Below are 110,087 nucleotides of genomic sequence, written 5' to 3' on the forward strand. Positions count from 1 at the left end.
GGCATTGCCGATGGCACAGTTGTTTCCGATATCAGTGGACATAATGGCATTCTTCGGCATTGCTGCCTGAATGGCACGCCATGCCTGTCGTGGAGACATGCGTTGCTTTTCGCGTTCGCGTGCATCTGCATTCCATTGTGTGCCTGGATCATCATCTTCATGATCCATCGACGAAAGCTGCTGCAACCAAGCTGATTTGCGTTGATGGGTTAGTTGTTTGCGCTCGTTGCGACCAACATCTCCTGCATTGGCTCCGAGTTGATCGATGATTTGCTGCGCTACTTGTTTCGCATCGCCACAGATGCCGACCGTGATCTTCTTGGTAAGGCCAATACGGTCTGGGTTGATATCGACCTGAATGATCTTTGCGTCTTTTGGCCAATAATCGATACCATAGCCGGGTAGTGTCGAAAACGGGTTAAGACGGGTGCCAAGTGCCAGAACCACATCGGCCTTTGCGATCAACTCCATCGCTGCTTTCGAGCCATTATACCCAAGCGGCCCTACTGATAGTGGATGGCTGCCGGGAAAGGCATCATTATGTTGATAGCCACAGCAAACTGGTGCATCGAGCCTCTCGGCGAGAGCGATGGATTCCGCGATGGCACCGCCGATAACAACACCGGCACCGTTGAGAATAACGGGGAATTTTGCATCTGTAAGAAGCTTTGCGGCCTCCGTAATTGCATCACGTCCGCCACTCGGCCTCTCAAGTCGCACAATTTGCGGCAGGTCTACGTCGATCACATGCGTCCAGAAATCACGCGGAATATTTATCTGCGCAGGCGCACAGCCACGCCAAGCCTTCTCGATGACACGGTTTAGCACTTCCGGGATACGGGATGGGTCGCGGACCTCTTCCTGATAGCAGACCATATCCTCGAACAATGCCATCTGTTCCACTTCCTGGAAGCCGCCCTGACCAATGGTCTTGTTGGCAGCTTGCGGCGTTACGAGCAGCATTGGTGTGTGGTTCCAATAGGCAGTTTTGATAGAGGTCACAAAGCCAGTCACACCTGGCCCATTTTGGGCAATAGCCATGCCCATCTTGCCTGTCACGCGCGTATAGCCGTCGCAGATCAGGGCCGCATTGGTCTCGTGCGCGCAATCCCAGAAGGCGATGCCCGCCTTGGGAAACAGGTCGGAAACCGGCATCATCGCAGAGCCGATAATCCCAAATGCATGTTCAATTCCATGCATTTGCAAGACCTTTACGAACGCTTCTTCCGTCGTCATCTTCATTTTAGTCGCATCTCCTAAGCTACTTTTTCGTATGAAGTTGTGCGCGCAGCCATCTGCATCGTGCCGGTGGCCAGCTTGTCCTTGAGAACCAGTTCCGCGACTTTTGCGCCGATCATCATCGCCGGCGCATTGGTGTTACCGGAGACGATTTCCGGCATGATCGAGCAGTCGGCGATGCGCAGGCCCACAATGCCTCGCACCCGCAAACAAGGATCGACAACTGCGTGATGATCCGCCCCCATTCGACATGTGCCTGTCGGATGGTAGATTGTGGTGGAATTGTCGCGCGCCCAACCGAGCAACTCGTCATCACTTTGAAGATCAGCGGTTGGTCGATATTCCTCGGCAATGGCTGACACAAGCGGTTGGGTGCGCGCGATCCGGCGGGCTATGCGGATACCCTCGACAAGTGTCTGCTGATCATGCTGCGTCGACAGATAGTTTGGCCGAATAAGCGGATAGTCGAGCGCATTGGACGATTGCAGCGTGATCGTTCCGCGGCTCTGCGGACGCAGCTGGCAGACCGATTGGGTGAAGGCGGAAAATGGATGAACGCCTTCTCCCGGGCTATCGGCCGACCAGGGCTGGATGTGGAATTGAACATCGGGTGTGGCAAGTTCTGGCCTTGTTTTGACAAAACCGAACACCAGGCTCGCCGCCATGGTCATCGGACCGGTCCGGAACAGCGCATATTCGAGACCGATCGCTGCCTTTTTGAAAAGGCTTCGAACCTCGTCATTGAGTGTCGGCTCCTTGCATTTGTAAACCATGCGCGCCTGCAAATGATCCTGCAGGTTCTGCCCGACTTCCGCAGCGTCCCGATGCACAACAATCCCGTGGTCTTTCAGCTGCTGCGCCGGACCAATTCCAGACATGAGCAGGATATGTGGCGAGCCGATCGCGCCCGCGCATAGGATCACCTCCCGATTGGCGTCAATCGTGGCGATGGAGCCGTCGCTGCGACGCACTTCAACCCCACGCGCGCGACCGTCCCTGATCAGCACACGGGTGATCTGGCAATCCGTCTGAACATTGAGATTCTGGCGGTGGCGGACAGGGGCGAGAAAGGCTTTCGCCGAAGAGCAGCGGCGGCCATTATGCATGGTCAGCTGGAAATGCCCGACCCCCTCCTGCGTTGGACCGTTATAATCGGGATTATAGGGGTAGCCATTGGCCTGCGCTGCCTCAAGCCATTTCTCACAAATGGCGCGCTTCAGACGCGGATCGGAAACCTGCAACTCACCGTTCTGCCCGCGGCCGGTAGCACCCGGCCGGTGAAATGTCTCGAAACTCTCGAAAATCGGACCGACGTCCTGCCACGACCAACCATGATTGCCAAGCTGGGCCCAATGGTCATAATCCTGTTGCTGGCCGCGGACATAAAGCAGGCCATTGAGCGATGAAGAGCCACCCAGCACCTTTCCGCGCGGCCAGTTCAATGACCGGCCGTTGAGCCCGGGGTCCGGCTCGGTTGCGTAACACCAGTCATATTTGGGGTCATTCATGGTCCGGAAATAGCCGACCGGAACGTGGATCCAGGGGTTGGTATCGTTCCGTCCCGCCTCCAGCAAATGGACCGTTACCGTGGGATCCGCACTGATCCTGTTGGCCGCGATGCAGCCAGCGGATCCAGCCCCGACGATAATGTAATCTGCAACTTCATTCATAAAGATATTCCTCATCACGGGGTCCGCTTGCAGTCGTCAAGCGGCCCCATTCCATCGCGCTTAAAGTCCTGCCAGTCCTTGCGCTGACCGTCGGCGCCGTCTTTCCATCGCAAGCGCGCAGGCCAGCGAAATCACCGCAGCAAAAACCACGTAGACGCACACCCACAAAGGATCGTTGTTATTGATGGCCATCAGATAGGTGGCGATCATCGGGGTCAGACCCGATGCAATGATGCCCGAGAATTGATAGACAAATGATATCCCGGTATATCGCACCGTCGGATCAAAAAGATCCGCGAACAGCGCCGCTTCCGGACCGTAACACATTGGATAGATGATACCGAAAGGCAGCACGATACCCAGAATAATCAATACCGGCTCGCCAGTCGACATCAGCCAGAAAGCCGGGAACACGCTCAGTCCCAACAGCAATGATCCCCAGGCATAGGTGAGGGGGCGGCCAATCCGGTCGGACAAATGTCCAAACAATGGAATGAACGCCACCATGACCACCGCCGCCGCACAAACGGTCCAAAGGGCTGTTGTCCGATCAATGCCTGCATAGCGGGTGAGGTAGAGAATTGAGAATACCGCGAAGATATTGAAGAAAACGCCGTCGATATAGCGCGCGCCCATGCCTAAAATGACATTGCCTGGATAGCGCTTGATCATGGTGGTGAACGGCAGGCCCTGATCGCGATTGCGGGATGCGGCCTTGGCTTTGACAAATTCGGGGCTCTCGTGAATGTTCGATCGGATCCAGGTGCCCAGAAACACCAGGATGATCGATCCGATGAATGCCGCGCGCCAGCCCCATGCCATGAATTGATCATCGGGAAGCAGAGACAGCAGCGCCATGACCCCGGATGACAGGAACAGACCGAGTGACAGGCCGATCTGCGGCAGGGAAGCGTAGAACCCACGCTTGTTTTGAGGGGCATATTCATAAGCCATCAGAACGGCTCCGCCCCATTCACCACCAATGCCTATTCCCTGCAGGATGCGCAGGAAAAGAAGCGCAATCGGCGCCATCATGCCGATCGTCTCATAGCCAGGCAGCAAACCAATGGCGACCGTCGCGCCACCCATCATCAACAGGCTTAAGATCAGCATCGCCTTGCGGCCGACCAGATCTCCAAAATGCCCAAATATCAGTCCGCCCAATGGGCGTGCGACGAAACCAACGGCAAATGTGGCATAGGCCATCATGATCGAAACGGTTTCATTATCCGATGGAAAATACAGGTGGTTGAACACAATACCAGCCACCACACCGTAAAGAAAAAAGTCATACCACTCGATTGTCGAGCCGATTAGACTGGCGAAAACAACTTTTCTGACATCGCTTGTCTGGCTGCGGCTCCTCACCGCATCCACCATTGTATCCGACATGACGCCCTCCTCGCGTTTGACGGTTATCATCCGATCCACACTCCTCCTGTGGATCGCAGTGCCTCAAGCTTTTGCGCAAAGCGACAGGGAGTCAACATAAAAATGAGACGAAAAGTCTCAAAAAAAGTAAGTAATTGAATTTGCCGGATATAATTTCTCTTGGATAGGCTTCTAAGCTGCGCTAAACCACAAAGACCGTGGTTTCTAACGTAGTTTTTTGATGAAGAACGATCCTGACAATCTGGCAAGCAGTCCGAGTATCCGAAACTTGCAAATCCTCGAATTGCTGGGGTCCCGTCGACGCGCCATGACCCCTGCGGAAATCATTGAAGAACTCAGACTGCCCAAGCCAACCGTGCACCGCTTGCTTGCCTATCTCGAAGATCAGGGTTTTCTCGCCAAGAATATCGATGGAAAAAGCTATTTGCCCGGCGCGCGTTTTCGCGAAATGGCGATCGGGGCCATGCATGCGTCCCTAAGCAATCTTCCCAGCAGAAACGTGCTGGTGGGACTCAATCAGCAAATCGGAGAAACCTGCAATCTGGCCGTCCCCGACAAGGACGAAATGGTCTATGTCGATCGTGTTGAAACACATTGGCCCTTGCGCATCGCCCTGCATATCGGATCGCGTGTGCCGCTGCATGCAACCGCTGCTGGCAAGGTGACACTGGCGTTTCTTTCCCCCGATGCGTTGCAGCGCTATCTGCTGACTGGTACCCGCCAGGCGATCACCGCCAGGACGATTACTGACCCGGACCCGCTTCGCGCCGAAATCGATCAGGTCAAGGCACAGGGTTATGCCACCGATCAGGAGGAGCTCGTCGAGGGGATGATCGCGGTGGCGGTTCCGGTTCTCGACAGCAGGAACAATTTTTGTGCAACACTTTCCTTTCATGCGCCAACGCAACGGCTTTCTCTGCAACAAGGGCTTGCCCATCTCAATGATCTTCGTCATGCCGCGGAGAAATTGGGCCAGCTGATCTGAAAGCGCGTATCCCTGCTTGCTGATGCATTCTTTCGACCGACAGCGCATTGCACGACACCACATTTGACCCGGCGAGTTGCCTGCAAAATGACGGAACTTTTCGCAGCCTCGCGCATTGCCGCCATGGATGAATGGGCGATGAGGGGCTATGAGCGAAGATCAAGTGCTGCGTCCCGGCAAAAATTGCTGGCGGGTTGAAACTGCGGAGCGCTTCGCCTTTGTTGTCGATGGTGCCGATTATTTTGTGGCCTTGCGCAAGGCGCTGCTCAAGGCCCGCCACTCGATCATGCTGGTGGGCTGGGATTTCGACACACGCATCAATATTGGCGAGTGCACGGACGGTGGACCACAACAATTGGGGGATTTCATTCTCTGGCTGGCCGATCGCACGCCGTCTCTTGAAATTCGTTTGCTGCGCTGGGATACCGGCGCCTTCAAGGCATTGTTGCGGGGCAACATGCTCTGGACAATCCTGCGCTGGAAAGCCCATCCGCGCATTACCCTGAAATTTGACGCCAAACATCCTATCGCCGGCTCGCATCATCAGAAGATCGTGGCAATCGACGACAGTCTGGCATTTTGTGGCGGCATCGATCTGACAATGCGTCGCTGGGATACGCGCGAGCATCTCGACAACGATCCGCGTCGCGTCAGCCCCAGCGGCAGAACCGAGGATCCATGGCATGACGCCACCAGCGCCTTTGATGGCGATGCGGCGCGTGCCATTGGCGATCTCGCCCGCATGCGCTGGCAGGTGGCGACCGGTGAGACCTTGCCGCGCTGTCAGCAACCCCATGATTGCTGGCCTGACGGCTTGAACGCAACTTTCACCGATATGCGGCTTGGCATTGCGCGCACCATTCCCAAGATGGCGGAGCAGGAGCCGGTGCACGAGATCGAAGCGGCGTGGCTCGACATGATCCGCAGTGCCAGACGCCATATCTATGCCGAGAGCCAGTATTTTGCCTCCCGCAAGATCGCTCGGGCGATTGCCGAGCGCCTTTGTGAAGCGGATCCTCCTGAAATCGTCATCGTCACGCCACAATCGGCGCATGGTTGGTTGGAGCCACTGGCGATGGATTCCGCACGCGCAAGACTGGTGCAGGCGCTTGAACGGATCGATCATCGGCGTCGACTGCGGATCTGGCATCCCCGGACCACGGGTACTCAACCCATCTATGTGCATGCCAAGGTCATGGTGGTGGACGACACGGTGCTGCGGGTGGGGTCATCAAATTTTAACAACCGCTCCATGCGCCTCGACAGTGAATGCGATGTCATTTTATGCGCGGATGCCGCAGATGATGCCCTGCGTCTGAAGATCGCGCAGCTGCGCGATGACCTCTTGGCGGAACATCTTGGCATCAAGGCCGAACAGGTCTCGCAGAGGCTGGCGGAGACCGGGTCTTTGATTGAAACGGTCGAGCAACTCTGCGGTCCTGGAAGAAGCCTCTATCCCTATCAGATGCCGGAACTATCGGGGATAGAAGAGTGGCTCGCTGAAAATGAGATTCTTGACCCAAACGGCCCCGACGAAATCTTTGAATCGATTGACAAACGCGGCTTGTTCAAGGGCCGGGACAGGATCAAGGCACGGTTTCCCCATTGCCAGAAGCCTTGACAGCACTTTGTTTTTTAAAGGCCAGAGCGAAGTCTCATCCTGAGCCCCCAGGTGTCCCTCGCACAGACCGATCTGCGCTTTTGTCAGCAGCCTTCGCACGATCACGTTTTCGCGTTGCCGCAAGGGCACCGGACAATGGCCCGCCAGCCTTGTTTCATGCGCCTGTAATCCAGCTTCGGCGTGGTGCGCCGTCCCTCAAGCATGCGTGATCGGTTCTCGTAACAACAGGACTTGCAACGCCTGACATTGCGTTTATAAGCCATCGCCGGTTTGATGATTTTCGCTCCATCCGATCAGGTCGAGCCCGATCTCAAACCAAGGATTTTGCTGTGTTGTGAGCGTCTGCGCCCTCTGCCTGCTTGCGGCAGGGCAGGGGCTGCCGCTGTCCGGGCAGGCACGATACAGGGCTAATGAGGTCCTGTGTCCAAGCCAGGTCCAATGTCGAGCTTGTGCTCATTTTTGAGGTTGTCATGTCTACGCAATTGCTGGCAATGGTGCTGGCGCCGCTCATGGGACTGTTTATTGTCAGTATCGGAAACGGCTTTTTATCATCCCTCACAACATTACGACTGGACGCCGCCGGTGCCTCGGCCACGGTGGTTGGTATTGTTTCCTCGGCTTATTTTATTGGCCTGACGCTTGGCGCGGTTTTCCACGATCGGCTGATTGTGCGCATCGGCCATATTCGCGCCTATAGCAGTTTCGCATCGCTGATCGCGGTGAGCGTTTTGCTGCAGGGGATATATTTCGACACCTGGTTCTGGTTTTTCCTGCGCCTCCTCTACGGTTGGGCGGCGATTGGTGTGTTCCTGGTCATCGAAAGCTGGTTGTTGCTGGCTTCGGATGAAAAAATGCGCGGTCGGATTCTTGCGCTCTATATGATTGCGCTTTACGGCTCAGGGATGATGGGACAGGCGGGACTGGGGCTGATCGACGCCTGGGGCGCGGTGGTGCCTTTCATGGCGGCGGCAATGCTTGCATCGCTTTCGGTACTGCCGATCGTCATTCTGCCCAGAGTGACCCCGCATGTCGAGCGGGTTGAGCCACTCAAGCCGCTGGAACTTTTGCGCATGACCCCCAGTGGCGTGATTGGGTGTTTTGGTTCCGGCATCGCGATCGCTGCGGTCTACGCCTTGCTACCGCTCTATCTTCAGCGAATGGGGATGAATGTCGGCGAGGTCGGCAAAATGATGGCCAGCGTTATTCTCGGCGCAATGGTGCTGCAATATCCGGTTGGTCGCTGGTCCGATAGACAGGATCGTCGCGTTGTGCTGATCACGCTTAGCATTGCCTGTGTTGTTCTGGCAGCCGTCATCATTGCGCTGCCGCCGACCTCATCGCTGTTGATCTTTGTATTTTTCCTTTTGGGGGGCGGGATCTTTGCCATCTACCCCGTTGCTGTGAGTTTTTCAGCCGATAGTACCTCCGCCGATGCCCTGGTTCGGATGATCCAGGGTCTGCTGCTGATCAACTCATTGGGATCAGCCATCAGCCCGCTCATTATCTCCCCGATGATGACCAGTCTCGGACCATCTGGCCTGTTCTGGGCGCTTTCCATTCTGAACGGACTGATGGCCGGATTCTTCATCTGGAGACGTGGCGCGAGACCCGACTCCGTGCCCGCTGCACCCTTTGCGCCCGCAACACCCTTTTCGCCGATTGGTGCCGAACTTCGTGTCACCGATGAAATGATACAGGGTGCGATCGAAAATGACAGGAATGACAACAACCACGTTGTTCTGCCAAGCTAGCGTATGCAAGGGTTTCATCGAAATCGCGAGGATGCGCCCATCATGCTTTGGGCGCATCTGGCTGCGAAACCTGCTTCGCGCTGTTGCCGACACTGAATCTTTTAAATCCGATCAATTTGGATATGGCTGATCAAGCAAGATAATCTTGCGCGCCGACCTTCACAGACCGGCGCGCATTTCCCCGCCCAAGCCGGCTTCATTGCGAGGCAATCTCACATCCGGACAGCGTAACTTCAATTCACCCCTGTCCGTGCTTTCCCCTCTCGCCCGCATCAACGGCGCTGAGACGGAATTTGCCTTTAAAATCACCGCGACAGTGTTTACAAGATTTCCGGTGAAGGGCTGACATCATGGACATTGATCTGTTTGAGGATTTCATCATCCTTGCCGACGAGTTGAATTTCTCCGCCGCTGCTGCACGACGCAATGTCACGCAGCCGGCATTCAGCCGCCGCATTCAGATGCTTGAGCAATGGATTGGCGCGCCGCTGCTTAGCCGCACAAGTCGTTCGGTGACGCTGACACAGGCAGGACGCGTTTTCTACACCCGCGCTTTGAGCATTGTGCGCGACGTCAAAAGGGCGCGCGAAGATACTCGCGATACGGCCGGAAAGGCCGAACGGAGCTTGGCAATCGCCGCAACACACGCTCTGTCCTTCACATTCGTGCCACGCTGGATGCTGCAAACGATTGGCCATTCCAGTATCGGCTCCGCAAGCCTGGTGACCGACACCTATGCCGAATGCGAGCAACTCCTGCTCAGCGGCGATGCGGTTTTTCTGATCTGCCATCGCCGTCCCGAAACAAAAAACAAGCTGACCACCCGCCAATTCACCGCCTGCACCATTGCCGAGGATGTGCTCATTCCGCTCTCCATTCCCGGTTCCGACGGGCTGCCACGCTTTAATCTCGATACCGCAAGCGATCACGCACCATTGCCGCAACTCAGCTATGCGTCCGCCTCCGGACTTGGACGCATTCTCGAAGATTATTTCGCACAGGGCGACCTGCGGCAAAAGCTTGAAATCCAGTTCCGTTCCGATCTCGCTGCCACCCTTTTGGAAATGGTCAAGGAAGGCCAGGGCATTGCCTGGGTGCCGCTGTCGCTCGCCGAACGTGAGCTTGCATCCGGCCAATTGCTGCGCGCAGGCTCTGAAATGTTCGACGTTCCCGTCAAGATCACGCTGATCCGCCCCACGACGCGGCTCAGCTTCCATGCGGAACAGTTCTGGCAGAAAGCCTTAGCCACAGCTGTCGTCAGCGGACTCGATGGCTGACTGTTCCTGGTTGGTCTGCAGCGCGGCAGGTTTTGGGAGTGGCACAGCGTGCAGATATCGCTGTTGAGTGCGGCTACGCCTTGCCGTTCCTTCAAATAACTGAAATCTCTGTAAGAAATCTTTATCGCGTCGCCTCGTCCTTTTTGCGAGCCTTCCCGTTGTCTTCCCTGGGCCCCGCTATAAACAGGACATGACCTGAATGCAGATCAACCAAGTTCACAACCGGATCATTTCGTCGAACAATATGCTTTCGCTGATTAAGAGCAGCCCGCTCGGGGTCTGTATCACGGATGAGCAGGGGAAATTCATTTTCGTCAACAACGCCTATTGCGCTCTTTACGGCTATCAGGCGGATGAATTGATCGGCCAGGATTTCACAATCATCGTCCCGCCAAAGGCCAGAGACGAGCTGATGGCTCTGCATCACGCCTTCATCCATTCAAGCCTGGAGGACAGCGAGCAGGTGCTGACTGAATTGCGCAGTGAGTGGACCGTCATCGATCGTCAGGGCAACCCGCTCACCATCATTGCCAATGCGGTGTTGCTGGTGGGCAAGGACGGGGCGCGAAGCAAGGCGACATTCGTAACCGATATTACCCAACAGAAAAATGCCGAGGAAAAGCTGCTGCGGGCCAATCGCCAACTGGCCTATCACGCAAGCCGGGACGAACTGACCGGCTTGTTGAACCGACGCGCCGGAATGGAACGTGTATCGCGGGAAATCGTGCTGGGAAGGGCTCAGGTGCGGCCGCTCAGTGTGGCCTTTCTGGATGTCGATCATTTCAAGAAAATCAATGACAAGCATGGTCATCAGGTCGGCGATGAAGTCCTGCACGAAATCTCGAGACTGATTGCGCGTCAGATCAGGGTGGGGGATTGCGCTATTCGCTATGGTGGTGAGGAAATTCTGGTCGTGTTGCCAGCGACCACTGCCGCTCAGGCTGTTGCTGTCATTGATCGCTTGCGCTTAGCGCTGCACAGCCAGCCGCTGAGCAGCATGAAAATTGCTGTCACATTCTCAGCCGGCATCGCAGAATATTCGGGCGGGGACCGGAGAAAACTGCTTGCCAAAGCGGACAAGGCGCTTTACGCGGCGAAAAATGCCGGTCGCGACCGATCGATCGCCGGCTAAAGTGCAAATGGTGCAATGCCGCATGGTGATTGACCAACCTGCCATAAAAGCGAGCTTCCCTGTTTGGAGCCCACGACAAGCCCTCGAGCGGCGATGCTATGCAAGGCGATGGCGTTAGATGGTTCCTTGAGGCGGTCCCAGTCGATCTAAGAAATCGACCCTGCTTGCCTCGCAATAGCGCGATGCCAATTGCTCAAAGCCCGTTCTGTCCTGCTCGCTGAAGCGATTGCTGACCGGGCTATCGATATCAAGAACGCCAAAAATCCTGCCGTCTTTCCAAAGCGGAATGACCAGTTCGGATCGTGATGCGGCGTCACAGGCTATATGGCCGGGAAAAGCGTGCACATCCGCTACAACAATCGTCTCCTGGTTCACCACCGCCATGCCACAGACGCCTTTTCCAACGCCGATGCGGACACAGGCAGGCTTGCCCTGAAACGGACCAAGAACCAGTTCGGAGCCTGATCTGAGGAAATAAAATCCCACCCAGTTGAGTTCATCGACGAGCTGAAAGATCAGGGCTGAGAGATTGGCTGCATTGGCGATATAATCCGTCTCATCGCCCATCAGTGCGTTGGCCTGAAGATCGAGCTGGCGAAAAAATTCGGCTTTATCGGCTGAGCCGACAGGATCTACGGAAAACATCGGTGTCTCTCCAGGCTGCGCGTCATGCCGTGTCTTCGCACATGCCTTGCGTCAATTGCAACGGCAATACGCCGAAATTGCCCGAAAGGCTTTCAGTCGTCAGCTTTTGCCGATATTTCATCCATGCATAGGGCAATCATTCCGCAGGTGACGGCTGAAAGCCGAGATGCTATAGACGGCGAGGGGGCTTCGACTTGACTTTCCGCCATCAGGACGGAGGTGGTATGGCGACCCCGAACAATTCTGGTCACGATAATGCGCCACCCGTGAACGGGCCGCGACGACTTCAATTGAGCCGTTTGAGGCAAAGGCTGCTCGCCCTTGTCATTGCAGGCGTGGGCAGTGCGGCAGCCAGTATCATTTCCTATGCGAGTGCGATTTATGCGGCGGCAAACCCCGAGCCGATCCGACAATTGGCCATCGGAGAAGAACTCGACACCGGTCTGTGGCATGTCGTGTTCGCTGACGCGCGTCTTGCCGACCGGCCGCCCACCGGGTTCAAGCCATCGCAACCCAAAACATTCGTCACGGTCGCGTTTCGCATTACCAATCAGTCGGCATCCTCTGCCTATGTTTCACGAAATCTGCTGCAAACTGACCCGCAAATGCCGCCCCCCACACTCTATCTGGCGCGCGACAACTGGATCGCAAGCCCGATCAATCCCGGCATGCCAGAAGACCTCATCGCCGTGTGGGAACTCGAAGACGGTCAGCCCGCGCCCGAGCAACTGCGAATCCATGTTGGAAGCCAGATCTATAAAAAACGCGATAATCTTTACGGCGCTTCCTCATGGCTTGATCGTGATCCTGTTGCGGTGATCAGCCTGCCCCTGTCTCAACCCCTGTCCAAGCCCCTTTCCAAGCCCTTGTCCATGCCCGTGTCGCAGGAGCCCGCAAAGCAGTGATGACCAAGCTCAGCAGTTTCGGCCTTCTGATCCTCACGCTGGCCGCCCTTTACTTCCTGCAGCACTCCACTCCTTACTATAGTGATATCCTTTCGCCAGTCGCTGTGGCCGGCATGCAAGGCAGTGCGGTAAAGGCGGACCGTTTTGCGCTCGGCGTCGGCAATGCCTATCGAGCAAGACAACTGACCACCCCCGGTGTTTCGCGCGAGCGCAGTTATTCCACCCAGGGAGAGTGGCTGGTGATCGAGGCGGCAGCCAAGGCCGAGATTGAAAGCCTCAGTCTGATGTCGGTCGCCTGGCTCGGTCCCAATGGCGTTCGCTATCGGCTCACCGGACGCTTGTCGAGCGTCGCCGGCATGATCGGGTCGGAACGGCTGGAGCCGGGCATTGTGCGCCCGGTGTTGATCGTGTTCGAGTTGCCGGCCGATCAAATCAAAGGCGGTCGGTTGTTGATCGCTGAATCCGCCCTGACGCCCTTGTCAGAAGAACTGCACATTACGCTTGATGATGACCGCTTGCACGATGTTCATCGCTCGATTGAAATTGCGCGCGGCGACAGCGTCATGGCCTGGCAGCTGGAGATGACGGAATGACGACACTCGCGCCGACCACGTCGCGACGCAATTTTTGGTGCTGTCTTTTCCTGCTGGTCCTGGCCTTGCCGCTGGCCGTTTTCGTTCAGTCAAAAGGCGAGATTGTTGGCTGGGTCAAAGCAACACTGCTTGAGATCAAACCGCTGCCCCCCGGATCATCTGCGCTCTATGCGCAGGCGCGCTTTCGCTCAAGCGGGCTGGAAAGTTTCGACGGTCCATTACCCAAAACAAAGCTTGTCGCCGCAAAGCTCGATATCACCCTTGAAGATGTCGCGGCATTCAAGGCCGCCATGCCCTGTGAAATCAGTCTGCTCGATGCGCAGCACCGCCGGTTCAAACCGCTTTCGCCTATCGATGGTGATCTGCGAAAGCGCAAGCCGGAATGGGCCGAAAAGCCCGACTGCAACAGCCTGATTGGCGAGGAGCGTGCCGGTCACAGGATCGAGGTGGTTGAAACCTATCTTGTTCCGGATGACGCAAAAATCATGAGCATCGATATCTCGATGGCAGGGATCAAACCGCAGCGGCTTGTCCTGGCGGCCTTTTAAAGGCGCTGCTGCGCAGCGCATATTCAAGCACCGCAGCCAACAGCGCAATTCTGATCGCATCCAGGATGATGCCGCCATCGAGTTCGGTGGGGCTGCCAAACAGAATTTCCAGCACGTCACCCAGACGTTGCCAGGTCGCAATATCATAAGGCCCGAGCAGATGGGTCGCGCCATACCAGATCCAGGCCCCCGCCCAATTTGTCATGGGGTAAAGCACGATGAATGTAAGGAGCGTTGCCAGGCTGGTGGAAACAACCAGCTTGAGACAATTTAAGACAGGGCGATAGCGGCTGCGATAGCCTCCAAGATAATGGAGGGCAAAATCACTGAGCCAGCCGCCAACCCGGCTTTGCAAGAGCGGCGGCTTTTGTGCGGCTGTGCTGCTCGACAGATCATAGCCATAGACAATCGAGGCCATGACCAGCCAAACAAGCGGTAACAAAGCGTAAAAGAACAAATTCTGCACCTGCGCTGACAGGTCCGGTTGCCGAAACTCGACGGGGATGAAGGAGGACGGGCTGGCCGCATAGGCAGTGATTGCCCACCAAGCGGAACTTTCCCTTATCCCGTCAAGCACTCCGCCCGCTCCAATGAAGCCAATGAGTTCATCTTTCCATTTGTTGAGCGCAAATAGACTGATGAATATCCAGCTGGCATCCGCGGCGACGATCACAAAGCGCAACCACGGCGAATTGCGCTTTGCGTTCAGGCGCTTGCTGATCCATCGGATGCACCAGCACACCAGAATAGCTGCAACAAGACTGCGCGAACGCATCAGGTTGAAGACTTCAATCCGCTCGCCAAATGCCAGTCGTTCGAAAGCAAGGCGCGAATATTCCCTGATTGTATCGCCGAGAAATCCCCAGGCGGCATAATAGGCAAAGAATGGCAATATCACCGCAGCCGTCAGGACAAAGAGCCGATCCGTTCGCCGTCCGGCGCCCTCTGCCGCGACTCTTTTAACGCTGCCGCGCAGCTTTGCGAGCGCCGGTAATGCCGGGCGAAGGCAATTCAACATCACCACCACCACAAGGAGTTTGACCAGAACGACCAGCGATAACACGATCATTCCGGCGAGCGGCGCATAGAAGCCAGCGCGCACCGCGCCCTGCAGCAGCAGTTCACGCGCAATCAGTCCAACAGTCCCTGTCAACAGCAGTTGCGGCCAGAAACGCCACAGCAGTTGCGCTGCAAGCGTGATGAGACCAGCAACATCCTTGAGCATGCGCATGGAGGAAACCTAAGCCGCAAAAGCCGTCAGCTCAACACAAATGATTGCTGTCGACTGCACTATTCGCCTTGGAAGTGGCATTGCCTGGCGCATAGTTGCCTCGATCAGATATGCGCTGGAGGAAGCGGTGCCACCTGCAGGCGATGGGCACTTGGAGGCGCGCCGGTAATCCGCTTATAGGCACGGCTGAACGAGGCTTCTGACTCATAACCAAGCCGATGGGCGACAGTTGCCACCCGCTGGCCTTGCTTTAGCCATTGATGCGCCTGCTGCATGCGGGTTCGTCCGACATAGCGCGCCGGTGTCTCGCCGACAATATCGAGAAACCGCTGCGCGAAGCTTGACCGCGATGCGCCCATGATCTCGGCGAGATCCTCGACGCTCCAGTGGCGCGCCGGATCCAGATGCACCGCCGCCAGCACGCGGCCAATCTCGTTGTTGCGCAATGCTGCCAACCAGCCTTTTTCCTTACCGCAGCCATGTTCTACCCAACTGCGGATCATTGTTGCCGTCAAAACGTCGGCCAGCCGCGCAACAATTCCGCAGGCGCCGACACGGTTCATCTGAACCTCGCGTGCCATGCCCTCCAACAGGGCTGGAATTGAAGGCTCTTTCGCCGCAAAATCATTGGCCCTGATAAAATCGGGCATCAGTTGCAGCAAAGGGTGATCGCGGTCGAGATTGAACGTCATGACAGCGAAAAACAACAGATTGCGCCGGTCCGCATTCGGGCATTCAACATCGATAATACCACCGACCGACTTTCTCGGAAATGCACCGATCGGCACCGGACTGACGCCCGGGGCGCTGGCAATGATATGCGCATCGCCGCGCGGCAGCAACACCGCATCCCTGGGCTTGAGTGGATGCCACTCCCCGTCCGGTGACTGGATAACGGCCGATCCAGAGGCTAGAAAATGAAAGCGCGCCGGTTCTCCGGCCGGGAAAGCCGTCGCCCAAGGAGCGCAGGGCTGACATCGGCCATATTCAACGCCATCCAGCCTCAGGCTGCGGAGAATTTCGGTCAGCGGATCTTGCATGGCGACACCGGTGAGAGAGCGGAAATATTGGAGGAAATGGTATGTAATTTAGATTTACTACCATAGAAACAACGACGCGTCACCCATATCTTGGGGGCAACTCGCAAAATGGAGCGCGTCATGGACATGAAAATCAACCCAGAAAATCGCGCACAGACCGCACCGGACAGAGCGGCCTGGTCAGCGATCCTATCCCTGTCGCTCGGCGTCTTCGGACTGGTGACGGCCGAGTTTCTTCCGGTCAGCCTTTTAACGCCGATTTCGGCGGATCTCGGCGTCAGTGTGGGCGCGGCCGGCCAGTCGATGACAATGACCGCCATTGTCGCAGCCTTTGCTGGGCCGGGCATCGTCATCTATTCAAAGAGGCGTGATCGTCGCCACGTCCTGCTGGGGCTGACGCTGATGCTGGTGCTTTCCAGCCTCCTCTCGGCGCTCTCCCCCAATCTTGCGGTGCTTTATACGGCCCGCATTCTGCTCGGGGTCGGCCTGGGTGGCTTCTGGGCCTTGTCGCTGGCGCTCGCCATGCGGCTGGCACCCGATGCGATACTGCCCCGCGCCATGGCTGTCATCATGACCGGTGTGTCGCTTGCAACCGTCTGTGCGGCACCGCTAGGCGCCTGGATTGGTGCGGCCTTTGGTTGGCGCTACGCATTCCTCCTTGCCGCAGCTGTCGGCACGGTGACTTTCCTGGTGCAGTTTTTAACTGTGCCGTCCTTGCCGGCAAAGACGGGTGCCTCGCTCGCAAGCCTGGTTGGCATCCTCCGCCGACCGATCATTCGTGTCGGACTCACAACCATCCTGCTGGTTGTCGCCGCACATTTTGCAAGCTTCACCTATATCCGGCCATTTCTTGAAACTGTGCCGCAATTTGACATCACACAGATCTCCGCGATCCTGCTGGCCTTTGGCATCGGCGGCTTCTTTGGCAATATTCTGGGTGGGCTGCTGGCCGAGCGAAGCACGCGTATCGCGCTGGCCCTGACTTCATCGGCACTGAGCATTGCAACACTCACCCTGTTTGCCTTCGGCGCTCTGCCCTCGCTAGCCATTCTGGGAACGGTTGTCTGGGGTTTGGCATTCGGCGCAGTGCCGGTGAGCGCCCAGAGCTTCACCACGCGGGCGGCGGGCGATGAGGCGGAAAGCGCCGGTGCGCTCATGCTCACCACATTCCAGATTGCGATATCGGGCGGCGCAGTTCTTGGTGGACTGCTGGTCGATCTGCAAGGAGCGGCAGGGAGCTTGATTTTCTCCACCCTCGCAGCTCTGGCCGCCGCAGGTCTGATCGCAACCAGTGGGGTGGTAAGAAAGCACGGGGCTTCTTCCCGTTCCTGTTCCGATCTCGCCAGCTCGGATATAGCCGGATCAGACATCGCCCGTTGAGGCACTGTCCGTTGAAACACCGCACGAAAGGCATGCCGTGCCGGTTCTTCAAACCGGCACAAGAGCACGTTCACTGATCGAGGTGTCGGCCGACATCGCCGCGTTGCAGTTTTTCGGACACAACCTTGATGGCCTGTGCTGCCTCCTCTGCCGACCAACCCGCATCAACCGCTTCGGCTATCAGATCACGCACCCCCGGAACGCTCGTTCCTTCAACAACGTTGTCGGCATCCTCTTCCGAGCGGCCGCCCAGTGTCGCCTGCTTCATGATGCGCGTTAGAAAGGGCGAAACCGCCTGTTCGCAGTCGGCGGGACGGCCCGGATAGTTATCAGCGGATTTGGGGCTCAACATGGTTCTTCTCCCTGCTGTCTATCGCGAACGATCTGGATAGGGCTCCGACGGCTTCTTGGTGCTTTGGCTACCCGGCGCATTGCTCTGTTCATGGGTTGGCTTCTGTTGGTGATCCCGCGGCTCCACCTTGGATGGGTCGGCGGACTGATCGTCTCTGTGAAGGTCCGGATCGGACCATGGATTTTTCTTTTCGACCATTTTCATTTCCTCTTATTCGTCTCGGGCGTCATCGAGTGTCTCAAGCAGCATGGCTGCAACAATCTTGATGGCGCGCGCCGTCTCGACTTCATCCCAGCCAGCATTGACCGCAGAGGCAATCAAACCTTTCACCTCATTGGCTACGGCGTTCCGACAATCGGTATCCCGATCGGGATAATGGCCAGGATGGGTGGGTTTGAGCATGCATCGACTCCTCAGATGAAAGGAGAACTCCCAAAGCCATAAAAAGCTCCATCCAATCCGCAGGCTTCGCTTGAATTTTCCAAAGGTGATGAATTGCCAGCTCGAAAGCCATTTGGCCCGCAAGGAGAAGAGATCAATCTGGCACTGCGCACGCAGTGGGCCCAAGAGATGATCGATAGGGGATTTATCGGGAGTGGCTTTGGGGGACTTGCGCAGCCTCCGGCCAAGTCACGGCTTGCATAAAAATCAACAGCCCAGTGGAACCAAGTGGTGGTGTTCATCATTGTGTGGTCGTGCTGATTATCAGCGTTTATTTTTGGAGAATTGATATGCGTCGTCTTATTTTGGCAACTGCTGCAACCCTGGCTCTTGGATCAATGGCCTTCGCTCAAACCGCAACAAATGTCGAAACAGAGGTCTTTGTCACCGCCAAGCCGACCGATGTGATCTCCAGCAATATCCTCAATCTGGATATTACCAATTCCAAGGATGAATCGATCGGCAAGATCCAGGACCTCATCATCTCTGAAGGTGCCTTGACCGGCTATATCGTGTCGGTTGGCGGGTTCCTCGGCATCGGCGAAAAATATGTGATCGTCGCGCCACAATCCGTCGAAATCCTTTATGCGGAAAACGACAAGAAGTGGTCGGCCAAGATGGACACCACCAAGGAAGCTTTGGAAAAGGCTCCGGAATTCAAATATGACGGTCGTTGGGCCAAGTAAGATCGTTTACGCGGAGGAGCAATCAAATGCGCTCCTCCGCGCAAAGAATATCAAAATGATCAGGTCAAGCAACTTGCGACGCTCGCCAGACTATAACAGTCCCGTGATAATTGTTCCAAGACTTTTAAACGTATATGACTTGGAACAAACAGGCAAAGCCGACGTTTATAAGTATAAGCCATTGGATATGATGACTATGGCTTGCAAGCTTTCCAGCCGAAAGAAAAGTTTGCTCTTTCTGTAGATACGATGAGAGGAGATTGATGATGGATTGGGATCGCGTTGAAGGCAACTGGAAACAGTTCAAGGGCAAGGTCAAGGAAAAGTGGGGTGACCTCACCGATGACGACCTTGACAAGATCAACGGCAAGCGTGAGCAGCTCGAAGGCAAGATTCAGGAGCGCTACGGCATTGAAAAGGACGCCGTCCGCAAGGATGTCGATGATTGGTATAACAGCCAGAAATTCTAGCGCCGCCTGACTGGTTCAATTAAGCCACGCATCCTGCGTGGCTTTTTGCTGTTTTGAAATGGCATCGCCACTCTCAGAGGGATCGCCATCGCTATGAGCGCGCGCTGAAAGTGTGTTTGAAGCTGCGGAGCCGCATTGCGGCAGACCACATTTGTGTCTACTAATGGACAGACATTGCGTCCGCTTTAAGCTATTGATCCGTCTTTAAGAATCGGTGGGGGAGAATCATGTTGTCATCGTGCGAAGGCTGCGGCCGGTTCCCGGAACCGGTCGCGACGTCGTTTCCGGCGGTTTTATCCCGAAGCGATGACCGCATCGCTATCCTCCTATCGCTCCTGAGCAAGAGTTCCTCATGACAATGCGCGCCACAGCCGACCGTTCCGGAAAACTGTTCGGAATCGATTTCAGTGTGGCGATAGGACTCGCCGCAGCGCTAATGTTTTTTATCGTCAGCGGGCTGGTCACCTATGTCAATTTTCAGGGCCTCCGGCTTGCCAATCAACGCATTGTCGAAACGCACCGCGCCATCGTTTCTCTCCAGAGCCTGTTGTCCAAGCTTCAGGATGCGGAAACCGGACAGCGCGGCTATCTGCTGACCGGCGAAGAAAGCTACCTTGCTCCCTACCGGACGGCGCTTGCGGCGGTGAACGCTCAGCTCGAAAAAGTTTCCGAGCGCACCAGGGATAATCCGGGGCAAAATGAACGTCTCGACAAGCTGCGCCAGCATATCGGTGCCAAGCTTGATGAAATGGCGGAGACGATCGTGCTGCGCAAGGATCAGGGGCTGGAACGGGCCCTGGCGCTTGTGCGCTCCGACCGTGGTAAGCTTGAGATGGACGCAATCCGCGAAACCATCGATGCCATGACGCAGGTGGAAAACGACATGCGTTCCGTCCGCCTCGCAGAAATGGAGCGGGCGCAGAGCCAGGCGTTAATCAGCACAATTCTCGCCGCTTTGCTCGGCATTATCCTGACATTGGTGATCGGATATCTTCTGCGCAAGGCAACGCTCAACAGGGCCCGCGAAGAATGGCTGCAAAACGGCGAAATCGGTCTTGCGGCGGCAATGTCGGGCGATCAGCCTATTGAGGAACTGAGCGCAAGCATCCTTGATTATCTGACCGATTACACAGGCGCGGTGGCCGGTGCATTTTTCTCTGGCTCCCGCGATCAATACCAGCGGTCCGCAGTCTACGGCGTACCGGATGATAACGCCGTTCCCAAACAATTTGCCAAGCGTGAAGGTTTGCTTGGACAATCTGCCGCCAAGGCAAGCCTTGTCGTACTCGACGATGTTCCAACTGGCTATCTGAGCTTTGGTTCGGCGCTGGGTCGCGACAAGCCGAAGCATCTGGTGATCCTGCCGGCTTCCGTCCATGGAAATGTCAATGCGGTGATGGAACTGGGCTTTCTGCAGCCCGTCGATCGGGACGTCCTGTCTCTGCTTGCCACAACCGGCGAAGCCATCGCGCTCAGCGTCCAGGCCGCAAGCTATCGCGACGAGTTGCAGAACCTGCTTGAGGAAACACAACAGCAGTCCGAGGAATTGCAGGCGCAGGGCGAAGAACTGCGCGTGTCCAATGAGGAACTTGAAGAACAAAGCCGTGTGCTCAAGGAATCCCAGTCGCGTCTTGAACAGCAGCAGATCGAACTCGAACAGACCAACAGTCAGTTGGAGGAACAGGCCAACCAGCTCGAAATGCAGCGCACCGACCTCGAGCGCGCGCACGCCTCCGTGCAACTCAAGGCGCAGGAGCTTGAACGATCAAGCCAGTATAAGAGCGACTTCCTCGCCAACATGTCGCATGAGCTGCGGACCCCGTTGAACTCCTCGCTCATTCTCGCCAAGCTTCTTGCCGATAATCCGGACGAAAATCTCACCCAGGAACAGGTCAAATATGCGCGCACCATCCAGTCTTCGGGCAATGATCTTCTCAATCTGATCAATGACATTCTCGATCTGTCAAAGATCGAGGCGGGCCATGTCGAAATTCATCCCGAAGTCACACCTTTGGCGCGGATGGCGGCAGGGTTGCGGCAGCTGTTTGATCCCGTCGCGCAGGAAAAGAAACTCGACTTCGACATTCACATCGATGAGGCGATCCCCCGATCGTTCGAGACCGATCCACAACGACTGGAGCAGATTCTCAAAAATCTGATTTCCAATGCCATCAAATTCACCGATAAGGGCAAGGTGGTGCTCTCTATTGCCGCCGAAGACGACGACAAGATACTGTTCTCGGTCAGCGATACCGGCATCGGGATTTCGGCGGAACAGCTGAAGAGCATTTTCGAAGCCTTCCATCAGGCTGACAGCACCATCAGCCGACGCTACGGCGGAACCGGGCTTGGCTTGTCGATATCACGCCAGCTCGCCCGACTGCTCGGTGGCAGCATCCGAGTCGAAAGCACACCCGGGCAGGGCAGTTGCTTTACGCTGACGCTTCCTCTCAAACATGGCGGCCTTGATGCGGCGGTTGCGCCAGCCGCAGCACCGGCCCCTGCGGAAGAATTACCAGCCTCAGAACAATCGACTATCGCGCTGCCGCGCCCACTCGATGATGATCGGGATGCCATCACCGGCGACAAGCGCGTTCTGCTGGTGATCGAAGATGATGAGACATTCGCAGCCATCGTGCGCGATCTGTCACGCGAGATGGGTTTTCACTCGGTGGTCGCCCGGACCGCAGAGGAAGCCGTTCGGGTCGCGCGCGAGTTCTCGCCCAATGCGATCGTTCTCGATGTCGGACTTCCCGATCAGTCCGGTCTTTCGGTGCTGGATCGATTGAAGAACGATGTCCAGACCCGACATATCCCTATCCATGTCATATCAGCGGGCGATCATACCCGCACGGCGTTTTCGCTCGGAGCAGTCGGATACCTGACCAAGCCCGTCAGTCGCGAGCAACTGGTCGGGGTCCTTAACAAGCTGGAGGCCAAGCTTGAACAGCGGATGCACCGGGTTCTGATCGTCGAGGACGACGAACGGCAGCGCGAAGCCGTCTCCAAGCTTTTGGGGTCCCGTGACGTCGAGACTGTTACAGCCGGTAACGCCGCCGAGTGCCTTGATCTCCTGCGCGAGCAGACTTTTGACTGCATGGTGCTTGATCTGTCGCTGCCCGATGCTTCCGGGTTTTCTCTCCTCGAAACCCTCAGCAGTGAAAGTGCTTATTCCTTCCCGCCGGTGATCGTTTATACCGGACGTGAACTTTCGCCGGAAAGCGAGCAGAGACTGCGGCGCTATTCAAAATCGATCATCATAAAAGGCGCGAAGTCCCCTGAACGCCTGCTTGATGAAGTCAGTCTCTTCCTGCATCAGATCATTTCGGAATTGCCGCCCGAGCAGCAGAAGATGATCCGCAAGGCCCGTCATCGCGACGCTCTGCTGGAAGGCCGCTGTATCCTGGTGGTCGAAGATGACATTCGCAATGTCTATGCATTGACCAATATTCTGGAGCCGCGTGGCGCACACGTGCTGATTGCCCGCAACGGCCAGGAGGCGCTCGATGCGCTTGATCGCTCAACAGCCAACCCCGACGCGGCCATTGATCTTGTCCTTATGGATGTGATGATGCCGGTCATGGATGGTTTGACCGCCACGCGGCACATCCGGCAAAATCCGAGCTTTAAGAAATTGCCGATCATCACCCTCACCGCCAAGGCGATGCCGGATGACCAACAACGCTGCATCGAAGCGGGCGCCAATGATTACATGGCCAAGCCGCTTGATGTCGACAAGCTGCTGTCGCTTGTCCGGGTATGGATGCCCAAATGACAGGCGAGAATAAGCCCGGTTCGCCTGAGGAAATCGAGATCCGCTTGCTGTTGGAGGCGCTTTATTTGCGCTACCATTATGATTTCCGCAATTACGCGATGAGCTCGATCCGGCGCCGCTTGCGACAGGCGCGAGAACAGTTGGCGTTTCCGAGTTTCTCCGCCATGCAGGATCGCCTGTTGCGCGATCCGGCAATGCTGCCACAATTGCTGCGCTTTTTGACCGTTCAGGTCAGCGACATGTTCCGCGATCCCGATTATTTCCGCGCCATTCGTGAGCGCGTGATACCACATCTGCGAACCTATCCCTCGTTGAAGGTCTGGATTGCCGGCTGTAGCAGCGGCGAGGAACTATATTCGATGGTCATCCTGTTTCGCGAAGAAGGGCTGGAAGATCGCACGCTTTTTTATGCGACCGATATCAACCAGGAGGCGTTGCAGGCGGCAGAAGCCGGTGTCTATACCATTGAACGGGTTCGGTCCTTCACCGCCAATCACCAGCGTTCGGGTGGCAAGTCATCGCTGTCCGACTATTATCAGGCCGCTTATGGGCGCGTATCGTTCGATAAGTCGCTGCGCCGCAATGTGGTGTTTTCCGACCACAGTCTGGTTACCGATGCGGTCTTTGGCGAGATGAACCTGATCTCCTGCCGCAATGTGCTGATTTATTTCGACAATGACCTGAAAGATCGTGTGCTGGGCCTGTTCCGGGATTCGCTTGCCCATCGCGGTTTTCTGGGGCTGGGCGCCAAGGAGAGCGTGCGCTTTTCCGCCGAGGCGTCGTCGTTTGCGGATTTCGTGCGCGAAGAAAAGATCTATCAGCGGGTGACGTCATGATGGCTTCTGCAGCGCAGGCCGTGGTGATTGGCGCTTCCGCAGGCGCTTTTGATGCCCTGTCGGTCATCCTGCCGCAGCTCATGCCGGGCTTTCGGTTGCCCGTAATCATTGTCGTGCATCTCCCTCCTGATCGGCGAAGCCTGATGGCCGAACTGTTCCGACAAAGATGCAGTCTGATGGTCGAGGAAGTCGAGGACCGCCAGCCGTTGGAGCCGGGCACCATCTATTTTGCGCCGCCCGACTACCACCTGCTGGTGGAGAACCGCCGCAGTCTGTCGCTCTCCAAGGACGATCCTGTCCTGTTTTCGAGGCCTTCCATCGACGTCCTGTTTGAAACTGCAGCCGAGGTCTTCGGCGCAGGCTTGATTGCGGTGGTGCTGTCGGGCGCAAACGACGACGGTGCACGCGGGGCGGCCGTCATTCAGGCCTGTGGCGGAACCGTACTCGTGCAGGATCCAAAACAGGCCTTGGTGCCCGTGATGCCGGAAGCGGCATTGCGCAGCTGCCCTGCCGCAAAAATTCTGTCGCTTGACGCGATAGCTCAATATTTAAGAGAGGTTTAAGTCAACATGAAACCCGTATCGTTTCTCCTCGTTGACGATCTTGAGGAAAATCTCATCGCCTTGGAAGCCCTCTTGCGCCGCGAAGGCTTGCAATTGCTTAAAGCGACTACCGGCGACCAGGCGCTCGAGCTTTTGCTCGAGCACGACGTGGCGCTGGCGCTTGTCGATGTCCAAATGCCCGGGCTCGATGGATTTCAACTCGCGGAACTGATGCGAGGCAATGAACGCACCCGACATGTCCCGATCATTTTTGTCACCGCTGGCAGCGCCGGACAGCGCCGCTTTCAGGGCTATGAGGCGGGAGCAGTCGATTTCATTCAAAAGCCGATCGAACCGGATATCCTGCGCAGCAAGGCCGAGGTTTTCTTCGAGCTCTATCGTCAGCGACAGCAGCTCGCTCTGCAAAGAGATGAACTGGCAGCACAGGCGCAGGCGCTGCGCGAGGCAGCGCAGCAGAAAGATATTCTGCTCCAGGAGATCAACCATCGTATCAAGAACCTGTTCGGTCTCGCCTCGGGACTGATATCCTTGAGCGCTCGCTCTGCCGAAACCATTGAAGAGCTGGTTACGGACTTGCGTTCGCGGCTGCAGGCGCTGGCACGCGCGCATGAACTCACCCTGCCTGTGCTGGGCAGGAATAGCCCTGCGGATCGCGCCACTTCTGTTGTGGGCCTGATCGAGGCGATTGTCGCGCCGCATAAGGGTGAGCAACACTCTCCTGTGAAGATCACCGGTGCAGACGTTCCGATTTCGGGCAATGGTCTCACCTCCTTCGCACTTCTGCTGCATGAACTGACCACCAATTCCGCCAAATATGGCGCTCTGTCATCCCCGGAGGGGCAACTGGCGATCAATATTGGTCTGGATGAGGAGCTGCTGTCTTTGAACTGGAAGGAAACGGGCGGGGAAATCCTGCAACAACCACCTGAACGCAAGGGATTTGGTGCCGCTCTCGAAAAGGCGACAGTTCAGGGCCTCAATGCGGTGATCGCACGGGACTGGCAGCCCGAGGGCCTGTCGCTTTCCCTCAAAATACCCGCAGAGCGCCTGGTCTATCGCGATACTCATCCCGGCTGAACAACGTCGGTAACAACAAGACCAGCTTTCGGAATGGTGAGGCCTTTGACCCGCATCATTCACAGCTGCGCCGGCCTCTGTTTTGTCTTTCGCAAAGCCTGTTGCTTTTGCAGGTCCACGCAGGCCCCTCCCAGTCTGACTATTATTGCGATTTGTTCTGGAACCATCTCTGCTCACCGGGGTTAGTTAGCATGCCAACCAGAAAATGAGAGGAAATGCTATGAAGTTCACAACACTCCTGATCGCAGGTGCGATGGCCCTTTCACCAGCGCTTGCTGGCGCACAGGCAACACAGACCCCCAACAGTGACGCGCCTGGTGCGACCGACACCCCCACTCATGATGATAAGACCCCTGATGCTGGTCAGAACAGCCTGACTGAAGCCCAGGCAACCGAGCTGTTCAACAAGGCCGGCTATACTGAGCTGAAAAATCTCAAGCTCAACGAGCAGGGACTGTGGGAAGCATCGTCAATGAAGGATGGCAAAACCGTCATGCTGACCTTGGACGCCGAGGGCAAGGTTTCCGAGCATATGATGTAAATCATTGCCCTAGATGAAAAAAGCCGCGTCAGCGGCTTTTTTTATGCGTGCTGCGAAAGTCAGAACGCTCAAGCATGACGCAAAAATCTCCGATCATGCCGCTACCGCCCCCGGATTGCCAGAGGTCTTGAGCGATGCTCTGTGGCGATATTCGCCAGATGTCGTCAGGGTCTGGCATTATGATGAAAACATCAATTCTGCCGCGCAGGCGTCAGTGATTTCAGCGCGTCGACAAACCGGATCATGGTCGGGGACAGGTTTCGACCTTCCATCGTCAGAATGTGCAACGCACTGGTCGCCAGAACGGGATCGTCGATTGGAACCAGAGCAATATTGGCGTCATTGTCGCGGACCAGATCAGGGGAACCGGTAATCGAGGTTGTTCCCGAAGAGAAACTATAGGCGCGCAGCAACGCCATCGAATTGGTAGAGAAGACCGGGTTGAAGCTAATTCCCTTTGCCGCCAGCGCCGCCTGCAGCAGAAGTCGCTGCGTCCGGTCCTCGTCAGGAACCGCCCATTGTTCGCCGCGCAGATCATCCAGTGTGACAGAGGGCCTGCCCGCCAAGGGATGATCGCAGCGCAGCGCGGCCAAGATCGGTTGTCAGGCAATAAGCTGAATGGCAATATGGGGCGGTGGCGGCTCGCTATAGGTGATAGCAATATCCGCTGTGCCATTCTTGATGTGGGGACAGATATCGGGCGAGGTGCCGAGCCAGACATGGAAATGCACCGCCGGCTGCTGTTGCCGAAACGCCGCGATGGCATAGCTAAGGCAGCCCAAAGCGAAACCGGCCTGGTTCGCAATCCGTATCAGGCTATGCGATTTTCTGGCAAGTGCGCGCAGTTCCGACAGCGCCTCTTCCAAGCCGATTGATAGTTGCTGCTTACGTTGCAACAGCAATTCCCCCGCAGCGGTTAGCACCAAGCCGCCAGGCCGCCATAAGCCCTCTAAAGCCCCACGGCTTTGCGTAGTGCTTCGTTCATACGGCCCTGCCAGCCTTTGCCGCTGGCCTTAAAGCGTTGGACTACATCTTGATCAAGACGAATAGTTACCGGAGTTTTAGGAGTATCCAGTCGAGGGCGTCCGCGAGCTGCAATTGCCTTCTCCATTTTCTCCGCCATTTCGGGGAAAACTTCCTTAAATGGCTTCATACTGGATAGCTCTTCGTCGGTTAGCGGTGGGCTATCGACTGCGTCCCAATCCTCCTTGGTATAGCCGTGGGCTTCTGCATGTTTAGGTCTGAATTTGTTAGCCACTAGATTTTGCTCCTTTCGACCTTATTTGCTGTTCGCATGGAAATGATTGAAAGCGCTTCTGTTCCGAGAGTGATGAAGATGACAACAATCGTTCCATCAGCAAGACGGCCAATAGCTTTTAGCCGCCCTTGTTTTGTGCTGGCTACGTTTGCAGCCAAAAAGAATTCATAAGACAAGTCTGCAAAATCAAGCCCGTGCTTGGATAAGTTGGATTGTCTTTTTGGTTCGTCCCAAACGATGTTCATATAATGTACGTACATTAAATGGAAAGCGCAAGCAACAATAAAAGTACATACATTAAATATTTTGTGTAGGTACAGTCAAGCTCTTGCCATTTCAAGGGGAACTGAAACGGTATGTCATCCGATAATTGAGGAAAGAACAACTTGGCGCTTCGCCTTTCAGAGAGGGACAAAGCGGTAATCCTGCAGGTCGGCCCAAAGACGCACGCTGCAAGCTCGGGGAAAGCTTCTCGAAGACCTTTTGCATTCATGGGAAGCGCCAGGCCCGGGTGTCTATCAGGCGGTCATTGATTCCAAACCGGAAGCTTATTTGAAGGTCGTTCCGTCTTTGATGCCGAAAGACCTGAATCAACGTCGACCAGACTGGCGAGATGTCTGATGAGCAACGCCGTGAACGGCTCTGAAAACGCGACGCTACAATCAAAGCTTTCCTCACTTCGCATTCAAAAGATGGAAATCATGCAGGAGAGGGAGCGGCGACAGAGCATTAATCGACTTCGCTTTTAAAAACCCTATTCGCAACAGATTGAGTTTCACACTGCAGCCGCTTCTCACAGGGAGCGCCATTTTGTTGCGGCAACGAGCCTGGTAAATCATCCGATCATTCTGCTGGTTCTGAAAGCGGCAAACCTACACGCGATGGTGTGCAGCGCCTTTTGATGGGCCATCGGATCGGGAAGAGGAATGGGGACCGGCCTGCCGTTATCAGATACAGAAAACTATTAAAGAAGTGGGCGGGATTAGCGGACACAAAAGCAGCGCCACCACAACAAAAGCGCGTCTATCGTTCCTCTCCCCTGCATTGCAAAGCGTACTTTCCGTACGCCGCCAGAGGCGGGAATGATCGCTCCGATCTGTGGGTCGTTTGTTATGCTTTGCTCACACCAGGCCTTGCTGGCACACAGGCAACACAGACCCCAAATAGTGACGCGCCTGGCGCCACCGACACACCCACCCATGATGACAAGACCCCTGATGCCGGTCAGAACAGCCTGACCGAAGCGCAGGCCACCGAACTGTTCAACAAGGCCGGCTATGCGGAGCTCAAAAATCTCAAGCTCAACGAGCAGGGCCTGTGGGAGGCATCCTCAATGAAGGATGGCAAAACTGTCATGCTGACATTGGATGCCGAGGGCAAGGTGTCTGAGCATATGATGTAAATCATTGCCCCCGTTGCAGGAAAAGCCGCGTTAGCGGCTTTTTTTGTATGGGTATCGAAGCTGCGGGCGGGTTGAAGCATCCTCCCAAAAAGCGGTGCGCGCGTATCGCAGAGACGGCGCAACACCAGGACGGGGAACACAGTCCCCGCAACGAAGCGACCGCCACGGCGTCCCCCTACATCCGATCGGCCCTTTATCCTATCGGATGAGGGGCTCCATGCCGGACAAATCTTAATTCTGCACGGGTGGCGTCAGCGCTTTGAGCGCGTCGACAAACCGGATCATGGTCGGGGACAGGTTTCGACCTTCCATCGTCAGAATATGCAGGGCACTGGTCGCTAGAATAGGATCTTCGATTGGCACCAGCGCAATATCGAAGTCATTGCCGCGGACCAGGTCAGGGGAACCGGTGATCGAAGTTGTGCCCGAAGAAAAACTATAGGCACGCAGCATCGCCATCGAATTGGTCGAGAAGACAGGGTTGAAGGTAATTCCCTTTGCCGCCAGCGCCGCCTGTAGCAGGAGCCGCTGCGTCCGGTCCTCGTCAGGAACTGCCCATTGTTCGCCACGCAAATCATCCAATGTGACAGAGCGCCTGCCCGCCAGGGGATGATCGCTGCGCAGCGCGGCAAAGATGGGTCGCAAGGCGATGTGCTGAATGGCAATATCGGGGGGCGGTGGATAGCTATAGGTTATGCCGATATCCGCCGAGCCATTCTTGATGCGCGCACAGATATCAGGCGAGGTGCCCACCCAGACATGAAAATGCACCGCCGGATGTTGCTCGCGAAACGCCTCGATGGCAGGGGTAAGGCAATCCAGAGCAAACCCTTCATAACTCGCAATGCGAATGAGGCCATGCGATTTTCCGGCAAGTGCGCGCAGTTCCGACAGTGCCTCTTCCATACCGATTGCCAAGCGCTGCGTGCGTTGCAGCAGCAGTTCTCCCGCAGCCGTCAGCACCATGCCACGCGGTCGCCGCTCAAACAGCACAATGCCCAGCGACTCCTCGAGCTTGGCAATCTGGCGGCTGATGGCCGAAGTCGAAATATGCAGTCGTGATGAGGCTTCATGCAGGGAACCTGTCTGGGCGACTTCGCGAAAATAAACCAGCGATCGATGTTGCATGGACACCCTGTTGCACAAAATGCAACAGGGTGTCCACTTTAAAGCAATTGTTGCAACCCGTCGCTGCTGATAATTGCCTTCAAGACAGGTTTTCGGCGCATGTGCCTCGCCCGGCCAGCCTGCGGGCGGTAACCCCTTCATCGTAGCGGCTAGGGGGCGCGCCCATGACGCCAAAAAACCCTGCACGGCACCGCCCGACCATTATCCTGGAGGAAATGATGAACCCGTTCCTGTCCTATCTCACCACCCATGCCGACGATATGCTCAATGACCTCAAGGCGCTTGTCGAGCATCAGTCGCCAACCGAAGACAAAGCTCTGGTCGATGCCTGCGGCGCTTTTCTTTGTGACCTGTTCGCGCGCCATTTAAATGTGCAGCCTGAACGCTTCGCGCAGACGAAGGCCGGTGATCATCTGTTGTTCAAAATCGGACAGGGAAATCGCCGCACCTTGCTGTTGACACATTTCGATACGGTCTGGGACCTCGACCGTCTGGGGACCCGCATCGAAGACGGAAAATATTACGGACCTGGCGCCTTCGATATGAAGGGTGGCGTCATCCAGGGTATCTGGGCGTTGAAGGCATTGATCGCCGGCGACGCGCTCGACAATCACCAGGTCTGGTTCCTGTGCACCAGCGATGAGGAAACCGGTAGCTGGCACTCGCGCGCTCTGATCGAGGAAATCGCCCGACAATGTGATCAGGTTCTGGTGCTTGAACCGTCAGAGGAGGGGACTGGAAACCTCAAGATTGCCCGCAAGGGAACCGGTCATTTTCATATGCAGATCAAGGGAAAGGCCGCTCATGCCGGCAACAACCCGCTCGGCGGTGTCAGTGCCGCCGAAGAAATGGCCCGCCAGATCCTCAGGCTTCATGAACTGCAGGACCTCTCCAGAGGCACCACGGTCAATGTCGGTATCGCGCAGGCAGGCAACCGCATCAATGTCATCCCCGATCATGCGAGCCTGTCGATCGATGTGCGTGTCACCTCGCTTGACGAAGCGGAAAGGGTCGAAGCGGAAATCCGCGCATGCCCGGTTTTTCTGGACGGCGCCCAGATCGAGATTTCCGGGGGTCTCAATCGCCCGCCAATGGAACTCAACGCGCGCAACAAATCCCTGTTCGAGCAGGCCGTTCGTGCAGGTACTGCCCTCGGCATGACGGTTTCGGGCAGTGCGGTCGGTGGTGGAAGCGATGGCAATTTTACTTCGGCGCTTGATATTCCGACGCTGGATGGTCTGGGTGCCGAGGGCGGTGGCCCGCATGCCGAATACGAGCATGTGACCATAGCTGGGCTTCCGCGCCGCGCCGCGCTGATCAGTCAGATCATCGCTAACAGCTGAGCTATTTTGACGAGGGAGGCGGTGTGATCAGCCGCCTCCGAAGGAGGAAACACATCCCATGACTGCATCGCCATCACCCGCGGCCCCCAAAAAGGGCCTCAGTCTGCAAAATCCTTACGTTCTTCTTTTCTGTATGCTGGTTCTGGCCGGGATCGGCACCTGGATCATTCCGGCTGGACAATATGCGACCGAAGTCCGCAATGGCATCTCCTTCTCGGTGCCTGGAAGCTACCATGGTGTTGAACAGCATCATGTCTATCCGCAGGCGCTGTTTCTGGCCATTGCCGAAGGTCTGATCAAGAGTGCACCAATTGTCTTCATGGTGATGTTTACCGGCGGCGCTCTGCATGTGCTTGAGCAATCCGGTGCTGTGCATCACATGCTCAACGGCATCGCAAAAAATCGCAGGCTCAACGATCTCACCCTGATTGTCCTGTTCTGCGTGGTTTTTTCGGTATTGGGCACCACCGGTATCGTCGTCAATTCGGTGATCGCATTCGTGCCCATCGGGATTATGGTGGCGCGCTCAATCGGCATGAACAAATTGTTCGGGATTTCACTGGTCTATATCGCCACCTATACCGGCTATAATGCATCGATTTCGGCACCGACATCGGTCGGCCTTGCGCAGCGACTTGCCGATGTTCCACTCCTCTCAGGCATCGGCTTCCGCGTCGTCATATTCCTGGCGTTCCTGCTTGCCACCATCGCATTCCTGTGGCTATACGCGCGTAGCCAGCGCAAGACTTCACCGCGCCCCAACGAGATCGAGGATGGCGAAACTAAGAGCGATGCAGCCCCCGGTCAACGCGCCCGCTACTGGCTCGCCCTGCTGTTTACGGCGCTGTGCCTTGGGGGCTTTATTGCCGGAGCCGTCACGCTCAACTGGAGCGAAAAGGAAATGCTTGCCATGTTTATCATCATGGCAATCGGTGTCGGCATCATCGCTCGCATGTCTGCCGATGAGATCGCCAAAGGCTTTCTCAAAGGCTGTTCACAGCTTGTTATCGGCGCATTCATCGTTGGCCTGGCGCGTGCCATCTCGATCATTCTCGAACAGGGCATGATCCTCGACACGATCGTCTCCTATGCGGTGCTGGCGCTCGACGGGTTGCCCCGTTCCCTTTCCGCGATCGGCATGTATGTCAGCGCGATGATCATGCACGTGTTCATCTCGTCTGGATCTGGTGAATCCGCAGTTTTGATCCCGGTCTTCACACCGCTCGGGGATATTCTGGGGATTACCCGGCAGACCACCGTCCAGTCAGTGGTTTTTGGCGAAGGGGTCGTCAACTGCATCAATCCGACATCCGGTGTGCTGATGGCAATCCTTGCCACATCCGAGGTTTCCTATGGAAAATGGGTGAAATTCATCGCCCCGCTTGTCATCGCCTGGGGTTTGATCAGTGCGGTCTTTCTCTATATCGCGGTCCAGATCCAATGGGGCCCGATCTAACCGCGCTTCTCGGTTAAAGGCGTGATCAAAGCGCTGGCAATCGACAAGTCGAATGCCAGCGTCGCTACGAAAGAGCACGCGCGGCTGGTCAAGCGGTTGGTGAGGCGGTTTGCCAGGCGTTTGGTAGGAAGGGTGCTTGACAGAACACGCCGCGTCGCCGATTGTAACTGGACCACTGGATAGACCAGTGTATCAGTGAGGTCGAGTTTGAACGCTGCGCATGATCTTCTCCTCGACAACAAGGCTGGGCTCGGACGCAATCTGGAGCGTCGGTCCATGCGTGACGTGATCGCGGACAAGATCGGCGCACTGATCGCATCGGGCCTGCTCAGTGTCGGCGATGCGCTTCCGGGCGAGCGCGAATTGGCGAGCGCTCTTTCTGTCAGTCGGCAAACAGTGCGCGGTGCCATCCAGATTCTTGCTGCCCATGGTATCCTCGATGTGACGCAGGGCGCCAGAACGCGGGTTGCCCGCGCCGAGCTCGGCGGCCTGTCGATTGGCATTACCGCCCAGATCAATGTCGATCGCTATGATGTTCACGCCGTCCATGCGGCGCGTATGCTGGTCGAACAACAAATAGTCGGTGACGCAGCACAGCGTATTTCCCAGGACGCGCTTGCGCGCCTGCGGCTTTCGCTCACAGCGCAGGCTGCCTGCCTCAATGATCCCGTCCGCTTCCTCATCTGCGACCGCGAGTTTCATGTCACCATCTATCGCGAATGCGGAAACCCGCTGCTCGCAGACATCGTCACCGATCTCTACACCTATATGATGGAGCATCGCCGCCGCGCGGTTGCCAGGCCAGGGGCGCTTAACGGCAGCTTCTCCGACCATCAGAAAATCCTCGCAGCGCTTGAAAATCGCGACCGCGCTGCAGCAATGGCGGCCTTCGCAGTCCATGAGCAACGTATTTACACCTCCACACAGAAATCGCTGGCCGCGCGCGCTCAGCAGGTCTCTGCCCCAATCACGGCTTCCCAGCCGTGACTGCCTTAGCAGCAAGTTGAAAAGGGTTGTTTGAATGCATGTCTTGATTATCGGTGCAGCCGGCATGGTCGGACGAAAACTGACACAGGCCATCGCAGCAGTCCCAGCGATTGACGGCATGCCGGTGGAAAGGCTCACTCTGGTCGATGTCGTAGCGCCACAAGCCCCCATCGGATTTGACGGCAATGTCACCTGCAAATCCGCCGATATCTCAGACCCCCGTATCGCCCCCGCACTGATCGCAGATCGGCCGGATCTGATATTCCACCTGGCCGCCATCGTCTCGGGCGAAGCGGAGGTGGCGTTTGAAAAGGGCTATGCCATCAACCTTGATGGCACCCGTTTCCTGCTGGAAGCCATTCGACAACAGGGCGAAATCGCAAGCTACAGACCGCGGCTGGTGTTCACATCCTCCATCGCGGTGTTCGGCGCGCCTTTCCCCGATCGGATCAATGACGAATTCTTTCTCACCCCGCGCACCAGCTATGGCACGCAAAAGGCAATCGGTGAATTGCTGCTGGCCGATTATGCCCGCAAGGGCTTACTCGATGCGATTGGTATCCGTCTGCCCACCGTGTGCATCCGTCCTGGAACGCCCAACAAGGCAGCCTCCGGATTCTTCTCCAATATTCTGCGTGAACCACTCATTGGCAAGGAAGCGATCCTGCCGGTCGCCGATACCGTCAGGCACTGGCATGTCAGCCCGCGCCGGGCCGTCGGATTCCTGCTGCACGCAGCCACAATCGACACCGCGCGGCTTGGACATCGCTGTGTGCTTAATATGCCTGGTCTTTCCGCCACCGTTGGCGAGCAGATCGAAGCGCTGCGCCGGGTCGCCGGTGATCGGGCCGTCGCGCTGATCCGCAAGGAGCATGACCCGCTGATCGCCAGCATCGTCGATGGCTGGGCCCAGGATTTTGACGCCGCACGCGCCCTTGAACTGGGCTTTGTCGCAGACAGCTCCTTTGACGAGATCATCAATATACACATCGAAGACGAACTGAAAGGCGAGCTGAAAGAGGGGGTAAATTAAGGTGAGCGATCCACAGACAGTCACCATCATCGGCCTCGGCTCCATGGGTTTTGGTGCCGCAACCGCGCTGTTGCGCGCCGGCTTCCGCGTCAACGGCGTTGATCTGCGCAGCGACGTCCTGCAAGAGTTTGCGGCACTGGGTGGTACCGCCTATGCGACCGCAAAGCAGGCCGGGGCAAGCGATATCGTGTTTGTCTTCGTCGTCAATGCCGCGCAGGCGAAAGAAGTGCTGTTTGGCGGTGACGGGGCCTTGAACCAGGCCCGGCAAGGCACCGTCTTCGTGCTGTGCGTGACAATGGAGCCGAGCCATTGTATTGAAATTGCAGCCGAACTCGAAGCCGCCGGAATGCTGGTGATTGATGCGCCGGTCTCCGGTGGCAAGCAAAAAGCGGCAACCGGCGAACTCACGGTGATGGGCTCGGGATCACAACAGGCCTTCGACAAAGCCGCCCTGGCGCTTGAGGCGATTGCCGCCAAGGTCTTCCATCTCGACGACAAGCCTGGAACCGGTTCCAAGGTCAAGATGATCAACCAGTTGCTGGCCGGTGTTCATATCGCTGCAACCGCCGAGGCGTTGACACTTTCCGCCCGGCTCGGCCTTGATCTGGGCACGGTCTTCGATGTAATCCGTGTGTCGGGCGGTGCTTCCTGGATGTTCGAAAACCGCGGGCCCCACATTGTCGAGGGCGATTATGCGGCGCGTTCGGCCGTCAATATTTTTGTCAAGGATATGGGGATCGTTGCCCGCGAGGCCGCGGCGCTGGGGGCCAGCACACCGCTCAGCGAAACGGCACTCTCGCTGTTTCGTGAGGCTTCGGAAGCAGGGCTTGGACTGGAGGATGACGCAGCCGTCGCCAAGATCCTGGCGCATAAGAGCGGCGTGATGCTGCCCGGCATGGGGGCTTAAATCATGGCAATTGCCTTGGGCGCGATCGCAGATGATTTCACCGGTGCCACCGATCTTGCGGCCTTGCTGGCGCGCAGCGGCTATCCGGTCTCGTTGCGGCTCGGCCTGCCTGATAAAGACGCGCCGGTTGCCCACGTTTCCGCCATTGAAATCATCGCCCTTAAAATCCGCACCGTGCCGCGCGAGCAGGCCGTCGCGCAGGCTCTTGCAGCTTATGACTGGCTCAAGCAACGCGGCCTCAACAAGCTTTACTGGAAATATTGTTCGACCTTTGACAGCACGGCTGATGGCAATATCGGCCCAGTCGCCGAAGCGCTGATGCGCGCTACGGCCGCAGAACAGGCCATTTACTGCCCCGCATTTCCTGAAAACGGCCGCACTGTGTTTATGGGACATCTTTTCGTGGGCGACAGGCTGCTCAGTGACAGTCCGATGAAGGATCATCCGCTGACGCCGATGCGCGATGCCAATCTGCTGCGCCTGCTCGCGCCGCAATTGCAAGGCCAGGTCGGCCTGGTGAACCGGTTGACCATCGCCAAAGGCGTCAAATCCGTGCGGGCAGCGCTTGATGCGCTCAAAGCCAGCGGCATCGGCCATGTGGTGATGGACGCGGTAGCGGATGCTGATCTTGCCGCCATTGCCACAGCGACGCTCGATTTGCCCTTGCTCACCGGCGGCAGTGCGCTGGCCATGCCATTGCCTGCGCTTCTTCACGAAAAAGGTCTGCTGCAAGCGAAAGGCAGTACGGCAGCACCACCGGATCTCGGCGCAGGCCAGATCGTGCTTTCGGGCAGCTGTTCCGCCATGACCCTTAAGCAGGTGGCAGCGTTTGAAGACCAGGCGCAAAGCTATCGGCTTGACCCGATCCGGCTTGCGGAACCAAATGGCATTCGGGCGGTCACCCAGTGGCTGCAAACAGTGCCGCTCACAGCACCCAAATTGATCTATGCAAGCGCGGATGCGACCTCCGTGAAAGCCGCGCAGGCCGCACTTGGCGCTGAGCGTGCAGGACAGATTGTCGAGCAAGCGCTCGCTGAAATTGCCGTCGCAGCCTTTGCCCTTGGCATTAGACGCTTTGTGGTCGCCGGCGGTGAGACCTCCGGCGCGGTCGCCCAGGCGCTCGGCGTCGCAAAGCTGCGCGTTGGCCGGGAAATTGCACCGGGCGTTCCCTGGACCTATGCCACAACACAGGGTGCGTCGGTCGCACTCGCCTTGAAATCCGGTAATTTCGGCACTCCCTCCTTCTTCCGCGATGCCTTGAATATGCTGGAGGCGGGATGAGCGAAACAACAAAACTGCGCGAAACGATCTGTCTGTTGGCAAAATCGATGTATGATCGCGGTCTCACTGCCGGATCGTCTGGCAATATCTCCGCCCGCCTTTCCGATGGTCGCCTGCTCGTGACCCCGACGGGAAGCTGCTTTGGGCGGCTGGATCCGCAGCGATTGTCGCTGTTTGATCAGGAGGGCCGCCTGCTCGACGGTGATCCGCCAACCAAGGAAATGCCGCTGCACACGGCTTTTTACGAAACCCGTGGTGCCCGCGCGCAGGCCGTCGTACATTTGCATTCCTGTCATTCGGTCGCCTTGTCACTTTTGCCCGATACCGATCCCGACAATATGCTGCCGCCTTTGACCCCCTATTCCATCATCAAATTGGGGAGGGTGAAAATGCTGCCCTATTTCATGCCGGGGGATCCGGCGATCGGGGCGGCGATCAAGGGGCTGGCGGGAAAGCGCAGTGCTGTGATGCTAGCCAATCACGGTCCTGTGGTGGCAGCCCGCGACCTGGAAGCCGCCGTCTACGCCATCGAAGAGCTGGAGGAAACCGCAAGGCTCGCTTTGCTGACCCGCGGCATGCGGCCCAATGCGCTCACCAGCGCGCAAATCCTGAAGGTCGTCGAACAATTTGATGTGGAATGGGACTAGAATGGTGCGGTTTTCTGCAAATCTCGGCTTTCTGTGGCAGCAGCTGTCGCTGCCCGATGCGATCCGCGCGGCCAAGCAGGCCGGTTTTGACGCGGTCGAATGTCATTGGCCTTACCGACATTCTGCAGCCGACATTCTGGCAGCGCTTGATGAGACCGGGCTGACGATGATCGGGTTGAATACCGCCCGGGGCGATGTCGAGGCGGGCGACAATGGTCTGAGCGCCCTGCCGGGTCGTCAATCAGAAGCGCGGGCAACAATCGACCAGGCGATCGATTACGCCGTGGCAATTCGCTGCGTCAATATTCATGTCATGGCCGGACGCGCAAAGGGGGATGACGCGCACAGGGCGTTCCTCGACAATCTGCGCTATGCCTGCGCGCGCGCATCCGAACACGGCATCACCATCCTGATCGAACCGCTCAATGATCGCGACGCTCCCGGCTATTTCTTAAACAGTTCGGGGCAGGCCAAAGCCATCATCGACGCGCTGCGCCTGCCCAATCTGAAACTGATGTTTGATTGCTATCACATCCAGATTGTCGAGGGCGACATCAGTCGTCGTCTTGCGGCGCTGTTGCCCATTATCGGCCACGTGCAGATTGCCTCGGTTCCCGATCGCGCGGAGCCCGATCAGGGTGAACTCGATTATCGCTTTATTCTCAACAGACTAAAAAGTATGGGATATTCGAAACCCATCGGCGCGGAATACCGTCCGTCGGCCGATCGCCAGGATGGGCTGAAATGGCTGCAGATATTGCGCCAGTCTACGCAGAATAAGGTCGCACCGACTGCGATCAACCGGTCAAGAGAACAAAAGGGAGGCCAGGGATGAATGAGGATGGTGTGGTACGGCGTAAACCGGTAGCACTGGTGACAGGTGGGGGGACAGGCGTGGGCCGCGCCATTGCAAAAGCATTGGCACTTGCCGGCTATCAGCTCATCATTTCAGGCCGGCGCACCGCCGTTCTGGAAAAAGCGGTGGCGGCCCTTAGCGCCGAAACCAACGGCAGTTTTTTAGCCGTGGCCGCCGATGTCAGTGATCCTGTTTCTGTCAAAAACCTGTTTGACACGGTCGAAAGAAGCTTCGGCCGGCTTGACCTGTTGGTCAACAATGCCGGAACCCTGGTGCCCGGCGTTGCGCTCGAGGACGTCAGCTTCGATGATTGGACCGCCATTGTCGGCGCCAATTTGACCGGCGCCTTCCTATGCACACAGCAGGCTTTTCGCCTGATGAAGGCACAAAATCCACGCGGTGGCCGTATCATCAATAATGGCTCGATCTCGGCAACGACCCCGCGCCCCAATTCTGCCCCCTATACAGCGACCAAACACGCCATCACCGGTTTGACCAAGTCCACTGCGCTCGACGGTCGCAATTTTGATATTGCCTGCGGCCAGATCGATATTGGCAATGCCGCCAGTGAGATGACGCAGAAAATATCGACCGGTGTCGTTCAGGCCAACGGCACCATGGCTGCAGAGCCAACCATTGATCCGGTCCATATCGGCAACGCGGTTGTCTATATGGCGGGCCTGCCACTGGATGCCAATGTCTTGACCATGACCGTCATGGCGACCAAGATGCCCCTGGTCGGTCGCGGCTGACCAAAACTGCAATCAACAAAGCGAAAGGAGAAAAAAGCACCAAAATGCAAACGTCGGAAGTGAGGAGCCGGCGGTTCATTTTCTCAATCATTCAAATCATTGATCACATTCTGGGAGGAATTGCATGGCAGCTGTTGCGTTTGCTGAAGTCAAAAAGTCTTTCGGCACCTTTCCTGTAATCAAAGGCGTGAATATCGATATTGAAGATGGCGAATTCGTCATTCTCGTCGGCCCGTCCGGCTGCGGAAAATCCACCCTTTTGCGCATGCTGGCGGGGCTGGAAAATATCTCCGGTGGGGAAATCCGGATCGGCGGTCGTACCGTTAATAATCTGCCCCCCAAGGAACGCGATATCGCGATGGTGTTCCAGAACTACGCGCTTTATCCGCATATGACGGTCGCAAAGAATATGGCATTCTCCTTGATGCTGAGTTCTGCGCCGCAGGCAGAAATCGACGAGCGGGTCAACTATGCGGCCGGCATTCTCGGTCTGACCAATCTGCTTGATCGCTATCCACGCCAACTCTCCGGCGGACAGCGCCAGCGCGTGGCCATGGGTCGGGCAATCGTCCGCGATCCGCAGGTCTTTCTGTTTGATGAACCGCTCTCCAATCTGGATGCCAAGCTGCGCGTTGCCATGCGCGCCGAAATCAAGGAGCTGCATCACCGTCTTAAAACCACCACCGTCTATGTCACTCATGACCAGATCGAAGCCATGACAATGGCCGATAAGATCGTCGTCATGCATGATGGCCGCGTCGAGCAGATAGGCTCGCCGCTCACACTCTATGATCACCCCAATAATCTGTTCGTTGCCGGCTTCATCGGCTCGCCGGCCATGAACATGATCAAAGGCACGATCCATGCAGAGGACCCGGCAAGCTTCATCGCGGAAGACGGAATGCGCTTGCCGCTTGCTCGCCCCTATCCGCAGGCGGTCGGCCAAAGCCTCGTCTATGGTTTGCGGCCCGAATATATCCGGCTTGACGCGGCCGGCATGAAGGTGCCGGTCGCGGTGATTGAACCCACCGGTTACGAAACCCAGATCGTGGTCAGTTTCGGGGGCAGCGAAAATACCTGCATTTTCCGCGAACGCGTCGATGTCCGCCCAGGGGAAACGATTTCCGTTTCCATTGATCCGGCCAATGTTCATCTGTTCGATGCCCAGGACGGGCACAGACTGACGGACTGAACAGCCGTTGCGTAGCGGGGAGGGAGCCCGCGGTACGATCAGCACATAGCATCAGACGACATCTCGGCATCCGCACCTTGGGACAGCGGCTGCCACGGATGAGAAGTCCCATCTTTGGAGGAGGAGCATGATGACTATCAGAAGAAGGACATTCCTTGCAGGAACCGCAAGTCTTGCCGGTGCTGCAGGCCTCTCTGGCCTCGGCTTTCAACCCGCATTTGCCGCCGAACCAGATTACAAGCCCGAAGAGGGCGCCAGTCTGCGCCTGCTGCGCTGGACGCCCTTCGTGAAGGGCGATGAAGAAAGCTGGATCGCCAATACCAAGAAATTCACCGAGGCAACCGGCGTCGAGGTTCGCATCGACAAGGAAAGCTGGGAGGATATCCGGCCAAAGGCCGCCGTGGCCGCCAATGTCGGTTCAGGGCCCGACATGGTCATGTGCTGGTTCGATGACGCCCATCAATATCCCGACAAGCTTGTCGACCTGACCGAACTCGGCAGCTATCTTGATGAAAAATATGGCGGCTTCTACGATGGCCTGAAAGGCTATGCGGTACGTGAGGACAAGTTCATTGCCATGCCGCTGACGGCGATCGGCAATGCCATTGTCTATCGCGACAGCCATATGAAGAAAGCCGGCTTCAGCGAATTCCCGAAAGATACCGCGGGCTTTCTCGAACTTTGCAAGGCCATGAAAGCCAACAATACGCCAGCCGGATTCCCGCATGGCAAGGCGGTCGGTGACGGCAATAATTATGCCCATTGGCTTTTGTGGAGCCACGGTGCGCAAATGGTCAATGAGAAAGGCGAAATCACCATCAACTCGCCCGAAACGCTCGCTGCGCTCAATTATGCCAAGCAACTCTATGCCACCTTCATTCCAGGCACCGAAAGCTGGCTGGACATCAATAACAACCGCGCATTCCTCGCCGGACAGGTTTCCCTCACCGCCAATGGCGTCTCGATCTATTACGCTGCAAAGAACGATCCGAAGCTCGCAGAAATCGCCGAGGATATGCGCAGCACAAACTTCCCAATCGGTCCGGTCGGCAAGAGTGTGGAACTGCATCAGACCAGCTCGCTGCTGTTGTTCAAGCATACAAAATATCCCGAAGCCGCAAAGGCTTACATCAAGTTCATGATGGAAGCCGACCAGATGAACAACTGGATCAAACAGTCGAGCGCTTATTGTTGCCAGCCGTTGAAGGATTTCGCGGACAACCCCGTCTGGATCGACAACCCGATCCACGCACCCTATGCGCGTGCATCCGAAACGCTGCGGCCGAACGGTTATGCGGGGCCACTTGGATATGCGTCGGCGGCCGTGATGGCGGACTACGTTCTCGTCGATATGTTTGCGTCAGCAGTAACCGGTGCTGAAACACCGGAAGATGCCATGGCAAGCGCAGAAAAACGGGCCAATCGATATTACCGCGTCTGATCCTGGTGATTGAGAGGCGAAGGGTCGTCCGGCGCCTCTTTTTCGATTTTCTGTTCTGGAGATGTAATCCATGGCAATGACGAATTCAAAAAATCCCGGAAATGAAAGCGGGCTTGAAAACCCTTCCCGACCACGCTTGGGGAATAATCGGGATGTGCTTGGCTTCCTTTTCATGCTGCCAGCGGCGGTCTTTCTGCTTTGCTTCCTCACATACCCCCTGGGCCTGGGTGTCTGGCTCGGCTTCACGGATACAAAAATCGGGCGAGATGGAATATTCATTGGTCTGGAGAACTACGAATTTCTCTGGGACGACAGCGTTTTCTGGCTCTCCGTATTCAATACGGTACTCTATACATTTGTTGCTTCAGTATTGAAGTTTGGGCTCGGACTATGGCTCGCATTGTTGCTGAATGAAAACCTGCCGATAAAATCGTTTTTCCGCGCCATAGTTCTTTTGCCCTGGGTTGTTCCGACAGTGTTGTCGGCTCTGGCGTTTTGGTGGATCTACGATTCACAGTTTTCCATAATTTCTTGGTCTTTGATGCAGATGGGGCTTATCGAGCAGCCGATCAACTTCCTCGGAGATCCAACGAATGCGCGGTTGTCTGTAATCGCCGCAAATGTGTGGCGCGGAATTCCATTCGTTGCGATTTCTTTGCTTGCAGGTCTGCAGACTATTCCCGCCTCTCTTCAAGAGGCAGCCTCACTGGATGGCGCGTCGAGCTGGCAACGCTTTCGCCATGTCACGCTGCCCATGCTCACCCCGATCATTGCCGTGGTGATGACCTTCTCGGTGTTGTTCACGTTTACCGATTTCCAGCTTATTTACGTTCTTACAAAGGGTGGCCCGGTCAATGCGACACACCTGATGGCTACGCTTTCCTTCCAACGCGCAATTCCTGGTGGCCAGCTCGGCGAAGGAGCTGCAATCGCGGTGGCGATGATACCGTTTCTGCTCGCGGCAATCATGTTCTCTTTCTTTGGTTTGCAGCGACGCAAGTGGCAACAAGGCGGAGGGGACTGAGCATGGAGAAGACTATGAAAACCGGGAACCAAGCATCCGGCACGCTCACCGACGACACGCAAGGCATGTCATATCTCAACCGTCTACCAAGACGGGTAGTCACAGTCTATATCCCGATAGCACTGTTTATTTTCGTGTTGCTATTTCCATTTTACTGGATGGCTATCACTGCCGTAAAGCCTAACTCTCAGCTGACAGACTATAATAATTACAGCCCTTTCTGGGTCGTTGACGCGACATTCGATCATATCAAATATCTGTTGTTTGAGACCTCTTATCCCGGGTGGCTATGGAACACGATGTTGGTTGCAACAGCGGCAACCTTCATATCGCTTGTCACATCCATCCTCAGTGCTTACGCGATTGAACGTATTCGCTTTACAGGCTCCCGCTCGGTCGGGCTGCTGATTTTCCTGGCGTATCTCGTTCCACCGTCGATCCTATTTATTCCACTGGCATTCATTGTTTTCAAACTTGGGATCTACGACTCGCGCCTGGCTTTGATTTTCACTTATCCAACGTTCCTCATCCCTTTCTGTACGTGGTTGTTGATGGGGTATTTCCGCTCCATTCCCTTCGAGCTTGAAGAGAGTGCATTGGTTGACGGAGCTAGCCGTTGGCAAATATTGTGGAGGATCATTCTACCGCTGGCTGTGCCGGGCTTGATATCTGCAGGCATATTCGCTTTCACTCTATCTTGGAACGAATTTATCTACGCGCTGACCTTTATTCAGTCGTCAGAAAACAAGACAGTGCCGGTTGGGGTTCTGACTGAACTTGTCCGCGGTGATATTTTCGAATGGGGAGCGCTGATGGCCGGTGCATTGTTCGGATCGCTGCCGGTGGTTATCCTCTACTCATTTTTCGTGGACTATTACGTTTCGTCCATGACGGGCGCTGTGAAAGAATAGCTTTATCGCCTCAACAAAAAGAGGCTCGATTGAGCCTCTTTAAACGCTAAAACTGCAATAGGCGTTCAACCTTGCTCTAAATGATTCCGAACGGCCAGATCTGCCATCGCCAAAGCAGCCTCGCGCGTGCGAGCTGCTGCGATAAAGCGGCCATTATGGCAGAAGGTTGCGCCTTGCACGCCACACGCAGCCTCGAGATCACCGTTCGTCAGGCCAGCCCAGGCCACCGGTAAATCAGCTCGCAATTCAAATCCATCATCTGATTTACGAATACCAGTGAGCCCCCAGTCGTGACTGCGCGGGTGAACAACGAATAGCAAATGTTCTGCTTCCGCTTTGACAATGGCCGAACGGAATGGCATCCCGATTGGAAGTTCGAGAACCTGGCTTGCACCGGCAGCCTCGATTGCGTTCAGAACAATCGTTTCGGCTCGTAATTTGGCTGCTAGCCCTGCAATCTTTGCTTCAACAAAGCTACGCGCTATCGTGAGCGCATGTTGAAACGCGCAGTCATCTGCATCTGGCCGCCTATCATCGAAGACTGGCTTCAATGTTTCCAGAAGCGTAGGCAAAATGAGCCCGGCAAGTTGTCCTGCTACTGCAGGACTTAGTTCGCCATTGTCTACGAGATCGATCGGTAGAACATAGCTTTCATCAAACGAGGCGTGAATTATCGCGATGTCTTTTTCAGGAATGCCGGCAGCCGCGAGGTAATCTCGTCCATAATGCTGCCAGATCAAACCAAAAGAACTCAAGGCCCGGCCGTCATCACGACGAGGCGCCCCGCGTTGATGGTGGTCATAAATGCGTGCCGTGTGGTCATAGGCCCCACCAACATCATAAATGATGCGATCATGGTTTGGCGTAATCCATTCAGGATCACGGCTTCGAATGAGTTTAGCGTTCGGAAAAAGCTTGGTGAGGATAACACTCGACATCAACTCGTCGGCATGAAAGCCCCCTGAGTGAGTGACGATGAATTCAGGAATCATGCGGAAAACGCCTCGTAAGTATTTGGGATAGGCCCATTACCCGCTCTGATAGCTGTTAAACCCTGTGAGCTCAAGCGCTCGTCATGCTTTTCACTGAGCTGCGCTGGGGGGCGCAATATGCCGACTCGTCTCCCTCCCATCAGCAGTATTTTTGCTTATTTCGACAATGCCTGCGGACATATAAAAATCTGTCATATAAATATGATAGCTAGAAAAATTATCAAAAGAATCGATGTATATAATAATAAGAATCTGATTCTTGCTCTATAAATCGGCATTTATACTATATTTAAGTCAGATTTATGAAATATTGATATAATAAGCCATAAAATAAATTCACTAAAAATACACAATATATTTATTGATTCAGACTTTTTATATTCTATAAGCCCTCGCGTCACACCTCGCTTATGGAGTTATTTTATGAGGGTTAAGAATTTTCTCTGCGCTTCGGCTGCAGTGTTTTCTTTCGCATCGGTCGCGCAGGCAGCGGATGCAATTGTTGCACCAGAGCCAGAAGCTGTAGAATATGTTCGCGTTTGCGACGCATACGGTGCGGGCTATTTCTACATTCCAGGTACTGAGACCTGCCTGCGTATTCATGGCTATTTGCGTTACGACATTAAAGGGGGCGATAACGTCTACGCAAAGCGTCTGTCGCAGCTCGACCGCGATACCTATGACATGAAGTCTCGTTTTGAGCTTCGTTTCTCCACCGCATCCGAAACTGACCTTGGCACTTTGAAGACCTATGCCGACGTCCGTTACGATTGGAACAACGGCGATAATGGCGCCAGCGGCCAGCTCCGCTTTGCCTATATTGAACTCGGTGGTTTGCGTCTCGGTCTTGATGAATCGAAATTCGTTACCTTCACCGGATACCTCGGCGACGTCATGAACGACGACGTCATTCTCGCCGGTGGTACGCGTACGAATGCTATCAGCTACACATTCAAGGGCGCCAACGGTTTCTCGGCTGTCGTTGCTCTCGAACAGGGCGGCAATGGCGATTCTGATGTCAATGTCACGATCGACGATTACACCCCGCATGTCGTTGCTGGCCTGAAGTTCGCTCAGGCCTGGGGTTCGATCGCCGGTGTCGGTGCCTATGACGCGCTGAACGAAGAATGGGCCGGTAAGGTTCGCCTTGATGTCAACGTCACCGAGCAGTTCTCTGTTTGGGTCCAGGGCGCCTATAAGTCAAACGACGACAACTACACGGTCACACAGCGCTTTGCTGATGGTAGCTGGCGTGGCGTTCGTCGTATCGACAGCTTCTACGGCACTTGGGGTGGCGACTGGGCTGTCTGGGGTGGCGCGAAGTTCAAGGCGACCAAGCAGGCAACCATTAACGTTCAGGCAGCTTACGAAGATGCTGGTCGTTTCGCAGCAACCGCAAACGTTGCTTACACGCTTGTCCCTGGCTTCACTGTCACGCCGGAAATTTCCTACACGAAGTGGTCGGATGATCGTTCCGAACTCAAGGGTGAAAAAGCCTGGCAGGGAATGGTTCGCTTCCAGCGTTCGTTCTAATCGGATCGTTCGTTCGGATTTGATACCCTCCAGTCAGATTTGAAACGATGGAGTAGCGGCTTGAAAAAGCCGCTACTTTTTGTTGGATAGCTCTGACCTACAAGGGCTGAAGCATATGCCGTATGACGGGTGGCGTGTCGCCTAAATGAAACGTGTTCAATGTCTTTTGATCAAGCTGATCTGAATGGGTGACACGAGCATGCTGGCGCTGATGTTCGATCCAGCTTTCGACGATGAAGGCTTCGACCACACGACCGGGCACTGCAACATCTTCCCAAACATCCCAGCGGATAGCGCCATCGCGGTAACGGACTGCACTGAACTTGCGAAGAGCGGTGGTAAACTCAGCAATACGCTGTGGTTCGATCCTGTATTCGATTTCGATCAGGACCGGGCCGCGATCACCTTCGGGACGCACCGCAACCACGGGCTCTGCCCAATGGTTTGAAGGGGCGAGGTCGGTGGTCTGGTCTTTTGGCAGCTGCCAGATGCGGGCCAGTATAAGAGATATCACCAGAGCAATGGCTGCTACGACGAGTGCGGTTGTGACATTGAAGCGCGATGCGATCGTACCCCAGATGATGCTGCCGCCGGTCATAGCGCCCTGGAACACCAGAAGATAGACGGCGAGAGCGCGAGCCTTGACCCAGCCAGGTGCTGCCATTTGTGCAGCAACATTGAGCGAGGTCAGCATGCCGATCCATGCAAGGCCAGCAAGGAACATGACAGCGCCACCGACCCATGCGTTTGGCACCAGAGCCAGTGTCAGGGTAGCAAAAGCAAACAGCAGTGTTGCCCAGATGGAAATGGTGTTTGCAGCGACGTTCTTGCGTAGCTTCTTGAGAATGAGCGCACCGAGTACTGCGCCTGCACCCATACAGCCAAGAAGAGCACCATAGCCCGCAGCATCCAGGCCGAGTTCGCGGCGGCCAACCAGTGGCAGCATCGCCCATAAGGCACTGCCGAACAGGAAGAAGCCTGCGGAACGTATCAGAACGAGGCGCATCGCTGCCGAGTGGCGTGCATAGCGGTAGCCTGCGCGCAGCGCGCCAATAAAATGCTCTGGTGGAAGAGCGGATTCGGTTGGTTTGCGTTTCCAGAAAAAGATCACGCTCAAAACCGCGATGACGGAGACAGCGTTGAGGGCAAAAACGGCTGGAATGCCCGCCACTGCAACAATGACACCGCCAAGGGCCGGGCCGATGGCGCGGGAAATATTGACGCCGAGGCTGTTGAGCGCAACCGCGTCGGGCAATGCCTGCTTGTCAACGAGTTCCGGCACGATCGCCTGAAAGACAGGGGCGCTCAGCGCTGCTGATATGCCGAGGACGAAGGTCACGCCAAGTAGCACCCAGGGTGTGGTGAGACCAGCCAGGGTCAGCATTGCCAGTGTTGCAGCACCGACGAGGCCCAGAGCCTGCGCACCCAGAAGCAGTTTTCGGCGGTCGACGATGTCAGCCATGGCACCGGCAGGCAATGCCAACAGAAACATCGGCAAGGTTGTGGCTGCCTGAACGAGCGCCACAAACATCGGGCTTGGCGAGAGCGAGGTCATCAGCCAGGCAGAGCCAACATCGTTCATCCAGGTGCCGATATTGGAGATAATGGTGGCGATCCAAAGCGCTCGGAAAACGCGGAAGCTCAATGGGCCGGTTGCAATGTCCTGTTTGGGAGGAGTGGCGGCAGTCATCCTGTTTCCTTTTCGAGAATTCAGATGCTTTGAAAGGGAGAAATCAAATTGGGAGAATAGCATCCAGCGCATGGTATCGATTGTACAATGCGACTTGATGGTCCTGGCCCGGCTTTTGTACCGGGCCGTGCCTTACTTAGAGCGCGTTCTAACGCGCATCTTACCCGAAAACCGTTTCACACTTTTCGGGATGCGCTTTAAAGCGCAGGCTTTGGCTCGAGGCGTGGGCCTTTGTGCTGGCTGCGCGATTGTGCGCCATGGACCATGGTGTAAGCGTAATCGACGCCCATGCCGTAAGCCCCTGAATGTTCCCGCACGATGTTCATAACGGCATCATAGGTTTCGCGATGTGCCCAGTCGCGCTGCCATTCTAGCAGCACCTGCTGCCAGGTAACAGGGATAACGCCGGCCTGAACCATGCGGTCCATCGCGTAATCATGCGCTTGCAGCGAGGTTCCGCCCGACGCATCGGCGACCATGTAGATTTCATAATCGGTGTCATTCAGCGCTGAAAGAGCAAAAGTGGTGTTACAAACTTCGGTCCAGAGGCCCGAAACCACGATCTTCTTGCGGCCTTCAGCAGCACCTTTTGCAAGCGCTTCGCGCACTTTCAGATCGTCCCACGAGTTCATCGACGTGCGTTCGAGAAGGGGGGCTTCCGGGAAAACATCAAGCAGTTCCGGATAGGTCTGGCCGGAGAAGCTGTCGGTTTCAACCGTGGTAATGACGGTTGGGATGTTGAAAACCTTGGCTGCCTTTGCCAGTCCAACAGTATTATTCTTCAAAAGCTGACGGTCGATCGACTGCACGCCGAAAGCCATCTGTGGCTGATGATCGATGAAGATGATCTGGCTGTTGGATGGGGTAAGAACTTCGAGCTTGTTGGACATGGCTATCTCCGTCTGGTTTTACGTTTGTGGTGAGGATCGCTTGCGTGACACTCTGCGACCGTGTTGAACCCAAACTAGACGGATCTATAATTGATCACAATTGCTACAATAATTGTTATTAAATTGCGAAATACGTAATAATGGCCACAATGTCGTGTTAAGACCAAAACGAAAAACCCCGACGAGCTTACTCGCCGGGGTTTATCTGGCTTCGTTGCGTTCACGGCGAGATCGTCTGATCAGGCAGCGCGCAAAAATTTCTTCAGGCTTTCAAGCTCGGTCGGGCGGATTTCATGTCCGCCGGGCGCAATCAGCGATGTCACATCCGCACCCTGTGCGCTGAACCATTCAATCAGGCCCTTCGACAGCTTCAACGGCGAGATCGGATCAACTTCGCCTGCTGTGATCAGAATGCGTTTGCCAGACAGCTTCGGTTGCGGGTCCGGTGTCCACGGAATCAGTGGATGCATGAGAGCCGCGCGGTCAAACAGGCTGGGATCGGAAAACAGCATCGATGCCAGAATGTTGGCACCATTTGAATAGCCGAGCGCCAAGATCTCGCGTTCCGGGTTTAGCTTGCGGACCGCGCTTATAAAGCCGAGCATTTTTTCGGTGCGCAGATGAAGGTCATCCATATCATAGACGCCTTCGCCGGTGCGACGGAAGAAACGATTGGCTCCGAATTCCGAGACGTCGCCGCGCGGCGCAACAATGCCTGCATCGGGCAATATCTGCTCGATCAATCCGGTAAACTGGTGTTCATTGCCACCCGTTCCGTGAAAGGCAATGACAACCGGCGAACCGGCAGCACCATCGCGGCGGAAGCTGATATATTCATTTTTCGTCATGATTAACCTCCAAAGGAGGGCGCCTCCGGCACAGCCGGAGGCATCCAGTTATTGAGTTGTCAAAGGCTCGAGATTGGCTTCGATGCGATCACGATAGGCCTCATAGCGGCTTGGCAGTTTGAGTGCTTCGCCCAAATGTGCGGTATCCTCGTCGCGGTCAAAGCCGGGTTCGTTTGTGGCAATTTCAAACAGCACGCCGCCCGGGGTGCGGAAATAGATCGCCCAGAAATAATCGCGGTCGATCACCGGCGTGACATGATAGCCCGTGTCCATCAGTGCCTTGCGCACTTCAAGCTGTGCAGCCCGGTCCGACACCGCGAAAGCGATATGGTGGACGGAACCCGCCCCCTGACGCGCAGCCTGTGCCGAAGGCAGGGCTTCGAGGTCGATCGTATCAGCGCCATTGCCATTGGGCATGATGAAGCGGCTCACATTGCCTTCGGTTTCTGCGCGTTGATAGCCCATGAAGGTGAGCAGTTCGGCACTGGCATCAATATCGTGAAGCCGCATGCGTGCGCCACGGAAGCCGCGGATCGCCACATCCTCGGAGACGCCGGCGCCGATCCAAGGCGCACGGTTGTCGTCCGCGCTCTCAACCAGCGCAAAGCCATCGCCATCCGGTCCCTCAAAACGCAGCCGCTCGGCGCCAAACAGCTGATCGGCTTCAAGGCCAGTAACATCTTTGGCGACAAGTCGATCTTTCCAGAAACCAAGCGACCCCTTTGGTACGGCAAACTCGGTTTCACCAACTTCCCCGACTCCCGGACGACCCCGAACGATGTTGGGAAATGGGAAATAGGTCATCACCGAGCCTGGAGTGCCAATTTCATCGCCATAATAGAGGTGATAAACACTGGGTTCGTCGAAATTGACGGTCTTCTTCACCCGACGCAGGCCCAATGTGTCGGTAAAGAACTGATTGTTCTGGCGCGCATCCGCAGCCATGGATGTGACGTGATGTAGGCCCTTGATCTGGTTCAGCATGATTTTGCCTTTCCGCGGTTAAGCCGCTTTTGCAATCTGTGTTGAGGGCAATCTAAGGTGCGGAATAATTGATATCAATTGTCATTAATATTGTGATTATGTTGCAAGAAATGCAATAATGGCCTTGGGGATCCGGGATCTTGAGCCGAAAATATCCGCGGCTCTCACTTTGGCGTGATCCTGGCAATGGCGGTGGAAAGCGCAGTAGATTTTTCACACTTTCCTCCGCGAAGCAGCTATAGCAGCCCACAAGCCAAGCGCTTGGGGATGGTTTGAAGAAAGGCGATTTCGCAATCACCCGATGGTCAGGGCGATCTCAACGCGCTGTCGCCCAGTTCCCCATCGTCGCGGCTGTCTGGATTGCACAGACCGTGCGCTGTGAGATCCCATATATCCCCATATATCCCCATATACCCCATGTCCTCTTACCCTTTCAGAATGCCAGAAATGTCCACGCCCTCATTGTCCAATGACACGCCAAACGACACCCAGACCTCGACGCTTATTGGCATGTTCGCCATTCCGCTCTGGAGTGTCTCCATCGGCTTTATACGTTCGGTTTCAGAAATATTCGGACCGATCGCCGGTGCCGCCCTTATTTATACAGCAAGTGGCCTGGTCGCGGCTCTGGTGCTGGGCCTGCCAAGATTGCGCGCGCTCTATAATCCCGGCCTCTGGTGGTGTGGGCTGTTGTTTGTCGGCTATGAAATATCGCTCGCGCTCGCTATTGGATTGGCCCATGATCGCGATCAGGCGCTGGAACTGGGCATGATCAACTATCTGTGGCCGAGCATCACCGTGCTGTTCGCCGTTCTTAGCAAGCAGCAGCGCGGGTCCTATCTGCTGGCGATCGCGCTGCTGCTCTGCCTTCTTGGTATCGGCTTCGTCATGAAAGGCGACAGGAACCTGTCCTTTCAAAGCTTTCTTTACAATATGTCTGGCAATCCGCTGGCTTATCTATATGCGCTTTCAGCCGCGCTTTTGTGGGGTCTTTATTCGGTTGTTACCCGCCACTATCATAGCGATAGGACAGCAGTGCCCTTTTACTTTCTCATCACCGCTGCCATTTTGTGGGTCAAGTTTTCACTCAGCGCAGAACCGCGGCTGCAACTGGATTTGAGCGGTCTGGCGCAGGTATTCATCTTTGGCTCGATGTCCGCGACCGCCTATGCCTGCTGGAACCGCGGCATTTGCCGCGGCAATATTTCGCTTCTGGCCACGCTGTCTTATTTCACGCCGGTGCTTGCCGCGGTCATGACCTGCCTGTGGCTGGGGATTCGTCCCGGCATCGCATTGTGCATAGGCGTCGCGATGATCACGGCCGGCTCGCTGATGTCATGGCGCGCCTCGCGCCCGAAATCATGACGCGCACAACTACCCAAAATTGGTTCTATTTTGGACCGTGACGCTTCCGTCACGGTCTCACCAATCCCGTAAAACATGTCTTTTTTCGATATTTTTAGACTATTTTTCATGGCGAGACCTTCGTTTTGGCGTCGTGCTGCGAGCAATGCTGGCATTTTCTCAATTGACAACCACCAATTCCGGTGGGAATTCTAATTTAGTATTCGGTTGATGGTGATTTGGTTGGGGCCAGATTAATTCATTAAAAAAATCCAGAATATGACTAAAGGTTAAGTCATCCCGAATTTTTGCGGTGGCTTGCAGCGGGTATTTGCGTAGCGTTTTTCCGAGTAACTGACATTTCGGCCATTTTCTTTGGGGAACATTATGGCATTGAACTATGCATTGCTTTCGCGCGACCTATCAAAGAACCTGCATCACCATAAAATCCAAATAGCTTTCGCAGCAATACTGGCATTCTCAATGCCTTTCATCGCGACGCTATCCACGGCTCAAGCTGACGCCACCAACACGCCGAGCGCCTTTTGTACGCGACCGGGTTTTGGTGGCACTGGTGCCTGGACCTGTACCGTACCCACCGCCAATGGCGGGCAGGCGCTGATTGCAGGCGTTCCCTCCGACGCCGGTGGATCAAGCATCGATCTGAGCGTCCTCAATGCCTGGATCAGTTCCAATTTGGGACAGAATGCAATGATTGTCGGGGATATGGCGAGCAGCGCTTCGGGCCAGAATGCCGTTGCGCTTGGCGCAGCCGCTACAGCCAGTCATGCAAACAGCGTGGCACTGGGGGCTGGCGCTGTGACCGAGGCAGCGGTTGCGACAGCGAGCACCACAATTGCCGGACAAACCTATGGTTTTGCGGGCGCACAGCCGGTGGGAACGCTGTCGATCGGCACGCTCAATAATGAGCGCACGCTGACAAATGTCGCGGCCGGTCGCATTGCTCTAAGCTCGACCGATGCCATCAACGGCTCGCAGCTTCATGCCACCAATCTGGCCGTGGAAAGGCTGGACAATGTCGCGGTCAAATATGACCAGAACCCCGATGGCAGCAAATCAAATACCATCACTTTACAGGGGGGCGATCCTTCAACACCGGTGGTGATTTCCAATGTCGCAGCCGGTGTCAACGACACCGACGCGGTCAATCTTGCCCAGCTGAACGCCGTGCTGGCTGGACATGTACCGACACAGAATTACAGCTATGTCGACAATCGGATCGATACCCGTATCGAAAACGCCTTCGCAGAGGTCAAGAACTTTACCGAACAACGATTCTCGGAACTGGTCTCCAGCATCGACGGCGTGCGTGACGATGCGCACCGCTCCGCAGCCATCGGGCTGGCCGCCGCCTCCCTGCGCTATGACGACAATCCCGGCAAACTCTCCGTCGCGGTCGGCGGTGGCTTCTGGCGCGGCCAGAGCGCGCTGGCCTTTGGTGCCGGTTACACCAATGATGACAGCACGATCCGGGCCAATGTTTCGGGCACCAGCTCGGGGGGCAAGATGGGTCTGGGTGCCGGCTTGAGCTTCACACTCAACTAAGGGAAAACCATTGTTGTTCAGAGTCACCCTCGGTTTTGTGCTATCGTTCCTGTGCGGCGTGATCGCTGCTGCTGCACAGGAACAGAACCACCGCTATTTTCTCAAGCCCTCCGAGGTTGCGCTTCCAAAGGGCGCGCAATGGGGCGAGATCAGGCGCAGCATCCAGCCTTTCGAGAACTGGACATTGATTTGTGACGAAAACCTCAAGCGCAAGCAAAAGACCTGCAATGTCAGCCAGATCATTACCGACCAAGCGGGTGCGGCCGTCTTCAGCTGGTCGCTTGCAGCAACCAGGGACGGGGAGCCGTTTCTGCTGTTGCGCGTGCCATCCTTTGTGGAAAAGCAGCAGCCAGTAAAGGTCTCGTTTCCGGGCAGAGCAAGGCCGGTTGTTCTCGATTACAAGGGCTGTGATGACAGGGTCTGTCTGGCCATGCTCCCCGTCGGCCCGATAACCAGAGAGCATATCGACAAGGAATCGGTGGTGACGATTGGTTTTTCCCAGAACCATCAGCCGGTTGAAATCGTCGTTCCCCTTAAGGGTCTCAAGGCCGCACTGAATGCGATTGACTAGAGAAACCCAAGCCCGCCGAGCCATGGTTTCAACCAAAAAACCTGCGCCGCAGGGGGCACCAATCGGCCGTGCAAAGGTTGACAGCACACCGGTTTGAATGGTCAAAGCAGGTCTTTGGGCTGACATCTCCATCAAGCCGATTACGCAGCTTTTGCGGCCGAGCATGGCGATTTGGGTGTCAGCCAGTGCATTGATGGGAAAAAGAAATGCGTATGACGGTCTGTGCTTTGGGATTGATGATGGGCTTTACCAGTTCCGCCTTGGCACTGAACAGCACAGAGAATCTGCAACAGGCCCTGGCGCAAATACCGCAAACGGCGCTTTCAAACCCAGATGCAATGCAGATCACGTTCGTCGATATCAAGGCATGGCGCGGGCTTGATGAAGCAGCCCCTTCCGCAGATGCCATGCGCAGGCTGGCCCTGGTTCAGCAAATTCCCGCTTTGCAACCGATCGGCTATGGTTTGGACGAATGGTCGAGCCATGCAAAAATCGCTTTCGATGACGTTGCTTATTTTGCGGCATTCGGACAGGCGCCGGGGACTGTTACCTATTGGGGTCTTAAAGATCAGGCCAGCGTGTCACAGTTGCTGGAAAGCCTGAAAAGTTCGGATTTTGCTGCAGGCGACCCGGCCATCCCGGGCCTCCTCCAAAATGGGGAAGCCGGAAAAATGGATCTATCAAAAGCCAATGCAAAGGATCCATGGCGGGGCACGATGGGAACCGCACGTTTTGTGTTGCCGCTGGGACAGGCTCTGGTTGACACGGCGTCTGCAGACGCGATCAAACAGCTTGCGCAACCAGGCCCCTCGGTTGCTGAAAGCGATGTCATTCTGACAGCCATAGCCGGGCTCAACCATGCCGTGGCGCCAGACGAAGGCGCGATTGTGCAAGCGGCGGTCATCTCTCCGATATTGGGTGCGGAAGGCATCGATCCAGAGAAATTATTGGCGGCAGCAGCTTTGGATCACGACGCCGCACGACAACAACTCGAGGCCATGGTCAAGGAGCAGGGCCGGGGTCTTCCACCCTATCTCGGCGGCATAATCGCCGACGCCCAGATCAAGGCGGCACCCGCTGTTGCCATTGCGCTCGCCTATCCCGACTGCCAGACGGCGGACAAGGCACTCGAGGCGATCAAATCGGCCTGGGGGGAGATGAAAGCCGCACAGAATGCTCAGTTTTCCGGAGAAAGCCTTGCAGCCGACAAGCTTTGTGCCGCTGTCGTCACACTGACCGCGGCCAAGGCCGACAATGCCGGCAATTCGCTGCTGTCGGAAATCATGGATCGCTATATGCAGCGGGATCTGTCGCTGTTGCGGATCGGAACCTCCCTGTAAACGCCGCGCATTTGTAGTGTTGCAGCCGCTGCCTTTCCAGGCGGCGGCTTTTTCTTAGACCCCATCGGCTCGACACGGCAGAACGACTGCCTGCGGGGCCGGCGCGCCACTGTCAAGCGGCCTGGCACTTGCCAATCAAATCCCAACAGTTTTGCCGCTATAAGATGGGGTTTACGCCGTTTCGATTCCCATCATAGGCTTGTGTCTCCCAGTCTGATGAGGCGTGAGTGATGAAGAAGACGCGGTTTTGATCCAAGGCAACGCATACCGTCCTCTACCGGTGAAAGCCGCGGGTGACCAGCGCTCGCATGACCGGGCAACGAGATGGCGCGCCGGTGGCCATCGGGGCGATGCGGTAGAAATCACCGGAGGCGTCGATCCTGCGCGTAATGCTACCGCAATCTGCCCATGACATATCGGAGCAGACCGCAAGCCGGGCTTGCTTTTTCTTGCCGTGAATGCGGATGCCGATCAATGGAGGTCAAGACGCTGCAACACCGTGTTTCGAGCGCGTTCTGCTTCGGGGCATGGTCAAAGGACCGCATCCTGCCGCACGGAAAAATGGCGAACAACCAACGCATTTCCAGGAATAACGATTGCTTAGACAATTTCTTCGCCCAGCATGGATCATCGGAATCCTGCCGTTCATTGCCTCTTGTGTCACTGTCGGGCCCGACGTCCACAATCCGCTCGTCATCACCCCCGCTGCCTATGCCAGCAAGGCCGATGGGCAGGGTCCGCTGCGCGGTGATTGGTGGAGGACACTCAATGATCCCGTTCTCAATGCACTGATTGCGCAGGCCATCACATCGAGCGTGCGGCTTGCGGATGCCAAAGCCAAGGTTCGGCTGGCACGCGCGCAGCTTGCCGCAACAGGCGCGACGCTCTCCCCCTCACTTGATAGCGATATCGGCTATAAGCGCAGTGATAGCGCGGCAGCGCTGGCGTCCAGTACCACCAATCTGAGCTTTCAGACCCGCTGGGAACTGGATCTGTTTGGCGGCAACCGACGCGGCGTCGAGGCCGCTTATTACAACGCCTTGTCCGTCGATGAACAGATGCAGGCCGTGCTGCTGACGTTGATCGGCGAAGTGGCAACCAACTATGCACAGTTGCGCGGTACAGAGGCAATGATCGCCATCGCTCAGCACAATGCTGCTGCCCAACAACGCACCGTTGCGCTGACCAAGTCCCAATTGAGTGCTGGCCAGATATCCCAGGTTGACCTGCTCAGTGCGCAGACCCAGGCAGCGACGACGCTTGCGCAGATACCGAGCCTGCGCACCCGCTACGCATCCTTTCTCAACAGTTTGACTGTGCTTGTCGGACAATCGTCGCTTCTTGTCGCCCAGACCTTGGCAAAGCCGGCTGCGATCCCCACTGTGCCGCGCACAACCGCGATCGGACTTCCCGCGGATATGCTGTTCTGGCGCCCGGACCTGCGCGCCGCGCAACACGATTATGCCAGCGCCACGGCCAAGATCGGGCAGGCCGAGGCCGCACTTTACCCCAGTGTTTCGCTGAGCGGAGCCATCAATACAGGCGGCGCAAATTTCGGCGATCTCGCAAAGCGCTCAACAATCGGCTGGAGTTTCGGTCCAACACTGTCTGTTCCGATCTTCCAGGGCGGTAAGCTGAATGCCGAAGTCGATGGCGCAAAAGCAGGCCGCGATCTGGCATTCATCGCCTATAAAAAGGCGATTCTGACGGCGCTCAGTGAAGTGGAGAATGCGAGCGTCGCCTTCAATCAGAACCAGCTGCGCGCCGCGCAGTTGCAGACAATCGTCCGCAACAGTCGCAAGATCAAAGACCTTACGCTCACGCAATTTGAGGGGGGAAGCAAGAGCTTCATTGACGTGTTGAATGCCCAGCGCGACCTCCTGAATGCCGAAACAAGTCTCGCAGAGATTCAAACCGATCTGGTGGTCAATTACATCGCGCTGCAAAAGGCGCTTGGCGGGTCCTTTGAAGGGCGGCTTCATCCCGGCAAACCGGAAGTCATCGACGGTTATTCGGGTCCGCATCTGATAAAACAACCGGTTTCGCCGAGGCTCCCATGAAAATCGTGACATCCTCCTCCAGGCCAGTTGTGCGCTGGCATCTCTGGCTCGCCCTGCTTGTTCTCGCCTTGCTCATTGTTTTTTCGATCACAGCACGATTAAACAGCGACGCGCCGCCGCCTGCCACCACCCGCATTGAGCGCGGCAATCTTGAAAGTGCGGTTCTTGCTACCGGCGTGCTGAAGCCGCAGAGCCTTGTGGCGATCGGGGCACAGGCCACCGGCCGTATCCTCTCATTGAAGGTGCGGCCGGGTCAAAAAGTCAGCAAAGGCGATGTCATCGCGCTGATCGACGCGACATCGCAGCAAAACGAGCTGCAGAAAGCCCAGGCGACCTTGCGTCAGAATGAGGCCACCCGCACACAAAATGAAGCGCAACTCGAACTCGCCCGCAGCGATCTTGCTCGCCATCAACGGATGATCGCAAGCAATGCCGTCGCGCACTCCGAATATGACAAGGCGGTGAGCGCGCTCAAGGAGCGTCAGGCCCAGCTCAGCCACAGCGAGGCGGTCATTGCGGCGTCGCAGGTCGAAGTCAAAATCGCCGAAACCAATCTTGCCTATACACGGATCACCGCGCCGATGGATGGCACCGTGCTTGCGACCGTCGTGCAGGAAGGTCAGACGGTGAATGCCGCCCAGTCGGCACCCACCATTGCCATTCTCGGAGCACTCGACATGATGACGGTCGAGGCGGATATCTCCGAGGCCGATATCACCAGGGTACAGCCCGGCATGGCTGTCTATTTCACCGTTTCCGGCGACAGCGCCAAACGCTATCAAGCGAAACTCGCCATCATCAATCCAGCGCCAGAGACCATTGTGAATGATAAAAGCTTCGCCGGAAGCAGTGCCGTCGCTGTTGCGGCAACCTCTGCTGCTGCAATTTATTACAAGGGAATTTTTCAGGTGCCCAACAGCGACGGATTCCTGAAAACCTACATGACGGCCGAAATCCATATTGTTCTGGATGAGGCCCGAGATGTGCTTATCGCCCCGGTTTCGGCGCTGCGCCTCGCGGGTGATAACAAAGCCACTGTGCGGGTTCTCGGCCCTGAGGGTCGCATCTCCGAGCGTCTCGTTGGCACAGGCATTACCGACAAGATCAACACGGAAATACGCACTGGCCTCAACGAAGGCGAAACAATTGTGACCGATAACCAGCTCGCCGAGCCCCATGCGGACTCGGGCGAGGCCGCGATGGGGTTGTGAAGTGACAGAGGTTCCGCTGATCGCGCTTGAAGACATTCATCGTCGCTATCCTGCCGGTGACGGTTTCACCCATGTTCTCAAAAATATCGAGCTGACGATTGAACGGGGGGAGATGGTCGCCATCATCGGCGCATCGGGTTCCGGTAAATCGACATTGATGAATATTCTGGGGTGCCTGGACAGACCGTCCGAAGGGACCTATCGGATTTCCGGGCGGGAAACCGCCGATCTATCACCGGATGAACTCGCGCAGTTGCGACGCGAGCATTTCGGATTTATCTTTCAACGCTATCACCTGCTCAGCGAACTCGATGCGCTCGGCAATGTCGAAATCCCTGCCATCTACGCGGGGCGCGACCGCTTGGCACGGCGTGAAAAGGCAACCGAGATTCTCAAACGTCTCGGTATGGGTGAACGACTACACCATCGCCCCAATCAGCTTTCGGGTGGCCAGCAGCAGCGGGTTTCCATTGCGCGCGCGCTCATCAACGACGCTGCGGTGATCCTCGCCGATGAACCAACAGGCGCACTCGACCGCCAGAGCGGCGAGGACGTGCTTTCAATTTTGCAGCAACTCAATGACGAGGGTCACACGATCATTATCGTGACCCATGATCGCAGGGTGGCTGAACGCGCCAACCGCATCATCGAAATCAGCGACGGGACCATCGTTGCCGATGATCGAAAGGCGAAGCAAGCAGAGGAGCCGGATCTGCTTCCAAGCGCGGCAGGCAAGGGCCGGATGCATTTTCTCAAGGGATGGAAAGACCGGTTTCTCGAAGCTTTCGCTATGGCGCTGCGGTCGATGAACGCCCATCGCATGCGTACATTCCTCACCATGCTCGGTATCATCATCGGCACAGCTTCCGTTGTTTGCGTGATCGCGCTCGGCCAGGGCTCCCAAAAGAAAATCCTTGAACAGATCAGCGATCTTGGCAGCAATACGCTTTATATCAGCCCTGGCCGGGGATTTGGTGATCTCAAGGCTGCACAAATCACCACCCTGACGATCAGTGACGCCCAGCAGCTTAAAAAAATGCCCTATGTCATCGCTGCCACGCCGCTGGTATCCACCGCCTCCACCGTGCGGGTTGGTAACAAGGAAGTCAGTGTGACAGTCAATGGCGTCGGCCCGCAATATTTCGTCACCCGCAAAAGCAGATTGCTCGAAGGGCGTTTCTTCGATCAAACAGCCGTGCAACAGCGTGCCCAGGACGCGCTGATTGACGAAAATGCGCGCAAGACACTGTTTGAGCATGCGCGGGGGTCCGTGATCGGAAAGATTATCATGCTGCGGCAGACCCCGTTGCGCATCATTGGTGTGGTGAAGGCGCAGGAGCAGGGGATGGGTGCATCGCAGAACCTTGAGGTCTATCTTCCCTACACAACAGTGCAGACCCGCATGACCGGAACCAACACCTTGCAGTCTATCATCGTGCGTGTTGCCGATACGATGGATCCGACTGCCGCCGAAAAGATCATCACCTCTTTTCTCAGTTTCAGGCACGGGCAGAAGGATTTTTTCATCTTCAATACCAGCAGCCTGCAGAAGACCATTGAAGCAACCACCGCAACATTGGCGCTGCTCGTCGCAAGCATCGCTGGCATTTCTCTTTTTGTCGGCGGCATTGGCGTGATGAACATCATGCTGGTGTCGGTGTCCGAACGCGTCAACGAGATCGGTGTGCGTATGGCGGTGGGCGCGCGACAAAGCGATATTCTGCAACAGTTCCTCATTGAATCGGTCCTCGTCTGCCTGATCGGCGGACTGGCGGGAACCGGCTTCGCGCTCGGTTTTGGTGTGTTATTTGCCCAGTTCAACAGCATGTTCGCGCTTATCTACTCACCCGGTTCGATCCTGGTCGCAATCCTCTGCTCATCGCTGATTGGCGTTGGCTTCGGCTTCATTCCGGCGCGCAACGCATCGAGGCTCGATCCGGTGGTGGCGCTCGCGCGCAACTAGCTGGCCTTTGATTGCGGATCAAAGTCTGGCCCAAATTCCGACAGGAAAGCGGCGCGCAGCCTGCTGTTTGGCGCGGCCGCAGCCGAAAATCGACGCGCAATTGTTAGCAGCAATTTTTTGTAATTGTTTGGACCTGTCCAGGGATGCTAGTCATTGGTAAGCAAAGGGCGTCATGAACAGCCTGGTTCGAAGGTCCCAAAACTTGCGCTGCGTTGCGCTAGTCACAGCGTTGATTTTCAGGCTGGGCGGCACGTCCACTTTGCGGTGCCAGCGGCCGGATCGGGCGCGCTCCATTGTTTTCATCACCCATGTCATTTCAGCCAATTTTTTGTCTAACCAGGATATCCCAATGCCAGAGCAAAATGCCGTCAAAGCCTATCTTGCCAATGAGGACGAAATGCTTGCCGTGACGGCGCGCTCGATCGTGCTTGAGTTTCCCAATGGGGACATGGTCGAAATCTGCTGGGAACCACCCCATGCAAGTGATCGCCGCCCGCTGGCCATCGAGATCTGGGGAGGGCGACGCTGCGGCCACGAAAATCCAGCGGCGCTTGCGGATCGGTTTACCACCTTATCCGTGCAGCCGAGCGCCGCAAATCTTGTGATGGTCCGGCCCCAATCCTATCCTCGCCGGCAGGCTGAAGGGTAGCGATCAGAAATCGATGCCGTCGCTGCGGGCACCAGACGGAATTCACCGCAGTTCAAATGACGCTTTATAAAATGGTCAGAGGAGTTCTTCCGCTATGCCCTGGGGACAACCAATAGACCTGGTCAGCGAAGACTATCAAATCCGACTGACCATCACAACGACCACCGCTGCCCTTCAATGGCTGCGCGAAAGGCGGTCGGTCCCAGCGCGGCGGAGACTGCATCTTGCCGCGATCGGTGCCTGTCTGGCTGAGAGCGATGGCAAAACGGCGCGGGCGCGCGCATTGTTTATCAGAGCGGCACGCGCGGCGGGCTTCCTGGTTCAAACCGCACACTGGTATGAGAGCAATGCGCCTCTTCCCTCCCTTACGGAAATGCAGCCCGAGGATATTCCGCATGTCATGACCGCTTGTAAACAGAGCCTGTCGAAACAGAAGCGATGATTTCTCTAACAATGGCCAGAAGCCGGGCGTTTCGTTTTGACGTGAGGGAGAGCACGTGAGACAGGATGAACCGAGAAAAGGCCTCACAATAGCGGCGATTCTGATGGCATTGCTGGTGGCAGCACTGATCGTCGGGGTGATGTTCTTCCTGCTCAAAAATACCCCTTTTTGAAGCAAGCGCCATCGCCATGATTAACAAATGACATGGCCGGAAATTTTAACGACGACGCCGAACAAGCAGTCGTCCGCTCGCGACAGACCACCGCAATTAAGACGCAACATCATGGCCCTTTGTTGAGCTGCCGCGCCGTCGGCATGCGCCCCTTCATTCACCCCGGCGCCAGCCGCGCCCACCTTGCCTCCCGTTTCATCGCAACCAACAGACGGCTCGTCCCCTTCGCAAGAAATCTGAACCAGCTCGTCAGCGACGCAAGGCCACGTTTGTGCCAGGGCAGCACGTGTTTTTCCCCGCCGGTTCGGCTCCTCGCGAACGCTTCGCTGCAAAAACACGTTCAAACGGACCTTGCATCCCTGCCTTTGAGCGTGGTTCGGTCGATATCTCACGAAGGGAATAAGCCCTTTGGTTGAGGAGACTGAACATGCCTGCAATCGGAACAATCAGCGCCGGCGCAGATGGCCGTTTTGAAGGCTATCTGCGGACATTGTTTATCGATGCGCCCATCGCCCTGATCCCGACCCTCAAATCCAGCCGCAAGGCCGCCGATTTTCAGATCGTCTCGCAAGGTATCCCCATCGGAAAGGCCTGGATCCGTGTCCATCCCGTAACCGCCAGCAACGAGATCCTATTGTTGATCGAAGCACCCGAACTGCCGCGCCCGATCCATGCCTTCTTCGCTCTGTCCCAGCAATCAGTGCAGCCAGCAGTCTTTGATATTATCTGGCATCCACGCAGCGCTGCGCGCTAGAGCGTGGGTCCGCGCGGCTTTACGCCATGCCAATGCCGGATCGGGAAAAGGGCTATAAATGATCTCAATCTGGAACTGTTGATCCCCCGGTATTGCTGTCGGGACCTGGTGGGATGTGACGCCATGCCGGTTGCGCGAGAAAGGGTCGGGCGGCAAATTGCGTTTGATGCATTACCGACCGTGCCAGCAAGACCAACAGCAGCGTCCGCGTCCTCACGCCGGCTGAGCATGCAGCATCAAATGCTTCCAGATCGTCTCCGCGCGAAACGAAAGCGGCGATTGGTGTCGGACGATGCGGATCTCAACCGTCAAGTTCCAATAGCGATCGGTCATCGTGGTGCTTGCCACCGATACGCCGGTTGAGCATCGTCAGCTCAAAACGCATCGTCAAGCGGTGTGGCGCCGGCCTGGCGCGGCTGGGTGCGTTTTGGGGGCACGGCAGTGGCGATATCGCGCTCGGCTTCTCCACCGCACAGCCGATCGATCACGACGAGACACGCGAGATCGTGCCGATCGCGGTCATCCATGAGAGCCGGATCGATATCCTGTTTCGAGCTGCAGCCGAAGCAACCCAGGAGGCGGTGCTCAATTCGATGTGCCAGGCCGAGGCGCTGGCCGGTCGTTCTGGCAAATTCCGCCCGTCTCTGGCCGACTGGCTTCGACAAGGCTAAACTCCATCTGTGCCCGACATAAAAAGGGGGAGACAACATGACACTGAGCAGAACATTGACCGGACGGCGCAGGCCGCGCATCGCCGTTATCATGGATGAAAATACCCTTGCAGGCGGCGATCGCTACGAGATGTCAAAACACTATTTCGAGGCGATCGCGCGCGCCGGCGGCATCCCCTATGGCATTCCCTATCTTGGCGGGATTGTGGAACAGGTGATTGCCGATTTCGATGGATTCTTAAGTGTTGGTGGCCGTATCAAATTTCCAACAGATTGGTATGTCGACGGCGACCAATCCGCTTTCCCGGCCTCCGAACGCCTGGCTGTTGAATGCGCCTTGATGCAGGGATTTCTGGCCATCGACAAACCGGTGCTGGGAATTTGCAACGGCATGCAGATGCTGGGCTGTCTGAATGGATGCCGGATGGTGTCCGATATCAGCAGCCATAACCCGGCTGGCCTGTCGCATGATAACGGTGCCCTGGTTCATGATGTGCTGGTCGAGCCTGATAGCCGGATCGCTTCCATTCTCGGCTCCACCTGCTTTAGCGTCAACACGTTTCATCGCGAAGCGCTCGTCGAAATATCCAGCGCTGTGACCGTCGCGGCGCGTGCCTGCGACGGGGTGATCGAAGCCATCGACGTGCCTGCCTATGCCTTCGCTGTCGGGCTGCAATGGCACCCTGAGCGGATGTATGCAAGGCGGCCTGGCGACCCGGATGAAGTCCCCCATCCCGGATTGCGGATCTTTGATGCCTTCATCGAGGCAGCGGCGCCAGCATGATCCAAGGCTGATTAACAATCATCAGAAAATGCCATCAAACCTGTCTCGCGAGGAGGGAAAATGAAACTGTTCATTTCAGCTGATATGGAAGGCACGGCCGGTATCCTGTCGTGGAACGAGGCCGAGCATTCTCACGCCGATTATCAGGAGTTCAGAGCGCTGATGACCGAGGAAGTGGTGGCGGCCTGTCAAGGCGCGCGGGCTGCGGGTGCGACCCAGATCCTGATCAAGGACGCTCATGACAGCGGCCGCAATCTGATGCTGGATCGGCTTCCAGACTATACGCAGATCGTGCGCGGCTGGTCTGGCCATCCCGATTCGATGATGTTTGGACTTGATGAAAGCTTTTCCGGCGCCTTCTATATCGGCTATCACGCAAAAGCCGGAACAGAAGCCAATCCGCTGGCCCATACCTTCAATCTGCGCATTTCCAGACTCATCCTCAATGATGCGGTGGTTTCCGAGTTCACCATCAACGCCCTTTGCGCGGCCCGTTATAAGGTGCCATCGCTGCTGGTGAGCGGTGATGCCGGGATCTGTCAGGATGCCAGCGACCTTGTGAGCGGGATTGCAACTGTGCAAACCTTGACGGGCTATGGTGCAGCCGCGTTGTCGATGGCGCCCGCCGCAGCGCGCGCGGCGATTGCAGCGGCAGCACAGGCAGCTGTCGAGAATATTGCCGCAATCCAGCCTCCAGTCATTGCCAAGCAGTTTCGCCTGATCATTGAATTCAACAATCCCTGTGACGCCTATCGCGCGTCCTTCTATCCCAACGCTTGTAGCAACGGTCCGCGATCAGTGCTTTTTGAAACGACGGATTATTTTGAGATCCTGCGCGCGTTGCGCTTCATGAAGAGTTGAGCAATCCGTTGCCATGATCTGCGATAGGGCCAGCCTTCTATCGAAAAGCCATGGACCGAGACGTCTTTAACCAGCACACAAACTGGCGGCGTCGCTCTGCGACCGCCGCTGGTTTCAGTTGCAACGCGGTGCGCCTGGATGTTGAACCCGCATTGCCGGCGGTTCGCAACGAACCATTGCACCGGTGCCTTCTGTGATGACACCGTTGCAGCCCCGCTGTTTGGGAACGTTCTTCAAACATCTTCGTTGATGACCCACCAGCAGGGAAGGTCACAGATGGATCAGTTCTATTCGGCGCTCAATGAAGCCCTAAACTCCGATAATTTCAACGTCTGGCCACATATTATTACACTGGCTGCCGCCTATATTCTGGCGCTTCCGATCGGCTTTCACCGCGAACGCGAGGAACGCAGTGCGGGCTTGCGTACGTTTCCTCTCGTTGCTGTCGCAAGTTGCGGCTTTGTCCAGGCGACAGAAGGTGTCACCACCGACAATCCGGAAGCGCTTGCACGCATCATCGAAGGGGTGATTACCGGGATGGGCTTTATTGGTGGCGGCGCCATTCTGCGCCTGAGTACCTCAGTCAAGGGGACAGCAACTGCCGCAAGTCTCTGGGCAACCGGTGCAATCGGCATTGCCTGTGCCGTCAACGCATTCGATGTCGCCATCATTATCATGGTGTTCGCCTTGATCACGCTGTTTTTGTTTTCCAACGGCAAGGCGGGGGCAGCGCAGGGTGAACAGGACCGAGCTGTTGTAAAATCCGACAAGATTGTGTGAGGGCGTTATTCATTGAGCCTTGAGGCAGGCCAGCGCATCACTCTCAATGAGAGCTGGTCGCTGACGCCGCAGGCGCAGCTGATGTGGTCGTCGGTTGATTTTGACAGCTTCACCGATGCCTATGGCGCACGGATCTCAAGCCATGCGGGCGACAGCCTGACGGGACGGATTGGACTGGCTGCCAATTATCAGAACAGCTTTACCGGCGCCGATGGTCGCAAGGTCGACACGTCTATTTATGGCATTGCCAATCTCTATCAGGCTTTGATTGGCGAAAACCGCATTGATTATGCCGGCACCCGCATGGCCACCGATGATGACAGGAGCTGGGGTGGGATTGGCATGGGCGGCACATATCAATGGGCTGAAGCCAAATACGAGCTTTATGGCGAAGCCACCATCAACACAGCGCTCAACCATTTTGCCGACAGCTACACAATCAAAGGCAATCTTGGGTTTAAAGTCAGGTGGTAGGCCAATCAACCATTCGCTTGTGCCGCTTGCCCTCTCATCGCGTATCTCTGACAATTTGCGAGAGGGGCAAGGCGGTGATTGCATCGCTCTTCACCACGAGGAAGTCTGAGCCATCGAGGGCCGTCGATCATCAATACCCGTCCTCGATCTAAATCTGACATGGAGGTCTTATCGTCAAGCGACTTTGTCGCGTTCGGGGTACTGAAGTCGTAACGTCTATTCTGGCTGAGTGCCGGCAGGAGCCAGTCGCTGCGCATGCACTTGCCGCACATTCGAGGCACCTATCTATCCCGACCCCTGATGCCGGTATGGATCAGACCTATCTCCAATAGAACTGTTGGCACATGCTGCAATCAGCGATCTCGATCGGCCCATATGCGAATTTGACGGCATTTAAAGAGGGCGCACACAAGCCGCGAATGGAAATTCGCGCTGCTCAACGCAATAGGTCGAGCTCTTCTTGAGCCTTACAGACCTATGACATCGGGGCTGGTTCTAGAACGAACCAGTTAGGGCAGCGCGCAATCGTTGTTGAGCACAATTTTGCTGGTCCGTGCAAAGGTGCCATCATCTGCGAGCCGCCATACGCACCATTCAGGGCAATCGGCGAATAAGCGTTTCGCAACAATGGCATCCTTGCCGATAATGATCTATTTCAGTCCGATATGGATGGTGGCGCGATCCGGACGCGTGGCGTCATAAACATCAAAATCGGCACGATAGGCGCGATCAAGGTCGGATGCCCAGATCTGTTGCCATTGCGAAATCAAAGCCTCTGGCAAAGCACCAACCGCTTCAAATCGCGCAACTGTTTGCGCGGGAACCGTGACAACGGAAAGATTGCCTGGATTTGAAAAATCTTCTGGAACCCTGTATCCGATCGTCATGTGATAGGGCGCGCGATGGTCCCCTTCATAGCCATGATACACACAATAGATATCCAAACTCTCCTTGGAGGAGACGGCATTGCTGATATCACGGCCCCAGAATTCGCCCCAGGTCGCACCGATCTGCTCGGGCTGATCATTGCTCACGCGCGCCGTCAGTCCTGCAACTCGAAATTGACTAATATTCATTTTATCCATTACTTATACCTCAAATATAGATCCGGCGTTTCAAGCAAATTTTTATAGGGCTTTGGATCATTCCCAGGCTTATACAATATTCGGCACGATAGAACTTTGGAACAGTGTCAAGTCACCTGTGAATATTGATAACGTCAAACCGGCCGATCTGCTTACAAGATTTCGTTTCCGTTTTCGATTTTTGGGCGGGCGACATTCAATCGAAGCAAAGGCGCGCCCATCCTGTTCAAACGAGGGAATACAGTCTCGATAGCCATTTCGGCGTGCCAGGGAGAACAATGGCTGCAATTATAACACCAGCAATTAAGATGTAATCGATGCCAAGGCATCGCCATCCCCGGGTCAAGTCCAATGTCAGATCCTGCACAGGCAACGAAGAACTCACCTTCAACTGCGGATTCACACAGGTTCAACGGTGCGCTCCTCTCCCCTTAATGACCGCGATGAAGCTTTTTGTAGAGCCCAAGGCTTAATTCTTGCGTCCGGGTTCCCGCGGGAAGGACCGATTGCGATGAAAAGGCGGCATGCAATGACATCAGCGGCCGCTTGAGGCGCCTTCTGTGCAGCTGCGAAGATATTACCTGGCTCGTGGTTTCAGCCAAGCCGACGGAGCCTCAAAGATGCTAATTAAAGGGTTTGTTGATGATCAATTCAACATTCTGATCCTCTGGCGCACCCATTCTGAAGCCACGATCCAGCGCGGGATCATTCATCGCAAGTTCCAGGCTTAATGCGGCAAGTGATGCTTGTGTTTGCGCGCCGTGGCGGATGATGGCTTCAGGGGACGAATGGTCGATCACCACTGCAAAGATCGAGAGCGTTCCGTCAGCATTGTCGACGATTTCAATTGTCCGCGATTGCTGTGGGTAGTCGATATGCGCAGCGGTATTGATTTCCCAGATGCCATGCCCTTCATCGCGCGGATCAAAATGGCTCCAGATGCGATTACAATGGGTGTGCCCGTTCACCCACAAGATGACGTTGGGATAACGCGCCAGAAGCGCTAGAAAAGCATCGGCACCCAAACGCGCTACACCCTGATCCGCAGGCGCTATTCCTTTGAAATTATCAAAGGTGATCGAATTATGATGCGAGAAGATTGTCACCAGCTCATCCTTGTTTCCGGTGTATACCAGTGTGCCATCCTGTGTGTAATAACGTGAGCAGACGGAACGAAGCTGCGCCTCCAGCCATTGCGCTTGATTGCTGTCGAGCGAGCCATCGGGTCCACCCTGCGGATTGGTGGTATCAAGCATGATACCCGTCATCCTCTCCGCCATCTTGAAACGATAATAGGCGTTTTCATTGTTGAGATTGTCTTCCGAGAAGCCATGTCCGTGCGGGCCGTGGGGACCGATGCTCTCAAGATGCAACTGAATGAACTCGGACTTGGTGAACGGTCGGCGTGTCGGGGCGGCTTTCACAATCCTGGAGGGAAGTGATGCAATCATCCGCTCCACAATTTGGCCATCGCCCTGAACCAGTTCGCCAATAAAATCACTGGCGCTCATGCCCTTTGGCAAGGAGACCGGGGCCCGGTCGCCAACGCCGATCGCCGCAGTGAATGCATTAACATTCCCGCTGGAGAACACCCCGAAATCAAGTTCATCGTGATTTCCGAAACCCGTATACCAGGGCATGTTCAATCCCTGTGTTACAACGGGCCTGTTGATTGCTTCGAGGAAACCCTCAATCACCGGGTAGCCATAAGCTCTTTTCCAGAGATCATCGGCTAGTGCACCGGGGCTTGGTTCCGGATGCCAATAGGCATCATAGGTTTCTTTTGAAACCACCGCATTATCCCGAATGCCGACATAGGGAGCATCGGTGGCCGACATGGACGTCAAGCCGCCATTGAGCGCCGTCACCACGGCCTGCAATTCATGTGTGGCCCGCGTGTCGGCATTGTCTCCGGTGGATATCGCAAAGTCGAACGGTCGCCCAGAAACGGGCCCCTTCTGAACGGCATTGACGCGCCGGACCATGGCGTCCAAGACCTGCAATGTCAGTGTGTCGTGCGGACGCCAGGCATTTGACAGCGGCGCACCATCAATGACCCCGTTGATACCCCCAAATTGGCGCATGAAGGCGGCATGGCTCGGCGAGGCCGCATCGATGATATGTAAATCTGTCAGGTGCACAAATGCCGCGATTGAGGTTCGCCGCCCATCGCGTTGGGGTTTTGCTGCAGCCAGATCCTCTCTTACGACGATCGGGAGCGGATTGTCGGCGGCAAGCTTTCGATAGCGCTTACCCTTCGTTAGATACTCGCCTGGAACAACTGCGTGATCGAGCGTTGTCACCGCAGTGGCAAGATAGCCCTGTGCATTTGCGTGGGAAAGACCACAGTTGCAAATGCCGGATAGCAGGGGAGTAGCAGTTGATGCAGCCAGACCCGCTTTCAGGAAACGACGCCTTGAAACCATCGGTTCAAATTTCATATCCGCACCCCAAAAGAAATGTTGCCAGCAACATGCTCGTCGAAATGCATATAATATACAGTATAGACTAGGGATAATTTAGTCGCACTAAATAGCGTAGTATTTCATAAGGCCATTATTAATAGTTGTGAATATTAGATAAACATCAATCGCTGGCCGGCGGCTTTAAGCATGGGTGGGTGGAGTAATTCTTCCGACGCAACATTCCGTCCGGTCTTTATTTATACGTGATTATGGGTGACTGCTTACTTTGCTTCGGCGATAGATTATCGCTCCCTGTCGAAATTTTTGTCATTCAGCAAGCCCTTGGCGCAGCGCCGATTAGATCTCGCTAGGCTTAATCCACCGGGCGGGATGATTTCATGGCAATAGTTGCTCAGTAGGACTCCGCTCATGATCATTGGCGATTGCATTGCGCGTGCTGGTCAGTCACTTGTGCGGACTGACTGAATTGAGTTTGAAGTCTCATCAATGCGGTGACGATGCCACAGTTTGGGTGCCGGCCTTCTGGCCAGTAAACAGAGCAATTGTAGCTCCCCCCCAAGAATGTTGTCATGTCACATCCCCGGAACAAGAATGGATGAGTTGAAGACCAAGTGTGCTCGAAAAGGAGAAGGTCACGGCTCATTTTTCCGCTCTTCGAGTTCCTGCAGGTGCCGGATACCGACACCCAAAAGGTAGCGGCGACAGTCTGTCATTGTCCCAAAAGGCACAGGGTTGCTGCACCTAAAAATATCTGTGTTCTATGCGACGTTATACGCCTTTAAGCGAGTACGGCTTTGAAAGCCTCCACACACCTGCTGGGCTCAAAGGGGAGAATATCCGCTTTTGATAGGCCCAATCGTTGGAAGGGATCCTCGCGCATTCTCTCTTGTAGGCTTTCCAGGCTCTCCGCTTTTGCGATGATTACACCGCCGATGCGAGGAATTCTGCGGCCCGATGCCAAAAATACCCCTTCAGCATAGCCTTTATCCAACCACTCGATATGTTCCGGCAAATGCGCATCTATTTCATTTAACGGACGCATGTAACTCAAGATAACGATATATAAAACATTCATAATAAAACCCTTTATAATTCATCAAAGACTATTGAAACCGAAAACAATACTTATGTTATATCTTTATACAAATGAAACAAAATAGTTCTAAATTCGGCGTCTTTGCACAGCCGGATCGATGTCCTGACCAGGGCAGCCAGCGCTGGATTAGCAAGTTCAAGGGGCGTTTTGAGGCAGCAACAATGGTGCAACGTCATTTTGACAATCTTTGGAGACCAAACTCGCTTTTTAAAGGCAATCGGGTCGATTAATCGGGAGCGGCTTGCTGTATCAATGGTTTCTCGCGCTGGCACTCAACTCAGACAGCGAGCCCGCCAGATAGATTTGCACTGCAAATCGCGCAAAAAACCGTCCGCTTTCATGAGTTGCGGCCTGCGAGCGCGTTTGGAGGCTCTTTGCATTTTGATTGAAACTGCTAGCCCTTCGAGGGGGCCTGTGGGACACATACCTTCGCTCTCAGAGCAAGAACAAAGACACAGCCAGTATCATCACAATCGGTGGCATGAAAGAATTAGGCCGCATGTGCGCCACATCGTCGTTCCGGTGGCGTCTCACACTCCGTCTTCGTCCTGCCAGTCAGAATTGTTTGCGGCGTCTTCGGACGTATCAAACGAAAAGCAGACGATCATAGCGCCAGACGCTGTGCCCAGCAGCAAAGAGCCCCAATCCACATCGGTGATGTAGCAATAGACACACCAGGTGAAAAAAACCGCGGTCCCGCCGATCCACCATGGCAGTTCGGGGAAATAGCGGCGCGCTCTGTCATTTTTGGGCAACGGGGGATGCATGACCCTATTTTACACAGCATTAGGAAAAATTAGCCAGAGCTTTTTTAACGATCTATGATGAAAACTCCGCGATTATTACGGAGTGAAGGTCCTTAGTGCTACATCAAGTGGGATTGTAAGCATCTTGGCGCGGCGCAAAAAGTCGAACATTGAGCCACACAACCTTCCCTTCCGTTCGGTTGCTGATCGATGGCCGAGCGGATGCTCCCTTTGTTCGTCTTGTTTCCTGGCGTTCGCTCGGTCCAGCATCGGTGCGGTTCAATCCGTTGCTTGCCTTTCTCCGACCTCACCCTATCCTAAGGATGCATGTCACAGGCTGAAAACATTGAATTTTCGACGGCACTTTTTGTGCCCTCCCTCTTCTCCTCTCGCTATTTTCATCCGCTCCGGCCACTCCAACTGAGCAATTGGGAGAGCATCTCTGCACTGGGAGACCTGGCTTTCTTCCTCGATCTTGACGGAACTTTGCTTGATCTTGCGCCTACACCGGATGCCGTTAAAGCGGAGCCGGACTTGCAGGACAATCTGCAACGCCTCTCTGAGCGCACCCATGGCGCAGTGGCGATTGTAACAGGACGTTCCGTGGCCTTTGTGGAGGCTTTGTTTCCCGCTCACCCATTTGCGGTTGCGGGGCTGCATGGCGCAGAGCTTAAGCTAAATGGACAGGTGGAAGGATGCAACGGTTCTGATATTTCTTCTCACAGCGAGGATTGGGGAAGTTATATGACGGCGCGAGCCAATGCGAAGGCTGCTGCGTCAGGGCTTTCCGGCGTAATTTTCGAAGACAAGGGCAGGGCGTTCGCTTTGCATTATCGCCGCGCCCAGCATCATGCGGCGGCCGTCCTCGAGATCATGAAACAGGCCGTCGTGACGGCGGGCGTCACCTATAGTTTGCAGGCCGGAAAGTTCGTGTATGAGGTCAAGCCGGGGGGGCGCACCAAGGCCACAGCTGTGAACTTCTTCATGCAAACGCCTGCCTTCAAAGGGCGATTTCCCATTGCCGCGGGCGATGACCTGACCGACGAAGCGATGTTTGCGGAAATCAACACCAGAGGAGGGGCCAGTATACGCGTCGGTCATGTGACGAACGGAAACAAAACCTGTGCCTCAATGGTTATCCAAACTCCGACACTATTAAGAAACTGGATCAGGAGCATTGGTTGTGAAGAGGTTGAATGAGCGTCTGCGTGGATTTTCGTCGGCTCAGCTGAAATTGCAGGAGACATGTTCGTGAGCAGACTGGTTGTTGTTTCCAATCGCGTCCCCGACCCGGACCGCCCGCCACAGGGCGGGCTGGCGGTAGCGGTCCAGGCTGCCTTGAACGAACGCGGTGGCATCTGGATGGGGTGGTCGGGGCGCACAAGTGGCGCAAAGGAACCCGGCCCACTGACGATCCGCGAGGAAGGCGCCATTACCTACGCCCTGTCCGACTTGTCCGATCAGGATCTTGCCGAATATTATGCGGGTCTTGCCAATAGTGTGCTTTGGCCGCTGTGTCATTATCGGATTGATCTGACCGATTATGCACGTCGGGATATGGCCGGCTATCTCAGAGTCAACCGGCTGTTTGCCGAACGTTTGAGGCCGCTCATCCGCGCGGATGATGTCATCTGGATTCATGATTATCATCTTTTGCCGCTGGCAGCGGAGCTCAGACAGATGGGCGTCACCAACCGGATCGGCTTTTTCATGCATATTCCATGGCCCTCGCCGGATGTGTTTTTTACTTTGCCGGTACAGGCTGCTCTATTGACTGCCATGACGGCGTTCGATCTCATCGGGTTTCAGACCGAGGATGATGCAGAAAATTTTGCGCTTTGTTTGCGTCGAGGTGGCGTAGCCAATCCCGTCGACGGAAAGCCAGGTCTGTTCGACAATCCGCTGCGGCGCTTTCTCGTCGGCGCCTTTCCGATCGGCATTGATGTCAGTTCTTTTTCAAGCGCCGTCCCATCCGCCAGCATCAGTTCCACAATAAAGCGGTTTCAGCAGTCCCTGGAGGGGCGCGATCTGATTGTCGGGGTGGATCGCCTCGATTACACCAAAGGGATACCGGAGCGCTTGCGCGGCTTTCGCCGTTTCCTTGAGGTTAATCCGGCCTGGCACGGGCGCATCACCATGCTGCAAATCACCCCGAAAAGTCGCTCTGATGTCGCCGAATATGACGCGCTGCAACACGAAGTCGCTGAAATCGCGGGACATATCAACGGTGCAATGGGCCGGCTCGATTGGACGCCGGTGCGTTATGTCAATCGTGCCTTTGGTCAACAATTGCTTTCGGCAGTCTACCGCATGGCGAAAGTCGGGCTGGTGACCCCGCTCCGCGATGGTATGAACCTAGTCGCAAAAGAATATGTCGCAGCACAGGATCCAGAAAATCCCGGAGTTCTGGTTCTTTCGCGCTTTGCTGGGGCAGCCCATGAACTGGGCGAGGGTGCACTTCTGGTCAATCCATATGATGTTGAGACCATTGCTGACGCCCTGGCGCGCGCAGCGTCCATGCCGCTTGAGCAGCGGCGACAGCGCTATCAAGCAATGATGGAGGCTGTGACAACCAATGATGTGTTTCATTGGTGCCGGCATTATCTTGATCAGCTTTCCGGATCGCCACCGGATCCGTAAAATTCGATATGCAAAGCCGACCGTGCGAGACGGTCGGCTTTTTGATTTCTAAAGCCAGATGGTCAGGCTGCGAGCGCCTCATCGGCTGCAGTCGGCACTTCCGATATCGTCTTAAGCACCTGAGAAGCGATCTGATATGGGCAGCCCTGGGAATTGGGTCGACGATCCTCGAGATAGCCCTTGTAGTCGTTCTGGATGAAGGAATGTGGAACGCGGATCGATGCGCCGCGATCACCAACACCGTAGGAGAACTTGTTCCATGGAGCCGTCTCATGCTTGCCGGTCAATCGCATGTGATTGTCGGGTCCATAAACGTCGATATGGTCCTGAAGGTTTTTTTCAAACTGTGCCATCAAAGCTTCGAAATAGGCTTTGCCGCCAACTTCGCGCATGAACTTTGTCGAAAAATTGCAATGCATGCCCGAACCGTTCCAGTCGGTGTCACCAAGCGGCTTGCAATGGAATTCAATATCGATTCCGTACTGTTCGCAAAGGCGCAGCAGAAGATAGCGGGCGATCCACATCTGGTCAGCGGCGCTGCGCGACCCTTTACCGAAGATCTGGAATTCCCACTGGCCCTTGGCGACTTCCGCATTGATGCCTTCGTGATTGATGCCGGCTTCAAGGCAGAGATCAAGATGTTCCTCAACGATCTTTCGCGCGATCGAACCCACATTCTTGTAGCCAACACCGGTGTAATAAGGGCCCTGGGGTGCCGGAAAGCCCTGTTCAGGAAAGCCGAGTGGTCGACCGTTCTCGTAGAAGAAATATTCCTGTTCAAAGCCGAACCATGCGTCTTCATCGTCAAGAACTGTGGCGCGACTGTTGGAAGGATGCGGGGTGACACCGTCCGGCATCATCACTTCGCACATGACAAGCGCGCCATTGCTGCGCGCCGGATCGGGATAGATCGCGACAGGCTTTAGAACGCAATCCGAGCTGCGGCCCTCGGCCTGCATCGTCGATGATCCATCGAAGCCCCAAAGAGGAAGCTGATCAAGGCTAGGGAAAGCGTCATATTCCTTGATCTGGGTTTTACCACGCAGGTTCGGTGTCGGGGTGTATCCATCCAACCAGATATATTCGAGCTTAAATTTTGTCATCGCCTAGTCTCTTTTGTTCTGCGTCTGAAACCAAATTGTTGCGGTGTCACCGGCATTTGCCGACAGCACCGCGCCTGCCATCTACCAAGCAAGTGTCGTGCCAGTTTGAAATCAGCGGGGGCATTGACGTTAAAAGCCTTGATGGTGCCGATAATTGGCGTCGGCAGGATCAATCATTCGTCTGATAGGCTGTCAGCTGCTGGTTGCCTGCGCATACAAAGGTTTACTGCTGTACAAAAAATAGGCAGCTGGCCAAAAAAACGTCACTGCTGCATCCGCTTTCGACAATTCCAGCAGGGCCGCGCTTATCGCTTGGGATAACGGCCGATCGGCAGCATCATCGGGCGCCCCGAGGTCGGGTCGGTAATGATCTGACTGTCGAGATTGAAAACCGCGCGGACGGTATCTTCGCACAGAACGGCATCTGGCGGCCCTTCGATATGCAGCTTTCCCGCCTTTATGGCAATGAGATGATCGGCATAGCGCGCAGCAAGATTGAGGTCATGTAGCACCATAACAATGGTTGTCTGCCGCTCTCGGTTGAGATCGGTGAGCAGATCAAGGACCTCGACCTGATGACTGATATCAAGGAAGGTGGTTGGCTCGTCCAGCAGCAGGATCTTCGTTTGCTGGGCGAGCGCCATGGCGATCCAAACCCGTTGTTTCTGACCGCCGGACAGTTCGTCGACCATCCTGTCGGCGAGTTGCAGGGTTTTCGTCGCACAGAGCGCTGCGGCAACCGCTTCATTATCGGCGCGGGTCCAGCGGGAGAAGATACCCTGATAGGGGTGTCGGCCGCGGCTGACAAGATCGGCAACACTGATGCCATCGGGTGCAATAGGCGATTGCGGCAGCAATCCGAGCGAACGGGCAAGGATACGTGAAGGCATCTTATGGATGGATTTTCCATCGAGCAGCACGGTGCCCTGCTGCGGAACGAGCAGACGTGACATGGTGCGCAGCAGGGTTGACTTGCCACAGGCATTGGCGCCGACGATCACCGTTATTTTTCCTGAAACAATGGTGAGGTCAAGCTCCTTGAGGATCAGATTATCGCCGTAACCGCTTGATAAGCCTTTCACTTCTAGAGAGAGGTTAGTCATAATGTACCCCCGGTCCGGTTGACGCGTATAATGAGATAGATCAGGTAGGGTGCGCCAAGAGCGCCGGTGATAACGCCGACAGGGTAGCGTCCGGGTAACAGGAATTGACCGATATAATCACCCACCAGTACAAGAATGGCGCCGATGAGGGCGGCAGGCAGCAACAGCGATCCATTGCTGCGGAAAATGCGTGCGGCAATCGGACCGGACAGAAAGGCGACGAACGAAATTGGACCGGCAATGGCGGTGGCAAAGGAAATCATCCCCACCGCAGCGATGATGATAGTGACGCGTGTACGTGCCACATTGGTGCCCAATGCGGCAGCAGTGTCGTCCCCCAGTCGCAGGATTTCAAGATCTCGCTGTCTGCTCAGCAGCAGCCCGCCAAAGATCATCAGGGCAAGAAGCAGTGGAGCGAGTTGATCCAGTCGCGCGCCGTTGACGCTTCCGGTGAGCCAGCGCATTGCTTCCTGCAGGTTCCAGGCAGGGGCGCTCGACAGAACATAGGCGATGAAGCTTTCGAGCATGGCCGATACCCCGATCCCCACCAGAATGAGCCGGGTTCCCGCCACGCCATCTCGAAAGGACAGAGCATAGACCAGCATGGCAATGGCGAGACCACTGAGAACCGCAAAGATGGAAACGGCTGCACCATTCATAGAGAGAACAACAATTGCAAAGACGGCCGCGGCGCTGGCACCCGAACTGATCCCGATAATGTCAGGGCTTGCAAGAGGATTGCGCAGCATGGTCTGAAACGCCACTCCGCCCAGACCGAAACTCAAACCCGCGAGAACCGACAGGAGCGCGCGCGGCAGCCGAAGTTGTCCCACCGTGAAGCTTGCTCCAGGGACGCTTTGCCCGAGCAGCACCTTGATCACCAGATGCGGTGGGGTGAAGGACTGTCCCAGCGTTAATGTCAACGCAAATGCTGCGATCAAAATGACGATCAGACAGGCCAAGCGGCGGTGTCGGGCCCGCATGGCGACCTGGCGACGGCGCAAAAGCTGATCGCAAACCGAGCCAGACATAGTCACAACTCCCGAACCCGCTGACGTCGGACGATGTAGATGAAGAATGGAGCGCCAAGGAAGGCGGTTATAATTCCAACATCAATCTCCGTCGGCCGCGCAATGACCCGTCCGATTATGTCGGAGGTAACAAGCAGGACGGCGCCAGTGATTGCCGAAAAGGGTAGCAACCAGCGATGATCGACACCAATTAGCAAACGACACAGATGCGGCACGACGAGACCTACAAAGCCGATTGGACCGCAAATAGCCGTGGTCGCGCCGCATAAGAAGATTGCTCCGATCGCTGCACAAAGACGTGCGAAAGCGACGTTTTCTCCCAGTCCCGCTGCAAGTTCCTCGCCCAATGCGAGTGAATTCAGTTTTCGGGCACTCAATAGACTGATCACCAGCCCAAACACCAGAAACGGCAATACATGGACGATCCGATCGAAAGTGGCGCCGCCCACGCCGCCGATCTGCCAGGCGCGGATGCTGCCGGCCAGATCTGCCCGCGGCAGAATGATTGCCACCACGAGAGAAGAGAAGGCAACAGAGGTTGCAGCGCCAGCCAAAGCGAGTTTGAGCGGGGTGGCGCCCCCCCGACCCAGCGAGCCCACGATATAAACAAAGGTAGCCGCGGCGCCCGCGCCGCCAATGGCCACCCAGATAGGAGCATAAGTCGATCCGATGTTGAACCAAGCTATGGCGATCACCATCGCAAGCGCGGCGCCCATATTCACACCCAGGATCCCAGGATCAGCCAGCGGATTGCGCGTGATCCCCTGCATCACACAACCGGCAAGGCCGAGAGCCGCGCCAGCAATGATCGCGAGTAGCGTCCTGGGGATCCTCAACGCAACGGCTGCTTCGCCCATCGTTTCGCGATGCCCATTGAGCGCATTGAGGATTTCTGCCAATGACACGGCGCGCGTCCCCAGACCTATCGAGAGGCCACTAGCCAAGACAAGAATGGTGGCGAGTAACAACAGCCATAGCAGTCGGGATTTATTGGAGCCGGCAGCGTAATAGTGATGTGCTGATGTATCGAGGCGAACCGCGTTCATTTCGATTTGTCCGCAGCGCCTGCGAGCAGCGCAACATAGTCCTTCAGCACGAAAGGGATCGACAAGGGCGTTGGATTGGCTGCGGTGCCGAGCGGATCGCGACCGAGCATAACCAATGCATCATTTTTGACCACGGGCAGTTTGGACAAAAGTGGGTTTGATTTGAGGGCTGCAGACAAAGATTGGCCACCATAAGTGACGATAATATCGACGTCATCGAACAGATCGACCCGCTCCGAACTGATGGAACCGGAAAACTGACCGGGTTCAGATGCTGCTATCACGCTTTTGGGAGAAACCAGGCCAAGATCCTGGAAAAACTTCACCCGTGTGTCATTGGTGGTGTAGAAATGAATGGTGCTTAAATCGCCAGCATCAAGATGGGTGACGAACAGCGCAGACTTTGCTTTTAGCTGCGGAAAAGCCGCCAGCGTTTCGGTGATCTCGGATTCGATCTTGTTGATCAGTGCATCGCCTTGGCTTGCCAGGCCCATGGCGGTGCTGTTGAGCCGGATCATCTGGCGCCAGTCGGTCGACCAAGCAGCATCGGGATAGGCAACCACTGGCGCGATCTGACTTAATGTCTGATAATCGGATTCGCTCAATCCCGAATAAGCCGCAAGGATCAGATCGGGGCTGGTCGCCGCAACCGCTTCAAAATCAATTCCATCACCTTCGTCGAAAAGCACGGGCGTTTCAGCACCGAGTTGGTTCAGCCGTTCTGTGACCCAGGGCAAGACTCCGTCGCCATCGTCATCTCCGAAATTTGCCGCAGCCATGCCGACGGGGACAACCCCCAACGCAAGAGCGACTTCGTGATTGGCCCAAGCCACACTGGCAATTCTCACCGGCTTTTTCTCAATCATCGTCGTTCCGAAAGCGTGCTTTACGACAATTGGATAGCCTTGTTCTTGCTCGGATTTCGCAGCTGTGGGCGCCAAGACCACACCACAGATCGCAGCAAGAAGGAACAGGGAGCGGACAAGGCTTTGCATCGAGATACTTTCGCGGGCTGTAAAACTTGTGTTTCAGTCTCAGCTTAAAGCGCGAGCGTCAAGGCCAGCAGCGAATGCCGGGCAATATTGCGCTGAAATAACCGTCGCTTTCTACAATAATGCTGGATTTTACAATACTGGATAAATAGTCTCAAGTTAGTGGAAAGCCCTCAACATAGCGGGATATCGCGGGGGCCAGACAAGGCTATTGTCTCACGCCCCGGACGTGTCTGCTGGTAACCGAAGCTCTAATCCGGAACAACATCATGGTAAGCACACTGTCTGAAGACAATCGGTCAATCGCAGAGCGGACAGGAACCAAGCTCTTGCTCAGTTGTGCGGCATGGGTGATGTTGATGCCTGCGAATGGTCGAGCGCAGAGTATCCCGCAGCAAAAGCCCGAAACTGCGACGGTCATCCTCGAGACGATTACTGTTGATGGCAAGGGCTCCGATGATGATAGAAGCACGATCGTTGCGACACGTACGGTGAGTGGCAGCAAGCTGGCGACGGATATTCTCGAAACCTCCGCCTCTGTGTCGGTTATTACTGCAAAGGAAATCCAGCAGCGCGGAGCGCAGAGTGTTGAACAGGTCTTGCAGTACACCGCCGGCGTTTCCACCGACTTCTACGGTTCAGATGATCGTTTTGATTTCTTTAAAATTCGTGGCTTCGATGCAACCACTTACCGCGACGGCCTCCCCCTGGGACGCCCGTTTGGGGGCATTCGGGAAGAACCCTATGCCTTCGACCGTGTCGAGGTTCTTAAGGGCGGAAACTCAACGGTTTTTGGTGTTTCAGATCCCGGCGGTTCAGTTAATTATGTCAGCAAGCGACCGCGCAATGAACGGTTCGGTGAAGCCTATGTGACAGGTGGCTCATTCAGCCGCAAGGAAGTGGGATTTGATTTTGGCAATAATCTTACCCCTGATGACACAGTGTCCTACCGGTTGACGGGAAAGTTCCGCGATGGAGATGCCGAATATGATTACTCCCGCGATGATGAAAAGTTCATTATGGGTGGTTTGACTTGGCGACCCGATGACGCCACCAATCTGACGATTGTTTTTGATCACCTTCATAAAAACGGTGTGCCAGGCAGCGGTGGCCATCCGGTGGGCACGGATTTCAGCCGCAGCCGCTTTTTTGGGGAACCTGACTATAATTACCGCGGTACGGATCGAAACAGCGTCAGCGCCATGTTTGATCATGATTTCGGCAACGGGTTCAGCCTGCGTGTCAATAGCCGCTACAGCAAGCAGAGCACGGATTTCGGCTATGCCTACATATCCTCGACGCCTTCTGATGGTTCGACCATTGCCGGACGCTCCTACTTTGGCAATGAAGCGTCGGGAAACAATTTTATTGGCGATGCGAATGTGACCTATGAAACGGATTTTGCCAATGTGAAAAGTCGCACCATGCTTGGCCTGCAATATAATGATTACAAAGCCAACAACGCGACGCGGTTTGGGAGCGCACCGAGTATAGACTGGACAAATCCGGTTTACACAGGAGCGCCGGCGAGCGTGCCGCTCTTTAGCAATGTCGCCAGCAAGCAAAGGACGACAGCGCTTTATCTGCAGCAGGATTTGACAATAGCCGAGAAATGGATTGCCAGCATCGGCCTGCGCAATGACTGGCTGGATTTGCAGCAGACAAACTTGATCAGAAACAGCAGCACCCAAGCGGATTTCGATGAGCTGACCAGCCGATTTGGCCTCACCTATAAGGTCAGTGACGCATGGGCTGTCTATGGCAGCTATGCGCAGTCAGTGGCCCCACCCGCCATCGGTGTGGATCCGGAGCGCGGCGAGCAGTTTGAAGTTGGTGTCAAATATCGCCCGGAAGCCTTTCCAGCGCTGTTCACGCTTGCGCTCTATGACCTGACGAAGAACAATATCTCGATCACTGATCCCATCACTGCGCAGCCAAGCACGATTGGTGAAATCCGCGTCCGGGGCATTGATCTTGAAGCCAAGGCGGAAATCACGGATCATTTCAGTCTCACCGCGGCCTACTCCTACCTTGATCCCGAAATTGTAGAGAACGGGGGAGACGGAACGGAAGGCAACAAACCGCAATTTGTCTCTAATCATCTGGCTTCATTATGGGCCAACTATACCCTGCCTGGCCACGGCAAGATCGGAAATCTTACCCTTGGCCTGGGGACGCGCTATACCGGGGCCTATTATTTCACGGCCGCCAATAATTCGGGCGCTGATGCGAGTGTGGTCTTCGATGCGGCGCTCAGTTATGAATTCCTGGATAAGTCGACCCTTGAAGTCAATGTCAGCAATCTGTTCGACAAGAAATATGTGGCCTATGGTGGCTTTGGCGCAGATTTCTATAATCCGGGCCGTGAAATCACCGCGACATTGCGTCGGAGCTGGTAAAGGATCACTGCGTGCGCTTTATGATCGGGCGCAAGGAGCGCCGCCGAACAGCGATTAAAGGCCGTTATGATCAAGCCGGCGCCAGGCGGCCGGAGTTTCGCCCACCACCTGTCGGAACACTTTGGTTAGGTGGGCTTGATCCGTGAAGCCGAGTTGAGCGGCCACCTCCGCCACTGTGGCCTCCTTGAAGCGCAAAAGCTCCTGTGCGCGATCAATCCGCTTGGCCAACTGCCATTGTAACGGTGTCTGGCCTGTGGTCTGTTTAAACACATTCGAAAACCAGCTTTCGGACAGACCCACAGTTGCGGCCATCTCTGAAACACTGAGGCGACCATTGTGACTGACGCCTATTCTTGCGTTGAGCTTGTTCAACTGAGCTTGTGTCAATCGGCCATTGCCCGGCCTCTTCTGGTCACACGCAGTGACAAGCATTCGTGCTAATATAGTGCCGATGAGATTCTCGACATACAATGTGTGCTGAGAGGGATTGCTGACTTCCTCTTCGAGCAACTTTGCGAGCACTTCAAGGGCGCCGATATCATGCAGTTCAACAGGGCTGCGCATCGTGGTCATCGCGAGCGAGATCCCAAGGGATGGACGCAGATATTTGAGCAGGCGATCTTTGTGAAAGTGTAGATTGAGATGAGAAAAGCGGTGCGCTGCGACCGTGCTTGTCCACAGCGGTACACCAGCCGGAATGTAAATTGCCCGCGCCATGGGTCGTCGGTGGCTTTCGCCAAAGCGCTGCTGGTTCGATATGCGAATTTTCGACGAGACATCCTGGAAGAAGATCATGATGCGCGGATCATGTGACAGGAAATAACCCGAAGCGCCGGAGGGACTTTCAGCCTCCCAAAAGACGCTGACCAATCCGTCCAGAACGCGCCATTTCACCGGGGCGGTCACACGGATACCGTCCGCGTTCCAAATCATCGAATGCCAAAAGCTCAATCTGAGAAATGTCCTCGTCAAGGCGACCACCTGGCGGTGCCAGCTGTCAGGGATTAAAGATGAGTAATTTAATCACCTTCATATGAGATGGCAAGTCGTGAAAGGGACGGCGAAAGAATGCCTATGCACGGTTGAACACGGTCATGATCGCGACTTGAAGCAACGTCTGACTTGTGCCAGCATTGGCCAGAGGAGGAGGATCATGGTGTCGGCACTGTCGCACATCAAGGAGATTGAGCGCGTCGCCATGGGTGGCGCCTCGGATCGTGATCGTCCGGTGATCCAATCCTGGCTACGTTGTCTCAACGATTATCAACTTAATCCCGCTCAGACCCAGCAAGCTTATATCGTGCCCGATACATTGCTGCGTGAGCATCGCGAGCAATCGGAGGAACTTATTCGCATCGGGCGTAGCGGTCTTGAAGCCCTCTTCAGGCAGGTTGCAGATCAGAATTATGTTTTGCTGCTTTCAGATGCGCGCGGCGTCACGGTTGAATTCATGGGCGATCCGACATTCGATAATCAGTTGCGCAAGGCGGGTCTTTATCTCGGATCGGAATGGTCGGAAGATCGTGCAGGAACATGTGCCGTCGGCGCCTGCATGGTTTCGGGCAAACCGGTAATCATTCATCAGGACGATCATTTTGATGCCTGCCACATCGGCTTGACCTGCACGGCTGCGCCCATTTTCGATAAGTTCGGTGATCTTTCGGCGGTGCTCGATATATCGCAGCTGCGCTCACCAACGGCAAAAGCCAGCCAGCAATTGGCGTTGCATCTGGTTGCGTCAACCGCGCGGCGGATCGAGCTTGCCAATTTGATGACCCGAGCGGGCGAAGACTGGGTTCTGCGTCTGGCAAAATTACCGGATTTTCTCGATGTCGATCCGGATGCAGCACTCACCGTCAACGGCAATGGTATCATCACGGGCCTGACGCATGGCGGCTTTGGCGCAGTTGCGCGCGCGATGGGCCGCCCTGATCTTGCGACAAGACAGTTCATCGGCAAGCCGATTTCCGACGTCTTCGATATCGAGATCGAGCAATTTCCGACGCTGATGCGAGGACGACCTAACGGTGAGCGTCTGCTTGAGGCGCGCAACGGTCTCACCCTGTTTGCAAGTGCGATTGCCCCTGTCAGCAGTTTCCGCACCTCAACGCCCAGTCAGGCCACCCGTTTGCCTGCCGCCCTTCGTCAGTTGAGTTTCGGTGATCCGGCCATGGAGGCGCTCCAGGCCCGCGCCGCACGACTTGCGGACCGCCATCTCCCCATTCTAATCAGGGGTGAAACCGGCAGCGGCAAGGAATATCTGGCACGCGCCATTCACGACAGCAGCGCTAAACCCGGTCCGTTTATTGCGGTCAATTGCGCGGCTATACCCGAACAGCTCATCGAATCCGAGTTGTTCGGCTATGTGGCAGGTGCTTTCACCGGTGCGACGCAAAAGGGAAAGATCGGGCTCATTGAGGCGGCCAATGGCGGCACCTTGTTCCTCGACGAGATTGGCGATATGCCGCTTGTCCTGCAGAGCCGATTGTTGCGTGTTCTCTCGGAAAGCGAAATCCAGCCGGTGGGTGCGCTGAAACCGAAGCCCGTCAAGTTCCGGCTGTTGTCAGCATCCCATCATGATCTGGCAGTTCTCGCCGCCCAGGGCCGGTTTCGCGAAGATCTGCTTTATCGTCTCAATGCGGCGACACTGACCCTGCCTGCACTGCGCAACCGGCAAGACTTCGATAGTCTCGTTGACCACCTCTTGCGCCGCATCGGGGATGAAGAGGGTGAAAAGCTCACGATTGACCGCTCAGCGAAGGCGAAACTCGCTGTCTATCGCTGGCCGGGAAATCTGCGTGAGCTGGACAATACGTTGCGTGTTGCAGCGGCAATGGCGGCCAGTCAGATCATTACCACCGACTGTCTGCCCGATCATCTTCAACCGGATATTTTTGAGAACAATGATCAGCCAACCCTGCGCAGTCAGCTTGACGCCTGCGGCAACAATATCTCAGCGCTGGCTCGAAAACTGGGCGTCAATCGGTCGACGATCCATCGTCGACTGAAACAGTCCCAAATATGATGCAGGAGTTGCAACACCTGTTGCATCCAACCTGTTGCATCCGTTTAGGCTGAATCGTCTCCCGAGGATAAAATCATACGAAAACAGTAACCTATTCTTTGAACAGCAATTGGCATGCGGCTTGCTTTTTCTTCCCATGAGGCAAATGGAGGAGAAATATATGCGTGCATTGCGCTTTTATGCTGCCAAGGATCTGCGCGTTGAAGACGTGCCACCACCTGTTGATCCCGGCCCGGATCAGGTCGTGGTCCAAAACCGTTTCTGTGGTATTTGCGGGACCGATCTGCACGAATATGCCTATGGTCCCATTTTCATTCCTACAAAGCCGCATCCCTATACCAAAGCGATTGCCCCCCAGATCCTGGGGCATGAATTTGGCGGGGTGGTCAAAGCGGTGGGTGCGGATGTCAGCCACGTCAAGATCGGGGACCGCGTGTCGGTACAACCCTTGATCATGCCGCGCGCGGGCGATTATTTTGCCCAAAGAGGTCTTTATCATTTAAGCACCAGTCTGGCACTTGCGGGATTGTCCTGGCATTCGGGCGGCATGGCCCAACAGGCTTTGCTCAACAGTTACAATGTCCAGCCGATTCCCGATAACCTCAGTGATGAAGAAGCGGCGTTGATCGAACCTGCGGCGGTAGCGGTTTACGCCTGCGATCGTGGCGGTGTCACGGCTGGCAACAGTGTGCTGGTGACGGGCGCTGGCCCTATTGGCATTCTGGTTGCAATGGCAGCACGCGCCGCAGGCGCTTCGCAGCTATTTCTGTCTGATCTCAATGAAACGCGGTTGCAGCTTGCCCGGGAAAAGCTCGGTGATGTGCATACCATCAATCCGAAACTAGAGGATGTTGGCGAGGTGGTGCGTGCGGCAACTGAAGGCAATGTCGGCTGTGACGTAGCTATCGAATGTGTTGGCAATGAACATGCCTTGAAAAACTGCACCGATGCCGTGCGCAAACAGGGCGTGGTGGTACAGACCGGTCTTCACCCGCATGAAAACCCGCTCAACTGGTTCGATGTCACTTTCAAGGATATCGATATCCGGGGTGCATGGGCCTATCCCACGCATTATTGGCCGCGTGTCGCCAGGCTGATTGCGAGCGGCCAGATCCCAGCAAAAAACATCGTGACCAAGACAATCGCGTTGCAGGATGCCGTTAGAGAAGGCTTTGACAGCCTGCTCGACCCTGCCGGCACCCAGCTCAAAATACTGATCGATCTTAAACGCTGACGCATGCAACGCCGCGCTTGGGAGAGCTAGGCGCCAACATCTATGGGAGGAAATTTAATGCTTGAGAAAACACCAAACGTGCGCGTGCAGGCCTTGCTCGAAAGGTTCGGCGCAGCACTTGAAGCGGGCCGCATCGACGAGGCGGTTTCGATGTTTGTAGATGATTGCTACTGGCGCGATTTGGTTGCCTTCACCTGGAATATCAAAACTGTGGAGGGGCATGAGCAGCTGCGTGACATGCTGCAATCGCAATTACAGTTGATAAAGCCGGTTCAATGGCGTGTTGCGCCGGGGGAAGCGGCGACGGATGCAGATGGTGTAACGGAAAGCTGGATCTGTTTTGAAACTGAAGTCGCACGCGGCTACGGACTTATTCGTCTGAAGGGCGGAAAAATATGGACGCTTCTCACCGTCATGTCGGAGTTGAAAGGCCATGAGGAAAGATCCGGCTTGACCCGGCCGCTCGGGGCAAAGCACGGTGAGAATCTTGGTGCGAAGACCTGGAAGGAAGAGCGCGAAGAGGAGGAGCGTAGCCTTGGTTATCAGACACAGCCCTATGTGCTGGTGATCGGTGGGGGGCAGGGCGGCATAGCGCTGGGCGCGCGCCTGCGTCAGCTCGGGGTCCCAACGATCATTGTCGAGCGCAATGCGCGTCCGGGGGACTCATGGCGCAAGCGCTACAAGTCTCTCTGTCTGCATGACCCGGTTTGGTACGATCATCTGCCTTATATTGACTTCCCGAAAAACTGGCCGATTTTTGCGCCGAAAGACAAGATTGGCGACTGGCTGGAGTTCTACACAAAGGTGATGGAGCTTAATTACTGGACGCATTCCACGGTGAAGTCGGCAAAATGGAACGATAGCAACAAGGAGTGGTCGGTTGTCATCGACCGAGATGGCGAAGAAATCACGCTGCGGCCCAAACACCTGGTTTTTGCTACCGGCATGTCAGGCAAGCCGAATGTTCCGAGCATCAAAGGACAGGATCATTTTGAGGGCGAGCAGCAACATTCGTCCCAGCATCCGGGACCGGACGGCTATCAGGGCAAGAAGGTCGTGGTCATCGGGTCGAACAATTCTGCCCACGATATTTGTGCAGCCCTTTGCGAAGCTGGGGTTGATGTGACGATGGTTCAGCGCTCATCGACGCATATCGTCCGCTCGGAGCCTTTGATGAAACATGGGCTGGGCGCACTCTACTCGGAAGAGGCGGTGCAGAACGGCATCACGACCGCCAAGGCCGATCTGATCTTCGCTTCGCTTCCCTATCGTATCATGCATGAGTTCCAGATACCAATCTACGACAGGATCCGTGAGATCGACGCCGATTTCTACTCAGCACTTGAAAAAGCTGGCTTCCAACTCGATTTTGGTTCCGATGGATCGGGGCTGTTTCTCAAATATCTGCGACGCGGGTCCGGCTACTATATCGATATTGGTGCTTCCCAGCTCATCATTGACGGCAAGATCAAGCTTGCTTCGGGGCAAATTAATGAGATCACAGACAACAGTGTCAGACTTGTCGACGGCACGGAATTGCCGGCCGATCTGATCGTTTATGCAACCGGCTATGGGTCCATGAATGGCTGGGTTGAGGACATTATTGACAAGGAAACGGCAGACAAGGTGGGCAAGGTCTGGGGTTTGGGTTCTGAAACGCCCAAGGATCCCGGGCCGTGGGAAGGTGAACAGCGCAATATGTGGAAGCCGACGCAGCAGGAAGCGCTGTGGTTCCATGGCGGCAACCTGCATCAATCGCGGCATTATTCGCAATATTTGTCGCTTCAGCTCAAGGCGCGAATGGAGGGGATATCCACCCCCGTCTACGCATTGCAATCCGTCCATCATAAAAGCTAGGCAGAAATGGCGCGCGCTGACATCGCGCGCCACCTTTATCCTGCATCCTGCTGTTGCGAACTGACCAGCAATTTGTCAATGCGTCGGCCATCCAGGTCGACGATCTCGAAGGTCCATCCATTCCGACTGAAGCTTTCGCCGACGTCTGGCAGATGCTTGAGCTCCTCCAGGACGTAGCCGGCAATCGTATTGTATTCAACATCATCCTCAATCGGAAAGCGCATGAACTCGGAAAATTCGTCAATCGGCATCCAGCCAGAAACAAGATAGGAGCCATCGGCGCGCCGCACGATGGCCTGTTCTGCAACGTGGTCTTCCTGCATGACACCAATAATGGCTTCCATCACGTCGCCGGCAGTGACGACGCCCTCAAAATGACCGTACTCGTCATAGACAAGCACCATATGGGTTGGAGTACCGCGGATTGCTTCAACCACGTCCAGCGCATCGGAAAAGTCGGAAACCACCGGAACATCCTTGACGATGTCGCGGATCCGCACATCGCCACTCGTTGAGAGGTGATGAAAGAAGTCACGAGCCTGGAGCACACCGATAATTTCCTCAGAATCCTCACCACGAACCGGAAGCCGGGAGCGACTGCTGCTTTTGAGCTGGTCGCGAATCGTCTCGATATCGTCCGAAATATCCACCATTTCCACATCGAGCCGCGGCGTCATCAACCCCCGAGCGGTCCGATCAGCCAGACGCATCACGCCGGCGATCATCCGCGATTCTTCCGTCTCAATCACGCCGGCGTGGTGTGCTTCTGCAAGCACGGATTTGATTTCCTCATCGGTGACACTGTCTCCAGATTGCCCCGATTGCCCGAGCATTTTGAGCACAAGTCGGCCGGATGTATCGAGCAACCACACCAATGGCGCCGCAAGTTTTGACAGAAGAACCATGGCGGGAGCAACGCGGCTTGCAACGACTTCCGGCTCACGCAAGGCGATCTGCTTGGGGACCAGCTCACCAACAATCAGCGAGAGATAGGTAATGCAGACCACCACTGACCCCACACCCAATGCATCGGCAATTGAAGGGGACAAACCCTGATTGACCAACCAGCCGGTCAGTCTCGCGCCCAGCGTGGCGCCCGAAAATGCACCTGACAAAATGCCGACCAATGTAATGCCAATCTGCACGGTCGAGAGAAAACGTCCCGGGGTTTCCGCCAGGGAAATAGCAATCTGGGCGCCCCTGCTTCCCTTGTCGGCCATAACGCGTAGGCGCGCCGGCCGTGATGACACAACGGCAAGCTCAGACATGGCCAGAACACCGTTTAGAAGCGTGAGAAGCACGACAATGATGATTTCAAGATACAAATTAGGTCCCCGAACATGATAGGAAAGCGCATATGAAACGGAAATTATCAGGTAAAGTTGCAAAAGGCGACATAGCCAAAGCCATGTTAAGAGACAGTAAGCGCTCGAAAGACCCGATTTTGAACGCACATCAAGGATAGCGCCACCGCTGCCATGTCCAATTATGCGGTCGTTGACCGCGCAACGCATTGTGCCAGGCCCTTTGTCCTCGCTTCGGCAAGTCCGGATTTTCGTCGTTCGGCAAGCATCCCCTCAATAAATAATTGGGATTTTCTTGGGTGGTCGAAAGGAATAGAATAAGCCCACACGGATTTCCGTCGTAGTTCTTGCCTTCCTGACAGCGCCAACCTTTCGAGCCACAGATACGGTTCAGGGATGGGAAGTCAAGGTTGGCCGAGCATAGGGATCGGATGGTCTGGTGGGCGTACTCCTCCCGATGAATGGCAGCGGCCGTCGTCTGGGTTCGGAAAGTGGAGGCGTCCGGGAATGCTTACGCAGCGCATCGTTTGTCGGCTTTATCGAGGCGGGTTTCCATCCTTGTTGCATTTTTGGCATCAGCGTTGGTGATCCTGGCCGACAGGATCGTGTTTATGTGAAACCATTTCTGGCCCCGTCGGTCTGGTCAATGAACGAAGATCCTCGTGGGCTGAATTCAGTTAAGACGGGGTATTGATGGAACGTTTTCCTCAGTCGGAAAAACTCGAGAAGAAATTCGATGCGGCAGCCGCATTTTTCCGTGTCATTGGATATCGGAAGCGTTTGCTCGTCCTGTATTTTCTTCTTGAGGAAGAAAAGTCGGTTGGCGAGATCGCACGCGCCATGCGAACCGGCCATTCTGCCATTTCGCAGCATCTGGCAGCATTGCGGCGGCTCAACCTTCTGGAACGTCGCAGAGTGCAGCAAACCGTTTATTACAGGGTTGCCTCCGCACATGTTTACTGGATTGTGGAGTTCTGCCGCACAAATGATCTCGTACCGCAGCCGGTAATGGCAGCAGCCTTGCTGTCTGAGGCGCCCTATGAGTGACTGTCGGGCGCGGGCATCGTAGGCTGTATAAGCATCGGCGATCGGAACGCTTCTTCCCTTGAGCAGGGCTATACTAGCACGTGTGCAAGCGAAGGGAGGCGCGTGGCGAGTGCTGCCACTTCAAATGAGAGAATGACCTTAGTTCAAGACATAAGCTCTCTTTAGCAAATAGCTGTTCTATTTAGTATAAAGCGACGCTTGCAGCTGTGCGTTTAACACCAGCCAGTATGGCTCAATTCCTTGCCACGCAACGAATGCTGCGTGTTGTGCGTACTGAAATGAGAAAATCATCAATCTCCGCGCAGTCCAAATAGGGTGTCAAACGGAACCCCGTGAGATCAGATGCGTTTTAGCAGATATCAACAGACGCTTGCCGAGGGCAGCGTCGCAGACATGAAACAGTTTGGGCCTGCTTGGCCCAGACCTTAGGACATGCACCGGCGACATGTATTTGGGATCAATCAGCAAAGATGCCGCTGCCCGGGTATCTGAGGCATGAGGACGGACGATATGATTGAGAACGGCTATAAGCTTAGAGAAGATGATGACGGAACCTGGTCGGTCATTGAAGCCTACAGGAACGAACCCGCCGAGTTCGACGGGAAACTCCAGACCGGACTTACGGAAGCGGAAGCTCACGAATGCCTTGTGCAACTGACCCGCAAATTTATGGAGCGTCAGCACGAAGGCGGGAGCGGCCGACTGCCCTAGCAGGCGCTCGTAGGGTCGTTGTTGCTGCATAAGGTGCAAGGGCGGCGTCTCACAGTGGGGGACCTGTTTACAAGTCGTGGCTGTGGACACGTCATCGCTGGATGTCCTGAGTCAAAATGAGGCGGGCTTGCTCGTCTGGTTACAAGGGCTGTCTCAAACCGTTCATCGATTGGCTCTCCGTGAAATGCTGGATGCATTCTGGAGAGGCTCCTGCGTTCTGTGCTTGAATAGGCTTGTCTTCAACTCCCGTTCGGAAGCGCAAACTCCGCATCTATGATTTCCGCAAGTTTTGGCAGGACAGCGGAAGCCGTTGACCCAGAGCATCTTCCCCACAGGTGTGACCAAGACGCATCCCATCGCTCATTGGGATGTTTCCTGCAATCGATCATAGCTGGTCGCTAAAGCCCAGGCCACTCGAGCCGCCGGTGTGCCTCCTTCTGCCCTTTCCAGCGGCATCCCTACATCTGGGGAATTGCGCTCATAAAAATGCTACGGCAATTCATTCAGCTCTCAAACTAGAACTTATGTGTAGTGATTGACCAAATTTTTGATGATATTTTATGCCTTGCTAACATACCCGACACTCGCCGTGCCAAACAGGCGCGGAAGCGTGCGTCGCGATGAGTCTCCATCAAGCGAACAGTTCTGGAAGGCTGACCCAAAAATGTTGCGGTGATTGGACCACCGCGCCTGCAGGTCAAAGCGCACAACCCACGACTCCTTGTGATGCGATCTTTGCCGAAGCAAGGATTGATCTGTGGGGAAGGCGTTCATCATCTCTTTGTAAACAAAACATCCTAGCACTCAGAAAAACATTCTCTTTTCGCTTCTGCAGCGTTCCCTCGACGATAGATGCAGAGCGTCTGCAAGACCCAAATGGGATGCTCGACAGCGGGACGTTTCATTCCATTGACGAGGAAAAATGGTTCATCGTAAGTTGACAAATCAAAAAGCTAACAAAGTAGACTGGCGTGCAGGATTCTGGTTCGCGCAGAGCCTACGCATCGGCGTTGTGCCGCTTCCAATCTATCTGCTTTTAACACTGCTGATCATCGGCTTCGTATCAATCGACAAGGTTCCTTCTGATTTGACGATGGCAATTGGCATTCTGTCGGTTGGTGGATTCTTTTTCATGGAGCTGGGCAGGCGGATCCCTATTCTCGGCTTGATGGGCGGCGCTCCCATCATGACATTCGTCGTGCCTTCTGCCGCAGTCTTCTATGGGGTTATTCCGCCGTCAGTCGCGGCCGCTGTCACGACATTCTGCAAGCAGTCAAATTTCCTCTATCTTTATATCTCCGCTATCATTGTCGGAAGTATCATCAGCATGGACCGCTAGGTGCTGGTGCAAGGATTTTTGAAGATCCTTGTTCCGCTTGCTGCAGGTTCCATTGTAGCGTTTATCGTCGGCACCCTTGTGGGCATGGCGATGGGATTAACTGCCTCGCACAGTTTGTTCTTCATCGTCGCCCCCATTATGGCCGGAGGCCTGGGTGAGGGGGCAATACCGCTTTCTGTGGGATATTCTCTCATCCTGCATCAGCCGCAGGATACCTTGTTCGCACAGATCATCCCAGTCGTGATGCTCGCGAGTTTTACCGCCGTTCTTCTCTGCGGCCTACTCAACCTGCTGGGAAAATATCGTCCAAATTTCACGGGCGAGGGGCAATTGCAGCCGGGTACAGATAATGTGCGATCAAAAGTGAGGATATCGTCCAAACCCCTTGAAATCAAAGATGTTGCCGCCGCCGGTATTACGATCGTTAGCCTGTATCTGCTGGGCGTGTATATCCAGAAGCTAACCGCTTTTCCCGCACCGATAACCATGCTTTTTCTCGTCGTTGCGGCAAAGATCGGGCGGCTGTTTGATGAGGTTATCGAAAACGGTAGCCGGCAAGTTTACCGGTTCTTTTCCACCATTGTGACCTGGCCCCTTCTGTTTGCGATGGGCGTGGCACTGACACCGTGGGATACTTTCATCGCCGTGTTCACGCTTCCAACAGTGGTGACTGTGTTTGCCACAGTCTCCTCCCTCATTGCAACAGGCTTCATTACCGCAAGATGGGTCAGGCTCTATCCGATCGATACTGCGATTGTTGCAGGCTGCCACAGTGGTCAGGGCGGCACGGGCGACATCGCAATCTTGACGGCTTCCAACAGAATGGAACTCATGCCATTTGCGCAGATCGCCACCCGCATAGGCGGCGCTATCACCGTGTCATTTGCAATAATGATGCTGCGATTTATGGTTTGAACACCGGTCGGCGAGAAATCAGGTTTCTACGGCGGCCAATCTTAAGATGTTCGATTATGAAACGACGCCTGCATGCCACCCCGTCGATGAAACCGAGTTACAGTCCTAGCCACGTTGTTGGCGGTTCCGGAGGTCAGCGGTTGTGCTGCTCCGGAAAAGCCAGCTCATGTTAGCAGTGGACAAATTTGGGCAAAGCTAACTCTAAACCCAGGACAGTTCTTTCCGTCTGCCCGTTCTACATTCCGGTTTCGCGATTATCGCCCATATCGGGTTTGTTGCCGGTGACAGACGCAAAAAGCATTTTTGCTGTTGCAGCGACCCTGCCCGGGCCGTCCCAGAATTCTGCATGGTTTGGAGAAACCACGATCAGTCGGATGTCCGGGTCATCCTCTGAATCCCAGAATGCTTTTGCAAAAGGGGTCCATAATTCTTTGATCTTGGAGCGGTCATTTGAGATTTGAGCATCCGCTGCGATGAACAAATAGTCATTGGAGGATTCGTTGGAAAAAGTAAGCTGCACAGGTAATTTCCCGTGAATATCAGTCACTTTTTCACTGTCTACATCGGCAAGGAAATAAATCGTTCCCTCTTCTTCACGCACAATGGGTGTCATTGGGACTTGCTTCCCATTCCACCCGTAAAAGCACACACGGTTATCTGCCGCTATTTTCCAAGCACGTTTTGGGTCTGTTTCTGACATAATGTTGCTCCAGGCTATCAACTGAATTAGGCCCACCATGTTGACTTTCAACAAGGGAAGGGCACAGGTAAACTACACATGTGTGGGAGTGCGCTGACGCCAGTATCTGTTTCGCAAACGCGGCGCGAACCACCAAGAAATAGGTGGAGCAACGATCAAGCTCGTCGCTACACATAGCGGCAGAAGCATTTTCGCCTCTAGTGCAAGAGATGGCACCGAGAGTACCGTTATCGCGCCGATGCCAAAAACAACCGCATTAACGACGATACTAAGCAGCGCTGCTATATGAAACCGTATCGACATGTTTGTTCCTCCTCATACAGGCAACGCAATCGATCGCTGTCGGTTCCATCGTTCATCGACCCGAAACAGGGTGTGTTGGATATAGACCTATTAAGTGCCCCGGATGCCTCTTATCATTATCACCAGCTGCTTTTATGAGGGGCGAACAACATTGGTTCAAAATTCTACGCTTCGATCGAACGTGCCCCTGTCACCTTCCGTTCACGCACGACTTTCGCTTACGAAGCCGCGACGACGCTCTCGAAAGCGTAAATGTGGTCGAACCCACCTGAAACTCTGACTTTTCTTAACTGGCGTCTTTTCGCGCGCTGATTATTGGCGATGTAGGAGCCCAGCCTGATATCCCCCATGACGGCCGCAGGGGTTTGGCCGCTCAAGCAAACAGCCCTCTTTGTCAACCGATCCTACCTCTACAAGTTTCCATGCAAAGCACGCGATGACTAAAATAAGGCGGTGATGGCGTCGGAACGAGGTCGTGTGGAAATTCGGGATGAGCGGGACGGATGACGGTTGTGCTGGGATGGACGCCCCTCCGACGGCCCCAATGATGACTGCTGGAACACGCTTCCATCGCCACTGTGCAAGCAGGCTGTTTGGCGAAGAATGGCAAAAATTGCTCGTGTCGTAATTTCTTGTGCAACACAACGCATCCGGTACTGTCACTCCCTTGGGCCCGCTGTGCGTCCGGTAGTACCTGGTTTGCAATTGAGCCTGCGCAATCGCAAGGAAATGATGGCGGAACCCGGCATTGATCTCGATCATTCAACCCTCCATTGCTGGGAGTGAGACCAACGGAATAGCGATATCGCAATGCGAAGCAGAGAGCCGACTTGAAGAGACTAACAGCAAGAAGTCTTTAAATAACGAAATGCACTATCTATCAAACAAAAGTTCCAAACCCTCGCTGCTTAATCGCGTCCAGAGTTAAGCCGCGCTCCGTTCAAATTGGATTTTTGCAACACAACCGCCAAATCTGAGGCGCCCCGAAATATCCTGCACGATGATCCAATAAACGTTTCCCATCCTCTGTTGCTTACCCGCGCACGAAAAAACGTAGCCGCTACTCTTCCTTCAATCGGAAAGCGGTGATGTAGTAATCGAACATCACTCCACTTTCTCTTGCTTCCAACTCCAAATCCTTGATGGATGAGCGCGCGTGAATTCCGCTACCCACAAGACAGGTCTTGTGCCCCGCAGTGAAGCCGCCTGCAATGTCATGTTCGATACTGTCACCGATGCAAAGCACGCGTGGATTTTTCAACTCCAGTCTTCGTGCCGCTTCCTGATAGATCATGGGATAGGGTTTGCCGATAAGCGTAACCGACCCGCCGATTGCGCCATATTCCTGCGCTATTCGTCCAGCGCCTGGCTTTGGTCCATGAGCCGTGAGCATGACGATATCCGGGTTGGTACACCAACATGGAATGTTGCGGTCCGCCGCCGATCTTAACAAATGCGAATATTCGTCGAGTGATATCCTATCCGCATTGCTGGCAGCCAGCAGCAGTAAATCAGCACTCTCTGGCGCTTGAACCAATTCGACCGGAAGATTTTCAACAGCAGACAAATCGCCATCGCGTGAATGAAGCCAGATTTTTGGCTTTGGCGGCAAATGGATGCCGATAGCCGAAGCCAATTGTGCGTGCGCAACTTCGCCGGAACTTAAGACTTCCTGAAACAAGCTCCGCGCAAACCCAAGTTGAACCAGCCGGCGGGCATTGGCTTCGCCCCGCTTTCCGGAATTCGATAGAAGAAGAATCGGTTTTCCAAGATCGCTGAGCGCCGCTAATGCTTCTCGCGCACCCGGATAGGGCCTCTCACCATCCAGCAGAACCCCAAACTGATCGATGAAAAATGCATCGAACTGTGAAGCCACTTTCAACAGGTCCACTATTTCAAGCATTGTTCGCTCCAATAAGAGCCAGTCGGGCAGCACCAGATGCGGCTTCATCGGACGCGGCATTGATAACAGGCACGCCAAGACTTCTGGAGCGAATGGCTGTCCATTGCAAATTCTTGGCGCCGCCTCCCATCGAACGAACAGACCTCAAAGCTGGTGCTCCCAATTTTTCAAGTAAAGCGTAACCCTTCGCTTCGATAGTGGCTATCCCCTCAAACATTCCTTGAAGAAAAGTGGCAGCATCGTCCGGACGCGGCGTTAATCGGGGTGGCAATTCAGGATCATTGACCGGAAAGCGCTCGCCCTTGCTGGGTAAAGGATAGTAGTTGAGACCCGTTGGTTTGTCTGGATTGACCATGGCACTCAGCGCTGTCATTTCATCAGCGGTGAAGTGACTAAGCAAGGCTGCGCCGCCCGCGTTTGAGGCACCGCCTGCCAGCCAGTTTCCCAGCAGCCGGTGACTGTAAATTCCAAATTCCGGCGCATTGATGGGCTTGTTGGAAAGCAATTTCAAAGTCAGTGTCGTCCCAAGAACCGAAACCGCATCGCCCGGTTCACGCGCACCGGAAGCGATAAAGGATGCGCAGCCATCAGTGGTGCCCGCAATCACAAGGGTTCTGGGCGATAGCGCAAAGCGTTTTGCAGCATTTTGCGTGATGGTGCCAATGATCGTACCGGGTTCAACAACATCGGGGAGCGCCGGGTACAGCGCGTGCTGGGCCATCCATTCGGGCCAGCTTCGTGTGAGAGAAGAATAGCCTGTTTTAAGCGCGTTGTTGTCATCGGAAACAAAGCGTCCGGAAAACAGGAAGGTAAGCCAATCAGCTTGATGCAAGATATGCGCTGGATGTAGCGACAGGAAGGACTGCGCGCGCAGTAGCGCTGGAACGCCTGCAAGGCTTCCCGGCTCCAACAATCCTTGCAACGCGGCAGCTGCATGCAGGTCTGACGGTGGATCGTTATACATCAGCGCATCGGCCAGCGGTCTGCCTGCATTATCGACAGGCAGGACACTACCCGATGTGCCGTCGACAGCCACTGCGTGAATTTTTTTGCGCTCCACGCTTGAAAGGGCTTTATCCAACGCGACTTCCATTGCGCGATGCCATTGAACAGGGCTGCGATGATTGCCTTCAATCGTTGCTCTGCCTGATGAAATCTGCCTCGACTGATCATCGATCACCACAGCACGCGCCCCTGATGTGCCGAGATCGATTCCGAGATAAAGTTTTTCAGACATTCAAACTCTGCCGGTATTTTTCTGCATCCCAGTTCAGCAGGGAAGCAGCATCCTCAATGGTCAGATAATTGACCTCGATATGGTCTGGAAGGCGTAGCAGAACATTGCCAAGACAGCCTGCGAGTGCTTCGGCCCCCGTATTCGCGTCTGCTTTGATAAATACGCGGCCTTCCGGATCGACGATCAGAATTTCGCCCGAAGGCTTTTCGGCGCTGCCGATCTTCGGCCCGCAAAAGATGACATGATCGGGATACATGTTGCCGCCCAACGCAATTTCACGAAGGCGTTGAACTGTCATTGCCTTGGCCAGAGCGTGATCCGTCGTCAGTGGCTTATAACCATCCGGTGCGGGATCGGGAGTCTTTCCCGCACCGGAGGCCGCTACAAGCCGGAGCTTGTAGCAAACCTCTTCCAACAAGATTTCCGCTTCTGCCACACTATTTGCTGCGACCAGCAGGCCGTGATTGCCAAGAATCGCGACATTTTCCGTCCTGCGTCTTTCAAGGAGCATTCGTCCCAGCTCCGCTCCTGGCCTCCGATAAGGCACCCACGCCCATTCAATATCTGGCAGGCGTTGTTTGATGCGCTGTTCTCCATCGCGCAAAACAGCTAGCGCGATGGTCGAAACACAGTGGACATGCACAACAACCGCCGCATCGAAAATCGCATGAAGACAGGTATCGATTGAAGGTCGCAAACTTCCATCACCAAGCAGAAAAGCCGCAGGTTGGTCAGCCTCGGGTGATCCTTCTTTTAGCGAACGAGCAATGTCCTTCCATGCGGTTGGCACAAAAATATTCCGTTCAAGCGCATCACCCAGATTGGTGCCTGATGCCTTGATCCACATCACATCACCGATTTTCAACGATGTGTTGCCACCAGCCCCCTGCACCAGCAGAGGATCTTGCCCCACTTTTGCCGAAAGCCGGACAAGCGCATCGAATTCCGCCTGCAATTGAGGTGGTATGGTTGGATTGGAAGGGTTTGCTGTGTCCACCACTATTGGCTCCTATCGATCAGGCAGCGTCGGGCTTGCGGTCCTGAACGCCATAGCTTGCAAAGCCGCGTGCGGTGCGTTCGATCTCTTCATTCGAAAGGATATGCGCCCCACCAATGAGTTCCGCGTGGTAATATTGGTCAGCCAGCGCTTCGAGTTCATGGGCGAGCCATAAGGCGCGTGTCAGCGTATCGGCGCAGACAACCATGCCGTGATTGGCCATCAGGCAACCTTGGCGACCGTCGAGCGCAGTAATGATGTTGCGGGATAATTCTGCTGTGCCATAGGTCGCATAGTCGGCAAGGCGAATGGTTGGACCACCAAAGGCTGCAATCATGTAATGCACAGCCGGGATCTGTTTGCGTGCCACCGAAAGGATCGTGGCGAAGCGGGCATGGGTGTGAACCACCGCATTCATTTCGGGACGTGCGCGTAGAATATCACGGTGAAATGGCCATTCGACTGATGGTTTTCTCAGACCTCCAAAGGCGCCACTATCATCGTCGATCCGCATTTTTGCGATCATGTCCGGCGTCATCTGCTCATAGGGGATCGCCGACGGCGTAATCAACATATGATCGCCAGCGCGCAGCGAAATGTTGCCTGATGAGCCGCGATTAAGCCCCGAGCGGGACATGGCAAGGCAGCCGTCGATGATGGATTGGCGCAGTTGGTTCTCGTTCATGATATTCTCCTCAACACAGGTGCCAGGCGGGTTCACCTGCAATATATCGGCGCACTTCTTCTGCAGCCTGTTCAGCCGCGAAAGTGACGGTGCGAACCGACGCACCCGCGATATGCGGTGTCAGCGTTACATTATCAAGTTTAAGCAAAGGCCAGTCAGCGGGGACCGGTTCTACACCAAAGGTTTCAAGCATTGCCCCTCCGATGTGTCCGGATAGCAAAGCTTCTGTCAGAGCATCGTAATCGCAAAGCGGACCGCGTGCGGTATTTACGAAAGTCGCTCCGGGTTTCATCTTGGCGAATGATTTTGCATTCATCATCCCGGTGGTCTCTTCCGTTACGCGCGGGTGCATCGTGACGAGATCGGCTTCAGATAGCAGGCGATCAAAACTGACGAGTTCTACGCCGTCTGCGGCATCTGCCGGGTTGAGTTGCACATAGGGATCATGCACGAGCACCTTTGCCCCGAAAGCACGGAGCAGGCGCACCACACGGCTGCCGATCTGGCCGTATCCCACAACACCCACCGTCATTTCCGAGAGCTCACGCCCCGTCGTGTCAGCGCGATAGAGATCACCGCGCCAGATACCCTGTCGCAGAGCTTCATGGCCAACCCGAATTTTGCGCGTCTCAGCCAGAATGGCACCAAGGGTAAATTCAGCCACTGCCGACGCATTGCGTCCCGGTGCGTTGACTACCCGCAAGCCGTGGTCGCGTGCTGCCTTCATGTCAATGTTCACCGGGCCACCGCGCGTGACGGCTATCATTTTGAGCCCCGGTAGCCGGTCGAGCATTGTCCGTGACATTGGAGCGAGTTGCGTGACAAGTATTTCCGCGTCGCCAATCATGTCTACGACTTCATCGGCCGAACCCATATATTCTTTCAGGCCGTCCATGCCGGAAACGGCATAGCCATGCTCCATTGGACGATCCGGCCAATCCTGTCTGAAACCGCGTATCTCCAGAGCATCGCCACAGGCTTCGCGGAGCTTTTCTTCAAATATTTCGGGCAACATGAAATGGTCCCCGATGACCACGAGTTTGCGGCTCATGCACGCATCTCCTTTATTTACAATTGCTTCCAGATCGGTGCCAGAGCGGCGACCGAAGCGGTGTAGCTGGGGAAAATCTGGTTATATTTTTGGACGAGTCCGGCGTCGGGCCCCTCGGGGCTGGAAAGGGTAGGGCTGACCCAATCCTTGATAATTGTTCTCATATCCGGCGCAAGGCCGACGCCGACCGCGGCAATCATCGCAGCACCCGTCGCACCTGCTTCTTCACGGGTCGCCCGTCGCAGGTCAGCACCGAGACAGGCTCCAAGAATACGACGCAGTTCATCAGCGCGCGCTGCGCCGCCTGTGACGACAATTTCGCGTGGTATTTCTCCCATCGCGGAATAGCAATGGCGCGCCGAAAGGCCAAGGCCTTCGACCACAGACCGGACAATATCCGGGAAACGATGGCCGGAATTAAGACCGATCAGGCTTGCCCGCGCGCTTACATCAATGAATGGCCCGCGTTCACCCGCCTCAGAGATATAGGGGTGATAAAGGAGCTGCCCCGGCCGTGCCTGGGTGAGCCAACCATTCAGGCGGGCGATCAGCTCGGCTCTGTCGGCCTGGTGTCCAAAATCGCGTGCCATTTCACCGGCTAATGCAAAGACCCAGTCAAGATTGAGGGTGGCCGCCATATTGCTCTGAATTTGCGCGACCCAGCCGGGTATCGGCAACGGCATCACATAGCCGGAACGGGCACCGACCGGCATGAAGTCTTCTGCCGGTTTTGCGACCATATGCATTCCGGTCGAACCGATGATGGTGCAGGCATTGATATCGTCCTGAGCGAAAAGACCGCCGCCGATTGCCGTGCAGGTGACATCAACATAAGCGAGAGCGACCGGAGTACCCGCACGCAAGCCGGTCTGCCGTGCCGCAGCTTCCGTGAGCTTGTGTGTCTGCTGTGTGCCATCGATGACAGGCGGCAGAAGATATTTGAGGTCGTTGAGTTCAAGTGCGTCAATCACATCGGGGGAGTAATTTCGGGTGCGGAAATCGCCAAAAGTAAAACTTGCTTCCGATGGATCAACTACCCGTTCACCCGTCATACGGAAATAGAGCCAGTCCTTGCAGTGAAGTGAGGTTGTGGCTGTGTCAAAAACCTCGGGCATGATTTCCCGCATCAGCCCAAGTTGCGTTCCCATCTGGCAGGAATTGAGCCCGGCACCGGTGGAGACATAGCGCGCCTGATCGCACGGCTTCTGCTTGAGCTTTTCCGCACGATCAGCTGCACGGGCGTCCAGCCAAAGCCATGCCTCAGTTACCGGTTCACCGTGCTTGTCGATCAGCCAGGTACCATCACCCTGGCCGGTGACGCCGATCGCAGCGACACGATTGGCGATACCGGGAACCTTCTCGACAAGCTGCCGCAAAGCGAGAGCCGCGTCTTCCCAGGTGTCGTTCATATCCTGAACTGCCGCGCCATCAGGCCGCGTCACATACCGATTGGGGACGGCTGCGACCGCTATCTGCTGACCGGACAGATCGAACGCCACTGTTTTGATGACCGAAGTGCCTGCATCGATGCCAATGAGTATATCCTGTTGTGCCATCATGCGATCTCCTGACCATGAGTGATCGCCTGTCCGCTATTGGCATCAAATACATGCAGGTCATTGGCAGGAAAATGCACGCCTATGCTCTCGCCAACTTGAACAGCACTGCGCTCATGCTCGACGAGAACCAATGGCCTGTCACCAAGCGTTGCGCCAATATGGCTTTGATCGCCGAGCCATTGATTCACATTGACCCTTGCGGCCGCACCTTGAGCCGTGCGCTGAACAGCATAGGGCCTGATACCAACCACGACATTTCCGAGTGAAACCACCAGATCGCGTGTCTCAGCTTTGAAAGCGTCGCTCTTATAGTCAAGTTTCTGGCCGTGCCCAAGGTCAAAGCTCAAGCCACCGTCGCTGTCTGCCGAAGCTTTGGCGGGAAAGGTATTCATCGGTGGTTCGCCGACGAAAGTGCCGGTGAACAGATTGGCCGGTTTGAACTTGATTTCCTGCGGGCTTGCAAATTGTTGCAGGACGCCACCTTCCATCACGGCGATACGGTCAGCCAAAGCGTTGGCTTCCGTCTGATCGTGAGTCACCAGAATGGCGGTCAGCCCGTGCTCTTTGATGTAATGCTTGATACGGCCACGCAGCAATGTGCGCAGTTGTGGTTCAAGCTGGCCCATTGGCTCATCAAGCAGATAGAGATCGGCCTCGCGTACCAGCGCGCGTGCAAGCGACGCGCGCTGCTGCTGCCCGCCGGAAATCGTGCCGGGCATGCGATGCAGGATGTCCGTGATTTCCAGCATCCCCGCCACTTCATTGACGCGGCGGGTGACATCGCTTTCCGGAAGCTTTGCAGCCTTCAGTGCGAAGGCGATATTGTCGCGAACATTCACAGTCGGATAAAGCGAATATCCCTCGAAGGCCATCGCGACATGCCTGCGGACTGGTGGCAACTGATGCACTTCGCGTCCGGCCATGTTGATTGTGCCGCGAGAGACAGGCTCAAACCCTGCAATCATACGCAGCGTCGAGGTCTTGCCACAGCCCGATGAGCCTAACAGCGCTATGATTTCGCCGGCATTGATTTCCATGTTGAGGTTTTTGACCGCATGAAAACCTTTGCCAACCGGACCATAGAACTTGTCGACATTGGTCAGTTTGAGCATCGTCTTGGTCATTGTCCGACCTCCAGTTCAACACGGCGTCCGGTTTGAGGATCAAACAGCAGAACGGCATTTGCATCGACAGCGACATGCGCCGGACCACGATCGGGTGCGTAGGTTCCCGCCGGCCTTGAAAGCATGATTTCGCGGCCGCGCTCCGTAACGGCAAGCGAAACGGTCTTTTCATTCAAGGGCGTTTCGGCTTCGATGGTGATGGGGATTGCGCCGGGTGTATCGGAGGCGACGAACCGGATTGATTCAGGGCGCAGACCCAGAAGCAATGACTGGCCCACATGCGCTGCGAGGCTTTGAGACAGGACGAGACGACCGCCCGAGAGCCGTGTTTCGATAGCGCCTGTCGGCATTTTCTCAGGCGTTATTTCGAGAAGGTTGATAACCGGATCGCCAAACAGCCGCGCAATTTCAATGGTTGCCGGACGACAGTAGATATCCTCCGGGGTGCCGATCTGCGTTATGCCTTTGGTATCCAGAACAGCAATTCGGTCGCCCAGAGCCATAGCTTCCTTATAATCCTGCGTCACGTATATGACGGTCGCATTGCGTTCACGCAGCAGACGCGGCAGTTCAAGCCGCATTTCAAAACGCAGCTTGGCATCGACATTGCGCAACGGATCGTCGAGCAGCAGGATCGACGGGTCGCCAGCGAGCGCACGGGCGAGGGCGGTGCGCTGCTTCTGGCCGTTGGATAGCTCCTTTGGCTTGTGGCTTATGACATGATCAATCTTCAGGAGCCGTGCAAGATTGCCAACAGCCTCCCGGATCTTGTCCTTGCCGTGCCGCCGTGCGGTGAGTGGCGCAGCTATGTTTTCAGCCGCGTCCATATGCGGAAAGAGTGCAAAGTTCTGGAATGCCATTCCGAGGCCGCGATCTTCCGGCTCGACACCTGCCATGTCTTGCCCATTGAGGAAAATGCTGCCTTCGTCCGGGTCAACCACGCCGGCAATCAGGCGAAGAAGAACAGTCTTGCCCGCACCGGATGGACCAAAAAGAACCACGGTTTCGCCGGTTGCGACGTCAAAGGAAACATTATCGAGGACTTTATGGCTCTTGAAGGATTTATGGATGTTTTTCAGTGATATGGACATGTCTCACCCTTTCACCGCGCCGAGCGACAAGCCCTCGACGAGATAACGTTGGGCATAAAGTGCGATGGCGAAAGTAGGCGCAATCGAGAGCACGATGGCCGCTGCGACTTGTCCGTACTGGATGCCGGAGGCTGTCACGAAGGCAAGCGCACCCACCGTCACCGGCTGTTTGTCCGCCGATGCAAGCACCAGTGCAAAAACGAAGTTGTTCCAGGCGAAGATGAAAGCCAGCAGTGCTGCGGCTGCAATGCCGGGACCAGCAAGTGGCAGAGCGATCTTGCGGAAGGTGGCACCCCAGCTATGGCCTGCGATACGATAGGCATATTCGATATCGGCGGGCATATCCTCAAAATATCCACGCACGATCCAAAGGATCAGCGGCAGAACGATAAGCTGGTAGACCCAGATAAGGCCAACATAAGTATCGCTGAGACCGATCTGCTGAAAATAGATTGTGAGTGGCAGCAATACCAGCAGTGGCGGGGCAAAGCGGAACGACAGCAGCGTGAAAGCGATGTCTTCCGAGCCACGGAATTTCAACCGTGCAAAGGCATAGGCTGCAGGAACGCCAAGCAGAAGTCCGATTGCGACCGATGTCACTGAGAGGAAGAACGAGTTGAACAGGTTCTTCATGAAACTGATTTCCAGAATGCCTGCCGATGTTTGCAGCTTGCCGGAAATCAGTGCGGTGTAGTTTTCAAGTGTGGGCGAGAACACCACGGAGGGCGGAACGCGCAGAATGGTTTCGTTGGTCTGGAAACTCATCAGGAAAATCCAGACAATCGGAAACATGAAGAACAGCACCACAAGGGTCAGCGCAATGACACGCAGGATGCGTTCGAGAGGGTGAACATGTTGCATCGTCATATCCTCTTACGCTTCGGCATGGGATTTTTCGCGAAGGCGGAGCCATTGCTTGATGAATATGTTCGACAGCGTGTAGGTGATTGCCCAGAGGATAATCATCAGTGCTGCGGAACGCCCGACATTGGTGGACTGGAAGAAATTGAGATAGGCTTCGACCTGGAAGACGGTCAGCCGGTTGCCCGGCCCGCCCTGGGTCATGGCGTAAATAATATCGAATTGCTGGATGCTTTCGATGACACGGAAAAGCGTTGCAGTAAGTAAGAACGGTGTCAACATCGGCAGCGTAATGCGCCAGAAAACGAACAGGCGCGGCACACCATCAAGGGTTGCGGCTTCAAAAGGTTGCTGTGGTAACGAACGCAGGCCTGCCAGCAACAGGATCATGATGAAGGGTGTGTAGACCCAGATGTCAACAATCACCACGGTCAACATTGCGGTTGCGGGATCGGATGCCCAGCGGAAATTCTCAAGCCCCACTTGCGTGGCCAACCATGACATAATACCGAAACCAGGATTGGTCATCAGTTTCCACATCAGGGCGGCGAGGGCGGGTGCGGTCATCAGCGGCATTAGAAGCATGATCGAAATTGCATTGTTGATCATGGTCCGGCGCTGCAGCAAAAGCGCGATGCCAAGGCCCAGCAACAGTTCACAGATTACGGTCGAAAACGCATAGGTGGCGGAGACTTTGAGCGTGTTCCAGAAGGCCGCGTCGGTCATGAAGTTGAGGTAATTTTCGCCCCAATTCCATTTGCGGGCCCATGGCTGCGAAAGCCGGTATCGCTGAAGCGAATAGGCAACCGCTGTCAAAAAAGGCACGAGAATGCCAATGCATGTCAGCAGCGCTGGCAGGCTCAGCAGATAGGGTAGCATTCGGCGACTGACACGACGGCGGCGAAGCACGGGCGCTCTGGTCATATCGTTCATGAGGCGGTGTCCTCGGCAAAGCTCCGCCATCGAGACAAACACGTCCCGTTCCTTGTCAGGCAGGCGGAATACTGAATGGGAATGATGAGGGCAGCGGTATTGACCGTCGCCCCTCGTTGCATCATTTTCAGCCGAGACCGGCTTCTTTCAGCTGGCGGTTCACGCTTTCAGCCAGCTGGTCGAGACCTTCATCGACAGGCACTTCCTTTGCCACCATCTTTTGCAGCATCGCAGCCCATTCGGTGGTCAGGTCGAAGAACAACGGCTGTGCCGTGAACTTGATCGATGCACCGTTCGCCGAGGCGTCGAACATTTCGACATAACCCGGATATTTCGCAGCGATCTTGTCGCGATAGGTCTGGTCCGCCCAGACCGATTTGCGGACAGGGTTTGTCAGATCCATTTCGCGTGCGCCGAACAGATCGTGTTCAGGGCCGGTCGCCCATTGCAGGAAGAACCATGTTGCGTCCTTCTGCTTGGAGAAGCTCGACATGCAGAGCGACCAGATCCAGACATTTGGCGTTGGGCCTGAGGCTTCCGGGTTCGGCTTGAAGGCTGCATAGGCAAGATTGCCCATTTCGGCATTGCCCGGACCGTTCATGAAATAGCCAAGGCAGTCTGCATCATAAATGAGGGCCGATTTCCCGGCACCCAGATCCGTGCCGACCTGATACCAGGTATGCGTCGACCAGTCAGGGGCACCGGCTTCCTGGATCATCTGCACCCACTTCTTGTGGTAATCCTTGGAAACATCGGTGTTCATGGCCGCCGACAACATGCCGTCATCGGCAACTGTGAGGTCTTTCTGGCCGAAATTGGCATAGCCGGAGAGGAAGCCGGCATGGATTGTCGCCCAGCTGCGCGACCCGCGAACGCCCACGCCATATCCACCGGAAAGCACGCCCTTGGCCTTCTTACCGGTTTCAATCAGCTCGTCGAGCGTGGTCGGAACGGTCAGCTTGTTGGCGTCGAAAATGCGCTTGTTGTAGGTGAGGTTATTCATTTCATAAGCCATCGGGATACACCATTGTTTGGCGTCTTCCGATCCGAGCTGTCCGCCCGGCTTTCCATTCCATGCGCAACTGTCAACGACAGGCTTGAGGAAATCGTCCCAGTTGTAATTGGGATTGGTCTGGCTTGCATCGGTGATATAGGGTTTGAGATCTTCGATCCAGCCAGCAGGGCCATAGGTCCATGTCATGTAAGCGCCTGACATGAAGGCATCATACTCGGTTGAGCCTGATGAAAGGGCTGCGGTCACCTTGTCGAAATAGACATCTTCCGGGAAGACATCATATTTGACTTCCATACCGGTCAGTTCCTTGAACGCCTTGAGATTGGCGATCATCGCGTCGGTATAGGGGTGCTTGTTCAGCAAAAGCTTGACGGTCTTGCCTTCGTGCTTTTTCCAATCGAAATCAGCGGCGAGGGCGCGTGTGGCGCTCAGGTTCAGCAGAACCGACGCGGATGAAACACTCATCCCTAAAATGCCGAGCCCCTTCATAAGGCTGCGACGGCTCATCTGTCCGCGCTGAAACGCTGCGATCAGGTCTTTCTCTTTATCGTACAATTTCGTTCCTCCCAGAAAGCCCCCTCCTCAAGGGGCGTATGACAAAAGATTCCTTGCAGTTACTTCGTCAACGATCAGGCCTGAAAGCAGACCGGATTTTAAAACGGCGCGGATCGCGCCGACCTTATCCCGCCCCCCTGCAATTGCGATCAGGCGGCTCTTCCTCAGCACGTCAAGGTCGAGCGTGATCGAACGCGCAGTGAGCGGCGTTTCCACATGCTTGCCTTCTGTGTCGAAGAAGTATCCCAGAACCTCGGCCCTTGCTCCCATGGCCTTGATACTGGAGATTTCTTCGCGGTCGATCATGTCGGCCGCGACGAGTTGAGCATCGGCTTCCACATTGCCGATACCGACGATTTTTACTTCGGATTCTGCTGAAAGCTCAAACACACCAGCGACGCCGCGCTGTGAAAGCAGAACTTCACGATCCTCTGGCGTGTTGGCGGCGAAGGGCACAGGCAGCATGTAAGCCGGTGCCGATGTTTTCTCAGCGAGCTTGTGAATGACATCATGCGGATTGGCTGCATAATTGCGCGCAAGTCCGCCAATGAGCGAAACGAACCGAATTCCAGTCGCTTCAATACGTCGGAGATGGGATGCGGCGGCAGCCAGCGTACGGCCATGGCCGATACCAAGGAGCTGATATTGTTGCGATGCGATCAGTCGATAGAGAAAATCGGCTCCGCGAATGCCGAGCGCCTTTAATGGCATAGCTTCTTCATTAAGATCAGGCGCGACCTCGCAGACTTCAAGTCCGTATTCGTCCTTGAGGCTGTTCTCGAGGCGAATACATTCGCCGATCTCGCCCTCAATGGAAATGTTCACTGCGCCAGCCTGAACGGCGCGGGCGATAAGGCGGTGGGTTTTGACGCGGGGCAGATTGAGCCGATCAGCGACTTCAGACTGGGTCATGCCGCCCGCATAGTGCAACCATGCCGCCCGGATCGCCAGATCGTCCTCACTGTCAAACACCGCCGCCAAAGTCGCCTCGTGTAATAAAGTTCACCATCTGAACAATTGTTAATCCTCTGCATGCCGTGTGTCAACGGGCAGTCGACCCAAGAATTGTCGGCGAAGCGATATCGGCGCCGTTCAAACGTGCACCCGAGCCAGACGGATTGGCGCCGATTCAATCTGATGTTGGCTAGTGCGGGCCAATGACGGGTTTCCTTGAGGTTTTAAAAGAAGCCGCACTCGATACCGGGTTTCTTAATGCGTTCGAAACCTCGGTCTCCCACGAGGCATTTTGCCCTGGGCCAAGTTGCAGCAACGATTGCTCCTTTGTCTCTACAGTCGATACGCGGGAGAGTTGCGGCAAGCATGTGCGCGTGTTTCCGATGCCAAGCCTGCAATTTGCAATGCTAGGGTCTTCCGGGAGAATATTGGAACAGCCAGTGCCTCGGATTCCACGAAACTCGGCGCATGGGATTGCAATCTAATGAGCGATGGCATGCTTGTTTTAGCGTCGAGATGGCATGATTTACGGGCATGCCTGAAACGCCAATGCTCACGTCGAGTAACTTACAATTTTCATACAAACAGCATTCTCGCATTTGTACCCGCGTCGGTCGAGAACTGTCGCGCGACCAAGGTATCCTCGGTGACAATAGAAGCGAGTTCAGATGTCTGCCCGAACTTGTGGGCAGCGGCGGTTCCGAATTTATTCTGGGTCACCAGGGCGACAACCTCGGCAGATGCAGTCATCATCGCCTACTTGATAGTTGCTTCATCATAGCCAGCGGTTGTCAGTCCCAGTTCGGGTTGGATGCCGTGTACGCCGAGGAAACAGAGGTCCGCTTTGATGAGTGCAATCTCGGCCAGGACATGTGCGCCCAAAGTCATCTGGCTTCTTTTATCGAAACCGCCTCCGAGAAGGATGACTTCGATATGAGGGTGCTCGGATGTTTCAGTCGCTATCCGTGGGCTATTGGTGACAATTGTCACCGCAAGGTCTCTCGGCAGCTGTCGGGCAAGTTCGAGATTCGTGGTACCACCGTCCATAATCACGAGATGGCCGGATGAGATTAGCTGCGTTCCGCGGCGGGCAAGCCTCACTTTCTCTTCATTGGAAACTCGGTATCTTTTGACAAAGGGAAGCCCTGCTGGCGACACGGGTAGGGCACCGCCATGCACACGTTGGACGAGGCCGGCTCCAACCATTTCGCGGATGTCTTGAAGCCGCCTTTGAAGATGGTGAAACCAAAGATATTGCCGTGGCACTTGGTGATATTGCTCGTTCTCTTGGTATGACCAATGTTGCCAAAGAAGCAGGCATCACCTGCGAAGCTCTTTACAAAGCACTGAGCGAAAAAGGCGACCCCAAACTATCTACTCTCCTCGGTGTAATGAAGGCCCTTGGTATCCATCTTACTGTAGGTTCAAACAAACCAGCGGCATGATTCCAACACCTCTGGCTAAACAGCAGTTCAGGGAAGCCAATCACGCAGTGAGAAGTTAGTCATTGGCGCAACGCCAAGGTCCCGTCATGACGCGGTAGCTCTTGCTAACATCGCCGACATGGAAACTATATAGCAATATCCATTAGTTCGTTCCATAATACAGATTATGTGATCACATTATTGTAGCCGGGTGGGTTCTAGTTTGAAGTGCGACTTGCAAATGATAAC

98 protein-coding genes and 5 pseudogenes are annotated in these 110,087 nt (G+C 55.4%); 58 read left to right on the forward strand and 45 right to left on the reverse strand.

Features of this window, described 5'->3' with window-relative positions; translation table 11 throughout:
* The 3 genes from xsc to CEV34_RS15480 form a co-directional block, all read right to left on the reverse strand.
* Window positions 1-1,242 (reverse strand): sulfoacetaldehyde acetyltransferase (gene xsc / locus CEV34_RS15470; protein ID WP_094543916.1); only part of this gene is annotated, 1,242 nt, incomplete at its 3' end.
* Window positions 1,243-1,256: 14 nt separating this feature from the next.
* Entirely contained in the window at window positions 1,257-2,909 is a 1,653-nt protein-coding gene (locus CEV34_RS15475; protein WP_094543917.1) for a GMC family oxidoreductase, read from the reverse strand.
* Window positions 2,910-2,969: 60 nt separating this feature from the next.
* Window positions 2,970-4,301, reverse strand: coding sequence for an MFS transporter (locus CEV34_RS15480; protein WP_374891721.1), 1,332 nt, complete (start codon window positions 4,299-4,301; stop codon window positions 2,970-2,972).
* A 220-nt stretch (window positions 4,302-4,521) separates the two neighbouring features.
* Here CEV34_RS15480 and CEV34_RS15485 point away from each other — a divergent pair, with 220 nt between their 5' ends.
* The 5 genes from CEV34_RS15485 to CEV34_RS15505 all read left to right on the forward strand — a co-directional run bounded on the left by CEV34_RS15485 (window position 4,522) and on the right by CEV34_RS15505 (window position 11,067).
* On the forward strand, window positions 4,522-5,286 hold the full coding sequence (locus CEV34_RS15485) for an IclR family transcriptional regulator (protein ID WP_094543918.1): 765 nt from the start codon (window positions 4,522-4,524) through the stop codon (window positions 5,284-5,286).
* Between the two features lie 148 nt (window positions 5,287-5,434).
* A complete protein-coding gene (locus tag CEV34_RS15490; protein ID WP_094543919.1) occupies window positions 5,435-6,907 on the forward strand; it encodes a phospholipase D-like domain-containing protein in 1,473 nt (490 codons plus the stop codon).
* Window positions 6,908-7,377: 470 nt separating this feature from the next.
* Entirely contained in the window at window positions 7,378-8,658 is a 1,281-nt protein-coding gene (locus CEV34_RS15495; RefSeq protein WP_179253545.1) for an MFS transporter, read from the forward strand.
* 350 nt (window positions 8,659-9,008) lie between these two features.
* Window positions 9,009-9,935 carry a LysR family transcriptional regulator gene (locus CEV34_RS15500; protein WP_094543921.1) on the forward strand — a complete coding sequence of 309 codons (927 nt, stop codon included), beginning with the start codon at window positions 9,009-9,011 and terminating at the stop codon, window positions 9,933-9,935.
* A 199-nt stretch (window positions 9,936-10,134) separates the two neighbouring features.
* Window positions 10,135-11,067: a GGDEF domain-containing protein gene (locus CEV34_RS15505; protein ID WP_094543922.1), complete on the forward strand. Its 933-nt coding sequence runs from the start codon at window positions 10,135-10,137 to the stop codon at window positions 11,065-11,067.
* A 114-nt stretch (window positions 11,068-11,181) separates the two neighbouring features.
* Here CEV34_RS15505 and CEV34_RS15510 read toward each other — a convergent pair whose 3' ends face one another.
* Complete coding sequence (locus tag CEV34_RS15510) at window positions 11,182-11,712, reverse strand: GAF domain-containing protein (RefSeq protein WP_064322596.1); 531 nt, start codon at window positions 11,710-11,712, stop codon at window positions 11,182-11,184.
* A gap of 224 nt (window positions 11,713-11,936) precedes the next feature.
* Here CEV34_RS15510 and CEV34_RS15515 point away from each other — a divergent pair, with 224 nt between their 5' ends.
* Genes CEV34_RS15515 through CEV34_RS15525 form a run of 3 tightly spaced genes read left to right on the forward strand, consistent with a single transcriptional unit; the run spans window position 11,937 to window position 13,758 of the window.
* Window positions 11,937-12,617 carry a hypothetical protein gene (locus tag CEV34_RS15515; RefSeq protein WP_094543923.1) on the forward strand — a complete coding sequence of 227 codons (681 nt, stop codon included), beginning with the start codon at window positions 11,937-11,939 and terminating at the stop codon, window positions 12,615-12,617.
* On the forward strand, window positions 12,617-13,210 hold the full coding sequence (locus tag CEV34_RS15520) for a hypothetical protein (protein ID WP_064322594.1): 594 nt from the start codon (window positions 12,617-12,619) through the stop codon (window positions 13,208-13,210). Before CEV34_RS15515 ends, CEV34_RS15520 begins: the two co-directional genes overlap by 1 nt.
* Window positions 13,207-13,758 (forward strand): hypothetical protein, encoded by a 552-nt coding sequence (locus CEV34_RS15525; protein ID WP_064322593.1) that lies wholly within the window; start codon window positions 13,207-13,209, stop codon window positions 13,756-13,758. Before CEV34_RS15520 ends, CEV34_RS15525 begins: the two co-directional genes overlap by 4 nt.
* On the opposite strand, the gene CEV34_RS15530 is transcribed toward CEV34_RS15525, so the two are convergent.
* Both CEV34_RS15530 and CEV34_RS15535 read right to left on the reverse strand, forming a co-directional pair.
* Window positions 13,724-14,989, reverse strand: a complete 1,266-nt coding sequence (locus CEV34_RS15530; protein ID WP_064322592.1) for a hypothetical protein — start codon at window positions 14,987-14,989, stop codon at window positions 13,724-13,726. The two genes, CEV34_RS15525 and CEV34_RS15530, sit on opposite strands and share 35 nt — an antisense overlap.
* Window positions 14,990-15,093: 104 nt before the next feature.
* Window positions 15,094-16,029: an AraC family transcriptional regulator gene (locus tag CEV34_RS15535; RefSeq protein ID WP_094543924.1), complete on the reverse strand. Its 936-nt coding sequence runs from the start codon at window positions 16,027-16,029 to the stop codon at window positions 15,094-15,096.
* A 120-nt stretch (window positions 16,030-16,149) separates the two neighbouring features.
* On the opposite strand from CEV34_RS15535, the gene CEV34_RS15540 reads away from it, so the two are divergent.
* Window positions 16,150-17,409 carry an MFS transporter gene (locus CEV34_RS15540; protein ID WP_094543925.1) on the forward strand — a complete coding sequence of 420 codons (1,260 nt, stop codon included), beginning with the start codon at window positions 16,150-16,152 and terminating at the stop codon, window positions 17,407-17,409.
* 70 nt (window positions 17,410-17,479) lie between these two features.
* Here the strand turns inward: CEV34_RS15540 and CEV34_RS15545 are convergent, their stop codons facing one another.
* The 3 genes from CEV34_RS15545 to CEV34_RS15555 are packed head-to-tail and all read right to left on the reverse strand — an operon-like array spanning window position 17,480 to window position 18,163.
* A complete protein-coding gene (locus CEV34_RS15545; protein WP_064322590.1) occupies window positions 17,480-17,761 on the reverse strand; it encodes a hypothetical protein in 282 nt (93 codons plus the stop codon).
* An 18-nt stretch (window positions 17,762-17,779) separates the two neighbouring features.
* A complete protein-coding gene (locus CEV34_RS15550; RefSeq protein WP_064322589.1) occupies window positions 17,780-17,959 on the reverse strand; it encodes a hypothetical protein in 180 nt (59 codons plus the stop codon).
* 12 nt (window positions 17,960-17,971) lie between these two features.
* Window positions 17,972-18,163, reverse strand: a complete 192-nt coding sequence (locus tag CEV34_RS15555) for a hypothetical protein (RefSeq protein ID WP_064322588.1) — start codon at window positions 18,161-18,163, stop codon at window positions 17,972-17,974.
* 329 nt (window positions 18,164-18,492) lie between these two features.
* On the opposite strand from CEV34_RS15555, the gene CEV34_RS15560 reads away from it, so the two are divergent.
* From CEV34_RS15560 to CEV34_RS15595, 8 genes and pseudogenes are all read left to right on the forward strand, one after another.
* Complete coding sequence (locus CEV34_RS15560) at window positions 18,493-18,888, forward strand: PRC-barrel domain-containing protein (protein WP_064322587.1); 396 nt, start codon at window positions 18,493-18,495, stop codon at window positions 18,886-18,888.
* A 266-nt stretch (window positions 18,889-19,154) separates the two neighbouring features.
* Window positions 19,155-19,358, forward strand: a complete 204-nt coding sequence (locus CEV34_RS15570) for a CsbD family protein (RefSeq protein WP_007880399.1) — start codon at window positions 19,155-19,157, stop codon at window positions 19,356-19,358.
* Window positions 19,359-19,710: 352 nt separating this feature from the next.
* Complete coding sequence (locus CEV34_RS15575; RefSeq protein WP_094543926.1) at window positions 19,711-23,133, forward strand: response regulator; 3,423 nt, start codon at window positions 19,711-19,713, stop codon at window positions 23,131-23,133.
* Window positions 23,130-23,969 carry a CheR family methyltransferase gene (locus CEV34_RS15580; protein ID WP_094543927.1) on the forward strand — a complete coding sequence of 280 codons (840 nt, stop codon included), beginning with the start codon at window positions 23,130-23,132 and terminating at the stop codon, window positions 23,967-23,969. Before CEV34_RS15575 ends, CEV34_RS15580 begins: the two co-directional genes overlap by 4 nt.
* Complete coding sequence (locus CEV34_RS15585) at window positions 23,966-24,532, forward strand: chemotaxis protein CheB (protein ID WP_094543928.1); 567 nt, start codon at window positions 23,966-23,968, stop codon at window positions 24,530-24,532. Before CEV34_RS15580 ends, CEV34_RS15585 begins: the two co-directional genes overlap by 4 nt.
* Before the next feature lie 6 nt (window positions 24,533-24,538).
* Window positions 24,539-24,826, forward strand: a pseudogene (locus tag CEV34_RS27350) (response regulator); the annotation flags it as partial.
* Window positions 24,827-25,060: 234 nt separating this feature from the next.
* Window positions 25,061-25,609: an HWE histidine kinase domain-containing protein gene (locus CEV34_RS27355; RefSeq protein WP_235819085.1), complete on the forward strand. Its 549-nt coding sequence runs from the start codon at window positions 25,061-25,063 to the stop codon at window positions 25,607-25,609.
* Between the two features lie 220 nt (window positions 25,610-25,829).
* Window positions 25,830-26,150, forward strand: coding sequence for a hypothetical protein (locus CEV34_RS15595; protein ID WP_064322582.1), 321 nt, complete (start codon window positions 25,830-25,832; stop codon window positions 26,148-26,150).
* Window positions 26,151-26,341: 191 nt separating this feature from the next.
* On the opposite strand, the pseudogene CEV34_RS27360 reads toward CEV34_RS15595, so the two are convergent.
* The 3 genes and pseudogenes from CEV34_RS27360 to CEV34_RS15615 all read right to left on the reverse strand — a co-directional run bounded on the left by CEV34_RS27360 (window position 26,342) and on the right by CEV34_RS15615 (window position 27,653).
* Window positions 26,342-27,073: pseudogene (locus CEV34_RS27360) on the reverse strand (LysR substrate-binding domain-containing protein).
* 26 nt (window positions 27,074-27,099) lie between these two features.
* Window positions 27,100-27,408 (reverse strand): BrnA antitoxin family protein, encoded by a 309-nt coding sequence (locus CEV34_RS15610; RefSeq protein ID WP_064322579.1) that lies wholly within the window; start codon window positions 27,406-27,408, stop codon window positions 27,100-27,102.
* Window positions 27,408-27,653, reverse strand: coding sequence for a BrnT family toxin (locus CEV34_RS15615; protein ID WP_094543984.1), 246 nt, complete (start codon window positions 27,651-27,653; stop codon window positions 27,408-27,410). Before CEV34_RS15615 ends, CEV34_RS15610 begins: the two co-directional genes overlap by 1 nt.
* A 125-nt stretch (window positions 27,654-27,778) precedes the next feature.
* On the opposite strand from CEV34_RS15615, the gene CEV34_RS27740 reads away from it, so the two are divergent.
* Together CEV34_RS27740 and CEV34_RS15625 are read left to right on the forward strand one after the other, a co-directional pair.
* Window positions 27,779-27,964: a DUF5681 domain-containing protein gene (locus CEV34_RS27740; RefSeq protein WP_374891711.1), complete on the forward strand. Its 186-nt coding sequence runs from the start codon at window positions 27,779-27,781 to the stop codon at window positions 27,962-27,964.
* Between the two features lie 561 nt (window positions 27,965-28,525).
* Window positions 28,526-28,810 (forward strand): hypothetical protein, encoded by a 285-nt coding sequence (locus CEV34_RS15625; RefSeq protein WP_235819081.1) that lies wholly within the window; start codon window positions 28,526-28,528, stop codon window positions 28,808-28,810.
* 231 nt (window positions 28,811-29,041) lie between these two features.
* Here the strand turns inward: CEV34_RS15625 and CEV34_RS15630 are convergent, their stop codons facing one another.
* Complete coding sequence (locus CEV34_RS15630; RefSeq protein ID WP_094543930.1) at window positions 29,042-29,938, reverse strand: LysR family transcriptional regulator; 897 nt, start codon at window positions 29,936-29,938, stop codon at window positions 29,042-29,044.
* A gap of 164 nt (window positions 29,939-30,102) precedes the next feature.
* On the opposite strand from CEV34_RS15630, the gene CEV34_RS15635 reads away from it, so the two are divergent.
* From CEV34_RS15635 to CEV34_RS15695, 13 genes are all read left to right on the forward strand, one after another.
* Window positions 30,103-31,281 carry a M20 family metallopeptidase gene (locus CEV34_RS15635; RefSeq protein WP_235819082.1) on the forward strand — a complete coding sequence of 393 codons (1,179 nt, stop codon included), beginning with the start codon at window positions 30,103-30,105 and terminating at the stop codon, window positions 31,279-31,281.
* A gap of 58 nt (window positions 31,282-31,339) precedes the next feature.
* Entirely contained in the window at window positions 31,340-32,737 is a 1,398-nt protein-coding gene (locus CEV34_RS15640; RefSeq protein ID WP_064323221.1) for a YfcC family protein, read from the forward strand.
* 276 nt (window positions 32,738-33,013) lie between these two features.
* Window positions 33,014-33,724 carry a FadR/GntR family transcriptional regulator gene (locus CEV34_RS15645; protein ID WP_235819086.1) on the forward strand — a complete coding sequence of 237 codons (711 nt, stop codon included), beginning with the start codon at window positions 33,014-33,016 and terminating at the stop codon, window positions 33,722-33,724.
* 34 nt (window positions 33,725-33,758) lie between these two features.
* Window positions 33,759-34,757, forward strand: a complete 999-nt coding sequence (denD, locus tag CEV34_RS15650) for a D-erythronate dehydrogenase (RefSeq protein ID WP_094543933.1) — start codon at window positions 33,759-33,761, stop codon at window positions 34,755-34,757.
* Window position 34,758: 1 nt separating this feature from the next.
* Window positions 34,759-35,664, forward strand: a complete 906-nt coding sequence (ltnD, locus tag CEV34_RS15655; protein WP_094543934.1) for an L-threonate dehydrogenase — start codon at window positions 34,759-34,761, stop codon at window positions 35,662-35,664.
* A gap of 3 nt (window positions 35,665-35,667) precedes the next feature.
* Window positions 35,668-36,945 (forward strand): 3-oxo-tetronate kinase, encoded by a 1,278-nt coding sequence (gene otnK, locus CEV34_RS15660; RefSeq protein WP_064323218.1) that lies wholly within the window; start codon window positions 35,668-35,670, stop codon window positions 36,943-36,945.
* Complete coding sequence (otnC, locus tag CEV34_RS15665) at window positions 36,942-37,592, forward strand: 3-oxo-tetronate 4-phosphate decarboxylase (RefSeq protein WP_094543935.1); 651 nt, start codon at window positions 36,942-36,944, stop codon at window positions 37,590-37,592. Before otnK ends, otnC begins: the two co-directional genes overlap by 4 nt.
* Before the next feature lies 1 nt (window position 37,593).
* Window positions 37,594-38,427 carry a hydroxypyruvate isomerase family protein gene (locus CEV34_RS15670; protein ID WP_094543936.1) on the forward strand — a complete coding sequence of 278 codons (834 nt, stop codon included), beginning with the start codon at window positions 37,594-37,596 and terminating at the stop codon, window positions 38,425-38,427.
* Window positions 38,424-39,200: an SDR family oxidoreductase gene (locus tag CEV34_RS15675; RefSeq protein ID WP_064323215.1), complete on the forward strand. Its 777-nt coding sequence runs from the start codon at window positions 38,424-38,426 to the stop codon at window positions 39,198-39,200. Before CEV34_RS15670 ends, CEV34_RS15675 begins: the two co-directional genes overlap by 4 nt.
* 124 nt (window positions 39,201-39,324) lie before the next feature.
* Window positions 39,325-40,392, forward strand: a complete 1,068-nt coding sequence (locus tag CEV34_RS15680) for an ABC transporter ATP-binding protein (protein ID WP_094543937.1) — start codon at window positions 39,325-39,327, stop codon at window positions 40,390-40,392.
* Window positions 40,393-40,522: 130 nt separating this feature from the next.
* The gene (locus tag CEV34_RS15685; RefSeq protein WP_094543986.1) at window positions 40,523-41,833 is read left to right on the forward strand and encodes an ABC transporter substrate-binding protein; all 1,311 of its coding nucleotides are present in this window, start codon (window positions 40,523-40,525) and stop codon (window positions 41,831-41,833) included.
* Between the two features lie 70 nt (window positions 41,834-41,903).
* A complete protein-coding gene (locus CEV34_RS15690) occupies window positions 41,904-42,857 on the forward strand; it encodes a carbohydrate ABC transporter permease (protein ID WP_374891705.1) in 954 nt (317 codons plus the stop codon).
* Window positions 42,858-42,859: 2 nt separating this feature from the next.
* Window positions 42,860-43,768 (forward strand): carbohydrate ABC transporter permease, encoded by a 909-nt coding sequence (locus tag CEV34_RS15695; protein WP_007880360.1) that lies wholly within the window; start codon window positions 42,860-42,862, stop codon window positions 43,766-43,768.
* Window positions 43,769-43,833: 65 nt separating this feature from the next.
* Here the strand turns inward: CEV34_RS15695 and CEV34_RS15700 are convergent, their stop codons facing one another.
* Window positions 43,834-44,760, reverse strand: a complete 927-nt coding sequence (locus tag CEV34_RS15700; protein ID WP_007880356.1) for an MYG1 family protein — start codon at window positions 44,758-44,760, stop codon at window positions 43,834-43,836.
* A 423-nt stretch (window positions 44,761-45,183) separates the two neighbouring features.
* Between CEV34_RS15700 and CEV34_RS15705 the strand changes: the two genes are divergently transcribed.
* Window positions 45,184-46,293 (forward strand): porin, encoded by a 1,110-nt coding sequence (locus CEV34_RS15705; protein WP_064323213.1) that lies wholly within the window; start codon window positions 45,184-45,186, stop codon window positions 46,291-46,293.
* 97 nt (window positions 46,294-46,390) lie between these two features.
* Here CEV34_RS15705 and CEV34_RS15710 read toward each other — a convergent pair whose 3' ends face one another.
* The 4 genes from CEV34_RS15710 to CEV34_RS15725 form a co-directional block, all read right to left on the reverse strand.
* Window positions 46,391-47,983: an MFS transporter gene (locus CEV34_RS15710; RefSeq protein ID WP_094543938.1), complete on the reverse strand. Its 1,593-nt coding sequence runs from the start codon at window positions 47,981-47,983 to the stop codon at window positions 46,391-46,393.
* A gap of 197 nt (window positions 47,984-48,180) precedes the next feature.
* Window positions 48,181-48,873: a hydrolase gene (locus tag CEV34_RS15715; RefSeq protein ID WP_064323211.1), complete on the reverse strand. Its 693-nt coding sequence runs from the start codon at window positions 48,871-48,873 to the stop codon at window positions 48,181-48,183.
* Window positions 48,874-49,112: 239 nt separating this feature from the next.
* On the reverse strand, window positions 49,113-49,721 hold the full coding sequence (locus CEV34_RS15720) for an alpha/beta hydrolase (protein WP_094543939.1): 609 nt from the start codon (window positions 49,719-49,721) through the stop codon (window positions 49,113-49,115).
* Window positions 49,722-49,769: 48 nt separating this feature from the next.
* The gene (locus tag CEV34_RS15725; protein ID WP_094543940.1) at window positions 49,770-50,705 is read right to left on the reverse strand and encodes a VOC family protein; all 936 of its coding nucleotides are present in this window, start codon (window positions 50,703-50,705) and stop codon (window positions 49,770-49,772) included.
* A gap of 447 nt (window positions 50,706-51,152) precedes the next feature.
* On the opposite strand from CEV34_RS15725, the gene yddG reads away from it, so the two are divergent.
* The 9 genes from yddG (at window position 51,153) to CEV34_RS15770 (ending at window position 61,851) form a co-directional block, all read left to right on the forward strand.
* Window positions 51,153-52,070 (forward strand): aromatic amino acid DMT transporter YddG, encoded by a 918-nt coding sequence (gene yddG / locus CEV34_RS15730; protein WP_094543941.1) that lies wholly within the window; start codon window positions 51,153-51,155, stop codon window positions 52,068-52,070.
* 366 nt (window positions 52,071-52,436) lie between these two features.
* Window positions 52,437-53,615, forward strand: a complete 1,179-nt coding sequence (locus CEV34_RS15735) for a YadA-like family protein (protein ID WP_094543942.1) — start codon at window positions 52,437-52,439, stop codon at window positions 53,613-53,615.
* Window positions 53,616-53,628: 13 nt separating this feature from the next.
* Window positions 53,629-54,186, forward strand: a complete 558-nt coding sequence (locus CEV34_RS15740; RefSeq protein ID WP_094543943.1) for an invasion associated locus B family protein — start codon at window positions 53,629-53,631, stop codon at window positions 54,184-54,186.
* Between the two features lie 206 nt (window positions 54,187-54,392).
* Window positions 54,393-55,526 (forward strand): hypothetical protein, encoded by a 1,134-nt coding sequence (locus CEV34_RS15745; RefSeq protein ID WP_094543944.1) that lies wholly within the window; start codon window positions 54,393-54,395, stop codon window positions 55,524-55,526.
* 596 nt (window positions 55,527-56,122) lie between these two features.
* Window positions 56,123-57,586, forward strand: coding sequence for an efflux transporter outer membrane subunit (locus CEV34_RS15750; RefSeq protein ID WP_094543945.1), 1,464 nt, complete (start codon window positions 56,123-56,125; stop codon window positions 57,584-57,586).
* Window positions 57,583-58,797 carry an efflux RND transporter periplasmic adaptor subunit gene (locus CEV34_RS15755; RefSeq protein WP_094543946.1) on the forward strand — a complete coding sequence of 405 codons (1,215 nt, stop codon included), beginning with the start codon at window positions 57,583-57,585 and terminating at the stop codon, window positions 58,795-58,797. The genes CEV34_RS15750 and CEV34_RS15755 overlap by 4 nt, the downstream gene beginning before the upstream one ends.
* Window positions 58,763-60,760: a MacB family efflux pump subunit gene (locus CEV34_RS15760; RefSeq protein ID WP_412842036.1), complete on the forward strand. Its 1,998-nt coding sequence runs from the start codon at window positions 58,763-58,765 to the stop codon at window positions 60,758-60,760. Before CEV34_RS15755 ends, CEV34_RS15760 begins: the two co-directional genes overlap by 35 nt.
* A gap of 349 nt (window positions 60,761-61,109) precedes the next feature.
* Entirely contained in the window at window positions 61,110-61,409 is a 300-nt protein-coding gene (locus CEV34_RS15765) for a hypothetical protein (protein WP_094543948.1), read from the forward strand.
* A 94-nt stretch (window positions 61,410-61,503) separates the two neighbouring features.
* Window positions 61,504-61,851 (forward strand): DUF982 domain-containing protein, encoded by a 348-nt coding sequence (locus CEV34_RS15770; protein ID WP_094543949.1) that lies wholly within the window; start codon window positions 61,504-61,506, stop codon window positions 61,849-61,851.
* Window positions 61,852-62,043: 192 nt separating this feature from the next.
* On the opposite strand, the gene CEV34_RS15775 is transcribed toward CEV34_RS15770, so the two are convergent.
* The gene (locus CEV34_RS15775; protein WP_094543950.1) at window positions 62,044-62,367 is read right to left on the reverse strand and encodes a hypothetical protein; all 324 of its coding nucleotides are present in this window, start codon (window positions 62,365-62,367) and stop codon (window positions 62,044-62,046) included.
* 83 nt (window positions 62,368-62,450) lie between these two features.
* Between CEV34_RS15775 and CEV34_RS15780 the strand changes: the two genes are divergently transcribed.
* The 6 genes and pseudogenes from CEV34_RS15780 to CEV34_RS15805 all read left to right on the forward strand — a co-directional run bounded on the left by CEV34_RS15780 (window position 62,451) and on the right by CEV34_RS15805 (window position 66,347).
* Window positions 62,451-62,777, forward strand: coding sequence for a DUF736 family protein (locus CEV34_RS15780; protein ID WP_094543951.1), 327 nt, complete (start codon window positions 62,451-62,453; stop codon window positions 62,775-62,777).
* A 325-nt stretch (window positions 62,778-63,102) separates the two neighbouring features.
* Window positions 63,103-63,448, forward strand: a pseudogene (locus CEV34_RS15785) (P1 family peptidase); the annotation flags it as partial.
* A gap of 37 nt (window positions 63,449-63,485) precedes the next feature.
* Window positions 63,486-64,232, forward strand: coding sequence for a gamma-glutamyl-gamma-aminobutyrate hydrolase family protein (locus CEV34_RS15790; RefSeq protein ID WP_094543952.1), 747 nt, complete (start codon window positions 63,486-63,488; stop codon window positions 64,230-64,232).
* A gap of 60 nt (window positions 64,233-64,292) precedes the next feature.
* Window positions 64,293-65,093, forward strand: a complete 801-nt coding sequence (locus CEV34_RS15795; RefSeq protein WP_094543953.1) for a M55 family metallopeptidase — start codon at window positions 64,293-64,295, stop codon at window positions 65,091-65,093.
* Window positions 65,094-65,369: 276 nt separating this feature from the next.
* Window positions 65,370-65,873, forward strand: coding sequence for an MgtC/SapB family protein (locus CEV34_RS15800; RefSeq protein WP_094543954.1), 504 nt, complete (start codon window positions 65,370-65,372; stop codon window positions 65,871-65,873).
* A 12-nt stretch (window positions 65,874-65,885) separates the two neighbouring features.
* Window positions 65,886-66,347 carry an autotransporter outer membrane beta-barrel domain-containing protein gene (locus CEV34_RS15805; protein WP_094543955.1) on the forward strand — a complete coding sequence of 154 codons (462 nt, stop codon included), beginning with the start codon at window positions 65,886-65,888 and terminating at the stop codon, window positions 66,345-66,347.
* A gap of 650 nt (window positions 66,348-66,997) precedes the next feature.
* On the opposite strand, the gene CEV34_RS15810 is transcribed toward CEV34_RS15805, so the two are convergent.
* The 4 genes from CEV34_RS15810 to CEV34_RS15825 all read right to left on the reverse strand — a co-directional run bounded on the left by CEV34_RS15810 (window position 66,998) and on the right by CEV34_RS15825 (window position 71,721).
* Complete coding sequence (locus CEV34_RS15810; protein ID WP_162699586.1) at window positions 66,998-67,423, reverse strand: GyrI-like domain-containing protein; 426 nt, start codon at window positions 67,421-67,423, stop codon at window positions 66,998-67,000.
* Window positions 67,424-68,055: 632 nt separating this feature from the next.
* The gene (locus tag CEV34_RS15815) at window positions 68,056-69,873 is read right to left on the reverse strand and encodes a TIGR03767 family metallophosphoesterase (protein WP_094543957.1); all 1,818 of its coding nucleotides are present in this window, start codon (window positions 69,871-69,873) and stop codon (window positions 68,056-68,058) included.
* A 763-nt stretch (window positions 69,874-70,636) separates the two neighbouring features.
* Window positions 70,637-70,933 carry a YciI family protein gene (locus CEV34_RS15820; protein WP_094543958.1) on the reverse strand — a complete coding sequence of 99 codons (297 nt, stop codon included), beginning with the start codon at window positions 70,931-70,933 and terminating at the stop codon, window positions 70,637-70,639.
* 551 nt (window positions 70,934-71,484) lie between these two features.
* Window positions 71,485-71,721: a hypothetical protein gene (locus CEV34_RS15825; RefSeq protein WP_094543959.1), complete on the reverse strand. Its 237-nt coding sequence runs from the start codon at window positions 71,719-71,721 to the stop codon at window positions 71,485-71,487.
* Between the two features lie 306 nt (window positions 71,722-72,027).
* On the opposite strand from CEV34_RS15825, the gene otsB reads away from it, so the two are divergent.
* Together otsB and otsA are read left to right on the forward strand one after the other, a co-directional pair.
* Entirely contained in the window at window positions 72,028-72,900 is an 873-nt protein-coding gene (gene otsB, locus CEV34_RS15830; protein WP_094543960.1) for a trehalose-phosphatase, read from the forward strand.
* Window positions 72,901-72,951: 51 nt separating this feature from the next.
* Window positions 72,952-74,340 carry an alpha,alpha-trehalose-phosphate synthase (UDP-forming) gene (gene otsA, locus CEV34_RS15835; protein ID WP_179253549.1) on the forward strand — a complete coding sequence of 463 codons (1,389 nt, stop codon included), beginning with the start codon at window positions 72,952-72,954 and terminating at the stop codon, window positions 74,338-74,340.
* 62 nt (window positions 74,341-74,402) lie between these two features.
* On the opposite strand, the gene CEV34_RS15840 is transcribed toward otsA, so the two are convergent.
* From CEV34_RS15840 to CEV34_RS15860, 5 genes are all read right to left on the reverse strand, one after another.
* Window positions 74,403-75,443 (reverse strand): glutamine synthetase beta-grasp domain-containing protein, encoded by a 1,041-nt coding sequence (locus tag CEV34_RS15840; protein WP_007880301.1) that lies wholly within the window; start codon window positions 75,441-75,443, stop codon window positions 74,403-74,405.
* A 305-nt stretch (window positions 75,444-75,748) separates the two neighbouring features.
* Window positions 75,749-76,546 (reverse strand): ABC transporter ATP-binding protein, encoded by a 798-nt coding sequence (locus CEV34_RS15845; protein ID WP_094543962.1) that lies wholly within the window; start codon window positions 76,544-76,546, stop codon window positions 75,749-75,751.
* Window positions 76,543-77,529: a FecCD family ABC transporter permease gene (locus CEV34_RS15850; RefSeq protein ID WP_235819087.1), complete on the reverse strand. Its 987-nt coding sequence runs from the start codon at window positions 77,527-77,529 to the stop codon at window positions 76,543-76,545. The genes CEV34_RS15845 and CEV34_RS15850 overlap by 4 nt, the downstream gene beginning before the upstream one ends.
* Before the next feature lie 50 nt (window positions 77,530-77,579).
* Window positions 77,580-78,623, reverse strand: coding sequence for a FecCD family ABC transporter permease (locus CEV34_RS15855; protein ID WP_094543964.1), 1,044 nt, complete (start codon window positions 78,621-78,623; stop codon window positions 77,580-77,582).
* Complete coding sequence (locus CEV34_RS15860) at window positions 78,620-79,618, reverse strand: iron-siderophore ABC transporter substrate-binding protein (protein WP_094543965.1); 999 nt, start codon at window positions 79,616-79,618, stop codon at window positions 78,620-78,622. Before CEV34_RS15860 ends, CEV34_RS15855 begins: the two co-directional genes overlap by 4 nt.
* Window positions 79,619-79,884: 266 nt before the next feature.
* On the opposite strand from CEV34_RS15860, the gene CEV34_RS15865 reads away from it, so the two are divergent.
* Window positions 79,885-82,014: a TonB-dependent siderophore receptor gene (locus tag CEV34_RS15865; RefSeq protein ID WP_094543966.1), complete on the forward strand. Its 2,130-nt coding sequence runs from the start codon at window positions 79,885-79,887 to the stop codon at window positions 82,012-82,014.
* Window positions 82,015-82,068: 54 nt separating this feature from the next.
* Here the strand turns inward: CEV34_RS15865 and CEV34_RS15870 are convergent, their stop codons facing one another.
* Window positions 82,069-82,965 (reverse strand): helix-turn-helix domain-containing protein, encoded by an 897-nt coding sequence (locus CEV34_RS15870; protein WP_162733924.1) that lies wholly within the window; start codon window positions 82,963-82,965, stop codon window positions 82,069-82,071.
* A gap of 202 nt (window positions 82,966-83,167) precedes the next feature.
* Here CEV34_RS15870 and CEV34_RS15875 point away from each other — a divergent pair, with 202 nt between their 5' ends.
* From CEV34_RS15875 to CEV34_RS15885, 3 genes are all read left to right on the forward strand, one after another.
* Window positions 83,168-85,039 carry a sigma-54-dependent Fis family transcriptional regulator gene (locus CEV34_RS15875; protein WP_094543968.1) on the forward strand — a complete coding sequence of 624 codons (1,872 nt, stop codon included), beginning with the start codon at window positions 83,168-83,170 and terminating at the stop codon, window positions 85,037-85,039.
* Window positions 85,040-85,199: 160 nt separating this feature from the next.
* Window positions 85,200-86,273, forward strand: a complete 1,074-nt coding sequence (locus CEV34_RS15880) for a 2,3-butanediol dehydrogenase (protein ID WP_094543969.1) — start codon at window positions 85,200-85,202, stop codon at window positions 86,271-86,273.
* A gap of 57 nt (window positions 86,274-86,330) precedes the next feature.
* Window positions 86,331-88,130: an NAD(P)/FAD-dependent oxidoreductase gene (locus CEV34_RS15885; protein ID WP_094543970.1), complete on the forward strand. Its 1,800-nt coding sequence runs from the start codon at window positions 86,331-86,333 to the stop codon at window positions 88,128-88,130.
* 35 nt (window positions 88,131-88,165) lie between these two features.
* On the opposite strand, the gene CEV34_RS15890 is transcribed toward CEV34_RS15885, so the two are convergent.
* A complete protein-coding gene (locus tag CEV34_RS15890; protein ID WP_094543988.1) occupies window positions 88,166-89,455 on the reverse strand; it encodes a hemolysin family protein in 1,290 nt (429 codons plus the stop codon).
* A 672-nt stretch (window positions 89,456-90,127) separates the two neighbouring features.
* On the opposite strand from CEV34_RS15890, the gene CEV34_RS15900 reads away from it, so the two are divergent.
* The 3 genes and pseudogenes from CEV34_RS15900 to CEV34_RS15910 all read left to right on the forward strand — a co-directional run bounded on the left by CEV34_RS15900 (window position 90,128) and on the right by CEV34_RS15910 (window position 93,446).
* Window positions 90,128-90,481, forward strand: a complete 354-nt coding sequence (locus tag CEV34_RS15900) for a metalloregulator ArsR/SmtB family transcription factor (protein WP_094543972.1) — start codon at window positions 90,128-90,130, stop codon at window positions 90,479-90,481.
* A gap of 495 nt (window positions 90,482-90,976) precedes the next feature.
* Complete coding sequence (locus tag CEV34_RS15905) at window positions 90,977-91,192, forward strand: hypothetical protein (protein ID WP_094543973.1); 216 nt, start codon at window positions 90,977-90,979, stop codon at window positions 91,190-91,192.
* Window positions 91,193-92,114: 922 nt separating this feature from the next.
* Window positions 92,115-93,446 (forward strand): annotated as a pseudogene (locus CEV34_RS15910) (2-hydroxycarboxylate transporter family protein).
* A gap of 235 nt (window positions 93,447-93,681) precedes the next feature.
* On the opposite strand, the gene CEV34_RS15915 reads toward CEV34_RS15910, so the two are convergent.
* From CEV34_RS15915 to CEV34_RS15985, 15 genes are all read right to left on the reverse strand, one after another.
* A complete protein-coding gene (locus CEV34_RS15915; protein ID WP_094543974.1) occupies window positions 93,682-94,146 on the reverse strand; it encodes a pyridoxamine 5'-phosphate oxidase family protein in 465 nt (154 codons plus the stop codon).
* A 1,363-nt stretch (window positions 94,147-95,509) separates the two neighbouring features.
* Window positions 95,510-96,352: a TIGR01459 family HAD-type hydrolase gene (locus CEV34_RS15925; protein ID WP_179253551.1), complete on the reverse strand. Its 843-nt coding sequence runs from the start codon at window positions 96,350-96,352 to the stop codon at window positions 95,510-95,512.
* Entirely contained in the window at window positions 96,345-97,589 is a 1,245-nt protein-coding gene (locus CEV34_RS15930) for an FGGY-family carbohydrate kinase (RefSeq protein WP_007880252.1), read from the reverse strand. Before CEV34_RS15930 ends, CEV34_RS15925 begins: the two co-directional genes overlap by 8 nt.
* Complete coding sequence (locus CEV34_RS15935; RefSeq protein WP_235819084.1) at window positions 97,582-98,589, reverse strand: class II aldolase/adducin family protein; 1,008 nt, start codon at window positions 98,587-98,589, stop codon at window positions 97,582-97,584. The genes CEV34_RS15930 and CEV34_RS15935 overlap by 8 nt, the downstream gene beginning before the upstream one ends.
* Window positions 98,590-98,605: 16 nt before the next feature.
* Window positions 98,606-99,271 (reverse strand): class II aldolase/adducin family protein, encoded by a 666-nt coding sequence (locus CEV34_RS15940; protein ID WP_094543978.1) that lies wholly within the window; start codon window positions 99,269-99,271, stop codon window positions 98,606-98,608.
* 10 nt (window positions 99,272-99,281) lie between these two features.
* Window positions 99,282-100,322: a 2-hydroxyacid dehydrogenase gene (locus CEV34_RS15945; RefSeq protein ID WP_064323182.1), complete on the reverse strand. Its 1,041-nt coding sequence runs from the start codon at window positions 100,320-100,322 to the stop codon at window positions 99,282-99,284.
* A gap of 17 nt (window positions 100,323-100,339) precedes the next feature.
* Complete coding sequence (locus CEV34_RS15950; protein ID WP_313029123.1) at window positions 100,340-101,881, reverse strand: FGGY-family carbohydrate kinase; 1,542 nt, start codon at window positions 101,879-101,881, stop codon at window positions 100,340-100,342.
* Window positions 101,878-103,005, reverse strand: a complete 1,128-nt coding sequence (locus CEV34_RS15955) for an ABC transporter ATP-binding protein (RefSeq protein WP_007880239.1) — start codon at window positions 103,003-103,005, stop codon at window positions 101,878-101,880. Before CEV34_RS15955 ends, CEV34_RS15950 begins: the two co-directional genes overlap by 4 nt.
* Window positions 103,002-104,096 (reverse strand): ABC transporter ATP-binding protein, encoded by a 1,095-nt coding sequence (locus CEV34_RS15960; protein WP_094543979.1) that lies wholly within the window; start codon window positions 104,094-104,096, stop codon window positions 103,002-103,004. The genes CEV34_RS15955 and CEV34_RS15960 overlap by 4 nt, the downstream gene beginning before the upstream one ends.
* A 3-nt stretch (window positions 104,097-104,099) precedes the next feature.
* Window positions 104,100-104,957, reverse strand: coding sequence for a carbohydrate ABC transporter permease (locus tag CEV34_RS15965; RefSeq protein WP_079210875.1), 858 nt, complete (start codon window positions 104,955-104,957; stop codon window positions 104,100-104,102).
* 12 nt (window positions 104,958-104,969) lie between these two features.
* A complete protein-coding gene (locus CEV34_RS15970; RefSeq protein WP_094543980.1) occupies window positions 104,970-105,890 on the reverse strand; it encodes a carbohydrate ABC transporter permease in 921 nt (306 codons plus the stop codon).
* 127 nt (window positions 105,891-106,017) lie between these two features.
* On the reverse strand, window positions 106,018-107,460 hold the full coding sequence (locus tag CEV34_RS15975; protein WP_064323177.1) for an extracellular solute-binding protein: 1,443 nt from the start codon (window positions 107,458-107,460) through the stop codon (window positions 106,018-106,020).
* 27 nt (window positions 107,461-107,487) lie between these two features.
* Window positions 107,488-108,372 (reverse strand): sugar-binding transcriptional regulator, encoded by an 885-nt coding sequence (locus CEV34_RS15980; protein ID WP_153223376.1) that lies wholly within the window; start codon window positions 108,370-108,372, stop codon window positions 107,488-107,490.
* 618 nt (window positions 108,373-108,990) lie between these two features.
* A complete protein-coding gene (locus tag CEV34_RS27080; protein WP_179253553.1) occupies window positions 108,991-109,167 on the reverse strand; it encodes a hypothetical protein in 177 nt (58 codons plus the stop codon).
* A 3-nt stretch (window positions 109,168-109,170) separates the two neighbouring features.
* A complete protein-coding gene (locus CEV34_RS15985) occupies window positions 109,171-109,515 on the reverse strand; it encodes a DeoR/GlpR family DNA-binding transcription regulator (RefSeq protein WP_179253555.1) in 345 nt (114 codons plus the stop codon).
* A gap of 116 nt (window positions 109,516-109,631) precedes the next feature.
* Here CEV34_RS15985 and CEV34_RS15990 point away from each other — a divergent pair.
* Window positions 109,632-109,859: pseudogene (locus CEV34_RS15990) on the forward strand (addiction module antidote protein); the annotation flags it as partial.
* Window positions 109,860-110,087: the final 228 nt, after the last annotated feature.

Origin of the sequence: Brucella pseudogrignonensis (assembly GCF_002252525.1) — a bacterium.
Lineage (GTDB): Bacteria > Pseudomonadota > Alphaproteobacteria > Rhizobiales > Rhizobiaceae > Brucella > Brucella pseudogrignonensis.

Coding starts and splice junctions, on each gene's coding strand:
- CEV34_RS15475 (WP_094543917.1), bottom strand. CDS start 2,909: ATGAATGAAGTTGCAGATTACATTATCGTCGGGGCTGGATCCGCTGGC.
- CEV34_RS15480 (WP_374891721.1), bottom strand. CDS start 4,301: ATGTCGGATACAATGGTGGATGCGGTGAGGAGCCGCAGCCAGACAAGC.
- CEV34_RS15485 (WP_094543918.1), top strand. CDS start 4,522: ATGAAGAACGATCCTGACAATCTGGCAAGCAGTCCGAGTATCCGAAAC.
- CEV34_RS15490 (WP_094543919.1), top strand. CDS start 5,435: ATGAGCGAAGATCAAGTGCTGCGTCCCGGCAAAAATTGCTGGCGGGTT.
- CEV34_RS15495 (WP_179253545.1), top strand. CDS start 7,378: ATGTCTACGCAATTGCTGGCAATGGTGCTGGCGCCGCTCATGGGACTG.
- CEV34_RS15500 (WP_094543921.1), top strand. CDS start 9,009: ATGGACATTGATCTGTTTGAGGATTTCATCATCCTTGCCGACGAGTTG.
- CEV34_RS15505 (WP_094543922.1), top strand. CDS start 10,135: ATGCAGATCAACCAAGTTCACAACCGGATCATTTCGTCGAACAATATG.
- CEV34_RS15510 (WP_064322596.1), bottom strand. CDS start 11,712: ATGTTTTCCGTAGATCCTGTCGGCTCAGCCGATAAAGCCGAATTTTTT.
- CEV34_RS15515 (WP_094543923.1), top strand. CDS start 11,937: ATGGCGACCCCGAACAATTCTGGTCACGATAATGCGCCACCCGTGAAC.
- CEV34_RS15520 (WP_064322594.1), top strand. CDS start 12,617: ATGACCAAGCTCAGCAGTTTCGGCCTTCTGATCCTCACGCTGGCCGCC.
- CEV34_RS15525 (WP_064322593.1), top strand. CDS start 13,207: ATGACGACACTCGCGCCGACCACGTCGCGACGCAATTTTTGGTGCTGT.
- CEV34_RS15530 (WP_064322592.1), bottom strand. CDS start 14,989: ATGCGCATGCTCAAGGATGTTGCTGGTCTCATCACGCTTGCAGCGCAA.
- CEV34_RS15535 (WP_094543924.1), bottom strand. CDS start 16,029: ATGCAAGATCCGCTGACCGAAATTCTCCGCAGCCTGAGGCTGGATGGC.
- CEV34_RS15540 (WP_094543925.1), top strand. CDS start 16,150: ATGGACATGAAAATCAACCCAGAAAATCGCGCACAGACCGCACCGGAC.
- CEV34_RS15545 (WP_064322590.1), bottom strand. CDS start 17,761: ATGTTGAGCCCCAAATCCGCTGATAACTATCCGGGCCGTCCCGCCGAC.
- CEV34_RS15550 (WP_064322589.1), bottom strand. CDS start 17,959: ATGGTCGAAAAGAAAAATCCATGGTCCGATCCGGACCTTCACAGAGAC.
- CEV34_RS15555 (WP_064322588.1), bottom strand. CDS start 18,163: ATGCTCAAACCCACCCATCCTGGCCATTATCCCGATCGGGATACCGAT.
- CEV34_RS15560 (WP_064322587.1), top strand. CDS start 18,493: ATGCGTCGTCTTATTTTGGCAACTGCTGCAACCCTGGCTCTTGGATCA.
- CEV34_RS15570 (WP_007880399.1), top strand. CDS start 19,155: ATGGATTGGGATCGCGTTGAAGGCAACTGGAAACAGTTCAAGGGCAAG.
- CEV34_RS15575 (WP_094543926.1), top strand. CDS start 19,711: ATGACAATGCGCGCCACAGCCGACCGTTCCGGAAAACTGTTCGGAATC.
- CEV34_RS15580 (WP_094543927.1), top strand. CDS start 23,130: ATGACAGGCGAGAATAAGCCCGGTTCGCCTGAGGAAATCGAGATCCGC.
- CEV34_RS15585 (WP_094543928.1), top strand. CDS start 23,966: ATGATGGCTTCTGCAGCGCAGGCCGTGGTGATTGGCGCTTCCGCAGGC.
- CEV34_RS15595 (WP_064322582.1), top strand. CDS start 25,830: ATGAAGTTCACAACACTCCTGATCGCAGGTGCGATGGCCCTTTCACCA.
- CEV34_RS15615 (WP_094543984.1), bottom strand. CDS start 27,653: ATGAACATCGTTTGGGACGAACCAAAAAGACAATCCAACTTATCCAAG.
- CEV34_RS15630 (WP_094543930.1), bottom strand. CDS start 29,938: ATGCAACATCGATCGCTGGTTTATTTTCGCGAAGTCGCCCAGACAGGT.
- CEV34_RS15635 (WP_235819082.1), top strand. CDS start 30,103: ATGACGCCAAAAAACCCTGCACGGCACCGCCCGACCATTATCCTGGAG.
- CEV34_RS15640 (WP_064323221.1), top strand. CDS start 31,340: ATGACTGCATCGCCATCACCCGCGGCCCCCAAAAAGGGCCTCAGTCTG.
- CEV34_RS15645 (WP_235819086.1), top strand. CDS start 33,014: ATGCGTGACGTGATCGCGGACAAGATCGGCGCACTGATCGCATCGGGC.
- denD (WP_094543933.1), top strand. CDS start 33,759: ATGCATGTCTTGATTATCGGTGCAGCCGGCATGGTCGGACGAAAACTG.
- otnK (WP_064323218.1), top strand. CDS start 35,668: ATGGCAATTGCCTTGGGCGCGATCGCAGATGATTTCACCGGTGCCACC.
- otnC (WP_094543935.1), top strand. CDS start 36,942: ATGAGCGAAACAACAAAACTGCGCGAAACGATCTGTCTGTTGGCAAAA.
- CEV34_RS15670 (WP_094543936.1), top strand. CDS start 37,594: ATGGTGCGGTTTTCTGCAAATCTCGGCTTTCTGTGGCAGCAGCTGTCG.
- CEV34_RS15675 (WP_064323215.1), top strand. CDS start 38,424: ATGAATGAGGATGGTGTGGTACGGCGTAAACCGGTAGCACTGGTGACA.
- CEV34_RS15680 (WP_094543937.1), top strand. CDS start 39,325: ATGGCAGCTGTTGCGTTTGCTGAAGTCAAAAAGTCTTTCGGCACCTTT.
- CEV34_RS15685 (WP_094543986.1), top strand. CDS start 40,523: ATGACTATCAGAAGAAGGACATTCCTTGCAGGAACCGCAAGTCTTGCC.
- CEV34_RS15690 (WP_374891705.1), top strand. CDS start 41,904: ATGGCAATGACGAATTCAAAAAATCCCGGAAATGAAAGCGGGCTTGAA.
- CEV34_RS15695 (WP_007880360.1), top strand. CDS start 42,860: ATGGAGAAGACTATGAAAACCGGGAACCAAGCATCCGGCACGCTCACC.
- CEV34_RS15700 (WP_007880356.1), bottom strand. CDS start 44,760: ATGATTCCTGAATTCATCGTCACTCACTCAGGGGGCTTTCATGCCGAC.
- CEV34_RS15705 (WP_064323213.1), top strand. CDS start 45,184: ATGAGGGTTAAGAATTTTCTCTGCGCTTCGGCTGCAGTGTTTTCTTTC.
- CEV34_RS15710 (WP_094543938.1), bottom strand. CDS start 47,983: ATGACTGCCGCCACTCCTCCCAAACAGGACATTGCAACCGGCCCATTG.
- CEV34_RS15715 (WP_064323211.1), bottom strand. CDS start 48,873: ATGTCCAACAAGCTCGAAGTTCTTACCCCATCCAACAGCCAGATCATC.
- CEV34_RS15720 (WP_094543939.1), bottom strand. CDS start 49,721: ATGACGAAAAATGAATATATCAGCTTCCGCCGCGATGGTGCTGCCGGT.
- CEV34_RS15725 (WP_094543940.1), bottom strand. CDS start 50,705: ATGCTGAACCAGATCAAGGGCCTACATCACGTCACATCCATGGCTGCG.
- yddG (WP_094543941.1), top strand. CDS start 51,153: ATGTCCACGCCCTCATTGTCCAATGACACGCCAAACGACACCCAGACC.
- CEV34_RS15735 (WP_094543942.1), top strand. CDS start 52,437: ATGGCATTGAACTATGCATTGCTTTCGCGCGACCTATCAAAGAACCTG.
- CEV34_RS15745 (WP_094543944.1), top strand. CDS start 54,393: ATGCGTATGACGGTCTGTGCTTTGGGATTGATGATGGGCTTTACCAGT.
- CEV34_RS15755 (WP_094543946.1), top strand. CDS start 57,583: ATGAAAATCGTGACATCCTCCTCCAGGCCAGTTGTGCGCTGGCATCTC.
- CEV34_RS15760 (WP_412842036.1), top strand. CDS start 58,763: ATGCGGACTCGGGCGAGGCCGCGATGGGGTTGTGAAGTGACAGAGGTT.
- CEV34_RS15765 (WP_094543948.1), top strand. CDS start 61,110: ATGCCAGAGCAAAATGCCGTCAAAGCCTATCTTGCCAATGAGGACGAA.
- CEV34_RS15770 (WP_094543949.1), top strand. CDS start 61,504: ATGCCCTGGGGACAACCAATAGACCTGGTCAGCGAAGACTATCAAATC.
- CEV34_RS15780 (WP_094543951.1), top strand. CDS start 62,451: ATGCCTGCAATCGGAACAATCAGCGCCGGCGCAGATGGCCGTTTTGAA.
- CEV34_RS15790 (WP_094543952.1), top strand. CDS start 63,486: ATGACACTGAGCAGAACATTGACCGGACGGCGCAGGCCGCGCATCGCC.
- CEV34_RS15795 (WP_094543953.1), top strand. CDS start 64,293: ATGAAACTGTTCATTTCAGCTGATATGGAAGGCACGGCCGGTATCCTG.
- CEV34_RS15800 (WP_094543954.1), top strand. CDS start 65,370: ATGGATCAGTTCTATTCGGCGCTCAATGAAGCCCTAAACTCCGATAAT.
- CEV34_RS15810 (WP_162699586.1), bottom strand. CDS start 67,423: ATGAATATTAGTCAATTTCGAGTTGCAGGACTGACGGCGCGCGTGAGC.
- CEV34_RS15815 (WP_094543957.1), bottom strand. CDS start 69,873: ATGAAATTTGAACCGATGGTTTCAAGGCGTCGTTTCCTGAAAGCGGGT.
- CEV34_RS15820 (WP_094543958.1), bottom strand. CDS start 70,933: ATGAATGTTTTATATATCGTTATCTTGAGTTACATGCGTCCGTTAAAT.
- CEV34_RS15825 (WP_094543959.1), bottom strand. CDS start 71,721: ATGCATCCCCCGTTGCCCAAAAATGACAGAGCGCGCCGCTATTTCCCC.
- otsB (WP_094543960.1), top strand. CDS start 72,028: ATGTCACAGGCTGAAAACATTGAATTTTCGACGGCACTTTTTGTGCCC.
- CEV34_RS15840 (WP_007880301.1), bottom strand. CDS start 75,443: ATGACAAAATTTAAGCTCGAATATATCTGGTTGGATGGATACACCCCG.
- CEV34_RS15845 (WP_094543962.1), bottom strand. CDS start 76,546: ATGACTAACCTCTCTCTAGAAGTGAAAGGCTTATCAAGCGGTTACGGC.
- CEV34_RS15850 (WP_235819087.1), bottom strand. CDS start 77,529: ATGCGGGCCCGACACCGCCGCTTGGCCTGTCTGATCGTCATTTTGATC.
- CEV34_RS15855 (WP_094543964.1), bottom strand. CDS start 78,623: ATGAACGCGGTTCGCCTCGATACATCAGCACATCACTATTACGCTGCC.
- CEV34_RS15860 (WP_094543965.1), bottom strand. CDS start 79,618: ATGCAAAGCCTTGTCCGCTCCCTGTTCCTTCTTGCTGCGATCTGTGGT.
- CEV34_RS15865 (WP_094543966.1), top strand. CDS start 79,885: ATGGTAAGCACACTGTCTGAAGACAATCGGTCAATCGCAGAGCGGACA.
- CEV34_RS15875 (WP_094543968.1), top strand. CDS start 83,168: ATGGTGTCGGCACTGTCGCACATCAAGGAGATTGAGCGCGTCGCCATG.
- CEV34_RS15880 (WP_094543969.1), top strand. CDS start 85,200: ATGCGTGCATTGCGCTTTTATGCTGCCAAGGATCTGCGCGTTGAAGAC.
- CEV34_RS15885 (WP_094543970.1), top strand. CDS start 86,331: ATGCTTGAGAAAACACCAAACGTGCGCGTGCAGGCCTTGCTCGAAAGG.
- CEV34_RS15900 (WP_094543972.1), top strand. CDS start 90,128: ATGGAACGTTTTCCTCAGTCGGAAAAACTCGAGAAGAAATTCGATGCG.
- CEV34_RS15905 (WP_094543973.1), top strand. CDS start 90,977: ATGAGGACGGACGATATGATTGAGAACGGCTATAAGCTTAGAGAAGAT.
- CEV34_RS15915 (WP_094543974.1), bottom strand. CDS start 94,146: ATGTCAGAAACAGACCCAAAACGTGCTTGGAAAATAGCGGCAGATAAC.
- CEV34_RS15925 (WP_179253551.1), bottom strand. CDS start 96,352: ATGCTTGAAATAGTGGACCTGTTGAAAGTGGCTTCACAGTTCGATGCA.
- CEV34_RS15930 (WP_007880252.1), bottom strand. CDS start 97,589: ATGTCTGAAAAACTTTATCTCGGAATCGATCTCGGCACATCAGGGGCG.
- CEV34_RS15940 (WP_094543978.1), bottom strand. CDS start 99,271: ATGAACGAGAACCAACTGCGCCAATCCATCATCGACGGCTGCCTTGCC.
- CEV34_RS15945 (WP_064323182.1), bottom strand. CDS start 100,322: ATGAGCCGCAAACTCGTGGTCATCGGGGACCATTTCATGTTGCCCGAA.
- CEV34_RS15950 (WP_313029123.1), bottom strand. CDS start 101,881: ATGATGGCACAACAGGATATACTCATTGGCATCGATGCAGGCACTTCG.
- CEV34_RS15955 (WP_007880239.1), bottom strand. CDS start 103,005: ATGACCAAGACGATGCTCAAACTGACCAATGTCGACAAGTTCTATGGT.
- CEV34_RS15960 (WP_094543979.1), bottom strand. CDS start 104,096: ATGTCCATATCACTGAAAAACATCCATAAATCCTTCAAGAGCCATAAA.
- CEV34_RS15965 (WP_079210875.1), bottom strand. CDS start 104,957: ATGCAACATGTTCACCCTCTCGAACGCATCCTGCGTGTCATTGCGCTG.
- CEV34_RS15970 (WP_094543980.1), bottom strand. CDS start 105,890: ATGAACGATATGACCAGAGCGCCCGTGCTTCGCCGCCGTCGTGTCAGT.
- CEV34_RS15980 (WP_153223376.1), bottom strand. CDS start 108,372: ATGACCCAGTCTGAAGTCGCTGATCGGCTCAATCTGCCCCGCGTCAAA.
- CEV34_RS27080 (WP_179253553.1), bottom strand. CDS start 109,167: ATGATGACTGCATCTGCCGAGGTTGTCGCCCTGGTGACCCAGAATAAA.